The sequence below is a fragment of the Paraburkholderia sp. BL25I1N1 genome (assembly GCF_003002025.1).
Lineage (GTDB): Bacteria > Pseudomonadota > Gammaproteobacteria > Burkholderiales > Burkholderiaceae > Paraburkholderia.
This window is the reverse complement of sequence record NZ_PVZB01000006.1, coordinates 171,354-286,696: the sequence shown is the minus strand read 5'-3', so window position 1 is coordinate 286,696 and position 115,343 is coordinate 171,354. Positions and strand designations below refer to the sequence as shown.

Here is a 115,343-nt window from a genome sequence, read left to right as displayed (position 1 = left end):
GCGCAAGTCTGGGCCGACAAGCTAAGGGCCAACGGGCTCGATCCGAAAGGCACCGGCCAGGCCGTCAAAACACGTTTGATGAAAGGTCTGGTCCGCATGTTCGGCGCGGGCTTCGTGCTGCCCACGCTGGCGGCCGCGGAATACGCCGATCGCAACAAATACCAGGGGCAGCCGGACGCGGGCCGCATGTCGGCCGACGAACATCATCACGCCGCGATGGTGCAGGCGCTCGCTCATGGCGGCGGCGATACGAGCCTGTCGCCGGGCGCGCGAATTACCGCGGCCGAGTCGTGGCACAAGGGCGCGGGAGCGGGCAACGACTTGCGCGCCGCCGTGCTCGGCGCCAACGACGGCCTCGTTTCGAACTTCTGCCTGATCATGGGCGTGGCCGGTGCGGGAACCGGCAACAAGGCGATTCTGTTGACGGGACTGGCGGGGCTCATCGCCGGCGCGTGTTCGATGGCGCTCGGCGAATGGCTCTCGGTGACCAATGCGCGCGAGCTGGCCAGCACGCAGATCGCGAAAGAGGCGCAGGAGCTCGAAGAATCGCCGGAAGCCGAAGAGCACGAACTTGCGCTGATCTATCGCGCCAAAGGTCTCGACGCGGGCGAGGCCAAACGTGTCGCCTCGCAAATGATGCGCGACAAAGGCAAGGCGCTCGACACGCTGACTCGCGAAGAACTCGGACTCGATCCGGCGGAGTTGGGCGGCAATCCATGGTCGGCGGCGGGCGTGTCGTTCTGCCTGTTCTCCGTGGGCGCGATTTTTCCGGTGATGCCGTTTCTGTGGACGCAGGGGTATAGCGCGGTCGTGCAGTGCGTACTGCTGAGCATGCTGGCGCTCGCGTCGATCGGCGTGTTCACGTCGCTGTTCAACGGACGCAGTGCGGGGTTCTCCGCGTTCCGGCAGGTCGTGATCGGGCTGATCGCGGCTGCGTTCACGTTTGGGGTGGGGCGATTGCTGGGGGTGTCGGTGTCGTGAGCTCTCCATTGGCGAGCGCAACTCGCCGTTGAATGGCAGGAACAACGGTTTTTTTTGGCCCAGGTTTGCGGTGCATGCACTTGCTGCGTTGCCGCATCAGGGCCTGCAGACCTCCACGGGCGGCGTTTATCTGCGTCGCATCGCCTCCACTTGCTCTAACGCGACACGCGTCAAAGCGCCCCTCGACACCCTCCAAACCCTTGCCCCACAAGGCTCCGCACCACGCTGGCCAGCGTGCCCAAAAAGCGGGTGTCGTATTTACACATGTGGTTGTCGCAAATAGTCGGCTAGCGATACTTTTTTCTGGCAACTATGTATGCACAGCGCGGACGGGCATTTGTCACCGCAGAAACCATCTTGCATGGGGCCTGAGTTAGCGCTTTAGCCGTCGGCCCGAGTTCACGCTTCAGTGCGGGGGCTCGGGGCCGTGCAAAGCCCTAACTCCGGTCGACATAGGAGAGTATTCAATGAATTCCCCCAAGGTCGTGGTCGAAGGGTTGTGCAAGGTGTTCGGCACCAACCCGAAACAGGCGATCGGCATGCTGGCAGGCGGCGCGACGAAAGAGGAAGTGTTCGCGCGCACCGGTCAGATTGTCGGCGTCCACAACGTGTCTTTCGAAGTCAAGGAAGGCGAGATCTTCGTGCTGATGGGCCTGTCCGGCTCGGGCAAGTCGACGCTGATCCGCCTGATCAATCGCCTCGTCGAGCCGACGGCCGGCAAGGTGCTGATCGACGGCCGCGACGTGGCCAGCGTACCGCGCTCCGAGCTGACGGCGCTGCGCCGCAAGGACATGAGCATGGTGTTCCAGTCCTTCGCGCTGATGCCGCAGCGCACCGTGCTGTCCAACGCGGCCTTCGGGCTCGAAGTGGCGGGCGTGGGCCGCAAGGAGCGCGAAAAGCGCGCGATGACCGTGCTCGAACAGGTCGGCCTCGCGCCGTTCGCGCAGAAGCTGCCCGCGCAACTGTCCGGCGGCATGCAGCAGCGCGTGGGTCTCGCGCGGGCGCTGGCGGTCAATCCGTCGCTGATGATCATGGACGAGGCGTTCTCCGCGCTCGATCCGCTCAAGCGCAAGGAAATGCAGAACGTGCTGCTCGATCTGCAACGCGAACAGCAACGCACCATCCTGTTCGTGTCGCACGATCTGGAAGAGGCGATGCGCATCGGCACGCGCATCGCGATCATGGAAGGCGGGCGCGTCGTGCAAGTCGGCACGCCGCAGCAGATCATCACCAATCCCGCCGATGATTACGTGCGCGCGTTCTTCGAAGGCATCGACACCAGCCGCTATCTGACCGCCGGCGATCTGATGCAGACCGACGCCGTGCCGCTCATGCAGCACTCGCCGCAGATCGACGCGTCGAGCGTGGCCGCCACGCTCAACGGGAGCGCCGACTACGCGTTCGTGCTGGACAGCGAACGCAAGATTCGCGGCTTCGTGTGCCGCGATGCGATGGGCAGCGCCTCGCCGCAACTCAATCAGATCGAATGCATCCGCCGCACCACGCCGCTCGACGATGTGGTCGAACTCGTGGTGGCGAGCCGCGCGCCGCTGCCGGTCGTCGAAGCCGACGGTTCTTACTGTGGTTCGGTCAACAAGACGAACGTGCTGAACGTTCTCACGCGCCATCGGAGTTCCCATGTCTGAAGTCATTCCACTTGGCGCCTGGGTCGATCACGGCGTTCACTACCTGCTCGACCACGACGCAAAAACTTTCGATTCGATCGGCAAGGTGATCGAGAGCTTTGCCGCGGTGATCGAACACGGCTTGCAAGCAGTGCCGATGTGGGCGCTGATGGCGTTCTTCGTGGGCATTGGCCTGTGGCGGGTGGGCTGGCGTTTCGCGCTGTTCACGCTGCTCGCCATGCTGCTGATCTACGGCACCGGGTTCTGGGATCAGATGGTGATCACGCTCGGTCTCACCTTGTCGTCCACCTTGATCAGTCTGCTGCTCGGCGTGCCGCTCGGCATCTGGACGGCCAAGAGCCGCACCGTCGAGATGATCGTGCGGCCCGTGCTCGACCTGATGCAGACCATGCCGGCCTTCGTCTACCTGATTCCGGCCGCGATGCTGTTCGGCCTCGGCCGCGTGCCGGGAATTCTCTCCACGGTGATTTTCGCGATGCCGCCGGCGGTGCGTCTCACGTCGCTCGGCATCAAGCATGTGAACCGCGAGATTGTCGAAGCGGGGCAGGCGTTCGGCTGCACGCCGTTGCAACTGCTCTACAAGGTGCAGTTTCCGAATGCGCTGCCGTCCATCATGACCGGCGTCAACCAGACCATCATGATGGCGCTCTCCATGGTGATCATCGCGTCGATGGTCGGCGCGGGCGGTCTCGGCAACGACGTGCTGGCCAGTATTCAGCGGCTCGACATCGGGCTCGGCTTTGAAAGCGGACTCTCGGTGGTGATGCTCGCGATCATTCTGGACCGCATCACGGAAAGCTTCGGCCGTTCGCCGGGCACGGCGCGCGCGCCGCTGCTGTCGGGCCTGCGCAGCGTCATGAAAGTGCGCCGCGAGCCGGCCGCGCAACACGGCTGAGCCGCCTATGAAGCGCGACGCGCTCACGCCTGTCGAGCCCGGGGCCAATTCGCCGCTGTCCGGCCTCGCGCACGTCGGCTTTCTGACGCTGCCGAACTTTTCGATGATCGCGTTCACCAGCGCGGTCGAGGTGCTGCGCATGGCCAACTACGTGGGCCGCGCGCAGCACTACCGGTGGTCGGTGATCACGCCGGACGGCGAACCGGCGCGAGCGAGCAACGGCATCACCGTGAAGCCCACCACGACGCTCGCTGAAGCCGGCATGCCCGATGTGCTGATCGTCTGCGCTGGCTGGCATGTGCGCGATTACGTGGACGACACGGTGATCGCGCTGCTGCGCGATGTCGCGGAAAAGGGCATACCGCTCGGCGGCATTTGCACGGGACCGTATGCGTTGCTGGCCGCGGGCCTGCTCGACGGCTATCGCTGCACCGTGCACTGGGAAGACATGTCGCCGTTGCACAAGAGCTATCCGCACGTGCGATTCGCCGACGAACTGTTCGTGATCGACCGCGATCGCATGACCTGCACCGGCGGCACCGCGCCGCTCGACCTGATGCTGAAACTGGTGGGCATGCGGCTGGGTCAGGCGGTGGCCGCGCAGGTGTCCGAGCAGTTCATCGTCGAGCGGATTCGCGGCTCGACCGACTATCAGCATATTCCCGTCGACGCGCGGGTCGGGTTTTCGCGCGCGGAACTCGTCGAGGTGGTGCGGCTGATGGAAGCGAATATCGAGGAGCCGTTATCGCTCGACGAACTCGCGCGGCTCGTGCATCTGTCGCAGCGGCATTTGCAGCGCATGTTCAAGATGTTCCTGAGCGTGTCGCCCACGCATTATTATCTGACGCTGCGGTTGCGGCGCGCGCGTGAGTTGCTACGCAATACGGACGCGTCGATTGCGCGCGTGACGAGCGTGTGCGGCTTTCATTCGGCGTGTCATTTCAGCAAGGCGTATCGCGCGCAGTTCGGGCACGCGCCAAGCGTCGAGCGGCGCTTGTCCGCTTAGCGCCCGAGTAATGATTGGCGTAAAACAATCCGCTTCATCCAATCCAGTCGAATATCAATCACTCTAAGGGAACGCCATGAAACGTTTGTGGGCTGCGTCGTTGTGCGCGCTGTCTGTGTCGTCTGTGCTGGCCGCGGAACCTGCCACTTGCCGCGACGTGCGATTTGCCGATGTCGGCTGGACCGATATCGCGGCGACCACCGGGCTGGCGGCGACCGTGCTCGAAGGGCTTGGCTACAAGCCGACCAAGACGATCGCCTCGGTGCCGATCACGTTCGCCGGTGTGAAGAACAAGCAGATCGACGTGTTCCTCGGCTACTGGTCGCCGACCATGGACCCGATGATTGACCCGTTCAGGAAGTCCGGCCAGCTCAGCGTGTTGCCGACGCCGAATCTGACCGGCGCGAAATACACGCTGGCGGTGCCCGATTACGCGTATCAGTCGGGTATCAAGACCTTTGCCGACATCGCGAAGAACTACGACAAGCTCGACGGCAAGATCTACGGGATCGAGCCGGGCAACGACGGCAATGCGTTGATCAAGAAGATGATCGACACCAATCGGTATGGGCTCGGCAAGTTCAAACTGGTGGAGTCGAGCGAGGCGGGCATGCTGGTCGAAGTGAACCGCGCGGTTCGCGACAAGAAACCGATCGTGTTTCTCGGTTGGGAACCGCATCCGATGAATGTGCAGATGAAGATCGATTATCTGTCCGGCGGCGATGCCGTGTTTGGGCCGAACTACGGCGAAGCGAAAGTGCTGACGGTCACGCCGAGTGATTATTCGGCGCGCTGTCCGAACGTCGCGAAGCTGGTGTCGAATCTGCAGTTCACGACCGATATCGAGAATCACGTCATGCTGCCGATCATGAACAAGACCGATCCGAATAAGGCCGCGCGCGAATGGCTGAAGGCGAATCCGGCGGTGCTGGACAAGTGGCTGGCGGGGGTGAAGACGTATGACGGGAAGGATGGGTTGCCGGCTGTGAAGGCTTATGTGGCGGGGAAGTGAAACTGCTGAACTAGCTCGGTTTATGGCGCGGCTTTCGCGTTGTCGTCGATGCGACGCGAAAGCCGCGGCATGCCAACTGCGTGCCTGGCAAACTACGGCTTAAATCGCCTGCGCCCGCCCCGGAAACGTCTCGTCATAGTCTCTACTATCCTCAGCTTCCGCCGCCGTGCCGCGCTGCTCGCGATACATCATCGGCGGCAAACCGAATTGCTTGCGGAATTCGCGGCCCAGATGCGAGGCATCGGAAAACCCGCAACTCGACGCAATATCCGCCACCGTCTTATCCGAACTCGTCAATAGCCAGGCGGCGGTGCGCAACCGCACCTGCTTCGCGTAGGCCTGCGGCGCCTTACCCGTTTCCGCTTTAAAAAGCCGTTCCAACTGACGCGGCGAGAGATCAAGCTTCCCCGCAAGCTCATCGAGCGACAGCGAGCGCCCCACATGCTGCTCCATTAGCAGAATCGCGCGCTTGACCTTGGGATGTGTTGCCGGCGCGAGCCCCGGCGGATGCGGCTGCGGCGCGTTGCCTTTCTGCATATCGTCGACGAGCAAAATACGCAGCGCCTTCTGCACCGTGGCCGTTTCAAAATGACGCAACAGGATCGCGGCGGCCACGTCGATCGACGCGCGTCCGCCGGAACAGGTAATGCGCCGTCGGTCGATCACGAACAGCCGGTCGGCGATCAGCGCTTCTTCGTTCACCGACGGAAAGCGCTCGATGAAATCCCAGTAGTGAAACCAGCTCACGCAGATGCGGTAACCGTCGAGCACGCCTGCGCGCATCAACGAAAACACGCCCGTGCACATGCCGACGAGCGTTGCATCGGTGGCGGCGGCGCGGCGGATGAAAGCGAGCGTCGCGTCGTTCGCGGCCGGTCCGGAATGCAGGAGGCCGCCGACCACCACGACGTAATCGAACGGCTCGGCGCTGTCGAACGTTTCCCACGGCGTGATCTGGATGCCGCAACTCGCGCGCACCGGAGCAAGGGTTTCCCCTATCACGCTCCACGAACAGCGCACGGGCTTGCTGAAATCGCCTTCGTCCGCGGACAGGCGCAGCAGGTCGACGAAACCCGAAAACGCCGTCAGCGTGAAGTTCGGCAACAGGATGATGCCGAAGCGGATGCGCTGCCTGGAGGTGCCGTCGATCGATCGAGGGGGAAGCGGTTCAGCGGAATTCATGCATGCAGCCAGCGAGCGAAAGGGTTGGATCAAGCATAGCACCGGGGACGGCGTCTGCCGCGCCCGGCCGTACCTGCGGCACAACCGGCGCTGCGCCGCAGGCATCGTCAGCATCGCTAGCCACAAGCCGGGCGCATGTCGCAAATGCGTCAGAAGTCTTCGTAAATACGCCGCGGGCCTTTGCCGGCGCGTCCATTGACGCCACTATCCCACTGCGATGCCGTTTTTATTCTATCGGTTCAATTTGACCTGCGCTGCAATAGAGGCCAATCCACCCAAGGCATCGCAACGCACAAGGCACGCCATGAACGTCAGCGTCTTCGATCTGTTCAAGATCGGTATCGGTCCTTCAAGCTCGCACACCGTGGGGCCGATGATCGCTGCATGCCGCTTCGCCTCGCATATCGAAGACGCCAATCTGCTCGGCTTCGTGCGCAGCGTGAAAGCCGACCTGTTCGGCTCGCTCGGCGCGACCGGCAAGGGGCACGGCACGGACAAGGCGGTGCTGCTGGGACTCGAAGGCAATCTGCCCGACTCCATCGACCCGGACCTGATCGAGCCGCGCCTGCAAGCGATCCGCGCGTCCAGGCAACTGGTGCTGCTCGGCAAGCATCCCGTCAAATTCGACGAGCGCGAGCATCTGGGCTTTTTCCGCAAGCTGATGCCGGGCGCGCCGGGTTCGGGCATCGTGCATCCGAACGGCATGCGCTTTCAGGCCTTCGATGAAAACGGCCAGCTGCTGGTGGAGAAGGAGTATTACTCCGTCGGCGGCGGCTTCGTGGTGAATCGCGAAGGCGATCGCGTGAACGGCGTGCGCGCCGGCGCGGACGTGCCGTATCCGTTTCGTACCGGCGACGATCTGATGCGCGTCTGCCGCGAAACCGGTTTGTCGATCGCGCAGATCACCTTGCGCAACGAATGCGCGGCGCGTCCCGAACAGGAAGTGCGCGAAGGCTTGCTGGCGATCTGGCGCACCATGTCCGCGTGCGTCGAGCGCGGCTGCAAGGTGCGCGGCGAGCTGCCCGGTCCGATGCACGTGAAGCGCCGCGCCGCGGATCTCTGCGGGCAATTGCGTTCGCGCTCGGAAGAGTCGCTGCGCGATCCGCTCTCCATGCTCGACTGGGTCAACCTCTACGCAATGGCCGTCAACGAAGAGAACGCAGCGGGCGGGCGCGTCGTCACCGCGCCGACCAATGGCGCGGCCGGTGTGATTCCCGCCGTGCTGCACTACTACGTGAAGTTCATGCATGCGTCGAACGACGAGGGCATCGTCAACTTCCTGCTGACGGCCGCGGCGATCGGCATCATCTATAAGGAAACGGCATCGATCTCGGGCGCCGAAGTGGGCTGCCAGGGCGAAGTGGGCGTGGCCTGCTCGATGGCCGCCGCGGCGCTCGCCGCCGTGATGGGCGGCACGCCGGCGCAAGTCGAAAACGCCGCCGAAATCGGCATGGAACATAACCTCGGCATGACCTGCGATCCGGTCGGCGGACTCGTGCAGATTCCGTGCATAGAACGCAATGCGATGGGCGCGATCAAGGCGTTGAACGCCGCGCGCATGGCGATGAAGGGCGACGGCCAGCATTACGTGTCGCTCGACAACGTGATCAAGACGATGCGCGAAACCGGCGCCGATATGAAGACGAAGTACAAGGAGACGTCGCGCGGCGGGTTGGCCGTGAACGTCATCGAGTGTTGAATCCCGTTTTATCAAACACGAACACCAGCAAAGACCGCACCAACAAGGACCCACGATGAGCCGCTATTCGATATTCAGCCTGTTGCGCAACGGGATGTCCTATCACGAGAACTGGGAGCGACAGTGGAAGAGCCCCGAGCCCAAACGTGAATACGACGTCGTGATCGTCGGCGGCGGCGGGCACGGTCTTGCCACCGCGTACTACCTCGCCAAGGAACATGGCGTGCGCAATGTCGCTGTCCTGGAGAAGGGCTGGATCGGCGGCGGCAATACGGCGCGCAATACGACCATCGTGCGCTCAAACTATCTGTGGGACGAGTCGGCTGCGCTCTATGAGAAAGCGATGAAGCTGTGGGAAGGGCTCTCGCAGGACCTGAACTACAACGTCATGTTCAGCCAGCGCGGCGTGATGAATCTCGCGCATACGTTGCAGGATGTGCGCGACACCGAGCGCCGCGTGAATGCGAACCGGCTGAACGGCGTGGACGCCGAATTTCTGACGCCCGCGCAGATCAAGGAAATCGAGCCGACTATCAATCTGAACAGCCGCTATCCGGTACTCGGCGCGTCGATCCAGCGGCGCGGCGGCGTGGCGCGTCACGATGCGGTGGCCTGGGGCTTCGCGCGCGGCGCGGATCAGGCCGGCGTCGATATCGTGCAGAACTGCCAGGTCACGGGCATTCGCCGCAACGGCAGCCAGGTGACCGGCGTGGACACCACCAAGGGTTTCATCAAGGCGAAGAAAGTCGCGATCGTGGCAGCGGGCAATACTTCGACGCTCGCCGACATGGCCGGCGTGCGGCTGCCGCTGGAGAGCCATCCGTTGCAGGCGCTGGTGTCGGAACCGATCAAGCCGGTGGTCAACACGGTGGTGATGTCGAACGCGGTGCACGCGTACATCAGCCAGTCCGACAAGGGCGATCTGGTGATCGGCGCGGGCGTGGACCAGTACACGGGTTTTGGACAGCGCGGCAGTTTCCAGATTATCGAAGGCACGCTTGAGGCCATTGTCGAAATGTTTCCGGTGTTCTCACGAGTGCGGATGAACCGCCAGTGGGGCGGCATCGTGGACGTATCGCCGGATGCGTGCCCGATCATCAGCAAGACCGACGTGAAAGGGCTGTACTTCAATTGCGGTTGGGGCACCGGCGGCTTCAAGGCGACGCCGGGTTCCGGATGGGCCTACGCGCACACCATTGCGAAGGATGAGCCGCATCCGTTGAACGCGGCTTTTTCGCTGGAGCGTTTCTATACCGGCCACCTGATCGACGAACACGGCGCCGCCGCTGTTGCCCACTAACGCCACGCACTGCGACGAGGACAAACCAATGCTATTGATCGAATGCCCGTGGTGTGGGCCGCGCGCCGAAACCGAATTTTCCTGCGGCGGCGAAGCGGACATTGCCCGTCCGCTCGACACCGACAAACTCACCGACAAGGAATGGGGCGACTACCTGTTCATGCGCAAGAATCCGCGCGGCGTGCATCGCGAGCAATGGATGCACACGCAAGGCTGCCGCCGCTGGTTCAAGGCGCAGCGCGACACGGTGAGCTACGAGATCCAGGGCTACGAGACGTTCGAGCGTCCGTTGCTCGCCGTGGACAGCGCCGAGGCTAACACGCAAAGCACGGCACAAAACAAGGCACAAGAGGGCAAGGCATCATGAGCCAGAAAGACCGACTCCCCAACGGCGGCCGCATCAATCGCGCCCAGCCGCTGACGTTCACCTTCAACGGCCGGCAGTACCAGGGCTATCAGGGCGACACGCTGGCATCGGCGCTGCTCGCGAACGGCGAGCATTTCGTTGCGCGCAGCTGGAAGTACCATCGGCCGCGCGGCATCGTCACGGCGGGTGTGGAAGAGCCGAATGCCGTCGTGCAACTCGAAACCGGTGCGTACACAGTGCCGAATGCGCGCGCGACTGAGGTCGAGTTGTATCAAGGACTGGTCGCCACCAGCGTGAACGCGAAGCCGAGCATCGAGAAAGACCGCATGGCGGTCAACCAGAAGTTCGCGCGCTTCATTCCGGCCGGCTTCTACTACAAGACCTTCATGTGGCCGCGCAAATTCTGGCCGAAGTACGAAGAAGTGATCCGCGACGCCGCCGGCCTCGGCAAGGCGCCGGAACACACGGACGCGGATCGCTACGACAAGTGCTTTGCGCATTGCGACGTGCTGGTGGTGGGCGGTGGCCCGACCGGCCTCGCGGCCGCGCACGCCGCCGCATTGTCCGGCGCGCGCGTGACGCTGGTCGACGATCAGCCGGAACTCGGCGGCTCGCTGCTGTCGTGCCGCGCGGAGATCGACGGCAAGCCCGCACTGTACTGGGTGCAGAAGATCGAAGACGAACTGCGGCAGATGCCCGAAGTGAAGATCCTGTGCCGCAGCACGGCATTCGGCTATCAGGACCACAACCTCGTGACGGTGACGCAGCGGCTCACCGAACATTTGCCGGTGTCGCAGCGCAAGGGCACGCGCGAACTGATGTGGAAGATCCGCGCGAAACGCGTGATTCTCGCGACCGGCGCGCACGAGCGTCCCATCGTGTTCGGCAACAACGATCTGCCGGGCGTGATGCTGGCGTCGGCCGTGTCGACCTATCTGCATCGCTACGCGGTGCTGCCGGGCCGCAACGCGGTGGTGTTCACCAACAACGACGACGGCTATCAATGCGCGCTCGATCTGAAAGCAGCCGGCGCCCAGGTGACAGTGGTCGATCCGCGCGCGAGCGAATCGAAGGGCACGCTGCCCGCTTTGGCACGCCGCTACGGCGTCAAGGTGATGAACGGTGTCGTGATCACGGCGGCGCACGGCAAACTGCGCGTGGCGTCGGTGGATCTCGCGTCGTATTCGAACGGACAGGTCGGTGCGAAGCAGAGCGAACTTGCCTGCGATCTGCTCGCCATGTCCGGCGGCTGGAGCCCGGTGCTGCATCTGTTCGCGCAATCGGGCGGCAAGGCGCACTGGCATGACGAGAAGGCCTGCTTCGTGCCGGGCAAGGCGATGCAGCCGGAGACGAGCGTCGGCGCCTGTGCCGGCGACTTTACGCTGGGTCAGGGCATCCGCTTTGCAGTCGATGCCGGCATCGACGCGGCGCGCGCGGCGGGCTTCATCGTCGCGCGGCCGAATCCCGTGCAGGTAGCCGAGATCACGGAAGCGAAGATGCAGCCGCTGTGGCTGGTCGGCGGCCGCGAGATGGCCACGCGCGGGCCGAAGCAGTTCATCGATTTCCAGAACGATGTGTCGGCCGCCGATATTTTCCTCGCGGCGCGCGAGGGCTTCGAATCGGTCGAGCACGTGAAGCGCTATACGGCGATGGGTTTCGGCACCGACCAGGGCAAGCTCGGCAACATCAACGGCATGGCGATTCTCGCGCAGGCGCTCGGCAAGACAATTCCCGAGACCGGCACCACGACCTTCCGTCCGAACTACACGCCTGTCACCTTCGGCACGTTCGCCGGCCGCGAGCTGGGCGAGTTTCTCGATCCGGTGCGCAAGACGGCGGTGCACGAATGGCATGTGGAAAACGGCGCGGCTTTCGAGGACGTGGGTAACTGGAAGCGTCCGTGGTACTACCCGAAAGCGGGCGAAGACATGCACGCGGCAGTGGCGCGCGAATCGCTCGCGGTGCGCACGAGCGTCGGCATTCTGGATGCTTCCACGCTCGGCAAGATCGACATACAGGGCCCCGATTCGGCGAAGCTGCTGAACTGGGTCTACACGAATCCGTGGAGCAAGCTGGAGGTCGGCAAGTGCCGCTACGGTTTGATGCTCGACGAGAACGGCATGATCTTCGACGACGGCGTGACCGTGCGCCTCGCCGACCAGCACTACATGATGACGACCACCACCGGCGGCGCGGCGCGCGTGCTGACGTGGCTCGAACGCTGGCTGCAAACCGAATGGCCGGACATGCGCGTGCGGCTCGCGTCGGTGACGGATCATTGGGCGACCTTCGCCGTGGTCGGTCCGAACAGCCGCAAGGTACTGCAGAAGGTCTGCCAGGACATCGACTTCGCAAACGCGGCGTTTCCGTTCATGAGCTATCGCGAAGGCACGGTAGCGGGCGCGGCCTCGCGCGTGATGCGCATCAGCTTCTCGGGCGAGCTGGCGTATGAAGTGAACGTGCCGGCGAACGTCGGGCGTGCGGTGTGGGAAGCGTTGATGGCGGCGGGCGCGGAGTTCGACATCACGCCGTACGGCACCGAAACCATGCACGTGCTGCGGGCGGAGAAGGGCTACATCATCGTCGGCCAGGATACGGACGGCTCGATGACGCCGTACGACCTCGGCATGGGCGGGCTCGTCGCGAAATCGAAGGACTTTCTCGGCAAGCGTTCGCTGACCCGCTCGGACACCGCGAAGGCAGGGCGCAAGCAGCTGGTCGGCCTGCTCTCGGACGATCCGTCGTTCGTGATACCGGAAGGCTCGCAGATCGTCGCGGGTCCGTTCCAGGGCGAGACGGCGGCGATGCTCGGCCACGTCACATCGAGCTATTACAGCCCGATCCTGAAGCGTTCGATCGCGATGGCGGTCGTCAAGGGCGGTCTCGACAAGATCGGCGAAACGGTCACGATTCCGCTTTCAAGCGGCAAACAGATTGCAGCGAAGGTCACCAGTTCGGTGTTCTACGATAGCGAAGGAGCACGTCAACATGTGGAATGAAACGAGAGGGACGGCGTCGGTCGTGGATCGTGCTGTCGGCAAACAGACCGGCGTGTGGCAGGAGTCGCCGCTGGTCGGCACGGACGCGCTGCTGAAGAAGCATCAGGCGACGGCCAACGCGGCGTTCAGATTGAACGAGCGGCCGTTTCTGGAACTCGTGAACGTGCGCGGCGATACGCGTGACGCCGCGTTCGTGCGCGCCTTTGAAAGCGTGCTCGGCTGCCGTCCGCCTGAAAAGGCGAACACGGTGGCGCGCGGCAACGGCTACGACGTAATGTGGCTCGGTCCCGACGAGTGGCTGGTACGCTCGGCCACCGCGCACGACGCAACGCGCACCGCGCCGTTGCAGGCCAAACTCGGCGCGGCGTTCGCGGGCGTGTTCGCTTCGGCGGTGGATATCGGCAGCGGCTTTACGGTGCTCGAAATCAGCGGCACGCGCACGCGTGAAGTGCTGGCGCGCGGTTGCCCGCTCGATCTGCATCCCAAGCTGTTCGGCGAAGGGCAGTGCGCGCAGAGCCACTATTTCAAGGCATCGATGACGCTGCTGCCCACCGGCGCGAGCAGTTTCGATATCGTCGTGCGCCGCAGCTTCGCGGACTACTTCGTGAAGATGATGCTCGACGCAGCCGAGCCGCTGATGTCGTAAGGCGCGGCGAGCGGTCCTGTCCGAACCGCTCGCGCGTTCATCCCTCGATATTCGCCATGACGTCGACACGTCTAGCCACCGCGCGCCTCACCGAGCGCGCGTGCCACGAAGGCGATGCCCATGCCGCGCTCGCGCTGCTCGATCAGAGCATCGTGCTGCGGCATCGGCGCATTGCGTTGATCCGTTATATCCTCGCGCAACAACTCGGCGCGCCGTTGCAGGCGCGTCATCATGAATACGTCGAACGGATCGCAGCACGGTTGAGCGCGGATGCGCTCGCGCGCATTGCCGGCGCCGCGCGGGCGCGTCTGCGGGCCTGAGCGCCGCTGTCGCCGCCGTCGCCGCGCATGGAGCGGCGCACCCGTTCCATCCCGATGACGTATTTCTTCTATGTGGCCGATTTATGTCGGCGTCTACTGAAAACACTCAGGAGTACCCACGCGGCAAGCGCCGCATCCACCAGGGGATGACATGTCCACCGCCTATCCGCCGCGCGCGAGCGCTGCTGCCCGACTCGAACGACTGCCGTTCTCCGGTTATCACCGGACCATTTTTATCATCATCGCCATCGCGTTCTTTTTCGATTCCGTCGATCTCGGCACGATGACCTTCGTGCTCGGTTCGATCAAGACGGAATTTGGCTTATCGACGGCAACGGCGGGGCTGGTGGCCAGCGCGAGTTTCTTCGGTATGGTGATCGGCGCGGCGATCGCCGGATTGCTGGCGGATCGGTTCGGACGGCGGCCTGTGTTTCAGTGGAGCATGGTGTTGTGGGGGCTCGCGTCGTATCTGTGCTCGACGGCGCAGAGCGTGGAAGCGTTGATCTTTTATCGCGTGCTGCTCGGCTTCGGCATGGGCATGGAGTTTCCGATTGCGCAGACGTTGTTGTCGGAGTTCGTGCCGGCTGCGTCGCGCGGCCGTCTGATCGCGCTGATGGATGGCTTCTGGCCGCTCGGCTTCATTACCTCGGGCGTGGTGTCGTACTTCGTCTTGCCGGCGTTCGGCTGGCGCACGGAGTTCGCGCTCCTCGCGATTCCTGCTGTATTCGTACTGATCGTGCGTCGCGTCGTGCCGGAGTCGCCGCGCTGGCTCGAACATCGCGGACGCCTCCATGAAGCGGACAAGATTCTCGCCGAGGTCGAAGTGAAGGTGATGAAAGCGGCGGGGCTGAGCCAGTTGCGCGCGCCCGTCATGCTTGCAGAACCGCCGGCCGCCAAGGGCACGGGGGCGTTCCGCGAGATCTGGAGCATGGCTTACCGGCGCCGCACGATCATGGTGTGGACGCTATGGTTCTTCGCGCTGCTCGGTTTCTATGGGCTGACGTCGTGGCTCGGCGCTTTGATGCAGCAGGCAGGCTTTGCGGTGACGAAGTCGGTGCTGTACACGGTGCTGATTTCGCTCGGCGGGATTCCCGGGTTTATTTGCGCGGCGTGGCTGGTCGAACGTTGGGGGCGTAAGCCGACTTGCATCGCGTCGCTCGCGGGCAGCGCCGTGATGGCTTACGTGTATGGACAAACCGCGCTGCATGCTCAGACGCCGACCTTGTTGATCTGCGCCGGGCTGGCAATGCAGTTCTTTCTGTTCGCGATGTGGGCGGTGCTGTACACCTACACGCCGGAGCTGTACGGAACCGGTGCGCGCGCGACGGGTTCGGGCTTCGCGTCGGCGATCGGCCGCGTGGGTTCGCTAATCGGACCTTATGTGGTGGGCGTGGTGTTGCCGATGTTCGGCCAGGGCGGCGTGTTCTCGCTCGGCGCGATGTGTTTTGTGATCGCGGCGGCGGCGGTGTGGCTTTTGGGCATCGAGACGCGCGGGTTGGCGCTCGAGACGCTGGTGTCGGAGGCGGTCGAGACGGATGCGCGAGGGGGGTTGAGTCCGGTGCGGGAGTGAAGATTATTGCTTGCGGATAGCGCGCACCATGACGCCGTTCCAACCGAATGCGACACGGTTATCGGCCATGCGGAAAACGGCCGTACAGTTCGCGCTGTCCAGCAACGCGGTGCGCGCAGGCAGGCCGACATCCGGCGGGTAGACGTCGTAAAGTTCTTTCAACTTCGCGGCGCTGTCCACCTCGCTGACCACAAAGCCGCTATGCGGCGTGCAGTTCTGGTTATTGAACTCAATACGCGTTGGCGAGATCGTCAGAACCTTCCCGAGGATTCGCCTCGCCTCCGGGATACCCGCCGAGACAGGGGAATAGGACACGACATCAGTCACCACCCATTTGCCCGCGAATCCCGCCGCAGACGGTGTTGTCTCCGACGCGCCCTGTTGCGCGCCAGCGAGTCCGGTCGAGAGAGAGAGAATCAGCGCGATGGCCGCGCCCAACTGACGGGCTTTCATTGCGCAGGCTGCCGGAATGGAGCGGACTCGCGCATGCATGGCCCCAGGTGAGCTAACGTACCGATGCCCCACGTGCAATTGCCGTTCGCCGGCGCATCATTGTAGTACCGCATCACAACGCCCTCGTTGAATCGTAAGGCTGCATAGCCGGCTGCACTCATCCGCATGCTGTCATTGGCACCGGGCATTCTCTACCTCCTCAAAAACGGGGACGAGTATAGAAGGCGATGCGCGTGCGATAACACCTATCAAAATGGATAGGTAACGTGATACGGGAGCGGCAGCCACCCCGATCCTCATTTTCTAATTCAATTCCGAGCGCGAATATTAAACGGCTTCCCAGGCACCCAGGCCCACGTCGCCAACACTTTCGCGCCCGCCGGTCCGGCGCTCGTCACGTGAACGACATTCGCCGGCATCCGGTAACTTTCTCCGGCGTGGACCACTTGCGCGGGTCGCCCCTCGACCTGCACCGTGACTTCACCTTCGAGCACATAGGCGACCTCTGGCCCGGTTGCCTTGTGCTTCGGCTTGACGGCATTGGGCGGGAATTCGGCAATGCCCATGCCCATTTCGCGATCGGTTCCCGGAACGGGGACGCGTTGAAGCACCACGGTCTCATTGGCGTCGGGTGCCTTTTCGCCGGCATTGGCCGAAGGCAGATTCATAAGGACCGCAACGATCAACGGCACGCAGCGCAAGCTGTTCATGATCGAGTCGCCCCTCTTCAACGCGGGGCCTCAGCAAGCGCCGTCAGAATCTTATAAGCAGCAGCCACCCGATCCTCGTTCGGGAAGTTCTTGTTGGCCAGCAGCACAATGCCCAACTGCTCCTCAGGCACGAAAGCCACATATGCGCCGAACCCATTGGTCGAACCGGTCTTGTTGATCCACACGTTTGAACGAGGCGCGAGCGGCGGCTTGATTTCGACCGCGGGCGTCGCCTTTAAAGCCATCGACGATGAATTGCCCGCCAGCAATGTCTTCAGCGCGACCGGATACGCGTATTGCTCCCAGATCAGATCCTGGGTCAACACGCCTGCCTTGAAGTAGCCGGTGTGCGTGTCCGTGATTGCGCGCTGCAACTTGGCGTCGAGCTGAAGCAGATTCATGTTGGCCTGCATGAAGCGTGTCATGTCGGCAGCGGTGGATTTGACGCCGTAGGCTTCGGCGGACAGCACGCCGGGCGCCATGCGGATCGGCGCACCGTCTTTCCTGTAGCCTTGCGCGTAGTCCGGCATCCGTGCTGTCGGGACATCGATATAACTGTTCTTCAACCCCAGTGCAGGAAACATGCGCTGATCCATCAACGCCGTGAAATCCTGCCCCATGCTCTTTGCGGTGATCAATCCAAGCGTGCCAATCCCGGGATTAGCGTAAGTCCGGCACGTGCCCGGCGCGCAACTGGGCTGCCATGCCTTGAAATACTGCATAAGTTCGTCGTTGTTATGGATGTCGTCCGGCACCTGCAAGGGCAGCCCGCCAGGTGTATGCGTGCCCAGATTGACCAGTTTCACGTTGCCAAACGGACTGCCCTGAAGCACGGGCAAATACTTGCTCGTCGTATCCGACAGGGAAAGATCGCCGCTGACCTGCGCATACGAAGCGAGCGTTGCCGTGAAGGTCTTGCTGATCGAGCCGAGTTCGAACAGCGTGTCGCGCGTTACGGGCTTGTTGGTTTCCGTCGACGCCACGCCGTAGTTGTACACATAAGGCTTGCCCGCGACAACAATGCCGACCGCCACGCCGTGAATACCGTCTTTCGCCATGAGCGGCTGGATCGCCGCGTCGACTGTCCGTTTAATGCTGTCTTGCGTGGTATCGGCTGCGTGGCTCATGGGAGCGTTCAACGCAAAGACCGCGGTCGCCGTTAGGCTGAAGGCTTTGAACTTCATCTCTCGCGTTTCCTGGGTTGTCTGTCGGCGGAGGCGCTCCAAAGGATTCTTTGAAACGCCTTGAGGCCGCACTATCCGGCTTTTGCCAGACACTGACAATCGAGGATAAGTTGCGCGCGGGTAAAGAAAATCTTATGCGCGGGCAACGGCGTCACGTCAAACGGTCGCGGTCTCCCGCTTTCTGGACGCCACGCCATTCGCCACGAAGTAGGGCGTATCCACCCGCGCCAGCGGTTCGCGTCCACGAATCCGGTCGGCGATCTTCTCGGCCAGCATGATGGTCGGCGCGTTCAGATTGCCGGTCGTGATGCGCGGCATGATCGACGCGTCCACCACGCGCAGCGCTTCCATGCCGTGCACGCGGCCCTCGTTATCGACCACGGCCATGTCGTCGTAGCCCATCTTGCATGAACATGACGGATGAAACGCCGTCTCCGCGCGCATGCGCACGAACGTGTCGAGCTGTTCGTCGGTGGTCAGTTCGGCGCCGGGATTCAGTTCGCGGCCGCGATAACGGTCGAGCGCCGGTTGCCGCATGATCTCGCGCGTGATGCGGATGCCGTCGCGAAACTCGCGCCAGTCGAGGGGATCGGCCATGTAGTTGAACAGGATGCTCGGATGCGCGTTCGGATCGCGCGACGTGAGCTTCACGCGGCCGCGGCTCGGCGAGCGCATCGAACCGACGTGCGCCTGGAAGCCGTGCATCTTGATGGCGTTCGACCCGTTGTAATTGATCGCGACCGGCAGGAAGTGATACTGAATGTTCGGCCACAGATCGTCATCGCGCGTGCGGATAAAGCCACCGGCCTCGAACTGATTGCTCGCGCCGATTCCCGTGCCCTTGACCAGCCATTCGAGTCCGATAGCCGGCTGATTCCACCACTGCAACGCCGGATAAAGCGAAACCGGCTCCTTGCACTCGTACTGGATATACATCTCCAGATGGTCCTGCAAGTTTTCGCCGACACCGGGCAGATCGTGAACGAGTGGCACGTCGAGTTCGCGCAGCCACGTGGAACGGCCCACGCCCGAGCGTTGCAGCAACTGCGGCGACGCGATCGCGCCGCTGCACACGAGCACCTCGCGGCGCGCCTGCGCATTCACCGCATTGCCGTGATGCAGATACGCGACGCCGACCGCGCGCTTGCCGGAGAACAGCACGCGATCCGTCACGGCATGTGTGACGATGGCGAGATTCGGCCGCGACTTCGCGCGATCCAGATAACCGCGCGCCGTGCTGGCGCGCCGGCCGTTCGCCGTGACCGTGCGATCCATCGGGCCGAAGCCTTCCTGTTGATAGCCGTTCAGATCGTCGGTGCGTGGAAAGCCGGCCTGCACACCGGCTTCGACCATCGCGGCGAAGAGCGGATTATTGCCGGGCTTGCTGGTGGTCACGTGCACCGGGCCGTCGCCGCCGTGATAGGCGTTCGCGCCCGCATCGCGCGTTTCCGCCTTGCGGAAATACGGCAGACAATCCAGATAGGTCCAGTTTTCCAGACCGGCGTGCGCGGCCCAGCCGTCGTAATCGAGCGCATTGCCGCGGATATAGCACATGCCGTTGATCAGCGACGATCCGCCGAGCCCCTTGCCGCGCCCGCATTCCATGCGCCGGTTGTTCATGTGCGGCTCGGGGTCCGTTTCGTACGCCCAGTTGTAGCGCCTGCCTTGCAGCGGAAAGGCGAGCGCGGCCGGCATCTGCGTGCGGAAGTCGAAGCGGTAGTCGGGGCCGCCTGCTTCGAGCAGCAGCACGGTCACGTCCGCGTCTTCGGTCAGGCGCGAGGCGAGCACGTTACCCGCCGAACCCGCGCCCACGATGATGTAATCGTATTCGTTCGCAGCCATCGCGCGCTCTCCTCAGAACACCGGTTGATACGGGCCGAGTTCGACCTGCACGGACTTGATGCGCGTGTAGTGCTCGAGCGTGGTGATGCCGTTTTCGCGCCCCACGCCCGATTGCTTGTAGCCGCCCACCGGCATTTCCGCGGGCGATTCGCCCCACGTGTTGATCCAGCAGATGCCGGCTTCCAGTCGATGAATCACGCGATGCGCGCGCGCCAGGTTCTCGGTCACGACGCCCGCGGCAAGACCATAAGCGGTGTGGTTCGCGCGCGCGATGGCTTCGTCTTCGTCGTCGAAAACGAGAATGCTCATCACCGGCCCGAAGATTTCTTCGCGCACGATGCGCATGTCGTCATGGCAGTCGGCAAAAACCGTCGGCTCGACGTACTGGCCGTTGCCGAAGTGGCCTTCGGTGAGACGCTTGCCGCCTGCCACGAGCCGCGCGCCTTCCTGCTTGCCGCTTTCGATATAGCCCAGCACCTTGTGCAATTGCGCGGCGCTGATCAGCGGCCCGAAGTTGGTGGCCGCGTCGGTGGGCGCGCCTACGCGAATGCGCTTGACGCGTTCCAGCACCAGCGCTTCGAAGCGTTCGAGCACGCCGCGTTGCACGAATACGCGTGTGCCGTTGGTGCAGACCTGGCCGGAGCTGAAGAAGTTGGCGCTCATCGCGATGTCGGCGGCGCGTTCGAGATTGGCGTCGTCGAACACGAGCAGGGGCGACTTGCCGCCGAGTTCCATCGTCACTTCTTTCAGCGACGAGGCGCCCGCCATCGACATCACCTTCTTGCCCGTTTCCACGCCGCCGGTGAACGAAATTTTCTCGATGTCGGGATGCGCGGCGAGCATCGCGCCGACGCGTCCGTCGCCTTGTACGACGTTGAACACGCCTGCGGGGACGCCGGCTTCGGTATAGATCTCGGCGAGCTTCAGCGCCGATAGCGGCGTGATCTCGCTCGGCTTGAAGATCATCGCGTTGCCGGCCGCGAGCGCGGGCGCCGACTTCCAGCACGCGATCTGAATCGGGTAGTTCCATGCGCCGATGCCCGCGCAAACGCCGAGCGGTTCGCGCCGCGTATAGACGAACGACGTGGGCCGCAACGGAATCTGCTGTCCCTCGATCGCAGTGGCAAGCCCCGCGTAGTACTCGATCACGTCCGCGCCGGTGACGATATCCACCGCGAGGGTTTCCGCGATCGGCTTGCCGGTGTCGCGCGTTTCGAGTGCGGCGAGTTCGTCGTTGCGCTCGCGCAGAAGCTCGACGGCGCGGCGCAGAATGCGCGAACGCTGCATGGCCGTGAGCGCGGCCCATTCGCGTTGGCCTTCCTGCGCGGATCGTACGGCGCGATCGACGTCGGCCGCCGAGGCCCGCTGCACGCTCGCGAGCGTTTCGCCGGTGGCGGGGTTGAGCGTGTCGAAAGTTTCGCCGCTGGTGGCGTCGACGTACACGCCGCCGATATAGAGACGTTGCGTTGCGAATACCGCCATGACTAACTCCTTTCTGAATGTGTCGCCGATCTGATCCTGTGCTTACTCGTGCGATGCGAGGACCAGATCGATATAGTCGTTGGCCACGCGCAGCGCGGCTCTGGTGTCGAACGGCTCGCCCGAGAGCGCGCCGCGCAGCCACAGGCCGTCGATCAGCGCCGCGAGGCCGCTCGCCGCACGGCGCGCCGCGGCACGCGGCATGGCTTTGGAAAAATCCGCGCACAGATTCGAGTTCAGGCGGCGCGTGTTTACGTACTGCAGCCGCCGCAATGCCGGCTTGTGCATGCTCTCGGACCAGAACGCGAGCCAGGTTTTCATGACCGGGCCGCTGGTCTGTTCGGCGTCGAAATTCGCGGCGACCACCGCGCGTAACTTCGAGCGCGGATCCGCTTTCGCCGCGCGGCGCCTGCGTGACGTGGCCTGCCACAAGTCGCGCAGCACGTGACGCATGGTGGCTTCGAGCAAACCGTCCTTGTCGCCGAAATAGTGGCTGACGATGCCGGTGGAAATGCTCGCGCGCTGCGCGACCGAAGCCAGCGTGGCCCCCGCGAGACCGGTCTGGTCGATCGTGTGGAGCGTGGCGTCGATCAACTGCGCGCGGCGGATTTCGCGCATTCCGAGTTTGGGCATGGTGCGGGCGCTGTTGCTGGCGTTGGGTGCTGGCGTTGACTGCGGGCGGACTGCGTTAAACGAAAGCAATCCGTCCACGTGGATTCGAACGACCATGTTAGGTTTTTTATATTGAACGGTCAATCAATAAAAAGCCATCTGCGGCAGGATGGGCAAGGGCTCCGCTCACCGTGTCGGTTCCGGCCAAACCCATGTCGCGTTCGGCACATGCGCCTGGTTCACCGGGCGCTACGCTCGTTGAACGGCGTGCTTTTTGACAAACCGGGCGAACCGGGCGCGCCGCTCACAAGACATGGAGACAGACAATGAGCAGCAATCGCGGCGTTGTGTATCTGGGGCAGGGCAAGGTGGAAGTGCAGTCGATCGACTTTCCGAAGATGGTCGATCCGCGTGGCCGGTCGATCGGTCACGGTGTGATCCTGAAGGTGGTGAGCACGAATATTTGCGGCTCCGATCAGCACATGGTGCGTGGCCGCACGACCGCCGAAGTCGGCCTCGTGCTCGGCCACGAGATTACCGGCGAGGTGATCGAAGTGGGCCGCGATGTCGAAACGCTCAAGATAGGCGATCTCGTTTCGGTGCCGTTCAACGTGGCCTGCGGACGCTGTCCGACCTGCAAGGCGCAGCATACCGGCGTGTGCCTGAACGTGAATCCGTCGCGGGCCGGTGGCGCTTATGGTTACGTGGACATGGGCGGCTGGATCGGCGGCCAGGCCGAATACGTGCTGGTGCCGTACGCCGACTTCAATCTGCTGAAATTCCCCGATCACGCGCAGGCCATGGCGAAAATCCGCGACCTCACGTGTCTGTCCGACATTCTGCCGACCGGCTACCACGGCGCGGTGATGGCAGGCGTGAAGCCCGGCGCCACCGTGTATATCGCGGGCGCGGGTCCGGTGGGTATGGCGGCGGCTGCTTCGGCGCGCTTGCTGGGCGCGGCCTGCACGATCGTCGGCGATATGAACGAGGAGCGTCTCGCGCACGCGCGCAAGATGGGCTTCCAGACCATCGATCTGTCGAAGGACGCCACGCTCGGCGAGCAGATCGAGCAGATTCTCGGCAAGCCTGAGGTGGACTGCGCGGTCGACTGCGTCGGCTTCGAAGCGCACGGCCACGGCAGCAGCGGATCGCACGAGGAAGCGCCGGCCACCGTGCTCAACTCATTGATGGAGATCACCCGGGCCGCCGGCGCGATCGGCATTCCAGGCCTGTACGTCACGGACGATCCGGGCGCCGCCGACGCCGCCGCGCGCAAAGGCAGCCTGAGCATCCGTTTCGGTCTGGGCTGGGCCAAGTCGCACTCGTTCCATACCGGGCAGACGCCGGTCATGAAGTACAACCACAATCTCATGCAGGCCATCTTGTGGGACCGTTTGCCGATTGCGGATATCGTCAACGTGACCGTGGTGTCGCTCGACCAGGCGCCTGATGGTTATCGTCAGTTCGATGGCGGCGCGCCGAAGAAGTTTGTGATCGATCCGCATGGCTTGCTGAAGGCGGCTTGATCGTGGCTTGAGCGCGGCATGAAGTGGCGGCGGGACTGCATGCGCAGTCTCGCGCAGCGCTGCGCCGTCGTCGGGCGGAAAGGTGAATAGCCGAAACCGCTGGCCTGCAAAAAACGCGTTGACCGGAAAACCGCTCAACGCGTTTGTATTTGCGGCGGCTGCGCACTCAAGCCGTCAATCTATCAATCGCCTCAAGCCGCCAGCACCGGCACTGCCGCGAGCGATGGCGCCTGCTTGCGCCGCTCGCGCGTCGGCGCCGTGCCGAACGCGTCGCGATAGCTCTTCGAGAAATGGCACGCCGACTGGAAGCCACATGCCATCGTGATGTGCATGATCGACATATCGGTTTGCAGCAACAACTCGCGCGCGCGCCGCAGACGCAGCGTCAGGTAGTAGTGCGTCGGCGTCATGCCCAGATGTTCGCGGAACAGGCGCTGCAATTGGCGTTGCGACATGCCGGCGAGGCGCGCGAGTTCTTCGCGCGAGAGCGGCTCCTCGATGTTGTTCTCCATCAGCGAGATCACTTCGAAGAGCGACTTGTTGGCCGAGCCGAGTCGCGCCACCAGCGGCATTTTCTGTTGCGCGCTGGTGTCGCGCACATGTTCGACGATGAACTGCTCGGCGATCTGCGTGACGCGTGCCGTGCCAACGCGTGGCGCGATAAGGTTCAGCATCATGTCGAGCGGCGCCACGCCGCCGGTACACGTGACGCGATCGCGATCGATCACGAACAGTTCTTTCAGAAAGCGCGTGTCGGGAAACTCTTCCTTGAGCGCCGACATGTTCTCCCAGTGAATCGCACAAGCATAACCCGCCAGTAACCCGGCTCGCGCCAGCGCGTAGGTGCCGGTGCACAGGCTGCCGAGCACGCAGCCCAACCGCGCGAAACGGCGCAACGCGGAAAGATGGGCGGGAGTGGTGGCGCGCTGCACGTCGATGCCGCCGACCACGAACACGATGTCCGGCTGCCCGACGCATTCGACCGGTCCCGTATCGACCGACAAACCGTTGCTGGCCGTGACCGGGCCGCCGTCGGGACTCACGATCGACCAGCGGTAAAGCGTTTGGCCCGTGAGGTAGTTCGCCATGCGCAGGACTTCGATCGCGTTGGTGAACGCAATCATGGTGAAGTTGGGAACCGGCATGAAAGCGAAATGCGACAACGACGCCGTGCGATCGGTGGACATGAGAGGAATGATTCCTTCGAATCTGTAATGTCACGTCGCCGTGGGGAGCAGCGACTTCTTTAATTTTGATGACTATGGCAACTACCGTGCCATCAGGCTAAACCCTCGGTTAGCCCGTATACGGCTCGGATAACTAAACAGATGGCACCAGAACAGAGCCGTACGGGTCCGCTTGCGCACCTGAAGCGCGCACGGCGTTCGCGTGCAGTGCAGCATGAACGCGCGTTCTGCACGCTCGTTCGGTCAAGGGAGGGAGCGCGGCAGCGCCGACTTGTGAAAAAAGGACGCATATGGCGGAAAAGGCAAAGAACGCGTCTGAATTCATAAATTGGCGGGCGAGGCGAGCGTCAAGAATAGACGCAATGCACACCGGTAGTAGCAGGGGCCAGGCAAAGCCCAGACGCGGCTTCCGGCCTTCCGTCAACGACTCCACGGACCTTCCATGTCGAACCCGAATCCTTTCTTCGAAGCAACGCTCGCCACGCGCGATACAGCGGTGCGCGGCGCTATTCTGAAAGAGCTCGAGCGCCAGCAGTCGCAAGTCGAACTGATCGCGTCGGAAAACATCGTGTCGCGCGCGGTGCTCGAAGCGCAGGGCTCGGTGCTGACCAACAAGTATGCGGAAGGCTATCCGGGAAAGCGTTACTACGGCGGTTGCGAATACGCCGACGTGGTCGAAACGCTGGCGCTCGACCGCATCAAGCAACTGTTCAACGCGAAATTCGCCAACGTGCAGCCGCATTCCGGCGCCCAGGCGAACGGCGCGGTGATGCTCGCGCTGGTGAAACCGGGCGACACGGTGCTCGGCATGTCGCTCGACGCCGGCGGCCACCTCACGCACGGCGCCAAGCCGGCCATGTCGGGCAAGTGGTTCAACGCGGTGCAGTACGGCGTGAATCGCGACACGATGCTGATCGATTACGAGCAGATCGAAGAACTCGCGCAGCAGCACAAACCCGCGTTGCTGATCGCCGGCTTTTCGGCTTATCCGCGTGCGCTGGATTTTGCACGACTGCGCGCGATCGCCGATAGCGTCGGCGCAAAGTTGATGGTGGATATGGCGCACATTGCCGGGATCATCGCGGCGGGGCGTCACCAGAATCCGGTCGAGCATGCGCACGTGGTGACGTCGACCACGCACAAGACGCTGCGCGGTCCGCGCGGCGGCTTTGTGCTGACGAATGACGAAGACATCGCGAAGAAGATCAACTCGGCCGTGTTCCCTGGCTTGCAGGGCGGTCCGCTCATGCATGTGATCGCCGGCAAGGCGGTCGCGTTCGGCGAAGCGCTGGAACCGGGCTTCAAGACCTACATCGACAGCGTGCTCGCGAATGCGCAGGCGCTCGGCGAAGTGCTCAAGGCGGGCGGCGTCGATCTGGTCACGGGCGGCACGGATAACCATCTGCTGCTGGTCGATCTGCGACCCAAGGGCCTGAAAGGCAACCAGGTCGAGCAGGCGCTGGAACGCGCGGGCATCACCTGCAACAAGAACGGCATTCCCTTCGATACCGAGAAGCCGACGATCACTTCAGGCATCCGCCTGGGTACACCCGCGGGCACCACGCGCGGCTTCGGCGTCAGCGAGTTCCGCGAAATCGGGCGGCTGATCGTCGAGGTGCTCGACGCGCTGCGCGACCAACCCGAAGGCCATGCCGCCACCGAACAACGCGTGCGCCGCGAGATTTTCGCGCTGTGCGAACGCTTCCCCATCTACTGAGTACGCCTGGAGCACACGATGAGCACATTGCACGACAACAGCATCATCATCGACGGTCTGAACATTTCGAAGTTCGAGCGCTCGGTGTTCGAGGACATGCGCAAGGGCGGCGTGACCGCGGTGAACTGCACGGTCTCGGTCTGGGAAAGCTTCCAGAAGACCGTCGACAACATCGCCGAGATGAAGCAGCAGATTCGCGAGTACGGCGAGATTCTCACGCTGGTGCGCACCACGGACGACATTTTCCGCGCGAAGAAAGAGAACAAGACAGGCATCATTTTCGGTTTCCAGAACGCGCATGCTTTCGAGGACAACCTCGGCTATATCGAGGCGTTCAAGGACCTCGGCGTGAACGTGGTGCAGCTTTGCTACAACACGCAGAACCTCGTGGGCACCGGTTGCTATGAGCGCGACGGCGGCCTGTCGGGCTATGGCCGCGAGGTGATCCAGGAGATGAACCGCGTCGGCATCATGGTCGATCTCTCGCATGTGGGCGGTAAGACTTCTTCTGAGGCGATCGCCGCGTCGAACAAGCCCGTGTGCTACTCGCATTGCTGTCCGTCCGGTCTGAAAGAGCATCCGCGCAACAAGAGCGACGAGCAACTGAAGGAGATCGCCGACGCGGGCGGTTTCGTCGGCGTGACGATGTTCGCACCGTTCCTCAAGCGCGGCCCGGATGCGACCGTCGAAGACTATATCGAAGCGATCGAGTACGTGGTGAATCTGATCGGCGAAGACCAGGTCGGCATCGGCACCGACTTCACGCAAGGCTACAGCACGGAGTTCTTCGACTGGATCACGCACGACAAAGGCCGTTATCGCCAGTTGACGAACTTCGGCAAGGTGGTGAATCCGGAAGGCATCCGCACGATCGGCGAGTTTCCCAACCTGACGGCCGCGATGGAGCGCGCCGGCTGGAGCGAGACGCGCATCAAGAAGATCATGGGTGAAAACTGGGTACGGGTGTTTGGCGAAGTCTGGAAGGTGTGACCTTCCAGCGCTGCTGAAACCCCACTCGCACACATAAAAACCGGAGCCTCCACATGCAACCTCAACTGCCTATCGACGTCGATGCGAACACCGGCGTCTGGACCACCGACGCGCTGCCCATGCTGTACGTGCCGCGCCATTTCTTCACGAACAACCACACTGCCGTGGAAGAAGCGCTCGGCCTCGACACGTATGCCGAGATTCTCTACAAGGCCGGCTACAAGTCCGCGTATTTCTGGTGCGACAAGGAAGCGAAGCAGCACGGCCTTGCCGGCATGGCGGTGTTCGAGCATTACCTGAAGCGTCTGTCGCAGCGCGGCTGGGGCATCTTCACGATCACCGAAGCCGATCCGTCGAGCTCGCACGCGCGCATCGAACTGCATCACTCGTCGTTCGTGCTGGCGCAGCCGGACAAGGTCGGCAAGCTTTGCTACATGTTCGCCGGCTGGTTCGCGGGCGCGATGGACTGGGTCAACGACACCGCGCCGGACGCGTCGCGCAAGGGCCCGCCGTCGCATTCGAGAGAAGCGCAATGCGCGGCCGAGCACCACGACCACTGCGTGTTCGAAGTGTCGCCGCTGGCTTCCTGAGCGCGCACGGCACCGCAAAAAAGCACTCCATTCCGAGGTCGATCGCAATGCGTTACCCGAACCTTTTCAAGCCTCTCACGCTGAACAAGCTGACCTTGCGCAACCGCATCGTCAGTACCGCGCATGCGGAGGTCTATGCGGAGCCGGGCGGCTTGCCCGGCGACCGCTACATCCGTTACTACGAAGAAAAGGCCAAGGGTGGCGTCGGCCTCGCGGTGTGCGGCGGCTCGAGCCCGGTGTCGATCGACAGTCCGCAAGGCTGGTGGAAGTCGGTGAATCTGTCGACCGACAAGATCATCGATCCGCTCGCGCGGCTTGCCGAAGCCATGCACACGCACGGCGCGAAAATCATGATTCAGGCCACGCACATGGGACGCCGTTCCGCGTTTCATGGCGAGCATTGGCCGCATCTGATGTCGCCGTCCGGTGTGCGTGAGCCGGTGCATCGCGGCAACGCGAAGATCATCGAAGTCGAGGAAATTCGCCGCATCATCAGCGACTTCGCGGCCGCCGCGAAACGCGTGAAAGATGCGGGCATGGACGGCGTGGAAATCTCGGCGGCGCATCAGCATCTGATCGACCAGTTCTGGAGCCCGCGCACCAATTTTCGCACCGACGAGTGGGGCGGCTCGCTCGAAAACCGCCTGCGCTTCGGCACGGAAGTATTGAAGGCCGTGCGTGAAGCAGTCGGCGCGGACTTCTGCGTCGGCCTGCGCATGTGTGGCGACGAGTTCCATGAAGACGGGCTCGATCACGAACAACTGAAGGAAATCGCCCAGGCGATGAGCGAAACCGGCCTGATCGATTACCTCGGCGTAATCGGCTCGGGTGCGGACACGCATAACACGCTCGCCAACTGCATGCCGCCGATGGCGCTGCCGCCCGAACCGTTCGTGCATCTCGCGGCTGGCATCAAGTCGGTGGTGAAGCTGCCGGTCATGCACGCGCAAAGCATTCGCGACGCGGGCCAGGCGGAACGCTTGCTCGCCAGCGGCATGGTCGATCTGGTCGGCATGACGCGCGCGCAAATTGCGGATCCGCATATGGTCATCAAGATTCGCGATGGCCGCGAGGACGAAATCAAGCAGTGCGTCGGCGCGAATTATTGCATCGACCGCCAGTACAACGGGCTCGACGTGCTGTGCGTGCAGAACGCCGCGACCTCGCGTGAAGAAACGATGCCGCACGTGATCGCCAAAACGCGCGGGCCGAAGCGCAAGGTGGTGGTGGTCGGCGCGGGCCCGGCGGGACTCGAAGCGGCGCGCGTGGCGAAGTCGCGCGGCCATGACGTGGTGCTGTTCGAGAAGAATGACTACGTCGGCGGCCAGATCATGCTGGCCGCGAAAGCGCCGCAGCGCGAACAGATGGCGGGCATCGTGCGCTGGTTCGACATGGAGACGAAGCGCCTCGGCGTGGACCGGCGCCTCGGTGTCGCCGCCGACGAGAAAACCATCATGGCCGAGAAGCCGGACATCGTCGTGCTCGCCACGGGTGGTTCGTCGTTCACGTCGCAAGTGGCGGCGTGGGGCGTCGACGAAGGCCTCGCCGTGAGTTCGTGGGATGTGCTCTCGGGCAAGGTCGAGCCGGGCAAGAACGTGCTGGTGTACGACGGCGTGAGCACGCATGCCGGCGCGGGCGTGGCCGACTTCATGTCGAGCCGCGGTTCGAACGTCGAGATCGTGACGCCGGACGTGAAGGTTGCCGACGATGTGGGCGGCACCACCTTCCCGATCTTCTACCGCCGGCTCTACGCGCAAGGCGTGATCCATACGCCGAACTACTGGCTCGATAAGGTCTACGAGGAAGACGGCAAGAAGATCGCCGTGATCCGCAACGAGTACACCGAAGAGCAGGAAGAGCGCGCGGTCGATCAGGTGGTGATCGAGAACGGCAGCACGCCGAACGACGAGCTGTACTGGAAGCTCAAGCCGGAGTCGGTGAATCGCGGCCAGGTGGACGTGCATAAGCTGTTCGCCTCCGAGCCGCAACCGTCTTTGAGCGAGGAACTCGGCAATGGCCGCTTCCTGCTGTTCCGTGTCGGCGACTGCATTTCCATGCACAACATTCACGGCGCGATTTACGACGCGCTGCGCCTTTGCAAGGATTTCTGACGATGAGCCCCGTGTTTGTCATCACCGTCCTGCTGTGGTTGTCGGTGGCGGGTCTGGCGTTCGCGCTCGTCAAACGCGCCGCGTATTGGCGCGAAGGCCGCGCGACGGCGGCGGGCGCGTACGGCTGGACCAATCTGCTGTCGATTCCCAAGCGCTACTTCGTGGATCTGCATCATGTGGTGGCGCGCGATCCGTACATCGCCAAAACGCACGTGGCGACCGCGGGCGGCGCGATTCTCGCGATGGCGCTGGTGTTCGTCAATTACGGTCTGGCGATCTACTCGCCGTGGCTCGACAAGCTGATCTTTCTCGCCGCGCTCGTGATGCTGGTCGGCGCAGTGTTCGTCTGGCGTCGCCGTCATGGTGCGAAAGCGGTGCCGGCGCGGCTCTCGCGCGGACCTTGGGATCATCTGCCGCTGTTGCTCGGCTCGTTCGCACTCGGTCTCGCGCTGTTCATCGCGCTGCCTGCCGGTGCGATGTCCGGCGCGCTTGCGATCATCGTCGCGCTGCTAATCGCGACGGGCGCGTTTGCGATGACGTTCGGCGCGGCGCGCGGCGGGCCGATGAAGCACGCGCTCGCTGGTCTGCTGCACCTTGCGTTTCATCCGCGTCAGGAGCGTTTTGCGGAGCGCAATGACAACGACGTGGTGCCGCCTACGGCATTGAAAGCGCCGCTGCTCGACGCGAAAGAATACGGCGTCGGCAAGCCGGTCGAGTTTCGCTGGAATCAGTTGCTCAGTTTCGATGCGTGCGTGCAGTGCGGCAAGTGCGAAGCGGCCTGTCCGGCGTTCGCCGCCGGTCAGCCGCTCAATCCGAAGAAGCTGATTCAGGATCTGGTCACGGGCATGGTGGGTGGCACGGACGCGGAATACGCGGGCAGTCCCACGCCGGGCATTCCGCTCGGCAAGCATGCCGGCGCGCCCGACAGGCCGCTCATCTCGACGATGATCGAAGCGGACACGCTGTGGTCATGCACGACCTGCCGCGCGTGCGTGCAGGAATGCCCGATGCTGATCGAACATGTGGACGCGATCGTCGATATGCGCCGCAATCAGACGCTGGTGGAAGGCAGCGTGCCGGGCAAAGGCCCGATCACGCTCGCGAATCTGCGCGAGACGGGCAGTGCGAACGGCTACGACATCGGCGCGCGTTACGACTGGGCCGTCGATCTGCAGGTGCAGGTCGCGCAGCCGGGACGTCCGGTGGACGTGCTGCTGATTGCCGGCGAAGGCGCGTTCGACATGCGCTATCAGCGCACGCTACGCGCTTTGGTCAAGGTGCTGAATCGCGCGGGCATCGACTATGCGGTGCTGGGCGGCGTGGAAACCGATACCGGCGACACGGCCCGGCGTCTTGGCGACGAGGCCACCTTCCAGCAACTCGCACTGAAGCTGATCGGCACGCTCTCGCAGTACTCGTTCCGCAAGATCGTCACCGCCGATCCGCACGTGCTGCACAGCCTGCGCAACGAGTATCGCGCGCTGGGCGGTTTCTACGAAGTGCAGCACCACACGGCGCTGATCGAGCAACTGGTCGCGAGCGGCAAGCTGACCCCGCGCGCGGTCGCCGCTTTCGCGGACCGCAAGATCACGTATCACGACCCGTGCTATCTGGGCCGCTATAACGGTGAGACCGAAGCGCCGCGCAAGCTGTTGAAGACCATCGGCATCAAGGTCGTGGAGATGGAGCGCAACGGCATGCGCGGACGCTGCTGCGGCGGTGGCGGCGGTGCACCCTTGACCGATATTCCGGGCAAGCGGCGTATTCCGGATATCCGTATCGACGACGCGAAAACGGTCGGCGCGGAGATCGTCGCGGTGGGCTGTCCGAATTGCACGGCGATGCTCGAAGGCGTGGTGGGGCCGCGTCCGGAAGTGCTGGATGTCGCCGAACTGGTTGCAGCGGCGCTGGAGTAACGCGATGAACACGCTCAAACGAATCGATCCGCGCCGTCCGTTCACGATCACGGCAGACGGACTCAAACGCATCACGCTCGGCGTAGTGGGTGCTGCCGGTTCAATGGAAACGGCCACGCACGGCGCTGGCGCCTCGCACCGCGAACAGGCCAAACCGCGCCGCACCACGGCGGCACCGCAGCGCGTGATACTCGTGGCCGCGCATGCGGACCGTGGCGCGTTGGACGACCACGCGCGGCAGACATTGGCCGGCGCGGCGCTGATTGCCGACGCCGCGACTGAAGTCGTGCTGCTGGTATTCGGCGAATTCAACGGCGATGCTGCCGCGCTCGGCGCCGACAAACTGATCGAGTTGCCGATGTTCGACCGCCGCAATTTTGCGCCGCTGGACGAATTGAACGCGCTGGCTGCGTGCGTCGCGGCGTACGCGCCGGTGCACATTTTCCTGCCGGACAACGCAACCGGCGACGGCGATCTCGGCCGCCGTTATGCCGCCGCCGCGAATGCAAGCGTGGCGGCGCATGTCGTCGAGATCGATGCCGCGCATGTGGCGAGCTATGTTCAAGCGAATACAGCGTTCGCCTCGCGCGCTTTGCCCGAGGTGGTGCTGCTCGCGCCCAACGCAGTGGATGCAAAGCTGCCGTTTGTCGGTGCGGGCGAACGCGTCATGTGGCGTTTCGACGGCGAACCTGCGTCGCAGCAGCAAGGGCACGGCACAGCGCGCGATCTCGGCATCGAGGAAATCGACGCCGCGCAACTCGCGCTCGAAGAAGCGGATTTCATCGTCTCGGCCGGCAACGGCGTGAGCGACGTGCCGGCGTTCGAGCGTCTTGCGGTCACGCTGGGCGCGGCAATCGGCGCGAGCCGCGTTGCTGTCGACGACGGCAAGTTCACCCGCGACAAGCAGATCGGCGCGACCGGCAAGACCGTCGAGGCAAGCGTCTATATCGCGTTCGGCATTTCCGGCGCGGTGCAGCATCTGCAAGGCATCAAGGATTGCCGGCATGTGATCGCGGTGAACCTCGACGCCAGCGCGCCGATCGCCAAACGCGCGAATCTCACGGTGATCGCGGACGCACAGGAAACCATCGCGGCGCTCAACGAAGCGGCGGCTGCGGCGCGCACGGCACGCGGAACCGGTGCCGCGCTGCTGAATTCAACGGCTGTGGCCGAAGGAGCGCTGGCATGAAGATCGCCGTCCTCGTTTCCGTGGGCCGTCATCCGGTGAGCGGCACCGCGCGCTACAGCCGCAACGACGCCGCCGCGCTGACTCTCGCGCTCTCGCTTGCCAGAACGCACAACGCAACGCTCGACGTGTTGCATGCGGGCGATCCGTCTAATCCTGCGTTGAAGGAATATCTGGCACTCGGCGCACGCTCAGTCGAAGTGCTCGAAATAGCCGCAACGCCTGAATTGCAGACCGACGCAGCGGCGCCGCTCGTCGCGCGTCTGCGCGGCTACGACCTCGTACTGACCGGCACGCGCGCGGAAGGCGCGTTCGACAGCGGCATGCTGCCGTATCGCGTCGCCAATGCGCTGGAAATGCCCCTGGTCGGCGCGGCCGTCGACATCACGCTGCGCGACGGCTGCGCGGAAGTCCGCCAATTCATGCCGAAGGGTTTGCGCCGCCGCGTGGAAGTGCGGCTGCCCGCGCTGATCGCCGTGCATCCGCTCGCCAACGCCGCACCGACCTACGCCTATGCGCGCTTGCGCGAAGGCACGATCCGCCCGGTTGCGGCGCCTGCCGCCGCCAACCCCGACGACCTCGCCTGGACCGTACGCCCGGCAGCCGCCAAACCGGTGCGGCTCGCCGCGGCCGAAAAGCGCTCCGGCCACGCCCGCATGCTCTCGGCCACGACGACCGAAAGCCGTGGCGGCAGCGTCGTAATTGAAGGAAGTTCTGTCGAAAAAGCACAAGTGATCCTGGCGTATTTGCGCGAGCATCAACTCGTGGATTACTGATTTCCGGTTCGGGCCAGCACGCGTCCAGGAGGGCCTGGCGCGGCGCCAGACGTGACATGCAACGGAGCACACAATGAAAGTTTCGGCAGACGTTCGCGCAATGATCGAACGCCGCAAAAAGAATTACACGCTGGAAGCGCCGTTCTACACGAGCGAGGATATTTTCGCGCTCGACATGGACGCAATCTTCCGGCAACACTGGATCCAGGTTGCGGTGGAACCGGACGTGCCGGAACCGGGCGATTACATCACGGTGGAAATCGGCAACGATTCGATCCTGATCGTACGCGACGACGACATGCAGGTGAGGGCGTTTCACAACGTCTGCCGCCATCGCGGCGCGCGCCTGTGCAATACCGACAAAGGCTCGCTCGGCAATATCGTCTGCCCGTATCACAGCTGGACCTACAACCTGAACGGCGACCTGATGTTCGCCGAACACATGGGCGATCAGTTCGACCGCTGCAAACACAGCCTGAAGTCCGTGCATGTCGAGAATCTGGCGGGCCTCATTTTCATTTGCCTCGCCGATAATCCGCCGACCGACTTCGCCGTGATGCGTGCCGCGATGGAACCGTATCTGCAGCCGCACGATCTGGCCGGATGCAAGATCGCGGCCTCGATCGACATTATCGAAGACGGCAACTGGAAGCTCACGATGGAGAACAATCGCGAGTGCTATCACTGCGTCGCGAACCATCCCGAGCTGACCATTTCGCTCTACGAATACGGCTTCGGCTATCAACGCACGCCGGCCAACGAAGAGGGCATGGCCGCGTTCGAAGAGACCGTGGCGCGCCGTACCGCGCAATGGGAGGCGATGAAGCTGCCGTCGGCGGAAATCGAACGGCTGGCGGATCTGGTCACGGGTTTCCGCACACAACGCCTGCCGCTCGATCGCGACGGCGAATCGCAAACGCTCGACGCGAAAGTGGCGTCGAAGAAACTGCTCGGCGGCTTCGAGCAGGCCGACCTCGGCGGACTGTCGTTCTGGACGCAGCCGAATTCGTGGCATCACTTCATGAGCGATCACATCGTCAGCTTCTCGGTGATTCCGCTCTCGGCCGGTAAGACGCTGGTGCGCACCAAGTGGCTCGTTCATAAGGACGCGCGCGAAAGCATCGATTACGACGTGAACAACCTCACAGCCGTGTGGCGCGCCACCAACGACCAGGATCGCGCGCTCGTCGAATACTCGCAGCGCGGCGCGACCAGCAGCGCGTATGAGCCGGGCCCGTATTCGCCGTTCACGGAAGGGCTCGTCGAGAAGTTCTGCGAGTGGTACATCGCGCGCATGGCGGATTACAGCAATGCGCCCCAAACCCACGACGCCGGCGATACCGCGCCGGCCTCGCATGGCGAAAAAGTCGTGTCCTTCATGCGCTGAGCGCGACGCTGCAACCAGGAGTCGGAGAAAACAATGATGCGCGATCAGGCGACGTTTCAACTGAGCCCCGAACCGGCTTCAGATCACGCTGCGAGCCGCGTCACGCAGCCGCGGTTCTGGGAGACGTTGCCGCCACGCTGGAATAGCGATACCGACGACACGCTGGTGTGCTGCCAGGTTCGTCAGGAAACGCACGACGTGAAGAGCTTTTTCTTCCGCGCGCCGTCCGGGCGGGCGTTTGTGTTCGAGCCGGGGCAGTTCATTACGCTGGAATTGGAGATCGACGGTGAATCGAGCAACCGTTGCTATACGATTTCGTCACCCCCCACTCGTCCTCACACGATCTCGATCACGGTGAAGCGCGTGCCGGGCGGCAAGGTCTCCAACTGGCTGCACGACAATCTGCACGCGGGCGCGGAGATTCGCGTGCTCGGGCCGTCGGGCGAGTTCACCTGCGCGCGGCATCCGGCGCGCAAGTTCCTGTTTCTATCCGCCGGTTCGGGGATCACGCCGTTGATGTCGATGAGCCGCGCGCATCACGAACTCGGTGAAGACAGCGACATCGTGTTCGTGCATAGCGCCCGCACGCCGGACGACATCATCTTCGCGCGCGAACTCGATCTGATCGCGTCGAATCAGGCCCATTTTCGGACGGCGTTCGTTTGCGAGCGGGTTGGCGCACGCACGAACTGGCCAGGCGTCACTGGCTTTCTGACCTTGCCGTTGCTCAAGCTCATCGCGCCGGATTATCTGGAACGCGAGATTTTCACCTGCGGACCCGCGCCGTATATGCAAGCCGTGCGCAATCTGCTGGATGAAGGCGGGTTCGATCGCGGCCATTATCACGAGGAAAGTTTTTCCTTCGAGACGGTCAGTGAAGTGGCCGCGCAATTGACCACCGCGCATGTCGCGGACGCATTGCAGAGCGTTGGAGCACCGGTGAGCGCGGACAGCTTCGTCGAGGCGCGCGAGGAGGCGCCTGGATTTGCGCCCGCACCCGTTTCCATCGAAACAGAAATCCGCTTCAAGGTGAGTTTCGCCAAAAGCAACCGCGAGATCGAATGCGGCAGCGGCCAGCACGTGCTCGACGCGGCGAAGAAAGCGGGCGTGAGGTTGCCGGCGTCGTGTACACAGGGCATGTGCGGCACCTGCAAGGTCAAGCTGGTGTCGGGTGAAGTCGCGATGAAACACGCCGGTGGGATTCGCCAGCGTGAGATCGATCAGGGCATGGTGCTGCTGTGCTGCAGCAAGCCGTTGAGCGATCTTGTCGTGGATAAGTAAGACGAGAAGAAGATGGGTCCAATGGCGCGAAGTCGCGTGCGGACAACTGCATGTCGGAAAACAACGCTACCCGGTAATTCTGGCTGGCGATTCTAAATGCTCATTGGGTTGTTTTGACGGCAAAGGGAGAACGGCGATGAGACTGATCAAAAAGATATTCGTGTTGAGCGCCATGAGCGCGGCGCTGGCGGCAAGCAGCGTGAGCGTGTCGGCCGATAGCAAGCCGACCATCAAGATCGGTTACGTGGAAGGCTGGGACGATAGCGTCGCGACCTCGAACGTGGCCGCGCGCGTGATCGAAAAGCGCCTCGGCTATCAGGTCACACTCGTGCCGGTCGCGGCCGGCGTGATGTGGCAGGGCGTGGCGCGCGGCGACCTCGACGCGACGCTGTCGGCGTGGCTGCCGGTCACGCACGGCGCGTACTGGAACAACTTCAAGGACAAGGTGGTCGACCTCGGGCCGAACTTCAACGACGCGAAGATCGGTCTGATCGTGCCGGATAACGTCGACGTGAAGAGCCTGAGCGATCTGGAAGCCAAGAAGGCGGAGTTTGGCTCACGCATCGTCGGGATCGACGCCGGCGCGGGCGTGATGCAGAAAACCAGCGAGGCGATCAAGGCCTACGGACTCGACTACCAGTTGATGCCGAGTTCAGGCAGCGCGATGACCGCTGAACTGGCGCGCTCGGAAGCGGCGAGCAAGCCGATTATCGTGACGGGCTGGAAGCCGCACTGGATGTTCGCGAAGTACAAGCTCAAATTCCTGGACGACCCGAAGAAGGTGTTCGGCGAAGCGGAGCACGTGGATAGCGTCGTGAATCCTGAACTCGAGAAGAAGGCGCCGCCGGTCGTCGCGTTCCTCAAGAAGTTCCAGTGGAAGCCGGGCGAGATCGACAGCGTGATGCTGGCGACGCAGAACGGCGAGAAGCCGACCGCCGCGGCGGATGCATGGATCAGTGCGCATGGTGACCGGGTGGATAGCTGGGTGAAGTGATTCTGCCGGGCACTGCCGGGCACACTCGTACGAAAGCGTTGCCGCCTTGATGAAGCGGCAACGCCTGAAAAAACGTGAACGCCGCTTCTAGCGGCGTTCTTTTCGTTTACTGCAGGACAACAGTCCGATCGCCGTTGATAAACACGCGCCGTTCGATAAACGCCTTGACGGCCCGCGCAAGCGTAATGCATTCGACGTCGCGCCCCGTGGCAAGCAGACGCTCCGGGCTATACGAATGATCCACGCGCTCCACCACCTGTTCGATGATCGGACCTTCGTCCAGATCGTCGGTGACGAAATGCGCGGTCGCGCCGATCAGTTTGACGCCGCGTGTATGCGCCTGGTGATACGGCTTGGCGCCCTTGAAGCCGGGCAGAAACGAATGATGGATATTGATCGCTCGCGCGGCCAATGCACGGCTCGTTTCGCCGGAGAGAATCTGCATGTAGCGCGCGAGAATCATCAGTTCGGCACCCGAAGTCTCGAACAGATCGAGCAAACGCGCTTCCTGTTGCGGCTTCGTGTCGGCGGTGATCGGCAGATGGTGGAAGGGCAGGCCGTGCTGCTGCGCCAACGGTTCGAGATCGCGATGATTCGAACCGATGCCGACAATGTCCATCTTCAGCTCGCCCATGCGCCAGCGGAACAGCAGATCGGCAAGACAGTGTTCGAGTTTCGACACCATGATCAGCACCTTCGGGCGCGTGCCGACGTCATGCATTGCCCACGTCATGCGGAAACGCTCGGCGATCGGCTCGAATTCGCGCCTGAGCGCCGTGGCGTGCAGCGTCTCCTGAGTGTCGACGCCATGAAAGACGCAGCGCACGAAAAAGCGCTCGCTGAGGTCGTCGTCGAAAACGGTCAGTTCGTCGATATAGCAATGATGCCGGTCGAGAAAGCCGACGACAGCGGCAACCTGGCCCGCCGCGCTCGGACAGGCGACCGTGAGAACCAGCTGATCGGGACGGGAATCGACGGACATGCGCACTCCACTTGGACAATAGGACGATGCCGCGGGGCGCGGCATGCATCATCGCAGTAGAGCAAATCAGGCGGGTACGCGGATAGAAGCTAACCGCCGTCGCGCTGGAACGGGAGCGTCAGGCCGCCGCGCAGCGCTTATTCCGCGTCGAGCCCGCATTCGCCGAGCAGCCAGTGGCGAAACGCGCTGACCACGGGTGTCGCCGCGCGCTGCGTGACGAGCAGATAGCCGCGCTGCGTGACGACCGGCGGGTCGAACAGTTCGACGAGTTGCCCGGTGGCAAGCAGTTCGTCGACCAGCGGCGCCCAGCCCAGCGCAACGCCCTGGCCCATGATCGCCGCATGGGCGACGAGCGTAAAGCTGTTGAACGTGATGCCGCGATGCGCGGCGGGCGCATCGAGTTCGTGCGCGCCGAACCAGTCGGCCCATGACAGCCAGCGCGCCGGCTGGGTCGGCTCGAGATGCAGGAGCGGCAGATTCAGCAGATCAGCGGGCGCGTGCAGTGACGGGTGCGCCGCGAGAAATGCCGGGCTGCACACCGGCGTGACGCGCTCGGGAAACAGCTTGACCACGCCTCGCGCGGTCCAGTCCGCGTGTTCGTCGCCGAACGCAATGGCGATGTCCGCCTGATCGTGCGACGGATCGAACACGCTTTGCGACGTAATGATCTTCACGTCGACGTCCGGCATGAGCGCCTTGAACTGCGATAGACGCGGCATCAGCCAATAGGTGGCGAAGCCGAAGTCGGTGGAGAGGGTGAGCGTTTGCGGCGTGCGCCGCGCGCGGATTTCGCTGGTGGCGAGGCGAATCGTGTCCAGCGCATGGCGCACCGCTTCGAAGAGCCGTTCGCCGTCTTCGGTGAGCGTGACGCCGCGATGGCCGCGCTCGAACAGCGGCGCGCCCAGCGCTTCCTCTAGCTGCACGACGCGTTGACTCACCGCGGGCTGGGTTGAACCCAGTTCGCGCGCGGCCGCCGTGAAGCTGGCCAGACGCGCGGCGGACTCGAACATCGTCAACGCCTGCATAGGCGGCAAGCGGTCCTGTCTCGACATAACACCCTCTTATAGGCACATAACGAATTGCCGTCTTCACAGCCGCGAATTGGACGGCAATAGTGGTGCTCATGGCGGGCCCGGCATGCTGGCAGCCCGCTCGCCGTTGCATCCATCACGGCATCCGCATCGACACATGCGATTCTATTCGAGGCGCGCACTTATGCTTGACAGCAAAAAGAATATTCTTATTCTGATGGCCGACCAGATGACGCCGTTCGCGCTGGCCGCATACGGACACCGTTTGATGAAGACGCCCAATCTCGATCGCCTCGCGCAGCAGGGCGTGGTATTCGAATCGGCCTATTGCGCGAGTCCGTTGTGCGCGCCTTCGCGATTTTCTTTTTTGTCGGGCAAGCTGCCGTCCGCCATCGGAGCTTACGACAACGCAGCGGAATTTCCGTCGCAAACGCTGACATTCGCGCACTATCTTCGCGCTGAAGGATATCGAACCATTCTGTCGGGCAAGATGCATTTCTGCGGCGCCGATCAGTTGCATGGCTTTGAAGAACGGCTCACCACCGACATCTATCCCGCCGATTTCGGCTGGACACCCGACTGGGACCACTTCGAAGCACGTCCCACGTGGTATCACAACATGAGTTCGGTAATCGACGCGGGTCCGTGCGTGCGCACCAATCAACTCGACTTCGATGACGAGGTCACATTCACCACCCGTCAGAAACTCTTCGATATCGCGCGCGAACGTCATGCGGGCAAGGATGCACGGCCGTTCTGCATGGTCGCCTCGCTCACGCATCCGCACGACCCGTACGCGATTCCGCAAAAGTACTGGGATATGTATGGTGACGAAGATATCGACATGCCCGCGTTTCGCGATTCGTTCGAACACGCGGACCCGCACTCGAAGCGTCTGCGCCATGTGTATGAGGCAGATCGCACCCCGCCTACCGATCAGCAGATCCGCAACGCGCGCCGCGCTTACTATGGCGCGATCTCCTACGTCGACGACCAGTTCGGCGCGATCCTCGAAGCGCTCGACCAGGCCGGGCTCGCGCAAGATACGGTGATCGTCGTGACGTCCGATCACGGCGAGATGCTCGGCGAGCGCGGCCTCTGGTACAAGATGACTTTCTTCGAAGGCGGTTGCCGCGTGCCGTTGATCGTGCATGCGCCGCAGCAATTCGACGCGCATCGCGTGAAGGCCTCTGTCTCGCATCTCGATCTGGTGCCGACACTGGTCGAACTGGCGCGCGGCGAGCAACCGGCCGTGTGGCCCGATTCGCTCGATGGACAATCCCTCGTGCCGCATCTGCTGGGCAGGCAAGGCGGCCATGATGAAGCCACTGGCGAATACCTGGCCGAGGGCGCGATTGCGCCAATTGTGATGCTGCGGCGTGGGCCGTTCAAGTTCATTCATACGCCGGCCGATCCCGATCAACTCTATGACGTCTCAGCCGATCCGCTGGAACGCGAAAACCTTGCCGCGCGCAGCGAATATGCATCGCAAGTCGCGGCATTTCGTGAGGACATCGCGCAACGCTGGGACCTCGCCGCGCTGCACAACGAAGTGCTGCAGAGCCAGCGGCGCCGCCATTTTCACTTCGCGTCAACTACGCAAGGCACGGTCGCGTCCTGGGACTGGCAACCGCGCGTCGATGCGAGCCAGCGATATATGCGCAATCACATCGACCTCGATACGCTCGAAGCGATGGCGCGCTTTCCCGCCATCGCCCGTTGATCCGCACGCTGCTCACGATCCAATTCACCCCACGAACAGGAAGCCGACATAATGAAAAAGCTCTTCAGACAGGCGGTCACCGGCGTTGCGCTGCTGTGCGCGGCAGCCACTTTCGCCTCGGCCGCCGAGCCGCAGTCGTGCACGCAGGTCAACATGGCCGGGCCCGGATGGACCGACATCGACGCGACCAATGCAATGACCGGTGTATTGTTGAAGGCGCTCGGCTATAAGCAGAACGTGGCCAACCTGTCGGTGCCGATCACGTATCAAGGCCTGAAGAAAGGGCAGATCGACGTGTTCCTCGGCAACTGGATGCCGGCGCAGGCGCCCGTCGTCAAACCGTTCGAAGAAGAAAAGTCGATCGAGGTCGTGCATCCGAATCTGAGCAACGCCAAGTTCACGCTGGCCGTGCCCGACTATGTGGCCGCCGCCGGCATTCATTCTTTCGCGGACCTGGCGAAGAATGCCGACAAGTTCGACAGCAAGATATATGGCATCGAGCCTGGCGCACCGGCCAATCAGAACATCAAGAAAATGGTCGATGACAAGGCGTTCGGACTCGGCAACTGGAAGCTTGTCGAATCGAGCGAGACCGGCATGCTCACGCAGGTGGAGCGCGCGGTGCGCGAGAAGAAGTGGATTGTCTTTCTCGCATGGGAGCCGCATTTGATGAACACGAAGTTCAAGCTCACGTACCTTGACGGCGGGGACAAGTACTTCGGGCCCAACTACGGCGGCGCCACGGTCAATACGGTCGCGCGCAGCGGCTATGCCACGCAGTGTCCGAATGTCGGGCGGCTTTTCAAACAACTCACCTTCAACGTCGATCTGGAAAACGGCGTGATCACCGAAGTACTCGAAAAGAAAACAGGCGTGGATGTCGCCGCCACGGAAGCACTCAAGCGTCACCCCGAATTATTGAAGTCGTGGCTCGACGGCGTGAACACCGCGAGCGGCGCCAATGGCCTGCAAGCGGTGCAAACCGCACTCGGCGTGAAATAACAGCCGCATTCCTAACGATGAGGTCGCGGTGCGACAGATTTATGTCGCATCCGGTCGAATCTTCGTAAATCTGGACCCGTATTCTTGATCCGGCAATGCGGACGTGAGTGGCTATTGCATGCATGTAGATAGCTCCAATTCGTTTCACACCGTCTCAGCCGGTTTCTGAACTGCCCGTCATGCGAGAAGCGCCGCGCGTTGGACAACAACACGCAGCAGGGATCGCTTTATCCAACGAAATACGCAGGCAAAGAGCAGGGGAGAATTAAATGAAGAAGAGAAATGCCGCCAGCCTTTCGGGACTCGCTATCGCGGCAAGCGCAGTATTCGCGCCGACGGCTGCCCATGCACAAAGCAGCGTCACACTTTACGGCATTCTGGACGCCGGCATTACCTACGTGAACAATGCCGGCGGGGCTCACCAGTTTAAATTCGATGACGGTATTTCATACGGCAACCGGATCGGCTTCAAGGGCGTCGAGGATCTCGGCGGCGGCTTGCAGGCGGTGTTCGTGCTCGAATCGGGTTTTCATGTGGGCAACGGGCAACTCGCATTCGGCGGCGCCGAGTTCGGACGTCAGGCTTATGTGGGCCTGAAGAACAACTGGGGGCAACTCTCGCTGGGTAATCAGCTCGACATGACGGAGGAATTCGTCTACCTCTACAACATCTCGGCGTGGGCGAGCGGCTACGCGATCCATCAGGGCGACTTCGACCGGATGAACGGCGACCGGCTGCCGAATTCGATCAAGTTCCTCTCCAACGACTATGCCGGCTTCTCGTTCGGTGGCATGTATTCGTTCGGCAATACCGCCGGTGACTTCCACAACAAGAGCGCGTGGAGCGTGGGCGCGCGTTACGAGCACAGCGCGTTCAACATGGGCGCGGCCTATACGCAGTTGAACAATCCGAACGGCATCTATGCATTCGACCCGTACGCGATGATCGGCACACGCACGTTCCTCGGCAAGCCGACCGTGTCTGTCGATCCGGCGACCGGCGCGGTGACGGATCTATACAGCTCGTCGCCGTTTCCGGTCGACAAGCAGGGGGCGTTCGCAGTCGGCGCGGCCTATACGATCGGCAAGGTCATGTTGAGCGGCAACTTTACCTACACGACCATCAAGGGACTCGGCGAGACCTCGCATATGCAGGTCTATGAGGCGGGCGCCTCGTACACCTTCACGCCCGCGTTGATGTTGTACGGCGGCTATCAGCACACGCGGTTCGAAGGCAATCACTGGAACCAGGGCTCGCTCGGACTGCATTACCTGCTGTCCAAACGCACGGACGTCTACGTCTCCGGCGATTATCTGCGCGCGTCGGATGGCGTGAATGCGGTGATCGGCTACAGCTTCACGCCGTCCACGTCGAACACGCAGAGCGATGTGCGGATCGGCATGCGGCATTCGTTCTGACGCGTCGACACGCGAAGGCTCGAAGGTGTCCCGGTTCACGGGACACCAACTGTGCCATTACGCTGCGCGCTCAAGCTGCTTCTTGAACGTCTCGATTAGCGCCCGCACTTTGGGCGGAGGATGACTCGTGGGCGGAAAGATAGCTTGAATACTTGCGGGCTCGGTCGCCCATTCCGGCAGCAGGCGAACCAGCCGACCCGCAGCGATATCGCCGCCGATCGAGAAGTCCGTCAGCAGGCCGAAGCCGCCGCCGGCGAGGGTGGCTGCGCGGCAGGCGTCGGCGGTGTTCACCAGTAACGCGTTTTCGCAGCGCACGCTTTCAGCGTCGCCATCGCCTTTGCCATCGTTGCGCTGCAGGTCGAGCGTCAACGGACGCGGCAGCACCGTCAACGCGCAGAAGGGCATTGCCGACAGTTCGGCGGGTGTTTGCGGTTGCCCCCAGATGTCGACGAAATCCGGGCTCGCCACGATCCATTTGACGAAGCTGCCGAGTTTCACCGCGCGGAAATTGGAATCGGCAAGCCGGCCCAGGCGGATCGCGACGTCGATGCCGTCCGCGATCAGATCCACATAACGATCGGTGCACAGCAACTCGACATTGAGTTGCGGATGCGTGCGGCGCAATTCCACTAATACCGGCGCGACCGCAAGCGAACCGTAATCGATTGGCGAGCTCACGCGCAACGTGCCGCGCACGGGCGCCGTTTCGCCGCCGATCGCCGCCAGCGCGTCTTCCGTGGCGCGGAGGATTTTCACGCTCGCTTCGTAGAATGCGCGGCCGGGCTCGGTCAAACCGAGCCGCCGCGTCGTGCGCACCAGCAGGCTCGCGCCCACTTCCGCTTCGAGCCGCTGCATGTGCGTGCTGACCATTGTCTTGGCGAGGCCCAGACGCGCTGCCGCGGCGGTTAGCGAGCCCGCCTCGACGACCGCGACGAAGATCGCCAGCCGGTTCAGGTTTACGTCGCGTACATCGGCCATGGTGGATTGTCCATCTTCGATTGACTGTGTTTCCCGGATTATCAGGCTTCTGCAAAGGGGTGCGTGCGGATTATGCTCGCTTCATCCCTTCACCTTTCCGGAACCTGTCATGCCCGTTGCCCGACCCGCCCAGCCGATCCGCCTCTATACGACCCTGCTTTCCGGCCACGGCCATCGGGTGAAGCTGTTTTTGACCTTGCTGGATCTGCCGTTTGAAGTGGTCGAACTGGACATGAAGGCCGGCGACAACCGCAAGCCCGACTATCTGGCGCTCAACCCGTTCGGCCAGGTGCCGACGATTCAGGACGGCGACATCACCCTGTCCGATTCGAACGCGATTCTGGTGTACCTGGCCAAGCGCTATGGCGACGCCTCCTGGTTGCCGGATGACCCGCTCGCCGCGGCGGCTGTGCAGCGCTGGCTGTCGCTCGCCGCCGGTCAGATCGCGTATGGGCCGTGCACGGCGCGGCTCGTCACCGTGTTTCGTGCGCCTCACGATCACGAGACCGCGAAGAAGCTGGCCGTGAAGCTGTTCGACGTGCTCGACCGGGAACTGGCGGACAAGCCGTTCGCGGCAGGCAATCGGGTGACGATAGCGGATATCGCCGCGCACACCTACATCGCCCACGCGCCGGAAGGCGGCGTGTCGCTCGACCCCTATCCGAACATTCGTGCGTGGCTGCGCCGCGTCGAGGCGTTGCCGCGGTTCGTCGCGATGCCTTCGACAAAAGCGGGGCTGCTCGCCGAATGAACGGCTGATCCTTTACAACACCGGAGTCCGGTCATGTCCACCGTTATCCCTCTGAATGGCTGGGGCGTAGACACCTCGCCGTTTCATGCCGCCGAGCTCGCCGCCCAGCAGCGCGTGGGCGTGAGAAGCGTGGCGGAGGCGTCGGGACGCCGGGGGATCCGGCGCTACATGCCGGACCAGCATCGCAAGTTTTACTCCGAGCAGCCCTTCATGGTGTTGGGCGGCGTCGACGCGCACGGGCAGCCGTGGGCGACGGTGCGCGCCGGGCTGCCGGGCTTTGTGTCGTCGCCGGATGCGAAGACGTTGCGCATAGAGGGCGGTGCTTTAGCCGGCGATCCGCTCGCGGATAGCTGGCAGAAGGGTTCGATGATCGGCGGTCTCGGGCTGCAGCCGCAGACTCGCCGGCGCAACCGGATCAACGGCATGGTGACGTCGGCGGACGGGGCGGCGTTGACGCTCGAGGTTCGTCAGAGTTTCGGCAACTGCAACAAGTACATCCAGAGCCGTACACCGACGTGGGTGGAGCAGAGTGCGTCGGAACCTTCCGTGCCGCCGGAAATTGCGACGCAACTCAGCGATGCCGACCGCGCATTCCTGGCGCGGGCGGATACGTTTTTCATCGCAAGCGCAAACCTTGCTGAGGACGCGGGTCTCGCGCGCGGCGTCGACGTTTCGCATCGCGGCGGCGCACCGGGATTTGTGCGTGTCGACGATGAGCACACGCTGACCACGCCGGACTTCGTCGGCAACAACTTCTTCAACACGATTGGCAATCTGATCCATGATCCGCGCGCCGGGCTGCTGTTCATCGACTTTGCGAGCGGCGGTCTGCTGTATATCGCGGCGCGCGCGGAAATCGTATGGGACGGCGCGCAGCTGGCTGCCTTCGAAGGCGCGCAACGTCTGGTTCGTTTTCACATACAGGAAGTGCGGCGCAGCCGGAGCGCGCTGCCGTTTCGCTGGTCGGACGTCGAGTACGCGCCGCAGTTCGCGGCGGCGGTGCAAAAGCCGGTGACCGTATCGCCGTGGCACAAGCTGAAGGTCGCGGCGGTGGTCGAGGAGACTGCGTCGATCCGTTCCTTCTATTTTGAATCGGTCGACGGGACGCCGTTGCCGTCGTACAAGCCGGGGCAGTTTCTGCCGATCCGCGTGCCGGTGGCGGACTCCACCAGGCCTTTGTCGCGGACCTACACGCTGTCCGATGCGCACGATGCGCAGCGGTATCGAATCAGCGTGAAGCGCGAAGGCGTGGCTTCGCGATGGCTGCATGAGCATCTCGTTGCCGGAGCGCAGATCGAAGCGATGAAGCCGCGCGGTGCTTTCGTCTTCGATGACGACAGCCCGCGGCCTGCTGTGTTTATCTCGGCGGGCATCGGCATCACGCCGATGATGGCGATGCTTCGGCATGCGTTGACAGCGTCACGCACGGAGGCCGCGCAAGCGAAGCGGGTGTTCTTCTTTCACGGTGCGCGTAGCGATCGCGAACGTGCGTTCAGCGCGCAATTGAAAGAGCTTGCCGCGCACAACGCCGCGCTTTCCCTGCATCTTTTCGATAGCGCCGCCGATCAGGTCGCCCCAGGTGTGTCGGCCGGGCGTGTGAGCATCGACGCGTTAAAGCGTGCGCTTCCTTTCGATGACTACGACTTCTATCTGTGCGGCCCCGAGCAGTTCATGCGTGACCTGTATGAAGGTCTGCGCGGACTGGATGTCGCCGACGAACGGATTCGTTTCGAGGCGTTCGGTCCGGCGAGCGTCAAGCGTGTGCTTGCCATCAAGAGTGAGCCGATGCCGGTGGACAGGTCGGCACAAGACGCGGGCGCGGTGCAAGTGACCTTTGCGCGCTCCGGGCGCACTATTCAATGGCTGCCGCGCGACGGCAGCCTGCTTGAATTTGCCGAAGCGCACGGTATCGACGCGCCGTCGAGTTGCAGGTCGGGTATGTGCGGGACATGTTCGACGCGTTTGTTGTCGGGCCAGGTCAAGTACGACGGCGAAGTGGAGGCGCAAATCGAAGCCGGCGCGGCGCTGGTTTGCATGGCGCATCCGGTGGCCGGCGACGCGAATGTGACGTTGGATCTTTGATCGACGGCGGCGCAAAGCGCGTAGCCGTTCTCGACGCCGTCTTGAACGGAGGTTGTTCGGGTGTTCGGCATGGCGATCGGAAACCTCAGGCATCCTATGCAGACGGCTCGCCGCTCCGCGTGATTCGATGGCCGACCTCAACGCCTGATGGTGCTCGCTCGGCTAATCCAGGGATTTTCGGCCGGCGGCGAGTTCAGGGCGGCACCTGTTCGGGCGGACCGTCGAGAATACGGAGCTTGCCGGCTATGTCGGGAATATTGCGGCCGCCCGAGCGTGCTTCGTTGTCAAGTCGATGCGCGGTTGCACGGCAATGCACGAGCGTGTCATGCAGCCGGGGCTCCGCCTGAAGGGCGGTCACCACCTTTTCCAGCTCAGACGGGGACTCACTCAGAAGGGCGGGGACGACCTCTTCCGGCGGTATCAGCGAACCGTTACTGAGAAGCTGTGCGGTCCAGTCGCATCCGTACAGAAGCGCGCGTCGCTCGGCCCTTTGCGCTTCTTCCTGGTCCAGCGCGGCGAGGCTATGGCGGCTTCTGTGAAGGGAAGTGCGCCAGGTCGTGAGGATGTCGGTGCGCAGTCTGGCAATTGCGTCACCGAGCGGTGCGTTCTGCCCACCCGCCGCGAGGCGGCGTTCATCGAGGCGGTCGACGTAGTCCCGATACCCGTCGAGGAAAGATTGCCAGTTCAGCGGCAGTTCGGTCGTCTGCGCGAACGAGTGGTTGAGCTCACCGAGCTCGTTGCTGATTTCGTGAAGGGCCTGGGTGTCGGCAAGACGTGCTTCATAGACGTCATGCGCCGTCACCATCTGGCGGTGCAAGGGAAACAGGGGATTGCCGTGGCGTCGTTGCAGATGTCGTTCGGCAGCGCCCGGATGGGCGCTCCATTTCCAGTTGGATAGCGATTTTGCGTCAAATTCGACTTTGTCGATCATCGCCCGGAAGACCGCCAACGCCTCCTCCGTTGTATGGCGAAAGCAGTCAGCGAGCTTGTAGTCGTTGCCTTGCAGACTGGCGCTCTCATTTTCTCCGGCATAAGGGGACTCCGGTGCAAGCCGGAGGAAACCCGTGGCCAGAAAGAATTCCATCGGCAGCTCGACCGGCAGGCTCTCCAGCCGGAACGTACGCTCCCCGGAGGAAATCCCCTCGATAGAATGCGCAAGGCGATTTTCGAAGTCGAGGAGGGCATCGATCCTCTCACCGGATGACGGTTGCGCTTCCTCAGCGAACAGACAGAACGACTCACGCACCATGCGTGCCGCGATCGTGCCATGCTTCTCGGCAAAGAGCCAGAACCAGAGGGCGAGCTGATATCCCCGGACTCCGTTTCGCAGGACCGGTTCGACATCTGGCGTGAATGTGATGCCGGGCGCGGCCCACCCTGCGAACGGTGCGGCATCGCTGCTCAGGTACATGCCCAGAAGCTGTTTGATCGACTGATTCGTATCGCTGGGCCAGCTTTGCGTCCCATCTTGCCGCTTCTCGGTTTTCCAGAGTCTCCAAACCATCCTGAACCTCGCAAACGGGTGGGTGTGCGCCTTGGCAACGATACTTGCACACCCGGCCGCCGATCACTGAACCGGTTCCGCCAAAAACAAGGCTTTTTCCGCCCGCTCATGCGCGAGAAGGCGCTGGACACGCCACACCGACACTTTCAGCGCCACGCGTGGTTTATAAATTTCTGACTACACTGCTCGCCAGTGTGCGCAGTTCGTCGAACTGCGTAACGAGTTCGAGGCACAGAACGAAGGCCAGCATCCCTGAAGGCGCCGGGTGGCATTCGATCCATCGCAGCGCCGGCGTGGCGTAGCGCGCGCGGATGGCGTCTCGCGTCATGACATAGGCAATGACGATGCCCACAGCGGCGCCCACGAGCAAATCGGTCGGGTAGTGAAAGCCGAGATAGGCGCGCGGAAGGCAAATGAACAGCGCCGTATAGAGAATCGCCAGCACGCCGATGCGACGCGACACGAGGAAGATGCCGGTGGCGACCGCCATCCATAGCATCGCGTGGTCGCTGGGGAAGGAACTCCAGTTGCTCAGCAGTGCGTCGTTGAGATCGCTACCTGCAAATTGCAGATGCAGTTCGGCGTTGTAGACGGGGCGGACCCTGAACGGCAACCAGTGAGTCAGCAGTCTTCCGACGACGAGCGCCGCGAGGCCGCTGAAAAGCGTCGCAAGAACCATTTCTCGTCGCCATTCGCGGCGCTCGTCGTGCTGAAACCACATCCACCAAAGCACGGGAATGAGTACGAGGCCTTTGAATGTGTAAAGGTCGGCGATACTTGCAATGGATCGCGTCGCGAGATGGCCGAAGTGTAGGTTGGACAGATATGTTTCGATAGACAAATCGAAGCTGTTCATTATTTTGTAATAAAGTTGAGCTAGGCGACCGAGATTAGCATATCCCAATCAATGCGCCGGATTTCCTGGCGCTCACTCGATATCCGTCAATCGCGCGTCAATTGCGCGTCGATAGCCGCGGCCGACATGTCGCCGGCTGTGCTTGCTCTAGCGCGTCACACGCTTTCCGAACTTCCACTGCAGATGGGCGCCCGATGGGAATCCGCGCGTGAAGCAGAAGGGCGTATCGCGGCGCGTGTAGCGGCGGTGCGGATTGACGGCTCAGCCGATCAATACCGAATCACCCTTCTCGACGTACGCCTGCAGCAAATGATGGGCAATGGCGAATGGCTTGGGCGCCGACAGTCTGTCGGCATGCGTTCCCGCCAGCATCGCCGCGACCTCCTGGCGGGAGAACCAGCGGGCGTCTTCGAGTTCTATCGTATCGATGACGATGTCCGTGTCGCTCGCTTGCGCAAAGCACCCGATCATCAGCGATGAGGGAAACGGCCACGGCTGCGACGCAAAGTAGACAACCTGCGCACATGTCACGCCGGCCTCCTCCATTACTTCGCGGCGCACGGCGTCTTCGGCGGTCTCGCCCGGTTCGACGAAACCGGCAAGCGCCGAGTACATGCCCTTGCCGAAATGCCGCTGGCGGCCGAGCAGACACCGTTCGCCGTCTATCACCAGCATGATCACGACTGGATCCACCCGTGGGAAATGGCGCGCGCCGCAAACATCGCAGGTGCGTTGCCAGCCGGCGTTGGTGACGCGGCTTGCGGAGCCGCAGTTCGCGCAGAAGCCATGGCGGCGATGCCAGTCGAGCATCGACTTGGCCTCAGCCAGAACGCCGAGGGCTCCAGCAGCGACGAGGTCTTGCAGCGCTAGCGAGCGAAGGTCGATGTGTTCATGCCCGCTGTCAGGCTCCGGGTCCGCAGGCGCGAAGCCGAGCGCAAAACGTCCGCTGCCGTCGCTTTCTTCGCCCAGGAAAATACGATGAAGCGGCTCGCCGAAGGCGGTGGTTTCGCCGGCGGCGAACCACGGGTCATACTCGCTGCCTCGCTTAAGCAAAGGGACGTCGCCATGGAAGACGAGAAAGCGCGCGGCCGGATGGTTGCGTAGATGCTCGATGAAGGCATGGTCGTCCCGCTTGTCGGAGTGGCGGTCGAGCGGGTTGAAGTTGAAGCCGATGGACGCGGAAGTGGCGATCATCACGGTCGTCAAGGTGGCAGGGAGATCCGCAAGTATGGCACGGGGTTGGGCGTTATCGCCCGTTCAGGTTCAGTCGGCTCGCGGGAGGTGATGGCCAGATGGAGGAGGGTGCGCAAAGGAGACCACGCATCCATATCGCTGCCATGTCAACTCAGCGCAAACTTCGAACCTGGCTCGGCGTGACACCTCCGGAAAACCGATTGCCGAAATGGGTTCTCGTGTAGTTGACGACAGCAGCGACCTGATCGTCATCCATCTCGTCGCCAAACGAAGGCATCGACTTTCGCCCGTGGAGTACGTTGATGATGACGTAGGGTGCGGCTTCGACTGCCGGGTTGTCAGCGAGCGCGGGGAAGTGACCCGCGCCCTGTGCGCCTTTTCCGTCCGGCATATGGCATCCCGCGCAACTGGCGTTGTAAAGCGCTTCGCCGCTTTTTTCAGTGAAGCGGTAGCCCGGCGAAATCGTGAAGGTGCGCGTCGCGTCCTGCGCCACCGCCTGAGCCGGTATCGTCGCGGCGCCCATCGACAAGGCGATCAGCATCACGCCGAGAATCAGCTTTGGCCTATCCATTGACGATTCTCCGATGCAATCGGGTGATCGCATCCAGTGACGACAGCACGGCGCCTTCCTGCCATGCCGGAATATGGGAAGCGTGCTCGCCGGCGAGGACGATCCGTCCGTCGATCTGACAGAGATTCGCGTAATGCACCTGTCTCAACGCATCCGTCCAGGCAGCGAAACAGCCATTCGTAAACGGTGACCGGCTCCAGCTCATCGCGAAGCCGTTCTGGTACTCACGCGCGTACTGCGGATGAATCTGGCTACCCTGGCTCAATGCCACGGCGATCCGTTCGGCGGGCGGCAGCGCATCCATCTCATAGCTGGCGGGCCCCCACATGTAGGCGCCAAGCAGCACCGCAGGACCGCTCGAACCGTAACCTGTTGCCGGATAGCCGATCGTCGAGATCGGCAGGTCGGTGTGCGTGATACCGCCGTAGATCTGCTCGTCTTCCTCCCAGAAGCGCCGGCCGAATTGCAAGCCGATTTTCACCGATGTCTCGTAAGGTACGGCATCGATTGCGGCGCGCATGTCCGGGCCAACCGCAATGTCGATCTGACTCAGGATCGAGAGCGGAATGGTGCACACGAGCCAGTCCGCGTGCGCGTTCCGTTCGGTCCGGGTGGTCGTATCGGTATAGCGCACGGTGACACCGTGCTCGTCCTGCTGGATGCCCGAGACTCTGGCGTTGAACACCACGGCGCTCGCGACCTGCGAATGAAGCGCATGGGCAATCCGGTCCATGCCGCCGACGGGCTGGAAGAGGGTGCTCTGATAGTCCAGCTCGTTGCCCGAAGACAGCCATTGCCACAAGCGCGATGCAAGCAACGGTTCGCGCGGCAGTAGATTCGATGGCACGGCCTCGGGCATCAGCCCACCGCCATAGGCGGTCTCGAATCCACGGCGTTCGCTGCTTCGGTCGCCCATCTGGTAGCGACCATCCCGACCGAGCGCACCCCATTGGCGCAAGGATTCGAGTAGCAGTTGCGCATCGTCGGCTGACAGCGCATCGTCGAGTGCGTCTTTGCGGATCGCTTTGGAAAGCAACTCGGCAATATAGCCTTGATAGTCGGTCTGCACCGCGCGGAATCGCTGGGGTTGGCCAGCGAAGGCCTCTGTCGAATGCAGGTAGGCGTTGTAGTTGACCTGGATAAACGGCTCGAGCGGCACCTTCAGGCGCCTTGCGTAGTCGAGTACACCCTGGTGATGATACGGAATGCGCCAGGGCCCCGGGTTCAGATAAAGACCGTCAGCGAAATCGCAGTACTGGGTGGCACCGCCAAGTTCTGTATAACGATCGCCACCCCTGACAGTCCAGGCCCGGCCACCCGCGCGGTCGTTGTATTCGAGCACCTGTACGTGGTAGCCCGCGCTCCTCAACTCAAAGGCCGCGACGAGGCCGGCCATGCCCGCGCCGAGCACAAGAATGCGCGTTCCTTTGGGCGCGCCATCGAGCCGGATCGGTCCAGCATAGGTGGAGGCAGCGGCGAACCCGAGCGTGCCCATACCTTGCATCATGGCGGCAGCGCCGAGGTTCCTGCCGATCAGCGTCAGTAGATGCCGGCGGCTCATCGCGTTGGGGGTCATTCTCGACATGAGGACCTGGTGTCCCGATTGGAGAAACGATAGCGAGCTAGGTCAGATGGCGGCGCGGGCTGCGAAGGCATGGGCTACCGCCGCGCGAACCGGGCTCGAGGCGAATCAAAACTATGAACTGTTTTTCTTCGCCGTGTGCGACCGTCCGTTATCTGAAGTCGTCGCAGCCTCCGGTGCCGGAAGACCGGCGCGCGGCAAGATTCGGACTCTGGGATGCGGACATCGGAACTCTACACTGACACTACAACTGTTGATAATTTATATTATGTCAAATTGACTAGCTGCTGAACTGTGGCATGAGCGCGGTTCCCCTGGCCGCTCTCGGCAATTGCATCGGTTCCTCTCAGATCGACGTGAGACCATCCTCGCGGCGCTCGACCGGATCTTCGGCGCATACTGAGCGATAACAGGACGGCTTTGTTCAAACGCACAACCGTCGTATCAGCAAATCCGGCTCAAACCTTTAAACATTTATCTCGCGGTTGCACTTCACCCTTGAAACCGCGATTGGAGATGCGATGCAATTCGACAAGCATCAGGAAAGGCTCAAGCAGAATGGCGCAACTATGCGTCCTGGTCCGCCGAGTCTATTGGCGAAGGTACTAGCCGTGGTGACAGGCGCTGCCCTACTAGTCGTGGGGTTCGCCGTTTCGCTTGTGATGTTGGCGGTGGTGCTTGGAGCAGGCATTTTGATCGGCGGTTTTGTCTGGTGGAAAACGCGCGATCTGCGCAAACAGCTTCGCGAGCAAGCAATGCGCGCACAGCAAACGCGCGAGCAACAGGTGCACGTGCGCGCGGGACAACGCGTGGATATCGACAACGTGGTCGAGGACGTCGAGTTCAACGACGAAACTCGACAGAAATAATCACGGCACCGTGACTGCGCATGCGCTCCGTTACCGGGTGCGGAGAGGGAATGTTCAGTATGGCTCTCTCGCACCAAGGAGCTTTGTCAAGTTGAAGGCGTGCCATATAGAATGCTGGGATGAAGAAGATCGTCACTGCCATGTTGGCGGCACCGTAGCTGAAGAAACGCGCTTTTTGCAGATCCTGATAACCAGAGAAAAGGGAATGCCGTGACCAAGTGCGATCGCAATAACGAGGTTCTTTTCAGCGTAGGCCGGCGGCAATTTCTCGGCTACACCGGCGCCGGGATGCTCGCGGCGGTCCTGCCCGGCTGCGGCAACGGCGACATCCAATCGGCGCCCTATCAGCAGACCATGCGCTCGGTCAACAGATGATCCAGCAGGCCGTCAGCGATCCGTCGAATCCCGTCGCCGCGATCTCGATCGCGATGGTCAACGGCAACATCGTGTGTTCGTCACGACACTCGCCGAACTCCCGGGCTACGTGCTGTACGGCAACGAAGATCTTCGCTATCAACTGATCGTGCCAGTGAGCGATACGCTCGGCGGCATGTCGATCAAGGTGCCGGGCAATTTTGGACGCGACCTCTATGAGATCCGTTTCGCGTCGACCACGGCAACTTCGCTGACGATCGGCAGTTCGATCTACGCGCGGATCTGACAGTGAGTCGTTCCATGGCGCCGGGCCTCGCGGTCTGCGTCGACGGCATGGCGTTTCGCGCACGAGGTGCCTGGTGAGCATGCGGCGGTCTTCGGTTTACCCAGCGCGCGCACCATGCGTCGCTGCGACTTCTCGCGCAGAAACGACCCGGGATGGCAGGCTGAACGACGGCTTATCCGCAGCGACAGATTCTCTGCAAAAACGACCGCTGACAAGCAACTTCGGCCACCTGCTGCATTGCTTTCACACGCCGACTTCGCCGAGCAGAATTCGGTGGAAGTCAGTACGGAATACGGGGGGGGAGCCCTTCCCCATCGCCGGGGTCGGGCTTTGTGTTCGGGGAAGCTGTCGTGGATGCCGTTTGCCTGGACGGTCGGACTCCCGATTACTCGCTGCGGCCCGAAGTAGGGTTTGCCTTGATCCACGATGCCACGTCGGTGACCGGAATGGCGTAGTGTTGATTGAACGTCCCACCCTTGTCCCATGCAACACCCCGCCCTTCAGCAAAAGCCGCACGATACTTGCGCATCATATGCGTGCGGGTCGCGCGCCAGCTCGTGCAGCAAATACTGCACCCTCCACGTCGCCTCGCGATTCCCACGCGCGCCACTGGCCACTGGCTGTCGCCGTTTTTTATCGCCAGCCCCGCAGAATTACCGAGCCGCGTGCGTCGACTTGCGCAGCTTCGCCACGTCGTCCGCCGTCACCGCCGGCGCGCCGTTGTTCCATCCGGCCCGCACGAAAGTGAGCACATCCGCGATCTGCTGGTCGTTGAGCACCGGCGCGTACTTCGGCATCGGATACGGCGCGGGAATGCCGCCGATCACCAGGTCCTCGGTGCCGTTCAACGTCACGTTGATCAGCGACGACGGATCCTTCTCCAGCACGTTCGGATTGCCGGACAACGGCGCGAGCATCGGTGTGAAGCCGCGTCCATCGACACCGTGGCAGTGCATGCAATACGCCGTATAGACGCGCGCGCCGGCATCGTTCGCGGGACGGTTCAACGACACCTTCGTCGCCTGCGGATCGTACTTATAAGGCGGCGCACCGTTGCCCCCTGACGGCGGCAGCGACTTCAGATACGTCGACATCGCAGCGATATCCGTATCGTTCATGCCCTGCGTGCTGTTGTTGATCACGCTGGTCATCGAACCGAATGCGGAGGCATGGCGATTCGCGCCGGTCTTCAGAAACGCCTGCAAGTCCTGATCGTTCCAGCGGCCCAGACCGACGTTCTGCTCGCCAGTGAGGTTCGCCGCGAACCAGCCGTCGAGCACGCCGCCGGTCAGGAACGCGCTGCCGCTTTCATCCAGCGCCTTTTCCTGGAACGCGACGCCGCGCGGCGTATGGCACGACCCGCAGTGCCCGAGCCCCTGAATCAGATACGCGCCGCGATTCCACGCGACGTCCTTGCCCGGCTTGTCCTGATAGACGCCTTTATCCAGGAACACCATGTTCCAGAACTTCAGCGGCCAGCGCATGTTCAACGGCCACTTGATGTCCGGCTCGCGATTCGCCTGCTGCACCGGCGCCACGCCGCTCATGAAATACGCGTACAGCGCTTTCATGTCGTCGTCGTTGACCTTGGCGTACGACGGATACGGCATCGCCGGATAGAGGTTGTGGCCGTCTTTCGCGACGCCTTCGCGCATCGCCCGCGCGAAGTCCTCTTCCGTATAGCCGCCAATGCCGGTCTGCGGGTCCGGCGTGATGTTGGTGGTGTAGATCTGGCCCATCGGCGTGGTCATCGGCAGGCCGCCCGCGAAGGGCTTGCCCTTCGGCGCCGTATGACAGGCAACGCAATCGCCGACCTTCGCCAGATAAGCGCCGCGTTGCACCAACGCCTGATCCGCCGCTCGCGCCGGAGTTTGCGCGAACAACGGCAGTGCCACGCACAACGCCGCGCCGAAACCCTTCAGTGTGTTTTTCATGTCGGGCTCCGTTCAGACGGTTTGCAGTTGGCTGCCGACCGGCAATTGCCGCAGCCGCTTGCCGGTGGCCGCATAAATCGCGTTGGTCAGCGCGGGCGCGAGTGCCGCCGTGCCGGGTTCGCCGATGCCGCCGGGCGCCTCGCCGCTCTTCACGATATGCACATCGATAGGCGGCGTCTGATCGATCCGCAGCATCCGGTAATCGGTGAAATTGTTCTGCTCGACGCGGCCGTCCTTGATCGTGATCTCGCTGTAGAGCGCCGCCGTGATGCCGAAGATGATGCCGCCCTGCACTTGCGCTTCGACCGTGTTCGGATTGACCACCATGCCGCAATCGACCGCACACGTTACGTGCTTGACCGCCACCTCGCCCTGCTCCACCGCGACGTCCACCACGATCGCAAAGAAGCTGCCGAACGCGTGCATGACCGACACGCCGCGCCCTTGACCCTTCGGCACCGCGCTGCCCCAGTTCGCCGCTTGCGTGGCGACGTTGAGCACGTTCAGCGCGCGCGGAGTCTTGCCGAGCAGGTCCTGACGGTATTTGACAGGATCGACTTTCGCCTGCGCCGCGAGTTCGTCAATGAAACTCTCCACCACGAAGGTGCCGCGCGTCGGTCCCACGCCGCGCCAGAATGCGGTGGGCACCGTGCGCGGTTCCTGGCGAACGTAGTCGATCAGCTGATTGGGCAAGTCGTACGGCAGGTCCGACGCGACCTCGACCGCGTCCGGATCGATGCCGTTCTTGAACGCGGGCGGCGCGAATCGCGCCAGTATCGAGGAGCCGACAATCCGGTGCTGCCATGCGACCGGTTTGCCATTCGCATCGAGGCCGGCCGAAATCTTGTCGTAGTAATACGGGCGGTACATGTCGTGCTGAATGTCTTCCTCGCGTGTCCAGACCACTTTCACCGGCGTCGACACCTGCTTCGCCACCTTCACGGCTTGCGTGACCATGTCGAACTCGAGCCGCCGGCCGAAGCCGCCGCCGATCAGATGGTTGTGCACGACGATCTTGTCGGCGGGCAGCCCCGTGACCGCCGCGGCCGCATCCACCACACGCGTCGGCACCTGCGAGCCGAGCCAGACATCGCAGCCGTCGGGGCGCACATGCACCGTGCAGTTGATCGGCTCCATGGTGGCGTGCGCGAGAAACGGCTGCTGATACACGGCGTCGACGCGTGTCTTCGCATTGGAGAACGCATTGCCGACGTCGCCGTCTTTACGCGCCACCGCGCCGTCGCGCTGCGAGGCATTGGCGAGATCGTCGACGATCTGCTTCATCGACAGGTTCGCGCCCGCACCGTCGTTCCATTTGATGACGAGCGCCTGCACGCCGCGTTTGGCGGCCCACGTGTGGTCGCCGATCACCGCGACCGCGTTGTCGATCTTGATGACCTGGCGCACGCCGGGGATTTTCTTCGCGTTGGTGTCGTCGACGCTGGCGAGCGTGCCGCCGAATACCGGGCAGTTCGCAATCGCCGCGTAGACCATGTCGGGCACGCGCACGTCGAGACCGAACATCGCCGTGCCGTCCACCTTCTCCGGCGAATCGAGGCGCTTAACCGCTGTGCCGATCAGCTTGAAGTCCTTCGGGTCCTTGAGCTTGACGTTCTGCGGCGCGGGCAGACCGGCAGCTGCCGTCACCAGCTGACCGTAACCGATGCTGCGCTTGCTGGCCTCGTGAATCACCTGTCCGGCCTCCGCATGGCAGCTTGCCGGATCGACCTGCCATTGCTGCGCCGCCGCGCTGATCAGAATGGTTCGCGCAGTGGCGCCCGCCTTGCGCATCGGCTCCCACGCATAGCGGATCGAGGTCGAGCCGCCCGTGAGCTGGCCGCCGAGCAGCGGATCCATGAAGAGCTTTTCGTTCGGCGGCGCGTGATCGATGGTGATCGTGTCGAGCGGCACTTCGAGTTCTTCGGCAATGAGCATCGGAATCGACGTGTAGACGCCCTGGCCCATCTCTACCTTCGGAACCACGAGCGTGACCTTGCCGGCGGTATCGATCTGGATGAACGCGTTCGGCGCGAACACGCCGCTTTGCGGCGTTTCTACGCCGTCGCCGCCGATCACCGACTTGCCGGCTTTCTGATCCTGGCTCGCGGCCGGCATGCTGAAGCCGAGCAGCAGACCGCCGCCCGCCGCCGCGCCGACCGTCACGCCGAACTTCAGAAAGCTGCGGCGTGAAAAGCCAGCTGCGGCGCGCGCGCCGGCCTTCGACGCATGCGCGCCGTTTTGTGAATCAAGCAATCCCTGGGACATGTCATGCCCCCTTGGCGGCTTGCTTGATCGCCGCGCGGATGCGGTTGTAGGTTCCACAGCGGCAGATATTGCCGGCCATGGCGGCGTCGATGTCCGCATCGGTAGGATTGGGATTGCCTGCCAGCAGCGACGCCGCCGACATGACCTGCCCCGACTGACAGTAGCCGCATTGCACCACGTCCAGTTGGCGCCAGGCCTGCTGCACCTTCTGACCGGCCGGCGTGCTGCCCACCGCTTCGATCGTCGTGATCTTTTTATCGCCGACGGCTGCTGCCGGCAATACGCACGAGCGCACCGCCACGCCGTCGAGGTGCACGGTACACGCGCCGCATTGGGCGATGCCGCAACCGAACTTCGTGCCGGTCAGACCGACGATATCGCGCAAGACCCACAAGAGAGGCATGTCGGGCGGCGCGTCGACGGTGTGCGTCTGGCCATTGATATTCAGCGTTGTCATGGAGCGGCTCCGAGTGGGGTTTATTGTTTATCAAGCTGTTTAGACAGAGACGTCGGACCAAAACATAAAGACTCACCGCGTTTATTCGACTGACTGGACTAATACGTATGGTGTTTTTCCGGTCCTTGAAAACGGCGATAAATGCATGGGCGCGAACCTGCCGATACTGACCGGCGAATTGTAGACGCGCATTAAAAAATTCGCCTCGTGGCTGCACACTGCGGTCAGCCTGAGGCATTTCGCGGGTGCCGAGTGCGCGGTTGAAAGGTGTTTTTAATCGACGGCAGACGATCCGCGCATCGCGCCTTGATGATCGGCCTCTATACGCCAGTGAATCTAATTGAATCAATGCCGGGCGATTTTGTTAGCATGGACCCGGTCTGACTGACTATCCGAAGGAGCAGCACATATGGACGACTCGCAATGCACTCAATTCCTCTCGGACATTCGCCGGCCGCTGTTGGCGCTGCACAAGGCCATTCTCGATCACGAGCGTGCCGTGTACGAAAAGGAATTTGGCCCGGTCACACCGGCAGCTTTCCTGCAGGTGCTCATCAACGGGTCGGGGTTCCGCTGGCTCGCGGCGCTCTCGACAGTCATAGCGAACGTCGACGAAATTCTCGACGATAAGGAAGCCGAAGCCGCCGACCGCATCGCCGCGGCCGAGGCGGTGACGGGACTTTTCTCGCCCGACCAGCCGAACAATACTTTTTTGCCACGCTATCTGCCGCTGTTGCAGGCCGATCCGGCGATCCTGCATCACCATGGCCAGGTGTCGCAGTTGTTGCGCGGGTACGAATCGAAGTAGCCGGTTGCGCGCGGCCTGGTGCGCTCGCGTGATGCGAGTTTGGGCCGCGCCCTTTGCGCGTTGCCCGCACTTTGCCCTCGGCATGATCGTTGGGCGCGTTGCGTTCATCCCGCCTCGGCTCCCGAATTTCCTCACCATTGAATACGCGCGCTTCGACCCATCGTGCCGTGTTTGCGCGATGACGGCATGGGTGCGCCGTCGTCGCGATTACCAGGCTTTTCGAACACGTCCAACACAACGAGGCCTTGTTTCAGGCCAATTTATGCGCAATTCGTAAGAGTGCATGTTGCCGGCCTCGCTTGTTTGCGATTGAAACGAGTGCGCGATCTAGTCATGGCTGAATTTGCCTGGCTTTGCTGAATAAAACAAAGGTGAGCTTCTGCGGGAGATCTTCAGCGGGAGCTACGAAAAGCCGGTCAGCATGGTTCACGAAGCCCTGCTAAGGTAGGCAGACCTTCTTGCGACGCTCATCGCCATGCAAATCTGGCCGCTCCCCGAAAGCTACGCCTTCCGCGATCAAGCCGTGCGTTTCAACGTGACGGGCAATGGTCCGCCGCTGGTGCTGGTTCACGGCACGCCGTTTTCTTCGTATGTGTGGCATCGCATTGCACCGCATCTCGCCCAGACACGCACCGTCTATTACTACGATCTGCTCGGCTACGGGCAATCCGAACAGCGCGACGGCGCGGACGTCTCGCTGGGCGTGCAGAACGCTTTGCTGGCGGAATTGCTCGCGCATTGGCAACTGACAAGCCCGGACGTCATCGCGCACGATTTCGGCGGCGCGACTTCATTGCGGCGCATCTGATCGATGGCTGCGACTACCGCAGCCTCACGCTGATCGATCCGGTAGCGGTCGCGCCATGGGGTTCGCCGTTCGTGCGGCATGTGCGCGATCACGGCGACGCGTTTGCCGGACTGCCGCCGTACATTCACGAGGCGGTGGTGAAAGCGTATGTGCGCGGCGCGATCGCGCGCGAGATTCCGGACGACGAACTCGCGCCCTATGTAACGCCATGGCTCGGCGCAACCGGCCAGGCCGCGTTCTATCGGCAGATTGCGCAAATGGATCAGCGCTACACCGACGAGGTCGAAGCGCGCTATCCGCAGCTACGTTGCCCGGTGCAAATTCTGTGGGGCGAAGAAGACCAGTGGATTCCACTGGCGCGCGGCCGTCAACTGGCCGCGGCCATACCGGAAGCGCGCTTTCAGGCGGTGCCGAAGGCCGGCCATCTGATGCAGGAAGACGCGCCGGAAGCGATCGTCGCCGCGGCGCTGCTGTGGCTGGATTGAAGCCGCGCGCCTAGCCGCGTCCTTGCGGCAGGTACGGCATCGGATCGATCGGCTTGCCGTCACGGCGCAACTCGAAACCCACGGAAACGCGCGAGTTCTTTTCGTCGCCCATCTCCGCGATCTGCTGCCCCTGCATGACGATATCGCCGGTTTTGACCAGCAGCTTGCGGTTGTGCGAGTAGGCGGTCAGAAAGTCCTTGTTGTGCTGGACGATGATCAGACTGCCGTAGCTGTTCAGGCCCGTGCCGGCGTACATCACCTTGCCGTCGGCCGCGGCGCGTACCGGATCGCCCGGCCTGCCGCCGATTTCGATGCCGCGTGTTTCGCCCGGCTGGAATCCCTCGACCACCCGCCCGCCCGCGGGCCAGGCCAGCGCTACGCCGTTCGCGTGCCGTGCGGTTTGATGCGCCACTTCGCGTGCTTCAGCGGAGCTAGGCACCGGCGTCTGCGCGGCTTGCGCGGTCTGCGACGGTAACTGCGTAGCGCCCGACGCCAACGCCGGCTGCCGCGCCGCGACCGCAGCACTCGATGCGGACGCCGCCGCGGCTTTCGCTGCCGCATTGGCCGCATTGGCCGCATTCACCGCCCGCACCGTTTCCGGCGATGCGACGTGCAAGACCTGTCCCAACTTCAACCGCGAGGACGCCTTCAATCCGTTCCAGGCCTGCAACTGCTTCACGCTGCAATGATGATGCTGCGCGATGCGCGCCAGGCTGTCGCCACGTTTGACGCGATACACGAGCGGCGGCGAATTCTTGAGCAGCGCGCTCCCGTCGGCGTTGATGCCTGGCGGTGCAACCGCTGTCGCATCGGAGGCCGGCGCGGTTGCCGCCAGCGCACCGGACGCGGGCGCTGCGCCCGCTGCCGCGCCTGTCTGCGCGCCCTGCTGACCCACATTCGCACAACCGCTGACCGCCAGCGCGACCCATACGCCAGCCAGACTGGCCATCATTGTTCTGTCGAAGCGCTTTCCCATCTTGTTCGACTCCTGCCTCGTTCATTGGCGAGCTGGATGTTGCCTTGTCGCAAGCGACGCGCACGCCCGCACGGCGCGCTGCTTTCCCTGCGACACGACAAAGCCGCCTCGTGCGGCGCTCACCCTCGCCTTGCCGACCAACCCAACCCCTCGCCTTCACAAGCTGCCGAACACTTGGGACGCGCCCATGGCGCCCGCCGAAACAGCCGATCTTCCGCGGAAAGGGCCAGATTGCCGATTAAAATTCAAGCGGAATTGTAAAGTGCGTTTTATACAAAACGCGTCGAGCCACATACTTTGATACAAACCTTACGCTGGGTATTGCGGATAACGTTGCGCATGCAACGTGAACGCGCGACGCGTGCCCGTCAGGCATCCGCATGACCGTCGCAAATCCGGTTGTTGCAGGACCGCGTTTCGTGTACTACGGCGAATCGGGTGCGCGTTTGCAAGTCATGCAAAAGGCACCTACGGCCCCACCTCGGCAAACGCGCGATTACGTTTGCATTAACGGCAAAGTGGCATGGAAACTTGAATCGTCAGCGCTGGCGACCGTGGGTGTGAAGTCCGAGTCGTGGCGGCGCTCGGACGGAACGGCGTCCGTCCGGCGCGACCGGACAGGGCTAGCTGTAGTACTGCCCCTGGTATTTCACGTAACCGACCGGGTGATGCGTGAAGTGCAGTACCGGCAGAACGGGATTGCGATTGTCTTCGGTGGGATAGGCTTTGGCGTCGGGGATGTACTCGCCCTGGGCTTCGATCGGCTGGCCTGCCTGCAAGTTGGGGATCTCATGCGCGAGGCCCTCGTTGTCGCCGAACCGCACGGCGACGAAGACCTCGGTGCCCACGAGATTTTCCGTACCGCCTTCGAACTTCACCACCGTGTCGATCTTGATGACGAAGTGCTGGTGATTGGCGCCATTGTGATTTTCCGGGCTGGCGAACACCTTGCTGATCGTGCCTTGCACGCAGGCCAGCGGCGCGCCGAGCGAATAAACGTAACTATGATGCGGAAGGATCTCCGTCGCGCGATTGCTCATGAAGTCTCCGTGAAAGGAATCTGCCTTGCCTACGGCGAAACGTAACGCGCGCCGCAAGCCGGCAGCGGCGCGATACCATTTGAGCAGACCATGGCGCGCGAGTTCATTGCGCGACTTCATGAGGAGACACGATGACCGAGGCGGGGCAAGCAAAAACCGACGCCCTTAACAACCCGAAGCGTCGGTTTCTTCGAATGCCCGCGCCCGGCGCCCTGACAGAAGGCGCCGGAAGCACATCAACGGTTCAACGCAGTGCTTTCACCGCATCCGCCGTCACATCGGCAGGCTGGCCGCCCCACGTCGCACGCAGATAATTGGCGAGTTGCGCAAGTTCCATATCGCTGAGTTGATTGGCGAAGCCGGGCATCTCCTGCATCCGTTCGAGGCCCGGAAAATCCTGCGCGCCGATGCCGTCGAGCATCGCCGCAATCAGATTGTGGGCATCGCTTTGACGCAGCGTCGAATTGCCATGCATCGGCACGGCAACATGCGGCTTGCCCTCGCCGTTCAATCCGTGACAGCCCGCGCACACGCCCAGATACACGTTGCGCCCTGCTTCGAGCTGAGCGGCATCCGCGGAAACCGGCTGCAGCGGTTGCGGCGCGGGGGCCTGGTCGCCGAGCAGGTAGGTCGAGATCGCGCGCAAGTCGTCATGCGTCAGGTACTGGCTGCTCAGATGCACCACGGGATACATCTCGCCGAATGCCGAGCCCTGCGGCGCGATGCCGGTGGCGAAGAACGTCTGCAAATCGGCTGCGGTCCAGCCGCGAGCCGCGAGACCATGCGGCGTGATATCCGGCGCCGCGATCCGGCCGAGCGCCGCGCCGGTCAACGGCTTTGCGCCGTCGAGCTGGCCGAACGTGCCGCGCGGCGTATGACACTCGGTGCAATGGCCGAGCGCGCTCGCCAGATAGCGTCCGCGATTCCACTGCGCCGTCTGTCCCGTCGACGCATCCGGCAACGCGTCTTCCAGGAACATCCAGTTCCAGAAACGCACGCCGAAACGCAGCGTGAACGGGAACGACAGTTCGGGCTCGTGGTTCGCCACCGCGGCCGGCTTCTGCGCCATCAGGTACGCGTAGATCGCATCGCTGTCCGCGCGCGACAGCCGGCGGTACGACGTGTACGGCATGGCCGGATAGAGCTGCTTGTCCGGCGCGACGCCGTCGTGCAGCGCCTTGTACAGGTCGTCCGCGCTCCAGTTGCCGATACCGTGGTCCTTGTCCGGCGTGATGTTCGTGCCGTAGAAGGTGCCGAACGGCGAAGCGAGCTTCACGCCGCCGGCGAACGGCGCGCCGTCTGGCGTGGTGTGGCAGGCGGCGCAATCGGCGGCTTTGACGAGGTAGCGGCCGCGCGCGAGCGGATCGGCGGCGGTGGCTTGCGGTCCCAATGCGGCGGCCGCGGCCAGTGCGGCGGAATCGTCGTGCTTACCGCCGCACGCGCTCAGCATGAGCAGCGTACCGAGCAGCAAGAGCGTGCGGCGCAAGGTGATGGGTCGCCTCATTGTGCGGCGTCCTTTACGAGGCCCGGCGTCGTCAGCACGACTTCCTTCACGGCTTCGTAGTAGCGCACGTAGCCCGTGCAGCGGCAGATGTGATCGTTCAACGCTTCGGTAATGGTTTCCTCGACTTTGTCTTTAGCGACCGGCTGACGCTTCAGGCGTTCGATCAACACGGTCGCCGCATTGACGAAGCCCGGCGTGCAATAGCCGCACTGAAAACTGAAGTGCTCGAGAAACTTCTGCTGGATCGGTGTCAGTTCGAGGACCTCGCCGGCTTCGTTGCGCTTCGCGTGGCCTTCAATCGTGCGAATGGACTTGCCGTGAAAAAAATTCGCGCCGGTGATGCAGGTGCGCACTTCTTCGCTGGTGCCGTCCGGTTTGTCGACGATCACCACACACGCGTGGCAAACGCCCTGGCCGCAGCCGAGGCGCGAGCCGGTCAAGTGAAGATACTCGTGCAGATAGTCGATCATCATCAGGCCGGCGGGCACATCGGTCGGGCCGACGATCTCGCCGTTCACCTTGATCGACAGCGGCATCGAGCGGAATTGCGTCAGCGGTCGCTCGACCGCGCTGGCTGCGGACGCGCCCGCAGGCGCGCGGGCAGCGACGGCAGCCGAAGCTGCGGCGACGCCGCTCGCCTGAGTGGCAGAAGAGCCGCTTGCAGAGGCGGCGTAAGCGCTGCTTGCGGAAGCGCCACTTGGTGCAGCAGCGCTCACCGCGCCACTAGCGACATTTGCGTTGGTTTGATTAGGGGCCGTCATGCGAGCACCTCCTGAATACGTTGCGGGGTGACCGGCAGGTCGGTAAAGCGATGTCCGATCGCGTGCGCGATCCCGTTCACGATGGCGCCGACCACGGGAATCATCACGACTTCGGCGATGCCCTTCGGCGGATCGGTCTCGGTCAGCGGCGGCAGCACTTCGCCGGTCTGCGTCCAGACGGCGACGTCCGTCGCGCGCGGCAAGTGGTAACGATTGAAGTTCCACGTCCCGTTGCCGGGGCCGTCTTCGTAGAGCGGCAGATATTCATGCAGCGCGTGGCCGATGCCCATCGCCAGACCGCCTTGCAACTGGCCGGACACGAGTTGCGGCGAGATCTGATTGCCGCATTCCATGATCGAGTGATGCGCGAGCAGATCGACCTTGCCGCTTGCTTCATGCACCGACAGTTCGACCAGCGTGCCGACCGCGCTGTAGTACGTCACGGCCGCGTTGTTGCGCTGGACCGGCGGAATAAACACGCGTTGACGATCCAGCACGCGGTAGCGATTCGGCGTGGTCTGCGTCTTTTGCTTATCGGCCGACGCGCTGTCGCCGTAGCGCACCGCGAGCCCGTCGAGCGGCCAGCGCTCGATGCTGCCGTCGATCTCGAAGTCCGCTTCGGTCCACTGCCACCGGTTGAACACGTGCACGGTTGCGCCGGTCACGAGTCCGAGTTCGTGCGCCTTCTTCGCGAGCTGTTCGCACGGCAGCGGTTCGAGGCCTGCCGCGGAGAGCTTGCCGTCGACCCAGCGCGCGTCTTCGATACGCACCAGCAATGGCGCGGCCTGGCCGCCGCCAATGCCCTGGCTCCAGATCGACATCGCCGCCGGCCACAGACCATGCGTGAACACGACGCGCGCCGCTTCGCGCGTGCTGTGCGTGAAGTAGTAAGCGGAATTCGTCGCGCTCGAGGGCGACGCGTAACCCGGCGACCAGCGCGGATTCGCCGCGAGTTTGTCCTGATCGGCTTGCGACATCATGTACGGATCGCCGCTCGTCACAACCGGCAGATCGGGCCAGTCGGTGATGGCGACGTGCACGTCGGTGGCCGGCTTGCCGAGCCATTTCGCCACCGCGACGGCCTGCGAGGTCGACATGCCGGTGCCGATTTCGGCGGCCGTGTGTTGCAGGCCGATCTTGCCGTCGGCACCGAATTCGACCTTCGCGAACGAAGTCTCCGCGCCGGTGCCGAAGTCCTTCTGCACGCACGCGAAGCCGACGCCGTAACGCTTGCCCGGATGCGCCGCTTCGAACTCGACCTTGCGCTTCGCGCGGTTCGTCCACAGCGGATGCAGCTTCGCTTTGTTCAGCACATCGTCGACGCGAATCGCGCCGGCCGGCACTGCGCCTTGCGTGTTCTTCATGCCTGAACGCAGCGCATTTTTCAGGCGGAACTCGATCGGATCAAGTTCGAGCTGCGCGGCGATTTCATCGATCATCATCTCGGTCGCGGCCATGCTCTGCAGCGTGCCGTAGCCGCGTGCGGAACCCGCGTCGATCGCGCGCGAAGCAATCGCCACCGCCGACAGATCGTTCTTCGGGAAGTAATAGATCGACTGCGCGGCTGTTGCGCCGACCATTGCCACCGACGGCGAGAAGTTGCAGCGCCCGCCGCCGTTCGCTTCCATCTGCGCCTTGAACGATTGCAGCAAGCCGGTTTTTTTATCGACGGCGATGCGGTAGTTCATCTTGAACGCGTGGCGCTTCAACGAAGTCTGGAACTGCTCGTAGCGATCGTTGGCAAGGCGCACGGGACGGCCATCGGCATACATCGCGCAAACGAGGCCGTAGAACGGCACGTTGAAGTGATCCTTGGAACCGTAGCCCACCGTGTAGCACGGGTGGAGGAACAGATGCTTCACCGGGAATGCGCACTTCGCGACCATCTCGGCCGCGCTGTCGGCGACCTCCGACGGCGCCTGGGTCGGCACGACCATATGCAGCGATTGCGTCGCCGCGTCGTACCAGCAGTTCGCGTTGTCGGGCTCGAGCGCGGCCGTGTCGATCGACTGCGTGTTGTACTCGCGCTCCATCACCAGCCAGTCGGCCGAGGGCTGATCGAGTTCCTGCTGGATGCGCGCGGCGTGGAACATGCCCTGCTCGTCGAGCTTGCCGTGTTCGACGCCGTCCGGCCACACCGGCTGGTGCTTGCGCATCATGCTCGGGAAAACAGGCGCATCTTTGAGACTGGAGAAGGTGTCGTCGTCGTACGGCGTCTTGCCGCCGACGCGCACGAAGCGGAACGTGCCCCACGGATCGCGTTCGAGCACGCCGGTCGGCGCGCCGTAACGGATGATCTGATCCTGAAACTTCAGCTTGTCTTTTGCGAAGCGGAAGCGCGCGAAGTCGTGATAGATCAGGATCGCCACCGCCTGGCCGAGATACGCGGGCGTCTTGCCCGGCGGCAACAGCATGTCGTCGCCGTAGAAAGCCGGGAAGATCAGGCCGTCGCGCGCCAGATCGGCGGCGGTGATCACGCGGTCCGGCTTCAGTTCGTCGCCGAGCAGCGACAGGTCGAAGCCTTCGTAGCTGCGGTCGGCTTGCGTCGTGCGCAGAATGAAAGCGTGCGATTGCTGCTGCGGCCAGTGCGGCATGTCGGCGGCGCGAATGTCGCGCGCGAACACTTTCGAGCCGGTGACCTTGGCGATCCCGTCGATGCGGAATTTCGCCTGACCGTTGGCCGCATCCCACTGCACGGGCGTCAGGATTTTCTCTTCGAACAACGCAGCGAATGCGCGGCTGCCCATCGGCGCGATATACACCGACACACCCGCCAACACGCTGGCCTTCAGAAAACTGCGACGCGAAAGGTCGAGTTTCCCCATGGACTTCTCCTTTAGTGAATACGGCGGCAACCCGACCTCGCGGGGCTTCCATCGAGGCGGCCCGCGAGGTAACTGTTCCGACGTCGTCAGAACGACGCGGGGCGCGGACCGTCGCACGCGAGCGTCCGCGTGCGTGCTGGCACACGACGAACTTGCGCTGGACGGCTGTCACCACGAGGGAGGTATTCGAACCGCGGACGCTATCTAACGCCCGGGCGTACCGGCGACCTGCGGCGACCGTCACTTCGGTCGCGCCGCAGTCGATCTGATTGACCTTGAACTACCGTGAATTGCCTTTCCTTGCCCCACAGAGGGCAAGGGGCGCGATTATCGCGTTAATTCGCCGCAGCGTGCGTCAAATTTTGTGCACTATCTCGCAAATAACGGATCTGGTATGAAGCGCCATATTCACGGCATTACAGCGGGTGTGAGCGCTTTATTCTTTGGCCTTTTAATCAGTATGTCGAACTATGCACGCACGATGTTGATGCCCAAGGCCTCGAACGGCGAGGTCAACGCCTCTTCCGTGTTCCGTTCGACGACGATCGCACTGGCCGCCGTGACATCCGCGATCTTGTACGCCGAGGCCGCATTGAGTTTTTCCGCCGACGCCAGCACCACCGTCTCCGCGGCATGTTCCGCGAACGCGCGTTTCACATAGGCCTCTTCCCTATCGCCGGTGCTCAGGCCCGCTTGCGGATGCACGCCGGTCACGCCCATGAAATACAGGTCCGCGCGAATGTGGCTGAGCGCTTCGATGGCCGCGGCGCCGACGTTGACCATCGAATGCCGGAACAGGCGGCCGCCGATCATCACGACCTCGAGCTCGGCATGCTCCGCGAGTTCGACGGCAACGCTCGGGCTATGCGTGACGATCGTCGCCCGCAAGTCGCGCGGCAGATGGCGCGCCAGTTGCACGGCCGTCGTGCCGCCGTCGACGAACGCAATCTGGCCGTGCGCGATCATGCCCGCCGCCGCCCGGCCGATCGCCGCCTTCGACGCCGATTCGATCCGCTCGCGCCCGGCAAAATCCACCGCCGCTGGCGACGCCGGCAGCGCGCCGCCATGCACGCGCTGAAGCTGGCCTTCGGCGGCGAGTTCGCGCAGATCGCGGCGAATCGTGTCCTCGGAGACTTCGAATTCGGCGCTCAGGCTTTTAGCGATCACTTGCCCATTGCGCTTGAGCGCGTCGAGTATCAGCTGCTTTCTTTGCGATGTGAGCATGGCGGTGGTCCTAGGCGGATTTCGCGGGGATTGCACGAAATTACTTGTTTTTGCACGATATCGCACGATACCATGATTCGCATGCGGAGCGAACCGCGTTTCCCACTGGACAGGATGCGAGCCATGAACGAAACCGCCGAACGGGTCAGGATTGTCGACGTCGAGGTGCTGTCGGACGACTGGTACGTGCTGAAAAAAACCACCTTCGACTACCGGCGCGCCGACGGCAGTTGGCAGCGCCAGAGCCGCGAAACCTACGACCGCGGCAACGGTGCGACGCTGCTGCTCTACGAACCGCACCGGCGCACGATCGTGCTGACGCGGCAGTTCCGGCTGCCGGCGTTCGTCAACGGGCATCACGGCATGCTGATCGAAACGCCGGCCGGGCTGCTGGAGACCGCGTCGCCGGAAGAGCGGATTCGCGCGGAAGTCGAGGAAGAAACCGGCTACCGCGTGCACGACGTCCGCAAGGTCTTCGAGGCCTTCATGAGTCCGGGTTCGGTCACGGAGAAGCTGCACTTTTTCGTCGCTGAATACGACGCGGTGGCGAAAGTCGGCGCGGGCGGCGGCCTCGCCGACGAAGGCGAGGATATCGAGGTGCTGGAACTGCCGGTGGAGGATGCGCTGGCGATGATCGAGCGCGGCGAGATCGTCGACGGAAAGACCATCATGCTGTTGCAGTACGCCAGGTTGAATCTCTTCGGCACCTAGCTCAAAACGTGGCGAGTTTCCGTACTTTTCGGACTGATCTTAAGCGCCATTAGGAAAAGGACGATAGGTTGGACAAGGCAATAAAAATATTCTTGCGTATCCCGTTGAGGTCGACCGGCGCCGCAGTCAAGGCGGCGCCGGTTTATCGAATGGAAACCCTTTCCGTCAGAATATTTTCGATGCGCCGCTTTTTGTCAAGGCGGCGCATACAGCCGAGGTTCAAATGGATTCTCTCAGTTCAGCAAGCCGATTCATGAGCGGTTTTTTCTTCGGCACCCTGATTGCCGCCGTCGTCATGGTGCTCCTGTGCAATGCCGGCGAATTTTCGCCGTTCATGGCCAAACTGCATGCGCTGGAACAGGTTATCCTGACCGCGCTGATTTCCATCGTCATCGTCGATGCAAAGCCATTGGCCTATAAAACCGTGTGGCGCGAGCGCCGCTGCAGCTTCGTCCTCGATGAAGATATCAACGCCACGCTTCGCGGCCGGACCTTCGGCATTCCGTTCGGCGTGATCGTCGGCATTCTGTTTCAGAATTACGTGATGAATTGAGCGTTAATCCGATTTAAAAACACTGCTCGTATTCACCGCATTCAATTCGCGCGCCTTGTGATAATCCGTTATCCAAGGCGCGCGATTCGTTTTATCTCTTCCTTTTTCCCACAGCTGGCTGATCGATTGGCCGATCAATGCCCACTGCGTTCGCTGTCCAGATGCGCCATCTGCACTTCGTTGTAGCGCGAGCCCGCCACGGCTTCAGGCGGAATTGCCGCTTCGATGCGCGCCAGTTCGTCGGCGCCCAGTTTCAAGCCGGTGGCGGCGAGCGCATCCGTCAACTGGCCGCGGCGGCGCGCGCCGACCAGCGGCACGATGTCGTCGCCGCGTGACAGCGCCCATGCGATCGCCAGTTGCGCCGGACTGGTGCCGCGCGCGTCGGCGATCCCGCGCAACGTTTCGACCAGCGCCAGATTGCGCTCGAGGTTCTCACCCTGAAAGCGCGGACTCACGCTGCGAAAATCCTTCTGCGCGCCACGCTCTTTCGACCACGCGCCGCTCAGCAAACCACGCGACAACACGCCGTACGCCGTGACGCCAATCCCGAGTTCACGGCACACCGGCAAGATTTCGGCCTCGATGCCACGCGACATCAGCGAATATTCGATTTGCAGATCGGCAATCGGCGCGACGGCCCGCGCCCGGCGCAGCGTGTGCGCGCCGACTTCCGACAAGCCGATCTGGCGCACGTAGCCTTCCTTCACCAGATCGGCGATGGCGCCGACGGTCTCCTCAACCGGCACCGCCGGGTCGAGTCGCGCGGGACGGTAAATGTCGATATAGTCGGTGCCGAGCCGCCGCAGCGTGTACGCGAGAAAATTGCGCACCGCCACCGGCCGCGCGTCGAAGCCGATCCAGCCGCCGGCCGGATCACGCATTCCGCCGAACTTCACGCTGACCACCACGTTCTCGCGCTGACGCCCTTGCAGCGCGTCGCGGATCAGCATTTCGTTGTGGCCCATGCCGTAGAAGTCGCCCGTGTCGAGCAGCGTGATGCCGGCGTCGAGCGCCGCGTGAATCGTGGCGATGCCTTCGTCGCGGTCGGCCGGACCGTACAGATCGGACATGCCCATGCAGCCGAGGCCGATGGCGGAAACTTGCGGGCCTTGCCGGCCCAGTTGACGTGTATTCATTGCGTGCCTTCCCGAAGTCGTTTGATCGCGTTGAAGATGACGGCGAACCGGCGTGCCTGAAGGTGCGCTTGCAGCCGCGCCTGAAGCCGCGTTTGCAGCCGGGTTCGCCAACTCTGAACGGCATTCTGCGCCTGGCCCGCCTAGCGATAAAGGCGCGCCGCTTGATCAGATTGGTCGAAAACGGTTAACAATCGGCACAATGGAAAGCCACCGAACCCGGCCCGAGCGGGCTCAGACGGAGAGCATCGTCGATGGATCACTTGCAGGCCATGAAAATCTTCGCGCGCGTCGCGCAACTCGGCAGCTTCACCAAGGCCGCCGAGCAGATGCAACTGCCGCGCCCCACCGTGAGCAACGCGATCCAATACCTGGAAAGTCATCTGCGCGTGCGGCTGCTTCAGCGCACTACGCGGCGCGTCGCGCTCACGCCCGAAGGCGCCGCCTATCACGAGCGCTGCGTCCAGGTGCTAGCCGATATCGACGACGCCGAGGCGCTATTCGCCGATGTCGCCACCGGCCCGCGCGGCGTGATTCGTGTCGACTTGCCGGAGCGGCTGGCGCTGCACGTGGTGATTCCCGCGCTGCCGGATTTCTTCGCGCGCTATCCGGACATTCGCGTCGTGCTGAGCGCGACCGACCGCATGATCGATCTGATCGAGGACGGCGTCGATTGCGCGGTGCGGGTCGGCAGCATGAGCGACACGACGCTGGTCGCACGGCGCATCGGCGAGTTCGAGCAGTTCAATTGCGCGTCGCGCGGCTACATCGAGAAACATGGTCTGCCGCGTACGCCCGCCGATCTGGACGAGCATGTCGCGGTCGGTTTTTTCTCCAGCCGCAGCGGGCGCGATCTCGACTGGGAATATCTGGAACAAGGCGAACTGAAGACGGTGGCAATGCGCAGCGCCGTTTCGGTCAACAGCGCGCATGCCTATATCGGCTGTTGCCTCGCCGGACTCGGCATGATTCAGGGGCCGGTCGGCAGCGTGGATGCGCTACTCTTCGAGAGCGGCGAGCTCGTCGAAGTGCTGAGGGACTGGAGAGCGCCGCCGCTGCCGGTGTCGGTGGTGTTTCCCCATGGCCGGCATCTGGCGCCGCGCGTGCGGATTTTCATCGACTGGGTGGCGGAGTTGATCGGCACCAGGACGCCCGCGCGATACGGTCAGGTAAGGTGAGATCAGAACTTATGCCGGATCGCCGCGCGCACCACGACCTGCTTCGAGGTCGATGACGGCGACTGCGTGCCGACGTTAAAGGCATCGTCCAGAATCGAATAGGTCGAGTCGCCAGTCACCTGCTGATACTGGCCCTGAATGTAGACATCGGTGCGTTTGGACAGGTTGTAATCCGCCATCAAACCGAACGAGTGAATTTTCGGCTTCACGCCGCCGGTCGAGGCGTCGTAGGTTTCCATCGTGTACACGTACTGCGCGCCGACGAACAGCATCGGCGAAATCTGATACTTGCCGTTCACCTCGAAGTTCTGATACTTCAGCGAGTTCAGCAATACGCCCGGCGGCACGAGCGGCGTCACGCCGAGATAGCCGTTGCCGGTCGGGTCCAGATAGTTCGAGTTGGTATAGACGAAGCCGGCCGTCGCCGGCCCGAACGTGTAAGTGATGCCGCCGCCGAACACGCGCATGCGGGCGGCGATGAAACTGGCGTCGTTCGCCGTGATCGCACCGTTCGCGCCATTGCCGGGATTGTCGGCCTGCAGATAGGCCGCGGCCACCAGCAGGCCGCCATAGGTATACTGACCGCCGAAACTGTACGCGCGATTGTTAGCGAAGCTGGTGTCGTTGCTGAAGCTATACACGCCGCCGAACTGGAAGCCGGACAGCGACGGACTCGTGTACTTCACCGAGTTGTCGAGCCTGAACGAGTTGTCCGTATTGTCGTTGTCGTACGGGTGCGAGAAGAGCGAGCCGGCCCAGTTGCCGTTCGCCGTGGTCTGGGCCAGATAGTCGACCACCGAATCGTACTGGCGGCCGAACGTCAACGTGCCGAACCGGTTCTCGCTCAAGCCGACGAAGGCCTGGCGGCCGAACATGCGGCCGCCCTGATTGAGCCGCCCGGAACTCACGTCGAAACCGTTTTCCAGCTGGAAAATCGCCTTGAGGCCGCCGCCCAGGTCCTCGGCGCCTTTCAGCCCCCAGCGGCTGCCTTGCGCATAGCCGCTCGCCAGTTCATAGACATGGCCGCGGCCGACATTGTTGGTGTAGTTGATGCCTTCGTCGAGCACGCCATACAGCGTGACGCTCGTCTGCGCCAGGGCAGGCGCGGCGAAAGCGGCGGACATGGCGGTGGAGACAGCTAGCGCGAGCACTTGCTTGTTCATGACGATCTCCCTGCACTCGAGCAATGGGACAACTCGATCCGGCCGCTTGTTCTTTGCGCCTCGCAAGGTGCTGCACCAACCTTGACGCGCTTTACGGAAATCCTCACACGCCGTTAGGCCGCCGTCCATTGGGTGTCGTGTCGATATCTAAAAACGTTGCAAAATCTCCACTTGGTGCGGCGGGCCCTGTTGTCGCGGCGCTCATTGAGGTAAACGGCGCAACGCCACGCAGACTTGACACCGGCGGCGCACCCGCACCAAGCGGGCCGCCTTGCCCTGTCTCAAGCCGATTTGTCACGAAAAGAAATATAATCGCGAACTTCTTGCGGCGGCGCAGCGGAACTCCGCGCCGCCACCCGGGTCACTTTTATCGCCTCCTGCAACCGTGCCGCGTCCGGCCGGTTGGACAGCGGCGACGCGGGTCGCGTATCCGCCGCAGCATCCCAATCCAATTTCTAAAAGCCTTGTGAGACGCCTGCCGCGCTGAACCAGCGCGCCGTCGCACGGGGTTTGCTTTTGGCGAACACAATGCAAAAGTCGCAATCCCGCCTGATCGAACTCGATTTTTTTCGGGGGTTGGTCCTTCTGATCATCGTCGTCGACCACATCGGCGGCAGCATTCTGTCACGCGTCACGCTGCACGCCTACGCACTATGCGATGCCGCCGAGGTGTTCGTGTTCCTCGGCGGCTTTGCGACCGCCACGGCCTACGCGGCGCTGGCCGAACGGCGCAACGAGACGATCGCGCGCAGCCGCTTCCTGCGGCGCTCGCTGGAAATCTACCGCGCATTCCTCGTCACCGCGGCGCTGATGCTGCTGGTCAGCGCCGCGCTCAGCGCGTTCAGCATCGACGGGCCGAATCTCGCCACCACGGATCTCGACGATCTGATGGACACCCCGCTCGCGGCGCTCGGCGACATCCTGCTGTTGCGCCGCCAGCCGTATCTGGCGTCGGTGCTGCCCATGTACGCGTTCTTCGCGCTGCTGGTGCCGATGATCCTGCCGCTCGCCCGCAGCAAACCGTGGCTGCTGCTGGCCGGCAGCCTCGCGTTGTGGGCCGGCGCGCCGGCCATCGACGCCTACCTGCCCGCCGCGCCGGACATGCACTGGGATTTCAATCCGTTCGCATGGCAGTTGCTGTTCGTGCTCGGCGTGCTGGCGCGTTGCCAGCCGGTTTATCAACGCGTGAGCGCACACCGTCTGAGCTGGCTCGTCAGCCTGCTGGCGTTCGCCGTGGTCGCGGCCGCCGCTTACTACAAGCTGTTTATCGAGCACGAGCCGCTCGATGCCAGCCTCAAGCAAAACCTCTCCTATCTGCGGGCTGTCAATTTTCTCGCCGTCGCGTGGCTCGTCGCCAATCTGATTCAGCTCGGCTGGGCAAGAAAGCTCGCGCAATGGGTGCCGTGGGTCGGCGTGATCGGTCGCAAAGGGTTGCTGTGCTTTATCGCCGGCGCGGTGATCTCGCTGGTGGTCGATTCGGTGCTGTACGCGGCGACGGACGGCTATCTGAACTACCCGCTCGGACTGCTCGCGGATGCGATCGCGATCGGCGCGCTGTTCGCGGTGGCGCTGGGCGCGGAGCCGCTCAAGCGCTTGGCCGGCCGGTTGTATGGCGGGCGGCTGCGCACGTCGCCCTGAGCGATATGCATGTGGAATGGCGCGGGCTCACCGCCTGCCGGTCTCGGGCCATTCTCCGCCACTCAGTCATGTTCCATGCAACCGTCCGCTGAGTTCGCTAGCGGTCAAAATGTTCCGCCGATCCTGATAGCATGACGGCCGCGCCCGACCTGCGCGGCGGCCTCCTACTCTGACATGCGTCTAATCCTACGTTCCGCCCTCGTTGCGCTCTGCGCAGCCTCGATCAGCGCGCCGGTGCTCGCCAGCACCGTGATCAGCCGCAGCTTCCATTCCGACGCGCTCGGCCGCGACTGGGCCTACACGATCTACCTGCCGACCGGCTATCGCCATGACGCCGGCCGCCTGCCCGTGCTGTATCTCCTGCACGGCAATAACGGCGACGCCAACGACTGGATCACGCAAGGCCATCTGCAGAGCACCGCCGACGCGTTGATCGAGCATAAGGACATGCCGCCCGTCGTGATCGTGATGCCGCAAGGCGGCACGGACTGGTACGTCGATCGCAAGGAGAAGATGGAGACCGCGTTCTTCGACGATCTGCTGCCCGAGATCGAGGCACGCTATGCGGTCTCGACGCAACGCGCCGCACGGATGATCGGCGGTGTCTCCATGGGCGGTTTCGGCGCGCTGCGTTATGCGATGACGCAACCCGAGCGCTTCTGCGGCGCGCTGCTGCTGAGCCCCGCGATCTATCCAAACGAGCCGCCGCGCGCGTCGGCCGCGCGCCGCGTCGGTGTGTTCGGCGAGCGCGAATTCGACGCGCGTATCTGGCACGAACTCAACTATCCGGCGCAGTGGGAGCGCTACATGAGCCGGCCGTACCGTCTGCCGATGTTCATCGCCGCCGGCGACGACGACCTCGCGATCCAGGCGGATGCGTCCTCGCTGTATACGCACTTGCGGCTGGCGGGCAATCCGGCGGCGCTGCGCATAATCGACGGCGGTCATACGTGGGATGTCTGGAGCGCACTGCTGCCCGCCGCGCTCAAATACACGCTCGGTTGCGTGAAGTCGCAGCCGCAACAGCAACCGCAACAGCAACAGCAACCGCCGCTGGATCATCCGTCAAACCAGCGGCCGTAAAACGCGTGCAACTATCTCACGAGGTCGGTCCACAACACCATCAGCACGGTCATTAGCGCGGGACCGATGAAGATGCCGAGCAGGCCGAACGTTTCCGCTCCGCCGAGTATGCCGAACAGCACGAGCAGGAACGGCAAACGCGTCGAGTTGCCGATCAGCACCGGCCGCACGAAGTGCTCGGCGATGAACACCACGACGGAGCCGAACACGGCGAGGCCGACAGCCGCCGCGACCGAGCCTTGCGAGGCCAGCCACAAGGCCGCGAGACCGAAGGTGAGCGGCGCGCAGAACGGCAGCATGGCGGCGACTGCGGTGACGAGCGCGAGCAGCGCGACATGCGGCAAGCCCGTCACGAAATAGGCGACGCCCAGCAACGCGCCCTCGCCGAGTCCGACCACGACCAGTCCCGACACCGTGCCGCGCACCGCCGTGGCCATGCGCAGCAGAAGCTGCGCGCCGTCTTCGCCAAAGCCACGCCGCATGCCTTTGAGCAGCGAGCCCGACAGGCGCGGTCCCGCCTGAAAAATCACGAACAGCGTGATCAGCATGAAACCGAACACTGCCACGGCATGCGCCGCGCGCGCGCCGAAGTGGCGCCCGAGCGTCATCACGGTGGTGCTGTGCAGCCCTTTCATGGCCGCCGATCCCCGCAGCGGCTGGGCGAGATTGGCCTGCCACCACGCGGCCGCCTGCTGCGCGCCGAACGGCAGATGCTGGATGAAATCGGGCAACGGGATGCCATTTTCCTGCGCGTCTTTGAACCACTCACTCATGTCATGCGCTTCGCGCAGCGCCTGGGCAATGCCGATGCCCACCGGCAGCACGACCAGCAACGCGATCGCCAGCGTCAACACGGCCGCGATCAGCGTCGTGCGGCCGGTGAACCAGCGGTTGCGCTCGACCCTGCGCAACAGCGGCCACAGCGCGATCGCAAGCACGGCGGCCCATGCCACCACCGCGATGAAGTCGCGCACGACCCACAACGCCAGCAAGACCAGGCCGATGTACAGCACGAGCGAGGCCGCGTTCTGCTTCTTCAGGCAGTCCGGCACGTCAGGCGGTTCAGGCGGTGCGACAGGCGGGCGTGAATTCATGTGAGCTCTTATGGTTTTGCGAAGGCGCCCCCTCAGGGGACTTCCTTCGACGTGTGCGTGTGTGCGCGAGCCGACCGGAAAAATGCAAAACCGCTACACTGCCATTGCCCGGTCGCTCATCAATAACCACATCTTAAAGGAAGCACCGGCGCCCCCTTGCAGGCGGTACGCTTGTCTCACTACGTACAACACTGCGTTGCAAAAATCCGACCTATCGTAAATTCAGCATAACAATGGCCCGCGAAGGCCCGTCTTTTCGGGATAGCGCGAATGTCAAATTTTATTGTTGCTGTTTGAAGAACAGTGTTTCAACCGCCGCACAATGGCTATCCGGCGCGCGCGGGACTACATTCGGCACACCACACATACGGAGCCGACGACGATGACCTTAGAGTCCATCCCCCTTGACGGTACCCATGGCGTCCGCATCGAAATTCTCGAGCGCTCGGACACGACGCTCGTGATTCGCTGGGTCGAGCCGGGAAAATGTCATTACGGCGAGCAGCGGTGGCGGCGCAGGTCGGCACATACGTCTGGAACGTGTGCAGTATCGCGCCGCAAGATTCGCCGCGGCGACGCCGTGTTCAAACCGGCCGAACGACCGGCGCCGCTGAATGCTTCCGCCATGATCTGCGCTGAACTGCTGGAGTGCGTCGAGGCGTAACGCATCAATCCCTGCCGGCGTCGCGTGCGCGCTCTGCCAATGCGCCTGACGCGCCCGATTTGCCCGGCGGACCAACCCACATAGCGGCACGCGCATCGCGCGCAACCCGCTTCGCGCCGTGGGTAAAACACCCTCCGATTGCGGCCCCTCGCCACGTGCGTTAAGGTGGATGTCGTTGCGTCAAGTCACCTGCCCGCTCCACGCGCGGCGCTAGCGTGACCCGCACTCCACCTACCGCGCCGTGCCCCGTGCGGCGCCGATTGAGGGCATACCATGGCCGAAGACACGCCGGAAACCCGCACGCCAATCGCGCCACCCGCGCCCCACGCACCTCCCGCTCCGCTCGTCGCACCGCAACAATTCTCTCTGGACGTCCTGCTCGAAAAGTACGCGAAAGGCGACGAGCAATCCGCCGACGACGTATTCAAGCGCGTCGCGCGCGGCGTCGCCGAGGCCGAACCGCAAGCGCTGCGCGAAACGGTCGAGGCGTTGTTCGTCGACAACCTGCGGCACGGCGCGCTCGGCGCCGGCCGCATCATGAGCGCGGCGGGCACCGGCATTGCGGCTACGCTGATCAATTGCTTCGTGCAACCCGTGGGCGACGCGATTCAGGGCGTCGACGAACAAGGCCTGCCCGGCATTTACGTCGCGTTGCTGCAAGCGGCCGAAACCATGCGCCGCGGCGGCGGAGTGGGCTACAACTTCTCGGCGGTCCGTCCGAAGGGCGCGCGCGTTCACACCACCAGTTCGTCGGCGTCCGGTCCGTGCAGTTATATGGACGTGTTCGATGCGTCGTGCCGCACCGTCGAGAGCGCCGGTTCGCGGCGCGGCGCGCAAATGGCCGTGCTCGACTGCGACCACCCCGACCTGCTGGAGTTCATCGAGGCCAAGCATTCGAAAGGGCGCTGGAACAACTTCAACGTCTCGGTCGGCGTGACCGATGAGTTCATGCGCGCCGTCGAGGAAGACCAGCCCTGGCAACTCGTGCATCGCGCCGAACCCTCGCCCGCCCAGCGCGCGGCCGACGACGTGCGGCAACGCGAAGACGGCCTGTGGGTCTACAGCGAACGCCCGGCGCGCGCGATCTGGGATCGCATCATGCGCTCCACTTACGATGTCGCGGAACCCGGCATCGTGTTCATCTCGCGCATGAACGATGACAACAATCTGCGCGCCGTCGAAACCATCCGCGCCACCAATCCGTGCGGCGAGCAACCACTTCCGGCGTACGGCTGCTGCAATCTCGGGCCGCTGAACCTCACGCGCTTCGTGATCGACCCGTTCGCGCAGATGAAAGGCCGCAAGCCTTCGTTCGACTGGGACGGCCTCGCCAGACGCACGCGCACGCAGGTGCGCTTTCTCGACAACGTGCTCGACGTCACGCTGTGGCCGCTGCAGCAGCAATACGACGAGTCGCGCGCCAAGCGGCGCATCGGCGTGGGCTTTACCGGCCTCGGCGATACGCTCGTCATGCTCGGCTTGCGATACAACTCGCAGGAGGGCCGCGACTTCGCCGTGCGCATCGCGCAAGTGATGCGTGACGAGGCGTATCGCGCGTCCGTGGACCTGGCGCGCGAGCGCGGCGCGTTTCCGCTTTTTGATGCGGCGCGTTATCTGGAAGCCGGCACGTTCGCCTCGCGCTTGCCCGAAGACATCAAAGAGGCCATCCGTCGCGATGGCATTCGCAACAGCCATCTGCTCTCCATCGCGCCGACCGGCACGGTAAGCCTCGCGTTCGCGGACAATGCATCGAACGGCATCGAGCCGGCCTTCTCGTGGACCTACACGCGCATGAAGGTGATGGCCGACGGCGGGCGCGAATCCTTCGATGTCGAAGACTACGCGTATCGGCTTTATCGCGAGCTAGGCGGCGACACGAGCAAGCTGCCGGATTATTTCGTCAGCGCGCTGGAGATGTCCGCACGCGACCATCTCGACATGATGGCGGCTGTGCAGCCGTATGTGGACACGTCGATCTCGAAGACGGTGAACGTGCCCGCCGACTATCCGTTCGAAGCGTTCGAAAGCCTCTACTTCGATGCGTGGAAAAACGGCCTCAAGGGTCTCGCCACCTATCGTCCGAACGAAACGCTCGGCGCGGTGCTGAGCGTGAGCCCCCCGCAAACCGACGACACGCTGACCGAAAGCGATCTCGATCCGCTGCGTATCGCGATCGATCATCGGCCCAAGGGCGAATTGCCTGCGATCATCGAGAAGGTCGAATATCTGACGCAGGCGGGTAAGAAGTCGCTTTACGTGGCAGTGTCGTTTATCGAAGTCACCGGGCGGCTGGGTGGTGAAGACGTGACAATCGAACGGCCTATCGAGTTCTTCATTCCGACGGGTCAGCGCGACGAATCGCAGCAATGGATCACGGCGACCATGCGCTCGCTGTCGCTGGCGGCGCGCGGCGGTTTTGTCGCGCGCAATCTGCAGGACATGCGCAAGGTTTCGTGGGATCGAGGGCAAGTGCGGCTCGGCGACGTGCAGCGCCTCGACGGACATCGCGCGCCACGCTGGCACGATTCGGAAGTCGCCGCCCTCGCCTTCGCGATCCAGCAGATTCTGCATCGGCGCGGCTTTCTCGATGCCGAAGGTAACCAGGTGCCCTCGCGTATGCTGGCGCGTTTGCCGCGCGGACAGATGCGTGCCGAGACGGTTTTGCCGGCGGATTTCGGCATTCGTCCGCATCCCGTTGAGACTGATGCCGACGCTCTCGCGTTGACGCAGCCCGGCGGCGCGCAAGGCCTGCATACGATGCTCGGACGCAAGTGCGGGTCGTGCGGGGCGAATGCGGTGATTCGCAAGGATGGGTGTGACTTTTGCACCGCGTGTGGCGAGGTGGGTGCGTGCGGGTAGAGAGGGTGCGGGTGCTGTCCGCTGAGAACTGTGGGGCGCACCATAAAATGAAATATCGACCGCATAAAATGAAATATTGCATTTCGTGCAATGTTCAAGCGAATGTCCGTCCCGCGCCCGCCTGCTACGCAGGCGGGCGCTTTTAAATCGGCTTCCATCTCACCCCGGTATCACCGTTGCCGCCCATGCTGGACGACACACCACTCGATAGCCCGCGTTCAGACGCACGGCCGTCGCGCCTCGCTTCGCCCCGAAACATTACAAAAAGATAACTTGAAAGGCCGGCGGAAAAGAAAATTTACGCGTAAACGTGAATTTGTATGAAGAATAAATTCATGCTGCCGTTAACTGTCTACATGAACCACATGTCGCACACGCTGCCCACCCACCTTACCCGGGAAGGACGGCCGGACGATCTTCACCTGTTCAGGTTTCTTTCACGTCGACGAAGCTAGCTATGAATATTGGCAATATGAAACTGGGCACCAAACTGATCAGCGCCTTCATCCTGGTATCGGTGATCAGCGCTATCGTCAGCGTGATCGGTGTTCGCAGCATGGGCCAGATTAACGCGAACGCGGATATGAGCTATCGATTGGATCTCGTGGGGCTTAACCGGATCCAGCAAGCGAATGCCGATGTGCTGCGAGCCGGCACATATCTACGCAACGCCATTCTGGCCGCCACGGCCGAGCAGCGGACTGCCTCTATTGCTCAGGCCGAAAAAGCTTTGACCTCGGCGCGCGAACGCCTCAATCAAGCCGAACCCCTCGTCTATACCGAGAAAGGCAAAGCCACGTTTGCCGAGCTCGATCAAAGCTGGCACGACTACATAGAGGCTTTCAATGAAATGAAAGGCCGGATCAGCGCTGCGGGACTGCAGGATCACGCTGCGCTGACTTCCTATCTGTTGGGCGAATATCACGAGAAGGGATTCAAGACGCTGGTCCTGATGGGCACGCTCGTCGATGTGAAACAGGCCGATGCACAAACGACGGCCGGATCGAACGATCAGGTGTACGAGGAAGGCCGCAATCTGATGTTGGTTCTGGTGGTGTTGTCGATGTTGATCGGTGCGGGAATCGGCGTCTGGATGGCGCGCAGTTTGACACGGCAGTTGGGAGGCGAGCCGGCGACAGCCGCCAATCTGGCAAAAAGCGTGGCAGCCGGCGATCTCAGCGTAAGCATCGATCTACGGCGCGGCGACATGAACAGCCTGATGGCATCGCTGAAGGCGATGCGTGACGCGCTATCGCGCGTCGTGGCAGAGGTCCGCGAAAGCGCCGAAGGGGTGGCCACGGCGAGCGCGCAGATTGCGCAAGGGAACCTGGATCTGTCGAGCCGCACCGAGGAGCAGGCAGCATCGCTCGAAGAAACCGCTTCGAGCATCGAAGAACTGACCGCCGCAGTCCGTCACAACACGGACAACGCGAAGCAGGCGGCAACGCTCGCCGGCACGGCCTCCGGCATCGCGCAGCAAGGCGGCGAGGTCGTCGGGCGGGTGGTCGATACGATGCGCGAGATATCCGGCAGTTCGGCCAAAATGTCCGAGATCATCGGCGTGATCGAGGGTATTGCATTCCAGACCAATATCCTTGCGCTCAACGCAGCGGTCGAGGCGGCTCGTGCCGGCGAACAGGGACGTGGATTTGCAGTCGTGGCCGGAGAAGTCCGCGCGCTCGCGCAGCGCAGTGCCAGCGCGGCAAAGGAAATCAAGGACTTGATTGCCGATTCGGTCAGCCGGTTCGAGGTGGGCTCAACCCTTGTCGAACAGGCGGGCGGCACGATCAATGAGATCGTCGCATCCGTGAAACGCGTCACCGACATCGTCGGCGAAATCTCCTCGGCGTCGCAAGAACAGAGCACCGGCATCGAACAGGTCAACCAGGCGGTCAACCAGATGGACCAGGTCACCCAGCAGAATGCCGCGCTGGTGGAAGAAGCTTCCGCGGCAGCGCAGGCGATGGCACAGCAGGCGAAGGACCTGCGCGCAGCGGTCGCCTTCTTCAAGGTCGACGATAGGCAAGTCTCTCTGTCACCCGCGAATGTGCCCTCGAAGGAAACACAGCGCGCGCCGTCGAAGATTCATACGTCATTCCCTGCGAGATTGACGAAACCCGCGGCGATGCCACGCCTTGCAGCCGGCGGCAACACCGAAGTCGCGACCAACACCGCCCAGGCTGCCGACTGGCAGACATTCTGAACAGGTCAGCGCATGGTTGCACGACAAGCGGTGGTTGAACACACCGCAGCTCACGAATCACATGCGCGGTAGCGTGAATAACGTCTGGTCGCTCCGGCTTTGTCATTGAGGCAATGCACGCGAGCGACGTGGCAGCACAGGAAGAGTACTCACGGATGGAGACACGGGGCCGCTGCAAGCGGGCTCGATGAAACAGCACGAGACGCGACTGCAGCCGCTGTGCAGCGCGTTCAAGCCGTCTCGCTGTCTCCAGATGCCGGTGCGTCCGGCTTGATCGCGTTGCTTTTTCGAGGCCACACGCGGTGACCGGATGAGGGATAGTGAGATCCGATTAAAGGTTTCTGCTCGGATCGTACTCAAGAATATGGAATCACGCGCCCCACTAAACGTATCGAAATCGGTCGTGAAGTCGTTGGAAGCCGCGAAAATCGACCACGTATTCCTGGTGCCGGGGAAGATGATTTATCCCCTGCTGGATGCAATCGACAAGTCGCCATCGATCCGCGGAATTGTTTGCGCACATGAGACCAGCAGTGCTTTCATGGCTGACGGCTATGCACGGGCCAGCCGGAAGTTCGGTGTCTGCGTTGGCATCTCCGGACCAGGCACCATGAATTTCGTGCCCGGCATGGCGGCCGCCCATGCAGACCGGATTCCCATGCTCTACATTGCCGGCGGTGTCTCGTCGCGAGCGGAAGGCAAAGGCGCGTTCCAGGACGCTACGCTGAGCGGCATTTTCGAAAGCGGCGTCGTAAAGAGTCTGGTGGAAAATGTGGTCGAGCTGAAGAACAAGGACAATCTTCAAGCCGAAATGCGGCGCGCGATGGATGGGCTCAACTGGATGCGTCGAGCGCAGTCTTTCGTCAGCATTCCTGTCGACGTTCAGCAGCAGGAAGCTCTGCCCGGTCAGGAAGTATCGCGACAACCGTACGACCATGGCGAGTTCAATGCATCCGAGGTCCCCGCAAACCATGCAGCATTGCATGCCTTATGCGACCAGTATTTGCTCACATCGAAGCGAGTCGCGTTTCTGATCGGCAGTCGCGGCAATGACCCGGAAACTGCAAAGGCCTTACTCGATGTGGCCGAGAAATTTTGCATTCCTGTTGCGACTACGCTTTCGGGGAAAGGCGCGTTTCCTGAGGATCATGTCCTATCGCTCGGCGTGTACGGATTCGCGGGCCACTCGCGAGCCGTTCGCGTCATCAACTCGGACGAACTCGATGTCCTCGTCGTATTTGGCAGCGACCTGAACCAGCGCGACAGCATGAACTGGACGGAGAAGCTGCCTGCCGGGAAAGAGTTGATCATCTTCGACGACAGCTTTGATGCGCCCGCCATGGGGCATGTCGCGCGCGCTCGCGTGTTCTCCGGGATTCGTGCCACATTCCGCCTGCTTTCAAAGACGTTCGCTGACTGGGGCGCCGACTTTCACACCGTTCTGGAACGAAGACAAGCATGGACCGCCGAGGTGAACCAGACCCCTCTATATGACGATAAGTTCGAACAACCCGGCGCGTGGGACATGGATGGCGATGAATCGCTCTATACAGGAGACGTCGTCAAGCAACTGTGCCGACTAATGCCGAAGGACGCCAACGTTGTGGTTGATTCCGGCGCCCACCGGATATTCATGGCTCATTACTGGCTTTCGTCGGGCATTGGCAACTACTTTTCCTCCAGTTCGCTCGCGCCGATGGGCTGGGCAATCGCCGCCGGGATCGGCATCAAGCTTGCGGCCCCGGAACAACCATGTGTCGTAGTGACTGGAGACGGGTGCATGCTGATGCACGGTATGGAGATCCAGACCGCAGCCCGATACGACGTCAAGATGCTTTACATCGTGTTGAATAATTCGGCGCATGGCGCAGTCCATATCGATGCGATCAGCAAAGGCTCCATTCCGGAGCGCTTTACCAGGCTGCCGAGCCATAATTGGGCGGCGTTTGCGGCTTCGCTCGGCGTCGCCGCGCGCAGGGTCGAGCGCCTTCAGGATCTGGCTGATGCGCTGAGCGAGGCGTCCCGGCTTAACGGTCCGTTCCTGATTGAAGTGATGACCGGGGTTTTTCCCGCACCGAACCGGTACTACGCGGAAAGCGCGCTCAGTGCCTCACCGGCTGAATCCGCACGTACGGCCTCACAACACGGTGACGCCGCTGACGCCGCTGTCGTTCGGCACGTACAAGCTTGACTGCCGCTCAAACCCTGAAGACAGCGACCGCATCGCGCAGCGTGGATGCCTGCCCGGCCATTGCCTGAGCGGCGGCCGACGCCTCCTCGACAAGGGCCGCGTTCTGTTGCGTCACGGCGTCCATCTGTCCCACCGCAACATTGACCTGTTCGATGCCCGTTCCCTGCTCGTCGGAGGCGGAGGCAATTTCCCCCATGATGTCTGTCACCTGCCGGATCGATTTGACAATCTCGGACATCGTCGTCCCCGCCCTTCTCACCTGCTCCGAGCCTTCAGCCACCCGGCCGACCGAGCTGGTGATAAGGTCCTTGATTTCCTTTGCCGCAGCGGCGCTGCGTTGCGCAAGCGTGCGTACCTCGCCCGCGACGACTGCGAAGCCGCGCCCCTGCTCTCCCGCGCGAGCCGCTTCGACGGCGGCGTTAAGCGCGAGAATGTTCGTCTGGAACGCGATCCCCTCGATGACGGCAATGATTTCAGCGACCTTGCCCGAGCTCTCGGAAATCGCGCCCATCGATTCGACGACTTCGCCGACAACTTTCCCGCCGAGCACCGCGACATCGCAAGCGTTGCCCGCCAGCGAATTCGCCTGCTTCGCATTTTCCGTATTCTGACGTACGGTGGCGGTCAACTCCTCCATACTTGCCGCGGTCTCCTGAAGTGACGCAGCCTGTTCTTCCGTTCGCTGCGACAGGTCCAGATTGCCCTGAGCGATTTCTCCCGCCGAGGTTCCGATTGCTTCCGCCGAGGACTGGATCTCGGAGACGATACTCCTGAGTTGCCGCCGCATCGATTCCAGAGAGGCCATCAGGCTACCGCGATCATTCGGAGCGACGGTGACGGGCTCATCGAGCTTGCCTTCGGCGATACGGCCAGCCGCATGTGCAGCCTCGGCCGGCTCGCCCCCCAGGGCACGTGTGATCGCGCGGGTGATGACGAATCCCAGCAGCACCGCGAGGACGATTGTGATGACACCGGTCGTGGCCAGCGTAAGCCTGGTTGATGCCGTCAAGCGCGATACCTCGCCAGTTCGCTGATCAAGCAGGGCCTGCTCCGCCTGGTTCAGTTCCCCCGCCACGGCGCGGTAGCGGTCCATGAACTGCTTGTCGTTGGCCTGTTTGAAGTAGTCCACCAGTGCATTCGCCGGCTGGGTACCCGCATTGACGTCGCGTCTCAGCGCGATAAGCTTTTCGTCGACTTCGTGCACTTTCTGCTGCATCGCCCGCAGCGTATCGAGGCGCTGCTGCTGGGACGCATTGTCCGACGTAAGGCTATGAAGCAGATCAAACGATTTCCCGAACTGGCCGATTCCCGCCTGGTACGGCTCCAGAAAGCGCTCATCGCCGGAGGCAACATAACCGCGGACGCCCGTTTCCATATTGATCAGGCTGGTCAGCATGTCGTCGTTTGCCCGTAACACCTGATAGCTGTGTATGTTCCACCCGTCGGCCTGGTTAAGACCGAAAAAATTAATGATCGAGATCGTGCTTCCTATCAAAGAGACAAGTACGACGATACCAAATGCTGCGCCAAGCTTTCTGCCAACGGTCATCCGTTTCATGCTCTTCCTGCCAGGAATGAGGGGGTTAAAGGTCTTTTCGGCATACCACCCGGATGCTTGAACTATGGTGAATATGCGTGTCGGATTTATTCTCCCCATCGACTGCGATATCAGGAATTCGCTATCCGGCAGACAACTGATGTCCGGCACTTCGTTGGCGCGCAAACGGTAGCGTGGGAAATTTATGCTTTTTTCTTATGGGACTCCAACCGATGCCCGAGAGAGCCCGATCGAAGATGCAAAATCCGGCAAACAGATTGCGACTGTTTGAATCTGCGTTCGGCACCGCTTTTCAATGGCGCCACAACTATTTGCTTCCATGAGACTAACCTTCCCGTTGCCTTGCAGTGTGCGAATCTGCGGTTTCCCAGAGCGGGTAACTGCCGGTCCATGCCGGCGTCTATCCAATCTCGACGCGATTACGGCCGGATTGCTTTGCCCGGTAGAGCGCACGGTCCGCACGCTTCATTAACGCGTCAACATCGACCTCGCCGGCTTCACGAGTGGCCACGCCGATGCTGACGGTAAATGGAATCGGCTCAGAATGCCACGCGTGCTCGAAATCCTGCCGTTCGTAGCGCCGCCGCAGTTCATTCGCGAGCGCATAGGCAAGATGTGTATCCGCACCAAGCAAGGCCGCGACAAACTCCTCACCTCCCCAGCGGGCGAATAGACCCGGCCCATCCGCTATTGACGTTCCGACCTTGGCGAGCACGCGTAAGACCTCGTCACCGGCATCGTGTCCACGGCGATCGTTGATCTCCTTAAAAAAATCAACGTCAAGAATGAACACAGATAAACCGTCGCTCGTAGCAAGTACTCTCTCCACGAACTCCAGAAATTCACGGCGATTCGGCAGACCCGTTAGCACGTCGGTCTTAGCCTGCGCTTTTAGCAGCGCCATTAGCCGGGCGCGATCGCTGATGTCCCGGACGACCGCCATGAATTCGGTCGCGCCGTTCCTCTCAATCTTGGAGACTGCGATTTCGACCGGTATTATCGATCCGTCGCGATGCTGCCCGTACACACTGTTGCTTTGATCCATACGCGGCGGGGTCGCCTGCCGCTGCATGGGCTGGTACGAGTCCGCGAACTGCTGCACCTTCCGTGGGTGGTGCGTGCGAAACCTTTCGGGCAAGAGAGTTACGACTGGCCTGCCAAGCACCTCGGCAGACGAAAAACCAAAAAGATTCTCGGCCGCGCGGTTAAATAGTGTGATGTTGTGCTGTTCGTCCATCGTGACAATAGCGTCGTAAGCCAGATCGACCAAAGCACGATAACGCGAAGCATCAACTTCCGGCTCCTGCGGCCGATCGGTCTTCGCAGTCATGTCGAAACCGGTAACGAGCACCTCGCGCGCGCTGGAGCCGTCGCCGTGCCTGATCGGTTTAAGCGAAAAGCGCCACCATTGGCTACCCTCGCGAAAGTCATGAGTTTGCTCGGGCTCCGGTGGCCGCCCGGACGCAAAACACGCGAGCAGTTTCTTGCGGAACCCGCGGGGCGCGGAACTTGCGAGCAGCGGATCGAATGCGGCGGGGAAAATCTGCAGACTCGCGTCCGCTCTCCCCGTTAACTGAAAGAATCGATCGTTGCATGCAGTGACGATAAGTTCCCGGCTTTCATCGATCGCTATCATGGCAACGCATATGGCATTCTCGTCGATCACCTGGCTTGGCTCCTTGGACCAATCTGAGGGCTCCATTTTGCAGCGGTCTTAATTACTGACAGTTTTGCGCCACGGGACATAATTGTCGCACAGCGGGAATACGGGGATGTGAGTTCCCTTTCCAAACATCTGGCGCTCATGGGAGAGCGTAAAACCCCGAATCATCAATGTCCTGAAATCGGCCCCAACGACTCACGTCGTAGACAAGAATCAATGTGGAGCATTGCGCCGGATCGGTCGCATCGGTAAGCAAGCGAGTTAGCGCGGGCGAGCACGCAGCGTGAGCCCGCTGATCCTCTGGCCGCTTTCCAGTGAAGAGTTTGAAGAGCGGACTGGCGCAGCCCGACCTTCAGGAGTCACTCGCCAGTATCTGACGAATGGCCGCTGTTTTATGTCCATTTCGGATTTTCCACGTCCTGGATAACACTTGCTCCAAAGCTATATCGCTTCGAAGACCCCTACTTCAGGGCTTCGCCTGAACGGAGAGAACAGACAACGATTCCAGACAACCGCAACCGCAACCCAGGCTTGTGCACCTTCTGAAAACATCAAACCTTTCTGAATGTCATCGGGGCTTCACTTAGATCGCCCAAGATCCGTCCCCATTGACTCTTTTGCCACCGACTCAGGAAGCCTATGTTGTTTCGATTCCCCCGCCCCCGCCCGCTATCCAGTTTCATTGCCCTATGCACCCTGCTGACGCTGAGTGCCTGCGGGAGCGGTGATGACGTCCAAAGTAATGCGGCCGTCGTGCCCGCCCCGCCGGCAGATCCAGGCTTTGTGGACAGTGCGTCCATCCCTCCTGTACCTGCATTCGTCGACAATGCCGCCTCCAACCAGCGAAACGATGCCCACTTCGCGACACTCGATACAAATGCCGGCGTACGCGTTGTCGCTCGTTTCCTCGACCTGTGGCAGCCGTCGACCATGATTGTCGACGCGGGCGCTTCGGCACCGGCCGTCGATGGATTTCCGGCCGTGGTCGCTTCCACGTGCTCAGGCCTCGTTAACTCGGGCACGCCTTGCGGCACGATCCTCAATGCCGCCGTGTTGGGCCAGAACACGCAGTTCGTCGTCAACGAAACAGTCTCCCGCACACAGGCGCAGGCCGATGCGGCTTATTTCGACGACCGCCGCAACAAGGGATACAGCGTGACCGACGGCTTGGGGCCATTGACCAGCGCATGGCTAGGCAGCACGCAGCAAACCACCACGATCACCTCCATCCCGGCCAACGCTACCACGACGCTGTACAGCGACGCAGGCAACAACACAGGCGTCGGCCGTCCGACCAACACGACATTCGGCACCGTGGTCGACTTTGTCAATGCCATGAGCACCAACGGTTCGACGGAACCCGCCAAGCGCTTTTATAAATACGCCAGACCGTTCCGGTGGAGCAGTTCCGTGGTAGTCGATCCCACGCTGGTACCGGCCGAAAGCGCCACGCCCGCGACAGACGGTGGTTTCATTAGCGGCCATACCGCCGAAGCAATGCGTGACTCGATGGCCATGGCTTACGTAGTTCCGCAGCGCTTCCAGGAAATGATGAGCCGCGCAATGGAATTAGGAGAAAACCGGATCATCGCGGGCATGCATTCGCCGCTCGACGTAATCGGTGGCCGCATGCAGGGCCTGGCCGTAGTGGCGGCCAACCTCTACAACCCGGCGAATGCGTCCTTGAAAACCTCGGCATATGCGCAGGCCCAAAGCGCATTGATGTCCCAGACGAACACGACGAGCGCCGCGCTCTATACCTTCGCGCATTCGGGCACAATCTCAACGGACCGCTTTGCCGACTATGCGACCAATCAGTCCAATTACTTGCGTCGCATGACTTTTGGCTTTTCGCAGATCGAGGCGACCGATGCCGCGCCGGTCGTTCCGAAGGGTGCAGAAACGCTGCTTGAAACTCGTTTCCCCTATCTCAGCGCAGATCAGCGCCGGGTCGTGCTGAAGACGACCGAACTCCCGTCCGGCTATCCGGTCATGGACGATGCGGAAGGCTGGGGGCGTTTGAACATGTTCGCAGCGGCGGATGGCTACGGCGCATTCAACGGCAACGTCACCGTGTCCATGGACGCCACCCAGGGCGGCTTCAACGCCGCCGATACGTGGCGCAATCCGATCTCAGGAGCCGGCAAGCTGACCGTGCAGGGCAGCGGAACGCTCAAGCTGGCTGGCGCTAACACCTTCTCCGGCGGCTCACAGGTCAGCGGCGGTACGCTCGAAGCAGATTCGACGTTCGCGTTCGGCACCGGGGACGTCTACCTTGACGCGGGCACCGTGGTCATCAATGCGCCTGGTGTCGTGTCCGTGGTCGGCAAATACACGCAACTTGCGAATACGACGCTGGAACTCGATATCGGCGCGAATGGGCAAGGCTCGATGAAGGTGGGCGCTCAGACTACGGTTGTTGGGGGAACGCTGCATGTGAAGTTCGTCAACGGCTTCACACCTAAGGTCGGCGATACGATCAACCTGATCAGCGGCAATGGTTCGAACGTGAAGTTTTCGACTATTGCTGTTGACGGCTTCACCGTCACGCCTATCTATACATCGACTGGCGTTCAGGTCCATCTCGATTCCTAACTGAAGTGCTGGTCCGTGAGCGGCCGCTGTGCATGCCGCTCACGTCCTTGCGGACGATCCTCTTGTTTCTCCGTTGTATGGTGCAAAAAAGGTGGGGAAACAACGCCGCTATCGGCTAGAACTTTTCGGCCCGGTCTTCCGGGTCGGGCACGGCGGAACGCTGGTTCCGTGCGACTATTTCGGGCTCGCGAGCGGCCGCTCATACCTCGAACATGGCCGGCCGTTCATGGGCCCGGTCTCTGTCGGTAAAGAACCTACGTCATGCTGGCCGCCAGACATGTCATCGGCTGCCGACAGTAGGGCTGCGCGAGCAGCGAACCGAGTACGGCGACGGTGGTGATCTTCCAGACCAGCGGAGAGGGCCGAGCCTATTGCGTCGCGCTCAAAACAGACCTTCACGACGCACGCGGCCGAAATGAAGCGATGCGAACACACCCATGACCAGCACGCCGACGAGCAGCGCCACGCTATCGATGTTGAAGCCGGGCGTGAACGGGTGGTGAATCAGCAGCGCCAGGCCGATGAGTGTATTCAGCAAGCCCCACAGGAAATTGACGAGCGGCGACGATGGCCCCTTGCCATGGGGCGCCGAAAACGGCGACGGGAACACTTCGCCGCGCAGACCGGCGGTCAGATGCGGCATCGCGTTGCACAGGAAGGCACCCGCGAAGAAGGCTACAACGAAGCTCATGGTTCGTCCTTTCGAAGGAAGCGGGAGAAGCCAGAATGGCTAGGGAAGCGTGGAATCGCCGAGTCGCCTGATCAGCGGGATGGCAGCAGCGAGCGTCGCGACGTCCTGAGGATCAAACTGTTCGAGCGTCGCCAGCAGCCATTCGCGTTTGGCCGCCGTGCGCCGCTTGCGTTCGTTCAGCCCTTTGCGCGTGATGGCGAAGAGAATCTGGCGGCCGTCCGTGGGATGCGGTTCCCGCTCGACGCAGGCCTCTTCTTCGAGGCTTGCGAGGATGGTTTTCATGGACTGAGGCTTCATCGATTCGGCGCGCGAGAGAGCCGCGGTGGTCATCGGGCCTTCACGTTCCAGCCGCGCGAGCACGCTGGACTGCGACAGGTTCAGGTCGCCGGGGCTGGCGATGCGCAGCCGGCGCAGAAGCTGGCCGACAGCCAGCGCCAGATCGGAGACGACGTTTTCCAGCGGCGGAGTGGATTCAGGGACACGGGTCATGCGCGAAGCGTAAACCAAGACAGTTAGACTTGCAAGTTAAACTGTCTAAATGCAAATACGGACTGCAGGGTGCACCTTCGAGGCTGGTGAAAATTTCCCCTTATGAACGCCCTCAATTTCAACTTGTACTGAATTGCTCCCCTGTAGCAATTGGTTTTAATGCGCTCGCAGTTTCATCTTACGTGCGAACGCACAGAGAAACGACACGGCCGCCATTCCTGGCGGCCGCGTTCGTTGCGTCCACTTGATATGTCGGAGCGCGCCTCTTTTAGCCTACCCTCGCGTAGTAAAGATTCTGCGGATGCTTCGCCTCTGCAAAGAAAAACCACCGCTCCGCCACCAGCCCCGCGTATTGCACAAGACACGCCGCGGCCAGCGAGCCGAGCGAAACGCCAATCGAATGCAGGCTCGCGCCTAGCGCCATCAACAAAACCGGCGCGACAAACGCCGTCGCGAGAAAGCCCCATTTGACATTGCGCAGCGTGCCCGCCGATTTGCCGTGAAAGAACTCGCGCAGATTGAACGCACCGGCGGTAAAACCGCGCGACACCTGCACCAGCTTGGGATTGTGAATGCCGGTGGCGCTCTGCACCGTCGACTTCGGCCGCAAGCGCGCATTGCGCATGAGCGACGCCGAGCGGCTCGCGCAACCGGCGAGCGTCAGCACACATGCGCAGACAGCGAGTCCAACCGTCCACTCAGGCGCGAACCACGCGCTCAAGGCCGTCGCCAGCGTGAAGCCTGACGCGCAACCGAGCAGCGCGAAATTCACCAGCGTGAGCGGCGTGGCCCACTCCTGCAGAAAGCGCAGGCATGCATAGATCATCGCCGTGCAGACGAACAGCACGGCGCTCGCCAGCACGCCGAGCCAGCCGATCGCGAGCGACCACGGCGAGGTGAACCAATGCGCGACGCCATATAAAAACGCGCAGGCGAGAAACGCCGGCAGGCACAGACATTCACGCGACAACCACGACGTGCGCCACATGGCGATCGCGCGCCATGCGCGTTCGGGATGACCGAGATGGAAGAACGACGCGATTAGTCCGAGTCCACCCAACACCACCGACACACCCGCGCCGGTGATATAGAACGCACCGGAGGGCGAAGCGAGCAGACCGAGATGCGCGGCAGTTTCCACACCGACGAGCGCGATCAGCAGACCCTGTGCCGCGCCGCTCAAGGTGGTGAGAAAAACCACGGAGAATGCGGGATTCATCGTGAGGTCCTATGGGTTGATTAGATGCGCGTCGCCATCGACGCAAGATGCAACTCGCCGCGCTCGAATTGCGCATCGAGCGATTCCGGTTCCTGTACCGAGCCCGTCGATTTGCACGAGCACGAGCCACTGCCGCAGCCCGCGGCCTCGGTGGGCACGCGCGGCAAATAGTGGTTCGCTGGCCGCGTATTCCACTCAGGCATCAACTGATAGCCGCCGCGCTCCTCGATCGCCTTCGACACCACCGACTCCGGATCGTGAATATCGCCGAACAGCCGCGCCGAAGTCGGGCAAGCGAGCACACAGGCCGGTTGCCGATCGCGCTCGGACAGATTTTCATCGTGGATCCGATCGACGCACAGCGTGCACTTGGTCATCTCCTTGCGGCTTTCGTCGAGTTCGCGCGCGCCGTACGGACACGCCCACGCGCAATACTTGCAGCCGATACAGCGGTCGAAGTCCACCAGCACGAGCCCGTCTTCCTTGCGCTTATAGCTTGCACCGGTCGGACAGACCGGCACGCACGGCGGATCCTCGCAGTGCAGACACGATTTCGGAAAATGGATTGTCTCGGCGTTGGGAAAACTGCCGGCTTCAAAGCTCTGCACCCGGTTGAAGAACGTGCCGGACGGATCCGCGTCGTACGGATTCATGTCGGCGAGACTGCCCGATTCGCCCGACGTGTTCCACTCCTTGCAACTCGTCACGCAAGCGTGGCATCCCACGCACACGTTCAGGTCGATCACCAATGCCATCTGTGTCATCACAGGCTCCTTGCGGCTGTCCCGATGTTATTTGCGGCCCGTCGCGCCGCGCAGCCGCGCCGCGAACTCCCCTCGTCCCGCGAAGTAGGTTTGCACGATCCGCGAGATCACACCGTTCTCGCCCGGCACGGCGGGCATCGCCGCGAACTGCGGCAGCGTATGCCGCGCGTCCGCCTCCGCCGGATAGATGCGCACGCGCACGTCGTACCATGCGGCCTGGCCCGTCACCGGATCGGAATTCGACATGCTTCGCGCTACGTCGTCGACGCGGTTGGGCAACTCGTCGGTGATGAGGTGATTGAGCAGGAAACCGCGTTGCGATTCGTTCGCGCCCGGCCCGAGATTCCATGCGCCCGACGCCTTGCCGATCGCGTTCCACGTCCATACCGTGCCCGGCTCGACGGTTTCGCTGAAGCGTGCCATGCAGCGCACGCGGCCCCATTGCGATTCGGCGTAGATCCACGCGCCGTCGGCGATACCGTTCTCGGCCGCCATCAACGGATTCATGTACAGATAGTTCTCGCCGTGAATCTGCCGCAGCCATGCGTTTTGCGAGTCCCACGAGTGGTACATCGCCATTGGCCGCTGGGTCACCGCGGCGAGCGGAAACCTGTCGAGGTCGGTCGCCGCGCTTTCGAGCGGCGCATACCAGAACGGCAGCGGATCGAAGTACTTTTCCACCCGCGCGCGCAAATGATCCGGCGGTTGCCTGCCGCTCGTGCGGCCCTGCGCGGCGAGCCTGAATTTCTGCATCACGTCGGAGTAAAGCTGGATCAGAATCGGTTCGCTGAACTTGCGGAAGCCGTGCTTAACCGCCCACTCGAGATACGGTCCGTTGCAGTTGCGCATATATTGCAGCGTCTCAGGCAACGGGTAATGGAACACGCAATTGTTCTTCGCGTACTGCTCCCACTGCTGCGGATTCGGTTCGCCCACCAGCGCCTTGTCGCCATCTTTGCCACGCCAGCCGATCAGAAAGCCCACGCCGGAATCCGGCGAAGTCGTGAAATTGACGACGAAGTCGGGATAGTCGCGAAAGCGGCGCGCGCCCTCCGCGGTCGTGAAGGCAGGAAACTTCAGACGCGACGCAAGCTCGATCAGCACCTCCTGGAACGGCTTGCATTCGCCGGTAGGCGGCACGACCGGCACGCGCACCGAATCCTCCGGGCCGTCGAATTCGGAGATCGGCCGGTCGAGCATGGACATCGCATCGTGCCGTTCCAGATACGTCGTGTCGGGCAGGATCAGATCGGCGAACGCGGTCATCTCCGACTGAAACGCGTCGCACACCACCAGAAACGGAATCTTGTACTCGCCGCTGGCGTGCTTGTCGACCAGCATTTCACGCACTTTCATCGTATTCATCGACGAGTTCCACGCCATGTTGGCCATGAAAATCATCAGCGTGTCGATGGGATACGGATCGCCGCGCCACGCGTTGGTAATCACGCTGTGCATCAGGCCATGCACGGCGAGCGGATATTCCCATGAGAAGGCCTTGTCGATGCGCACCGGGCCGCCCTGTTCGTCGATGAACAGATCCTCGGGCGCGGCGGGCCAGCCCAACGGGCCGGTGGCGAGCGGCGTGTTCGGCTTGACGGCGTCGGGGCTGTTCGGCGGTTTCGCCGACGGCGGCACGGCACGCGGAAACGGCGACTTGTGACGAAAGCCGCCGGGCGTGTCGATCGTGCCGAGCAGCGACATCAGCACGGCCAGCGCGCGAATCGACTGGAAGCCGTTGGAGTGCGCCGCCAGTCCGCGCATCGCGTGAAAGGCGACCGGGTTGCCGGTGACGGTTTCGTGCGTCTCGCCCCACGCGTCGGCCCAGCGGATCGGCAAGGTGATGCGGTGCTCGCGGCTCGTCTGAATCATTTCACCGGCGAGGCGGCGAATCGTGTCGGCCGAAATACCGGTGATGCCGGCAGCCCACTCGGGCGTGCAATCGGCCACGCGTTCGCGCAGCAAGGCGAACGACGGCGTGACGGGTGTGCCGTCCTCGAGCGTATAGCGGCCGTCGAGCGCGGGACTGACGCCGGCCGCGTGATGCGGCACGGCGCGCGCAGCTTGAGTGTCCCACCAGAGATGATTCTGTGGAAACAGCGGATTGCCGACCGGCCGCTCGGGATCGCGCACGAACAGGCCGAAGTTTTCGCTGGCTTCGTCGAGCGAGACGAGTTCCGCCGCGTTGGTGTAGCGGCGCACGAATTCGTGATCCCACGCGTCGGCGGCAATCAACTCGTGGAGGAACGCCATGAACAGCGCGCCGTCGGTGCCGGGCTTGATCGGCACCCACTCGTCGGCGATCGCCGCGTAGCCCGTGCGAATCGGGTTGATCGCGATGAAGCGGCCGCCCGCGCGCTTGAACTTCGAAATCGCGATCTTGAGCGGATTCGAATGATGATCTTCCGCCGTGCCGATCATGAAGAACAGCTTGGCGCTGTCGAGGTCCGGGCCGCCGAATTCCCAGAACGAGCCGCCGATCGTATAGATCATGCCCGCCGCCATATTGGACGAGCAGAAGCCGCCATGCGCCGCGTAATTAGGCGTACCGAACTGTTTGGCGAAGAGCCCGGTCAACGCCTGCATCTGGTCGCGGCCGGTGAAGAGCGCGAATTTTTTCGGGTCGGTGGCGCGAATGTGGCCCAGACGCTTTTCGAGCATCTCGAACGCATGCTCCCACGACACCGGCTCGAACTGCGCGCTGCCGCGCTCCGCGTCCGGCTTGCGCATCAGCGGTTGCGTGAGACGCGCGGGAGAGTACTGCTTCATGATGCCCGAGGCGCCCTTCGCGCAGATCACGCCCTGGTTGAGCGGATGCTCCGGATTGCCGTCGATGTAGCGCACCTCGCCTTCGCGAAGATGCACTCGAATGCCGCAGCGGCAGGCGCACATGTAGCAAGTAGTCGTCTTGATGTCGAGCCGTTCGTTCTGCGTGCGAGCGTGATGTTCCATGCGGGATCTCCGTCGCTGCTCCGGCTGCGCCGAAGCGGTGGTGATGCGATACCGCCCATCCTATGCGTGGTGGCCTCACAAGGGAAATCGCCATTTTCGAGAGAAACTATCCGCTGCGCCGATAGTTTGTGTTTGGCTTTCGACGGCGCGGCGGCTAGCGTCGGCCATGCCGCACGCGCTGTCCGACGAAGAGTGCGCGCACATCGGCAACCGGCCGGGCAGTGACGAAGGCAGGTAGTACAGACCGCGCCGGTTGTGGATATCAGATCGGCGTCAGTACCACATCTCCCGCAAAATGCCGGCGGGCGTTGTCCAGAAAGTTGTCGACCGAGGCCGTGATCGCTTCCGGCGAGCGGCCGCCCACGTGCGGCGTCAGCACCACGTTCTGCAGCATTAGCAAGGCTTCGGGCGGATTGGGCTCGCTCTCGTAGACGTCGAGCGCGGCGCCGGCAATCGTCCCTGTTGTGAGCGCCTGCGCAAGCGCCGCCGTATCGAGCACGCTGCCGCGCGACACGTTGACCACGAAGCCCTGCGGACCGAGCGCCTCGAACACCGCCGCGCCGATCAGATGACGCGTGCCCGCACCGCCCGGCGTCGCGACGATCAAAAAGTCGCTCCAGCGCGCAAGGCCTGCCACGCTATCGAAGTACCGATGCGGCGAGCCTTCGCGCGGCTTACGGTTGTGATAGCCGATTTCCATCTCGAACCCCGCGCCGCGCCGCGCGACTTTCTCGCCGATGTTGCCGAGCCCGACAATGCCGAGGCGCTTGCCGGAGACGTTCGGTTGCATCGGCAACGAATCGCGCCACACACCCTTGCGGGTGGCCTGATCGAGTTGCGGCACGTCGCGCACCACCGCGAGCAGCAGCGCGAACGCATGATCGGCCACGCAATGATCGTTGGTGCCCGCGCCGTTGACGACCACGATATCGCGCGAGCGGGCGTGGTCGACGGCGAGGTTTTCATAACCCGCGCCCAGCGCGCTGACTAGTTCGAGTTGCGGCATGCGGTCGATGTCCGCGGCGGCGAGCCCGGTCGTGCCGTTGGTCAGCACGGCGCGAATCGTCTCACCGTGCGCGTCGAGCGCGGCGGCTCGCGCGGTGGCGTCGGGCGCATAGACCACGTCGAACGCGGCTTCGATCTTCGCGCGGCTTGCATCGTTAAGGTAGATCAGAACCAGCAGGGATGGCTTCATGGCGGCGCTTTTTCCTGACGGCGTGAATGGACAGGACAATTTGCAGGCCAGTGTAACAAGCCTCCGGAAGGCTTGCCGGCAAGCCCGCTGAAGGGCTGGACACCCCGCCGGATGCACCCTGGCGCGCGTCAAGTCCAACGGTACGGCGCCGTTATCCCGCTTGATAGCCTGGCGTAAAAATGATGCGTAACCGGTCTTTCTTTTCAGCCACAGCCGAACCCGTCTTAAAATAGCGGCACTTCCGATTTTGAGAATCTCATGCTGGATATCCTCCCGCGCGGCCCGGCGCCCGCCAACGACGATTCCGAGATGTTCGAACTCGCGCCCGTCTCGCTCTGGCTCGAAGACTTCAGCGGCGTGCGCACCTTGTTCGACGCATGGCGGGCAGACGGCATAACCGATCTGCGCGCGCATTTCGCCGCCAATCCGGGCTGCGTCGCGCAATGCGCGCACAGCATCCGCGTCATCAAGGTCAATCAGAAGACGCTAACGCAATTCGAGGCTGTCGATTTCGAAGCGCTCACCGGCAATCTCGCCTCGGTGTTCCGCGACGACATGCTCAAGACGCATCTGGAAGAGTTATGCCAGTTGTGGGCCGGCCAAGCGCAGTTCACCAGCCAGACGGTCAACTACACGCTCGGCGGACGGCGCCTCGACGTGCTGCTCAAGGGCGCCGTGCTGCCCGGCCACGAGGCGCGCTGGGATCGCGTGCTGGTGTCGGTGGAAGACATCACGGAACTGGAAGGCGCGCGGCATCGCGTGACGCTTGCCGAGCAGTATGTTCGCGGTCTGTTCGAATATTCGCCGGTGTCGCTCTGGGTGGAGGATTTCAGCGCGGTCAAGCGTCTGCTCGACGAAGCACGGGCGGCCGGCATCAACGATTTCCGCGTGTTTACGGACGTGCATCCCGAGTTCGTCGAACGCTGCATGCAGGAAATCCATGTGCTCGACGTGAACCAGCACACGCTCGACATGTTCGCGGCGAAGGACAAGAAAACGCTGCTGTCGCATCTCGCCGAGGTGTTCCGCGACGACATGCGTCCGCATTTCCGCGAGCAACTGGTCGATCTATGGGACGGCAAGCTGTTCCAGCAGCGCGAAGTGCTCAACTATTCGCTCGACGGCAGCGAGGTGCATGTGCACCTGCAGTTTTCCGTGCTGCCGGGGCATGAGCAGAGCTGGGATCTGGTGCTGGTGGCGCTCACGGACATCACGGCGCGCAAGAAGGCCGAAGCCTACCTTGAGTTTCTCGGCAAGCACGACGTGCTGACCAAACTGCGCAACCGCTCGTTCTACGTGGACGAACTGAACCGGCTCGAACGCAAAGGTCCGTGGCCCGTGACGATCATCATGGCCGATCTGAACGGTTTGAAACGCGTCAACGATCAGCTCGGCCACGCGGCCGGCGACGCGCTTTTGCGGCGCGCCGGCGAGGTGCTCGCCAAGGCGACCGAGACGCCGTTTCATGCGGCGCGGATTGGCGGCGACGAGTTCGCGATTCTGATGCCGGACACCGACGAGCGCGGAGGCGCCGCAATGATCGATGCGATCCGCCAACTGATCGAGCTGAACAATCAGTTTTATCCGGGCTCGCCGCTCAGTTTTTCGATGGGCGCGGCCACCTGCCAGCGCGGCGACCGGCTCGAAGCGGGCGTGCAGCGGGCCGATCTGCTGATGTACGAGGAAAAGCGCGCGACCTACGCGAGCCAGCCGGCGGGCGACCTGGCGGGCCGCTGAACATTGCATCGGCCGTGCCGGATCATGGCGTGGCGTCGTCGGGATGATCAGCGCGCTTTTTTGCGTTACGGGGTCGGCGAAACGGACAACGGAGCGACCGGCCTCGCCCCGCGGTCGGTGCTTCGCTTAGCCCGGCAATTTCGCTGCCAGCACGTCCACTTTTTCGATCGTGGGCGGCGAGGCGAACAGATCGCCGGCCTTCGCCATCAGCGCGGCCGCCACCTTGCCGTTCAGGTGTGCTTCACGGCCGGCTTCATCCGGAAAGGCGTCGAAGATGCCGAAGGTGGATGGCCCCAGTTTCAAACCGAACCATGCGACGGTGCCCGGCTCCTCCTCGACCAGCGGCAAGCCGCCGAGCAGAAACGCTTCGACGTCTTTTTCCTTGCCGGGTTTGGCTTCAAGACGAACGTACAGGGCGAGCTTGACCATGACAGAACTCCTGCTGTGAGATGCGAACAATGGTGTGCTTTGCGAGGGTTCGCAAAGCACGACGAGACATTGGGGACCGCCGGTCTATCGGAAGAGTATAGTCCGCTGCCCGTATAGCGCCGTCACAGGCTTTTCGCGTCAGGATCTACACACGCCGGTTTGCGCTAGCGCATCATTCCGTGTTGCGGATGCGGGCCGCCCGGCGCCCGTCGCGCTATACTCGCCGCCCCTGAAGTTTTCCGCGGCCCGGCGCCGCGGTCTGGAAAAATCATGTCGACAATTCCCGCCTGCCCGCACTGCGCGATGGAAAACACCTACCCGGACGGCGACAACTACGTCTGCCCCGACTGCGCGCACGAATGGCCGATGAACGCCGCCGCGTCGGTCGACGAAGCCGACGCGCGCGTGGTCAAGGACGCCAACGGCAACCCGCTGGCCGATGGCGATGCCGTCGTGCTGATCAAGGACCTGAAAGTGAAAGGCTCCTCGATCACGCTGAAAATGGGCACCAAGGTGAAGAGCATTCGTCTTGTCGGCGGCGATCACGAAGTGGACTGCAAGATGGACGCCGGCAACTTTATGCTGAAGGCCGCGTATCTGAAGAAGGTTTGAGTCTGAACGAACAGCGCCGGCTTGTGCAGCCAGTAGTCATCAGGAGCGACAGCGATGCTTTCCCACGTTTTCATCGGTATCGGCGATTTCGAGCGTGCTTGCAGCTTTTACGACTCACTGATGGGCACGCTCGATCTGCGCCTCAAGTTCCGCGATCCGGAAGCGTGCTGGGCCGGCTGGATGGCGGCGGATGCGCCGCGCCCGCTGTTCGTCGTCGGTAAGCCCTACGATGGCCAACCCGCGTCGGCCGGCAACGGTCAGATGATCGCCCTGCTCGCCGCCGACCGCGTCACGGTGGATCGCGCACACGCCGCGGCGCTCGCTCATGGCGGCACGTGCGAGGGGCCGCCCGGTTTGCGTCCGCAATATCACGCGAACTATTACGGCGCGTACTTTCGCGATCCGGACGGCAACAAGCTCTGCGTGTGCTGTCACGAGCCGGAAAACCCGGCCGGCGCGACCCGCACTTAGGCGCCCGGAAAGCGCAACTCGAAGCGCACCACGCCCGGCGCCGGACACACCACGGTTGCCGTGCCGCCATGCAAATGCATGATCGCCTTGACGATCGCGAGACCCAGACCGCTCGATTCGGTGAACGCGCTGCGCGCCGCGTCCGCGCGATAGAAACGGTCGAACAGACGGCCTAGCTGCTCTTCGGGAATCGGCGCGCCGTCGTTTTCGACCGCCACGGTGGCGCCCGCCTCGTCCTGCGTGCCACGCAGACGCACCACGGTGTCGCTCGCCCCGTAACGCACGGCATTGACCACCAGGTTGTTGATCGCGCGGCGGCACAGCATCGGATTGACCGACGCCACGCCGGCGGCCTCGACCACGAAGCTCATCCCGCGTTCGTCGGCGGGACCTTCGAAATAATCTGCGATCCTGACGAGTTCCTCACGCAGATCGACCGGCTCACGTTCCACCGAGAGCGCAGCATGGTCCGCATGCGCGAGAAACAGAATGTTCTCCGCGATATGACTCAGGCGGCTCAGTTCTTCAAGATTCGATTCGAGCACCTGCTGATACTCGTCGGGCTCGCGGGTCCGCGCGAGCGTCACCTGCGTTTGCCCTATCAATGCGCCGACCGGCGTCCGGATCTCGTGGGCCAGATCGGCGGAAAACTGCGAGAGCCGTTGATAGCCCTCGGCGAGACGGTCGAGCATGGCGTTGAACGCATGCGTGATCTGGCGCAATTCGAGCGGCGCCGCCTCGCTGTCGAGCCGCACCGAGAGGCTCGTGGGGCTGATCTGCGCGGCCCGCGTGGCAATCTCGCGAACCGGGCGCAGCGCGCGGCGCAGCACGTACCAGGCGAGCAACGTCGCGGCCAGCATGCCGATCAGCGTGGCCAGCACGATGCGGTCGCGGTACGCCGCCAGCATGCGCATTTCCTCCGTCATCGGGTGGCCGGCGATCACTTCGACTTCGGTGCCGTCCTCGCGTGCCTTTGCGGTTGCGATCGCCCAATGCACCGGCACGCCGTTGGCCAGGTGCGTCTGGCGGATATCGGCGAAGGTCGGCAAGCGGCCCTCCACGCCGGCTTGCAGCGCGGGCACGGCCACGCCCGCCGGGTTCACGTCGATGAACGGCGCCTCGCCCGGGCGGCGAAACAGCAGCACGTCCTGTTCCGCGCCGAGCATGGTCTCGAATAGCAAGGGCCGGGTCTTCAGTTCGCCGACCGGATAGAGATCGCGCACGATGCGGCTGAAATGCTCGACACGGGCGGCCAGCACCACGTCGGCGCGGCGTTGCAGCGAGACTTCGGCGGAGTGATAGAAGTACGCGCCGAGCGTGCCGATCACCACGCATGCGATCATCGCGAACAGTATCGTAGTGCGAGCCGTGAGCGAGCGCCTGGTCCAGAATTTCATGAGCCGTCGCCGAACGCGTAGCCGATGCTGCGCACCGTATGGATCAGCTTCTTTTCAAATGGATGATCGATCTTGGCGCGCAGCCGCTTAATGGCCACGTCGACCACGTTGGTGTCGCTGTCGAAGTTCATATCCCACACTTCAGAGGCGATCTGCGTGCGCGACAGCGCTTCGCCCTGACGGCGCACCAGCAGATGCAGCAGCATGAATTCCTTATTGGTGAGCGGAATCTCCACGCCTTCACGCGTCACCTTGCGGCGCAGCACATCGAGCTTGAGGTCGGCGATCTCGAACACGTCGCTCTCGCGGATCACACCGCGGCGCAGCAGCGTGCGGATTCGCAGCATCAGTTCGGTAAATGAAAACGGTTTGACGAGGTAATCGTCCGCGCCGAGTTCAAGACCGCGAATGCGGTCGCTGACATGGTCGCGCGCGGTCAGGAAGATCACCGGCAGATCGCGCCGCGCCCGTAGCGCACGCATGATTTCCCAGCCGTCGATACCGGGCAGCATCACATCCAGCACCACAAGGTCGTACGCATTTTCGAGCGCCATGTGCAAACCGTCCGTGCCGGTGCGCGCAAGATCGACCGCATAGCCGCTCTCGCGCAAACCCTTCTTCAGGTAGTCGCCGGTTTTCGGATCGTCTTCGATGACGAGGATACTCATGGTGCTCGGTGCTCGGTGCTAGGTGCTCCGATTCGGCGTTGGCGCAGAGCCTCGCCCTGCCGCTCGCCGAATTCTGGACGTGGATATGCCGGTCATTCTACGTGTCCGCCGCGCGCCGTTCATGACGTTTTTGTCATCCGTCTGTCACTCGCCGGAGCCGGTCCCGGGTCTAATCTGCCCCCATCCTTCACCACCTGGAGCAGATTCATGAAGATCGTTTCCCCGCGTGCGTTGCGCGCTTTCGCCGCCCCCGCGCTCGTCGCCGCTGCCTTGCTTGCCGCTGGACCGGCTGCCCACGCCCAGAGCGCCGCGCCCACCGGCGTCCGCGGCACGGTGACATCGCTGTCGGGCGATTTGCTCAAGGTCCACACACGCGACGGCAAAGACGTCGACGTGAAGCTCGCCAAGGACACGCCGATCCGCGGCGTGGTGCTCGCCAACATCAACGACATCAAGCCGGACAGCTATGTCGGCACCGCCGCGATTCCGCAGGCGGACGGCACGTTGAAGGCGCTTGAAGTGCATGTGTTTCCGGCGAGCATGCGCGGCTCCGGCGAAGGCCATCGTCCGTGGGATCTCGGCGGCAACAGTTCGATGACCAACGGCACGGTGGGTTCGCTCGTGGTCAGCAACGGACGTACGATCACCGTGAAGTACAAGGACGGCGAAAAGAAAATCGTGATTCCGCAAGACGTGCCTATCGTCGCGCTGGAATCGGGTGACCGTTCGCTGCTGGTGCCGGGCGCGAAAGTCGTGCTGTTCGCACACAAGGAAGCCGACGGCTCGATGGCCGCCAACTTCATCTCCGCGGGCGAGCATGGCGTGACGCCGCCGATGTAAGACAGTGCCGCTGTTTTCTCTTTGAGTCGGGCCGCCGCGTTCTTGCCGGACGCGGCTTTTCGATTCCCCGTTTGTCTCGTGAGCTTCACACCATGCCCGAAACACCAACGCGCCTGCCCGTTCACCCGCTCGCCGTACGAATCACGCACTGGATCAACGCATTCGCGATGGTCTGCATGGTGATGAGCGGCTGGGCCATTTATAACGCGTCGCCGTTTTTTCCGTTCCGGTTTCCGGTTTGGGCGACCGTCGGCGGATGGCTGGGCGGCTCGATTGCGTGGCATTTCGCGGCCATGTGGCTGCTTTGCGCGAACGGGCTGCTGTATTTCGCGTATGGCATCGGACGCGGGCACTTCCGGCGCAAGCTGTTGCCGGTTCATGCACGCGACGTGGCGCATGACGCCAGCCTCGCGCTGCGCTTCAAGCTACCGCACGATACCGGCAAATACAACGCAGTGCAGCGCGCGCTGTATCTGCTCGTGCTATGTCTTGGCGTGTTGCTGGTCGCGTCGGGGCTGTCCATCTGGAAGCCCGTGCAATTCTCATGGCTCACCGCACTATTCGGCGGCTTTGATTTTGCGCGACGCGTGCATTTCGTTGCGATGGCAGGCGTGGTCGGTTTCGTGGTCGTGCATCTGGCGTTGGTACTGCTGGTGCCGCGCACCTTGCTGCCGATGCTGACCGGACACGCACGGCCACATTCGGCTCATAAAGGGAGCGAGGCATGAGCGCACCAAAAACCAACCGCGACGCACGCCGCTCACGCATCGTGCTTGCCGACCATCAACCGCAAATCGAGCGGCTGCAACGGCGCATGTTCCTGCGTTCGTCGCTCTCCATCGGCGCACTGGCGATGCTCTCGGGCTGCAACATGCAGGACGGCGATTCGGTCGACAAGGTGCTCTGGGCGATGTCGCGCTGGAACGATCGCGTGCAGGGCTGGCTGTTCGATCGCAACAAGCTTGCACCGACCTATTCGGCGCGCGAAATCACCGACCCGTTCCCCTTCAACGCGTTCTATCCGGAGTTCGACGCGCCGGACATCGACGGCTCGACGTATCAACTGGAAGTGTCAGGGCTCGTCTCGGACAAGCGCACCTGGAACCTCGATCAGCTACGCGCGTTGCCGCAGGCTTCGCAGATCACTCGCCACATCTGTATTGAAGGATGGAGCGCGATCGGACAATGGCGCGGCGTGCCGTTTCGCACGTTTCTGGAGCGCATTGGCGCCGATCTGAATGCGCGTTATGTTGGTTTCAAATGCGCGGACCGTTACTACTCGAGCCTCGACATGGCGACTGCCCTGCATCCGCAGACGCAGCTCACGCTCGATTTTCGCAACGAGCCGCTGCCGGCCAAATACGGCTATCCGCTGAAGCTGCGCGTGCCGACCAAACTCGGCTTCAAGAATCCCAAGCACATCGCCGCGATCTTCGTGACTAACACGAATCCCGGCGGCTATTGGGAAGACCAGGGGTACAACTGGTTCAGCGGTTTGTAGTGCGGCCCGTTTTGCCCGATCACACGGCAGTAACGTAACGCGCTACCGGTTTCACCACGCGCGGCGGCGGCGCGTCGTAGAGGGCGCGCATGCGCTTCACTTCGTCGACCGGGCTCAGCCCGAACAGACGCTTGAACTCGCGGCTGAACTGCGACGCGCTTTCATAACCGACGCGCGCCGCGGCCGCGCCTGCATTCAGCCCATCCTGCACCATCAGCAAACGCGCGTGATGCAAACGCGTGGTCTTTACGTATTGCATCGGCGAAGTCGCGGTGACCGCTTTGAACTGCGCGTGAAACACGGCGAGGCTCATGCCTGCTTCGGACGCGAGCGTATCGACGTCGAGCACGCCGTGGTAGTCGGCATGAATTCGCCGCAGCGCCTTGGCAATGCGGCCGAAATGATTCTGATGCGTGAGCGCCGCGCGAATCGCGTCGCCTTGCTCGCCGGTCAGCACGCGATAACAGATTTCGCGCACCACGCCGGGTGCAAGAATGCGCGCGTCGAGCGGCGAAGCCAGCGCATCCATCAGCCGCTGCACCGCATTGCACAGCGCCGGGTCGAGCGGTGTCGAATAAATGCCGACGGGTTCGTTCTGCGCGGCGCCCTGCGTTTCGTTCAACGCCATCAGCAATTCGGCCACCATGGTCAGATCGACGCGCACCGAAATGGCGAGAAACGGCTCTTCCGCACTCGCCTCGGTTTCGCATTCGAACGGCAACGGCACTGAGAGCACCAGGTACTGCTGCGCGTCGTACTGAAACACCTGATCGCCGAGAAAGCCGCGCTTGCGGCCCTGACACACAATCACGATGCTCGGTTCGTACATGACCGGCATGCGCGGCATGGGACTATTCGCGCGCATCAGATTGACGCCTTCGAGACTCGTGCGCGTGAAGCCCGGGGTGGGCGCGAGCACATCGAATAATTCGACCAGGCGCTGCTGGGCGGGATCGACCGATACGGGTTCAGCGGAACGGGGAGACATGACGGTATAGTGACGTGCGAGAGAATAATGCTTGAAATTTAGCACCAAACAACCTATCGCGCTCCTCGCCAGGAGTTTTAGGCAAATCTTCAAGACATTCAGGTATTCCCGGGCTGCCTGCCCGCTCCTATCATGGGAACCCTGCCGGATCATCCTTTTCCGCGCTGCGCCGGGCTCGGTTGCCAATTCCCAGTTTGACGAATTTGCCAGCCACCGCCCGCGCCGTGATCCCGGTTCATGACGAGGTTGGCCACATCGGCGACATGTGTCGCCCATCGCCGGCGCCTTGCAACTTCACCCTCTTTGCTGGAGCTACCCATGAGCACGACTTACGCCTATGCAGCGACCGACGCTACTGCGCCGCTCGCCCCGTTCGAAATCCAGCGCCGCGAACTGCGCGCCCACGACGTGCAGATGGAAGTTCTGTTTTGCGGTGTGTGCCATTCCGATTTGCATCAGGCGCGCAACGAATGGAAGAACACGGTGTTTCCGGTTGTGCCGGGCCATGAGATTGTCGGCCGCGTGACCGCAGTGGGTCCGGATGTCACGAAGTACAAGGCCGGCGATCTGGTCGGCGTCGGCTGTCTGGTGGATTCGTGCCGCACCTGTGCGAGTTGCAAGGAAGATCTCGAGCAGTATTGCGAGAACGGTTTTGTCGGCACGTATAACGGTGTTGATCGAGTTGACGGGCAGATCACTTACGGTGGTTATTCCACGCAGCTCGTCGTGGATGAAGCGTTCACGCTGCGTGTGCCGGAGAATCTCGACCCTGCTGGCGTGGCGCCGTTGCTGTGCGCGGGGATCACGACGTATTCGCCGCTGCGGACCTGGGGTGCTGGTCCTGGCAAGAAGGTCGGCATTGTCGGTCTTGGCGGCCTTGGGCATATGGGTGTGAAGCTTGCTCGTGCGATGGGCGCGCATGTTGTGTTGTTCACGACCTCGCCTTCCAAGATTGAAGACGCGAAGCGGTTGGGTGCGCATGAAGTCGTGATTTCGAAGAATGCTGAGGAAATGGAAGCGCATTTGAATAGCTTCGATCTGATTGTGAATACGGTTGCTGCTCAGCATGATTTGAATCCGTTTTTGAATCTGCTTAAGCGGGATGGGACGATGACGCTGGTCGGCGCACCGGAGCATGATCATCCGTCGCCGCAGGTGTTTAATCTGATCTTCAAGCGTCGCCGGTTGGCTGGATCGTTGATTGGTGGGATTGCTGAGACGCAGGAAATGTTGGACTTCTGCGGGGAACATGGGATTACTTCGGATATCGAGGTTATTCCTATGCAGGGGATTAATGAGGCTTTTGAACGGATGCTGAAGAGTGATGTTAAGTATCGGTTTGTGATTGATCTGGATTCCTTGCGGAAGTGATTTTTCTAGTTTTTTGGCTTGCGCTGCGGGTCGTTTTTTTTGGGCTTGCGGCGCGGGCTGGTTCTGGTTTTTTTCTTGACCTGTGATTGGTTGTTAGGTTGGGGTGTTGGCCTTTCCTTGTGTTCTTGGTGGTCTATTAGCGTTGCCCCTGTGCGGGGCGGCACCTACTTCTCTTTGCCGCCGCAAAGAGAAGTAGGCAAGAGAAAGCGGCTCAAACCGCTAATTCTTAAGCGGGTCCCCCGCACAGCCGCGGTAGCGGCACATCTGGAATCCGTGCTCTCGCACATTCGGCGTGAGTGACAAAGCAGTCATTCTTCCGGCGGCGCTACGCGCGCCCCCCGGTACAAATTAAACCAATCGTTTCTTTCGGCGCATCGCCGAGGCGAAGCCGACGGCCCCCACAACGCACAAAACGAAGCCACCGACTCCTAAGTGGACCGCCCCGGCGAGCGCGGAGCGCGAGGCGGGAAGAATGAGCGCCTTGTCACAAGCGCCGAATGCGCGAGAACCCGGATTCCAGATGCGCCACTGCCGCGACTGCGCGGGGGACCCGCTTAAGAATTAGCGGTTTGAGCCGCTTTCTCTTGCCTACTTCTCTTTGCGGCGGCAAAGAGAAGTAGGTGCCGCCCCGCACAGGGGCAACACTAATAGACCACAAACAAAGCAAGGAAAGGCCAAAACCCTAAGCATCCCAAACAAAAAAAACCCACCAAAAAACAGACAAGAAAAAAACCAAAAGCAACCCTCGACAGGAGCATGAACCCGTGATTGACAGAATAACTGCAATGCGCACCTTCATCCGAATCGTGGACACCAACAGCTTCACCCGCGCAGCGGAATCATTAAACATTCCGCGCGCCACGGCGACCACCATCGTCCAGAATCTGGAAGCCCTGCTAGGCACAGTCCTTCTAGCCCGCACAACGCGGCGCCTAAGCGTCACCCCCGAAGGCGCCGCCTACTACGAACGCTGTGCGCAAATCCTCGCCGACATCGACGAAATGGAAGCCAGCATCCGTCACGCGACGGATAACCTGACCGGCCGTCTGCGTATCGAAATGCCCGGCGCCGTAGCCAGCGCTATCGTGCTGCCAGCTCTCGACGACTTCCACACGCGTTACCCCAACCTCGATCTCGCAATCGGCATCAGCAACCGCACAGTCGATCTGATCACCGAAGCCATCGACTGCAGCATTCAGCTCGGCGAATTGCCGGACTCGAATCTGGTCGCGCGCCAACTCGGCACGCTCGAACACGTGACCTGCGCGAGCCCGGCCTATCTGGCCCGCTACGGCACGCCGACGGATCTCGACGATTTGCGCGGACATGCGGCCGTCAATTGCATGTCGCCGCATAACGGCCGCGAAGTGGACTTCGATTTCGAAGTGAACGGCGAAGCGCAAAACGTGAAGGTGAAAGGCTTCGTCAAGGTCAGCGACGAACAGGCCTATCTCACCTGCGGTCTGCAAGGCCTCGGTCTGATCCAACCCGCACGGATCGCCGCGCAACCGTATCTCGACTCGGGACTATTGCGCGAAGTCATGCCGCAATGGAAGCCCGTGCCGATGCCGGTCTCGGTCGCCTATGTGAAGAATCGCCGCGTGTCGCCGCGCGTGCGCGCGTTCGTGGACTGGCTGGCAGAGTTGTTCGAGAAAGCGGAGCACGTCGATCAGGATCTCTCGCGCGTCCGTCAATTGCTGCGCGGCCTCCATCCCGCCTGAGATGGGTTGAATGCAGGCGCGCAGCGCAGTAGCAAACCGCGTCAGTTCGGCAGCTTGATCGGCACCGGCCGCGTCAGCAGTTCAGCGTCTCGAATAATTGCGTGATGATGGTCGGCGGGGTCTGCGCATTGATTTCGCTACCGCCGCAGGCCGAGAGTGAATGAAAAAGCGCGACTAAGGCTGACGAGCCTGCTGTGCCGATCCCGGGCACGCCGGATCCTTGCCCCAATGGCCGTCACATACGCGCCAGCGGCACAACTGGTCTTCGAAGAAGCCACGCTGTCCGCACTCTTTCACGCGCTCTGCGAGCTTGGCGTTGCCAGGTGTCGCGGATGCGCTAACCTTGGTCGCGGTCTTGCCGTCCGCAGTTTTCGCATCCGCCGGCTTGGTCCGCGCAACGAGCGCAGCCAATAGATCGGCATCCGAATCATCTTTCGATGCATTACCGCTCGTGCGCGTTTTCTTCGACTGAGCGACCGCAGTCGGCGCGCTCGCATGACGGTTGCCGGCAATCGCACTTTCCTTCTTGCCGTGCACGGCGCTCTCGTGGTTCTCCTTGCTGGCCACCGCCGTGGCGCTTTTGCCATGCTTCGCCGCCGGCGCCGTGACCGCGGAAGCGGCCGTTGCGGATGCCACCGGTGCGGGTGCGCTGCTCGGCTCCGCGCCGTCGGCGAGCGCGCGCGACAGACGGCTACCGTCGCTGGCGGGTGCTGTAGCGGACGCCGCAACGGCTTTGCTGTCGGTATCGTCGGCAACGATCGTGGCCGCTTGCGACGATGCCGGAGCCGGCGCCTCCGCTTTGGCGACAACTTGCGGCGCGGCGCTCGCGGCAGCCGCCGGCGCAGAACTCTTCTGCACGCTCTCAGGCGTGGCCGCCGCCAGCGACTCGCTCTGCACGCGCTGCTGCATATGCCATGCGCCCCAGCCACCGGCTGCGATCACAAGCAACGCGACCAATAGCAATGGCGCCCTGGACCGGCGTGGTTGTTCCGTGGGCGGCGCAACGCGGCCTTCGAGGTTCGCAAGAATTCGCGAACCATTGCCGTCAGCGCCTTTAGCCTTATCGGATAACAGGCTAGGCGGGGCTTTGGAATTCGAACTTTCCGGCGCACTCATTCACTGTCTCATTGAATCCTGGATTATTTCGCCGTGATAATACGTTCCGGCTCGCTCCGAGCAGGCCTGATTCTAAGAGCAAGCATTACAAAATACAATTGTTTCCAATTTCCGGGGTCGCCTTTGATTGCCGTAGTACTTCTCGCCTATTTCGCCATCGCCGTCGTGATCGCCGCAATCCTGCTATTGCCGGCGGCACGCGCCTCTTTATTAGGCGCGGCGCTCGCTATTCACGGCCGCGTTATGCGCGGAGCATCACGTAGTGCGTCGCGCGCTCGCGGTCAATTAGTACGCTCGGCAAAAATTTCGCAATCGACCGCAGCCGATATGCAAAAGTTACTGGTAAAGCGGCGCTTGCTGATTTTTACCACGACAGGTATTCTTGCGACGCCTCCATTGGTGGCATTGGCTTTACGCGGCCGGCAATTATTCCAATTCGATGACACCGCACGGGTTCCGGACGAGAAAATTGCCGCGCTATTGAATGGCGAACAGCTCGTACCCCCGCCGCCGTTGCCGCCGGAGGTATTCGCAACGCGGGAAGTCGAGCAGATCCGGCCCGCGCTTAAAGACGCGAGCCGCGACTGGAATTTGCTCGACGCCGATTTCAGAACGCGTTTATTGCTCGTGTACAAAATCATGCGCGAACAATACGGGTATGAAATGGCTTTGCTGGAGGGATATCGCAGTCCGGAGCGGCAAAACCGGCTGGCGCAAATGGGGGGCAACGTCACCAATGCCGCGGCGTTTCAAAGCTATCACCAATACGGCCTTGCCTCGGACAATGCGTTTTTGCGCGACGGCAAGCTCGTCATTTCAGAAAAAGATCCCTGGGCCATGCGTGGTTATCAGTTATACGGGCAGACAGCCGAACAGGTCGGTCTGACTTGGGGTGGTCGCTGGAAAATGATGGATCTCGGGCACGTCGAATATCACAAACCCGGCTTCGTCCTCGGGCGCGGTCATTAATGCGCAATGGGCGAAACCGGATAATAAAGAGGTTGGCATGGGGCGTTCAATCAATTTTTCTGGCGAAAAGTGGCAAGGCCGCACGCATAACGGCATTGTTCCGATCAGCGTAATCACGGGCAAAACCTGTCGATTTAACAATTCCGCCGTATTCGCTTTCGCCTGAATATGCTTTCGTTTTATTTCAAACGCCGTACGCGCGCCCTGCTGTCTTCTACAGCACGCGCCACAACACTCATCATCAAGACCTGAACGGCTTATGCGACGCATTCTCAACGTGTTGACCCACCCACGCACGCTCTCGATCATCGGCTTGCTCGCGCTCGCTGCTGTTTTATTCATCGGCGCCGATACCTTGCAGATCGACCTGATGTGGCCGGCCATCGTGCTCGGCGCCGTGATCGCGCTGTGGCTGCTGGTGTGGATCGTGCGCCGGCTGCGCGCGCGCCGCGCCAATCGCAAGCTCGGCGAAATGCTCGAGCAGCAGGCGGAGAAGCAGGCCGAGGCCGGTCCCGCGCCCACGCCCGCGCGCCAGGCCGAACTCGACGTGCTGCGCACGCGTCTCGTCGATGCGGTGAAGACCATCAAGACCTCGAAGATCGGTCAGGTTTCGGGCGGTTCGGCGCTCTATGAGTTGCCGTGGTACATCGTGATCGGCAACCCCGCCGCGGGCAAGAGCAGCGCGGTGTTGAATTCGGGCTTGCAATTCCCCTTCGCCGACAAGAACAACGCGGTGATCCACGGCATTGGCGGCACGCGTAACTGCGACTGGTTCTTTACGACCGAAGGCATTCTGCTCGACACCGCCGGCCGCTATTCCGTGCATGAGGAAGACCGCACCGAATGGCTCGGCTTTCTCGGGCTGCTCAAACGTTTCCGGCCGAAGGCGCCGATCAACGGCATTATCGTCACGGCGAGCATTGCGGAACTGACAAGCAGCAAGCCAGAATTCGCGATCAATCTCGCGAAGAACTTGCGCCAGCGCGTGCAGGAGTTGACCGAGAAGCTCGAAGTGTTCGCGCCGGTGTATGTGATGTTCACCAAGGCCGACCTGATTACCGGCTTCACCGAATTCTTCAGCGGCAGCGAGCGCCACGAATACGATCGCGTGTGGGGCGCCACCCTGCCCTACGAGCCAGACGAGAAGCGCGACGTGGTTGGCCTCTTCGACGAACACTTTGAAGAGCTGTACGACGGCCTGAAAGAGATCAGCGTCGCGCAGATGTCGATCAATCGTGGCAATAAGCTCTCGCCGGGCCAGCTGAGTTTCCCGCTTGAATTCTCGACGATCAAGCCCGCGTTGCGCGCGTTCCTCGCCACGTTGTTCGAGACCAACCCGTTCCAGTACAAGCCGATTTTCCGCGGCTTCTATTTCACCAGCGCATTGCAGGAAGGCGAAACCAATAGCGCCGCGGCCACACGCATTGCGAACCGTTTCGGCCTGAGCTCGGACAGCCTGCCCAAGCCGCATAGCGCGTTCTCGAAGAACGGTTTCTTCCTGCGCGATCTGTTCTCGAAGGTGATCTTCGCCGACCGGCAAACGGTCAGGCAATTCGCCAGCCCCGCCAAGACGCGCATGCGCTATGCGACCTTCTTCGGCTTCGTCGCGGTGCTCGCACTGGCGCTTGGCGGCTGGACCTGGTCGACGGTCAACAACCAGCAGCTCACGGCGAACGTGCAGGCCGACCTCGACAATGTCGTGCGCCTGCAGCAGAACCGCAACGATCTGCAATCGCGCCTGCAGGCCATGGACGTGCTCGAGGACCGCATCGACCAGCTCGAACAGTTCCGCCGCGACAGGCCGCTCGCGGTGTCGCTCGGTCTGTATCAGGGCGATCGCCTCGAACAGCGCCTGCTCACCGAATACTACAACGGCGTGCGGCAGATCCTGCTCGATCCGGTTTCGCAGAATCTCGCGTCGTTCCTGAAGGACGTCAACGCGCATCCCGATCAGCTCGCGCCGTTGAATCGCGCGCCGGATGCTGCCGCGATTCCGGTCTCCACCCATTCGGCCATGAGCGCGAACAGCCAGGGCGGCCTGTATAGCGACGCCTCGCCGACCAACGTCGAAG

General features: G+C 62.5%; 93 protein-coding genes and 2 pseudogenes (2 of these 95 cut by a window edge). 53 read left to right on the top strand and 42 right to left on the bottom strand.

Features of this window, described 5'->3' with window-relative positions; all coding sequences use genetic code 11:
• From B0G73_RS11835 to B0G73_RS11815, 5 genes are all read left to right on the top strand, one after another.
• On the top strand, positions 1-981 hold the 3' portion of the coding sequence (locus B0G73_RS11835; protein WP_106280869.1) for a VIT1/CCC1 transporter family protein. It extends 150 nt beyond the left edge of the window; the window shows 981 of its 1,131 coding nt (coding positions 151-1,131); the start codon falls outside the window, past its left edge; it ends in the stop codon at positions 979-981.
• Between the two features lie 467 nt (positions 982-1,448).
• Positions 1,449-2,627 carry a glycine betaine/L-proline ABC transporter ATP-binding protein gene (locus B0G73_RS11830; protein WP_106280867.1) on the top strand — a complete coding sequence of 393 codons (1,179 nt, stop codon included), beginning with the start codon at positions 1,449-1,451 and terminating at the stop codon, positions 2,625-2,627.
• A complete protein-coding gene (choW, locus tag B0G73_RS11825; RefSeq protein ID WP_106280865.1) occupies positions 2,620-3,522 on the top strand; it encodes a choline ABC transporter permease subunit in 903 nt (300 codons plus the stop codon). Before B0G73_RS11830 ends, choW begins: the two co-directional genes overlap by 8 nt.
• Positions 3,523-3,529: 7 nt before the next feature.
• Complete coding sequence (locus B0G73_RS11820; RefSeq protein WP_106280863.1) at positions 3,530-4,528, top strand: GlxA family transcriptional regulator; 999 nt, start codon at positions 3,530-3,532, stop codon at positions 4,526-4,528.
• 76 nt (positions 4,529-4,604) lie between these two features.
• Positions 4,605-5,540, top strand: a complete 936-nt coding sequence (locus tag B0G73_RS11815; RefSeq protein ID WP_106280861.1) for a choline ABC transporter substrate-binding protein — start codon at positions 4,605-4,607, stop codon at positions 5,538-5,540.
• 99 nt (positions 5,541-5,639) lie between these two features.
• On the opposite strand, the gene B0G73_RS11810 is transcribed toward B0G73_RS11815, so the two are convergent.
• Positions 5,640-6,722 carry a GlxA family transcriptional regulator gene (locus B0G73_RS11810; RefSeq protein WP_106280859.1) on the bottom strand — a complete coding sequence of 361 codons (1,083 nt, stop codon included), beginning with the start codon at positions 6,720-6,722 and terminating at the stop codon, positions 5,640-5,642.
• 304 nt (positions 6,723-7,026) lie between these two features.
• Here B0G73_RS11810 and B0G73_RS11805 point away from each other — a divergent pair, with 304 nt between their 5' ends.
• The 7 genes from B0G73_RS11805 to B0G73_RS11775 all read left to right on the top strand — a co-directional run bounded on the left by B0G73_RS11805 (position 7,027) and on the right by B0G73_RS11775 (position 15,623).
• The gene (locus B0G73_RS11805; protein ID WP_106280858.1) at positions 7,027-8,421 is read left to right on the top strand and encodes an L-serine ammonia-lyase; all 1,395 of its coding nucleotides are present in this window, start codon (positions 7,027-7,029) and stop codon (positions 8,419-8,421) included.
• Between the two features lie 55 nt (positions 8,422-8,476).
• Positions 8,477-9,721 carry a sarcosine oxidase subunit beta family protein gene (locus B0G73_RS11800; protein ID WP_106280856.1) on the top strand — a complete coding sequence of 415 codons (1,245 nt, stop codon included), beginning with the start codon at positions 8,477-8,479 and terminating at the stop codon, positions 9,719-9,721.
• Positions 9,722-9,749: 28 nt separating this feature from the next.
• Positions 9,750-10,088, top strand: a complete 339-nt coding sequence (locus tag B0G73_RS11795; RefSeq protein WP_106280855.1) for a sarcosine oxidase subunit delta — start codon at positions 9,750-9,752, stop codon at positions 10,086-10,088.
• Positions 10,085-13,087 carry a sarcosine oxidase subunit alpha family protein gene (locus B0G73_RS11790; protein ID WP_106280854.1) on the top strand — a complete coding sequence of 1,001 codons (3,003 nt, stop codon included), beginning with the start codon at positions 10,085-10,087 and terminating at the stop codon, positions 13,085-13,087. Before B0G73_RS11795 ends, B0G73_RS11790 begins: the two co-directional genes overlap by 4 nt.
• Positions 13,077-13,733, top strand: a complete 657-nt coding sequence (locus B0G73_RS11785; protein WP_106280852.1) for a sarcosine oxidase subunit gamma — start codon at positions 13,077-13,079, stop codon at positions 13,731-13,733. The genes B0G73_RS11790 and B0G73_RS11785 overlap by 11 nt, the downstream gene beginning before the upstream one ends.
• Before the next feature lie 56 nt (positions 13,734-13,789).
• The gene (locus tag B0G73_RS11780; RefSeq protein WP_106280850.1) at positions 13,790-14,053 is read left to right on the top strand and encodes a hypothetical protein; all 264 of its coding nucleotides are present in this window, start codon (positions 13,790-13,792) and stop codon (positions 14,051-14,053) included.
• A gap of 151 nt (positions 14,054-14,204) precedes the next feature.
• A complete protein-coding gene (locus B0G73_RS11775; protein ID WP_106280848.1) occupies positions 14,205-15,623 on the top strand; it encodes an MFS transporter in 1,419 nt (472 codons plus the stop codon).
• Positions 15,624-15,626: 3 nt separating this feature from the next.
• Here B0G73_RS11775 and B0G73_RS11770 read toward each other — a convergent pair whose 3' ends face one another.
• The 6 genes from B0G73_RS11770 to betI all read right to left on the bottom strand — a co-directional run bounded on the left by B0G73_RS11770 (position 15,627) and on the right by betI (position 21,924).
• Positions 15,627-16,061, bottom strand: a complete 435-nt coding sequence (locus B0G73_RS11770) for a hypothetical protein (protein ID WP_258193280.1) — start codon at positions 16,059-16,061, stop codon at positions 15,627-15,629.
• A 323-nt stretch (positions 16,062-16,384) separates the two neighbouring features.
• A complete protein-coding gene (locus tag B0G73_RS11760; RefSeq protein ID WP_106280923.1) occupies positions 16,385-16,786 on the bottom strand; it encodes a cupin domain-containing protein in 402 nt (133 codons plus the stop codon).
• Between the two features lie 17 nt (positions 16,787-16,803).
• Positions 16,804-17,970, bottom strand: a complete 1,167-nt coding sequence (ampC, locus tag B0G73_RS11755; protein WP_106280845.1) for a class C beta-lactamase — start codon at positions 17,968-17,970, stop codon at positions 16,804-16,806.
• Positions 17,971-18,126: 156 nt separating this feature from the next.
• On the bottom strand, positions 18,127-19,812 hold the full coding sequence (betA, locus tag B0G73_RS11750) for a choline dehydrogenase (RefSeq protein WP_106280843.1): 1,686 nt from the start codon (positions 19,810-19,812) through the stop codon (positions 18,127-18,129).
• A gap of 12 nt (positions 19,813-19,824) precedes the next feature.
• The gene (gene betB, locus B0G73_RS11745) at positions 19,825-21,294 is read right to left on the bottom strand and encodes a betaine-aldehyde dehydrogenase (RefSeq protein ID WP_106280841.1); all 1,470 of its coding nucleotides are present in this window, start codon (positions 21,292-21,294) and stop codon (positions 19,825-19,827) included.
• Between the two features lie 42 nt (positions 21,295-21,336).
• Complete coding sequence (betI, locus tag B0G73_RS11740) at positions 21,337-21,924, bottom strand: transcriptional regulator BetI (RefSeq protein WP_106280839.1); 588 nt, start codon at positions 21,922-21,924, stop codon at positions 21,337-21,339.
• A 305-nt stretch (positions 21,925-22,229) separates the two neighbouring features.
• Here betI and fdhA point away from each other — a divergent pair, with 305 nt between their 5' ends.
• Positions 22,230-23,429, top strand: a complete 1,200-nt coding sequence (gene fdhA, locus B0G73_RS11735) for a formaldehyde dehydrogenase, glutathione-independent (RefSeq protein WP_106280837.1) — start codon at positions 22,230-22,232, stop codon at positions 23,427-23,429.
• 191 nt (positions 23,430-23,620) lie between these two features.
• On the opposite strand, the gene B0G73_RS11730 is transcribed toward fdhA, so the two are convergent.
• Positions 23,621-24,616, bottom strand: a complete 996-nt coding sequence (locus B0G73_RS11730) for a GlxA family transcriptional regulator (RefSeq protein WP_106280835.1) — start codon at positions 24,614-24,616, stop codon at positions 23,621-23,623.
• A gap of 442 nt (positions 24,617-25,058) precedes the next feature.
• Here B0G73_RS11730 and B0G73_RS11725 point away from each other — a divergent pair, with 442 nt between their 5' ends.
• The 10 genes from B0G73_RS11725 to B0G73_RS11680 all read left to right on the top strand — a co-directional run bounded on the left by B0G73_RS11725 (position 25,059) and on the right by B0G73_RS11680 (position 37,564).
• Positions 25,059-26,333, top strand: a complete 1,275-nt coding sequence (locus B0G73_RS11725; RefSeq protein WP_106280833.1) for a serine hydroxymethyltransferase — start codon at positions 25,059-25,061, stop codon at positions 26,331-26,333.
• A gap of 18 nt (positions 26,334-26,351) precedes the next feature.
• Positions 26,352-27,323 carry a dipeptidase gene (locus B0G73_RS11720; RefSeq protein ID WP_106280831.1) on the top strand — a complete coding sequence of 324 codons (972 nt, stop codon included), beginning with the start codon at positions 26,352-26,354 and terminating at the stop codon, positions 27,321-27,323.
• Positions 27,324-27,376: 53 nt separating this feature from the next.
• Positions 27,377-27,913, top strand: a complete 537-nt coding sequence (locus tag B0G73_RS11715) for a DUF5943 domain-containing protein (protein WP_106280829.1) — start codon at positions 27,377-27,379, stop codon at positions 27,911-27,913.
• Positions 27,914-27,960: 47 nt separating this feature from the next.
• A complete protein-coding gene (locus B0G73_RS11710; RefSeq protein WP_106280827.1) occupies positions 27,961-30,024 on the top strand; it encodes an NADH:flavin oxidoreductase in 2,064 nt (687 codons plus the stop codon).
• A 2-nt stretch (positions 30,025-30,026) separates the two neighbouring features.
• Positions 30,027-31,940 (top strand): (Fe-S)-binding protein, encoded by a 1,914-nt coding sequence (locus tag B0G73_RS11705; protein ID WP_106280826.1) that lies wholly within the window; start codon positions 30,027-30,029, stop codon positions 31,938-31,940.
• Positions 31,941-31,944: 4 nt separating this feature from the next.
• Positions 31,945-33,129 (top strand): electron transfer flavoprotein subunit alpha/FixB family protein, encoded by a 1,185-nt coding sequence (locus B0G73_RS11700; RefSeq protein WP_106280921.1) that lies wholly within the window; start codon positions 31,945-31,947, stop codon positions 33,127-33,129.
• A complete protein-coding gene (locus B0G73_RS11695; protein WP_106280824.1) occupies positions 33,126-33,902 on the top strand; it encodes a drug:proton antiporter in 777 nt (258 codons plus the stop codon). The genes B0G73_RS11700 and B0G73_RS11695 overlap by 4 nt, the downstream gene beginning before the upstream one ends.
• Before the next feature lie 73 nt (positions 33,903-33,975).
• Positions 33,976-35,289, top strand: a complete 1,314-nt coding sequence (locus tag B0G73_RS11690; RefSeq protein ID WP_106280822.1) for an aromatic ring-hydroxylating dioxygenase subunit alpha — start codon at positions 33,976-33,978, stop codon at positions 35,287-35,289.
• Positions 35,290-35,322: 33 nt separating this feature from the next.
• The gene (locus B0G73_RS11685) at positions 35,323-36,570 is read left to right on the top strand and encodes a hybrid-cluster NAD(P)-dependent oxidoreductase (protein WP_106280820.1); all 1,248 of its coding nucleotides are present in this window, start codon (positions 35,323-35,325) and stop codon (positions 36,568-36,570) included.
• Positions 36,571-36,706: 136 nt separating this feature from the next.
• Positions 36,707-37,564: a glycine betaine ABC transporter substrate-binding protein gene (locus tag B0G73_RS11680; protein WP_106280818.1), complete on the top strand. Its 858-nt coding sequence runs from the start codon at positions 36,707-36,709 to the stop codon at positions 37,562-37,564.
• Between the two features lie 106 nt (positions 37,565-37,670).
• Here the strand turns inward: B0G73_RS11680 and purU are convergent, their stop codons facing one another.
• Both purU and B0G73_RS11670 read right to left on the bottom strand, forming a co-directional pair.
• Positions 37,671-38,546 carry a formyltetrahydrofolate deformylase gene (purU, locus tag B0G73_RS11675; protein WP_106280816.1) on the bottom strand — a complete coding sequence of 292 codons (876 nt, stop codon included), beginning with the start codon at positions 38,544-38,546 and terminating at the stop codon, positions 37,671-37,673.
• 137 nt (positions 38,547-38,683) lie between these two features.
• Entirely contained in the window at positions 38,684-39,598 is a 915-nt protein-coding gene (locus B0G73_RS11670) for a choline sulfate utilization transcriptional regulator (protein ID WP_106280814.1), read from the bottom strand.
• Positions 39,599-39,761: 163 nt separating this feature from the next.
• Here B0G73_RS11670 and betC point away from each other — a divergent pair, with 163 nt between their 5' ends.
• The 3 genes from betC (at position 39,762) to B0G73_RS11655 (ending at position 43,720) form a co-directional block, all read left to right on the top strand.
• Positions 39,762-41,300, top strand: a complete 1,539-nt coding sequence (betC, locus tag B0G73_RS11665; RefSeq protein WP_106280812.1) for a choline-sulfatase — start codon at positions 39,762-39,764, stop codon at positions 41,298-41,300.
• Positions 41,301-41,351: 51 nt separating this feature from the next.
• Entirely contained in the window at positions 41,352-42,302 is a 951-nt protein-coding gene (locus B0G73_RS11660; RefSeq protein ID WP_106280811.1) for a choline ABC transporter substrate-binding protein, read from the top strand.
• A gap of 269 nt (positions 42,303-42,571) precedes the next feature.
• The gene (locus B0G73_RS11655) at positions 42,572-43,720 is read left to right on the top strand and encodes a porin (RefSeq protein ID WP_106280809.1); all 1,149 of its coding nucleotides are present in this window, start codon (positions 42,572-42,574) and stop codon (positions 43,718-43,720) included.
• Between the two features lie 57 nt (positions 43,721-43,777).
• On the opposite strand, the gene B0G73_RS11650 is transcribed toward B0G73_RS11655, so the two are convergent.
• Positions 43,778-44,698 carry a LysR family transcriptional regulator gene (locus B0G73_RS11650; protein WP_106280807.1) on the bottom strand — a complete coding sequence of 307 codons (921 nt, stop codon included), beginning with the start codon at positions 44,696-44,698 and terminating at the stop codon, positions 43,778-43,780.
• Between the two features lie 109 nt (positions 44,699-44,807).
• On the opposite strand from B0G73_RS11650, the gene B0G73_RS11645 reads away from it, so the two are divergent.
• Complete coding sequence (locus B0G73_RS11645; RefSeq protein WP_106280805.1) at positions 44,808-45,449, top strand: glutathione S-transferase family protein; 642 nt, start codon at positions 44,808-44,810, stop codon at positions 45,447-45,449.
• Between the two features lie 33 nt (positions 45,450-45,482).
• Positions 45,483-47,531, top strand: a complete 2,049-nt coding sequence (locus B0G73_RS11640) for a pyridoxamine 5'-phosphate oxidase family protein (protein WP_106280803.1) — start codon at positions 45,483-45,485, stop codon at positions 47,529-47,531.
• Between the two features lie 193 nt (positions 47,532-47,724).
• Here the strand turns inward: B0G73_RS11640 and B0G73_RS11635 are convergent, their stop codons facing one another.
• The 5 genes from B0G73_RS11635 to B0G73_RS11615 all read right to left on the bottom strand — a co-directional run bounded on the left by B0G73_RS11635 (position 47,725) and on the right by B0G73_RS11615 (position 53,241).
• On the bottom strand, positions 47,725-49,035 hold the full coding sequence (locus B0G73_RS11635; protein WP_106280801.1) for a tryptophan leader peptide: 1,311 nt from the start codon (positions 49,033-49,035) through the stop codon (positions 47,725-47,727).
• A gap of 163 nt (positions 49,036-49,198) precedes the next feature.
• Positions 49,199-49,891 (bottom strand): phosphatase PAP2 family protein, encoded by a 693-nt coding sequence (locus B0G73_RS11630; protein WP_106280799.1) that lies wholly within the window; start codon positions 49,889-49,891, stop codon positions 49,199-49,201.
• Between the two features lie 261 nt (positions 49,892-50,152).
• Positions 50,153-51,085: an NAD(+) diphosphatase gene (gene nudC, locus B0G73_RS11625; RefSeq protein ID WP_106280797.1), complete on the bottom strand. Its 933-nt coding sequence runs from the start codon at positions 51,083-51,085 to the stop codon at positions 50,153-50,155.
• Between the two features lie 151 nt (positions 51,086-51,236).
• Positions 51,237-51,656 carry a cytochrome c gene (locus B0G73_RS11620; RefSeq protein WP_106280795.1) on the bottom strand — a complete coding sequence of 140 codons (420 nt, stop codon included), beginning with the start codon at positions 51,654-51,656 and terminating at the stop codon, positions 51,237-51,239.
• The gene (locus B0G73_RS11615) at positions 51,649-53,241 is read right to left on the bottom strand and encodes a flavin monoamine oxidase family protein (RefSeq protein ID WP_219907271.1); all 1,593 of its coding nucleotides are present in this window, start codon (positions 53,239-53,241) and stop codon (positions 51,649-51,651) included. The genes B0G73_RS11620 and B0G73_RS11615 overlap by 8 nt, the downstream gene beginning before the upstream one ends.
• 518 nt (positions 53,242-53,759) lie before the next feature.
• On the opposite strand from B0G73_RS11615, the gene B0G73_RS11610 reads away from it, so the two are divergent.
• The 3 genes from B0G73_RS11610 to B0G73_RS11605 all read left to right on the top strand — a co-directional run bounded on the left by B0G73_RS11610 (position 53,760) and on the right by B0G73_RS11605 (position 54,768).
• The gene (locus B0G73_RS11610) at positions 53,760-54,107 is read left to right on the top strand and encodes a hypothetical protein (protein ID WP_106280792.1); all 348 of its coding nucleotides are present in this window, start codon (positions 53,760-53,762) and stop codon (positions 54,105-54,107) included.
• A 210-nt stretch (positions 54,108-54,317) separates the two neighbouring features.
• Positions 54,318-54,482, top strand: coding sequence for a twin-arginine translocation signal domain-containing protein (locus B0G73_RS40005; RefSeq protein ID WP_146144170.1), 165 nt, complete (start codon positions 54,318-54,320; stop codon positions 54,480-54,482).
• Positions 54,483-54,555: 73 nt separating this feature from the next.
• Entirely contained in the window at positions 54,556-54,768 is a 213-nt protein-coding gene (locus B0G73_RS11605; protein ID WP_258193275.1) for a hypothetical protein, read from the top strand.
• A gap of 385 nt (positions 54,769-55,153) precedes the next feature.
• Here B0G73_RS11605 and B0G73_RS41180 read toward each other — a convergent pair.
• From B0G73_RS41180 to B0G73_RS11585, 4 genes and pseudogenes are all read right to left on the bottom strand, one after another.
• Positions 55,154-55,349, bottom strand: a pseudogene (locus B0G73_RS41180) (aromatic alcohol reductase); the annotation flags it as partial.
• Positions 55,350-55,421: 72 nt separating this feature from the next.
• The gene (locus B0G73_RS11595; RefSeq protein WP_106280790.1) at positions 55,422-56,702 is read right to left on the bottom strand and encodes a cytochrome c; all 1,281 of its coding nucleotides are present in this window, start codon (positions 56,700-56,702) and stop codon (positions 55,422-55,424) included.
• Positions 56,703-56,714: 12 nt separating this feature from the next.
• Complete coding sequence (locus B0G73_RS11590) at positions 56,715-58,967, bottom strand: xanthine dehydrogenase family protein molybdopterin-binding subunit (RefSeq protein WP_106280788.1); 2,253 nt, start codon at positions 58,965-58,967, stop codon at positions 56,715-56,717.
• A gap of 1 nt (position 58,968) precedes the next feature.
• Entirely contained in the window at positions 58,969-59,424 is a 456-nt protein-coding gene (locus tag B0G73_RS11585; protein ID WP_106280786.1) for a (2Fe-2S)-binding protein, read from the bottom strand.
• Positions 59,425-59,833: 409 nt separating this feature from the next.
• Between B0G73_RS11585 and B0G73_RS11580 the strand changes: the two genes are divergently transcribed.
• Positions 59,834-60,232, top strand: coding sequence for a hypothetical protein (locus B0G73_RS11580; RefSeq protein ID WP_106280784.1), 399 nt, complete (start codon positions 59,834-59,836; stop codon positions 60,230-60,232).
• Between the two features lie 475 nt (positions 60,233-60,707).
• Positions 60,708-61,525, top strand: a pseudogene (locus tag B0G73_RS11575) (alpha/beta fold hydrolase).
• Between the two features lie 10 nt (positions 61,526-61,535).
• Here B0G73_RS11575 and B0G73_RS11570 read toward each other — a convergent pair.
• The 6 genes from B0G73_RS11570 to B0G73_RS11545 all read right to left on the bottom strand — a co-directional run bounded on the left by B0G73_RS11570 (position 61,536) and on the right by B0G73_RS11545 (position 69,855).
• Positions 61,536-62,501, bottom strand: coding sequence for a peptidoglycan DD-metalloendopeptidase family protein (locus B0G73_RS11570; RefSeq protein WP_106280782.1), 966 nt, complete (start codon positions 62,499-62,501; stop codon positions 61,536-61,538).
• Positions 62,502-63,124: 623 nt separating this feature from the next.
• Positions 63,125-63,541 (bottom strand): hypothetical protein, encoded by a 417-nt coding sequence (locus B0G73_RS11565; protein WP_106280920.1) that lies wholly within the window; start codon positions 63,539-63,541, stop codon positions 63,125-63,127.
• Positions 63,542-63,785: 244 nt separating this feature from the next.
• Entirely contained in the window at positions 63,786-65,045 is a 1,260-nt protein-coding gene (locus B0G73_RS11560; RefSeq protein WP_106280780.1) for a cytochrome c, read from the bottom strand.
• Positions 65,042-65,806, bottom strand: coding sequence for a (2Fe-2S)-binding protein (locus B0G73_RS11555; protein ID WP_106280778.1), 765 nt, complete (start codon positions 65,804-65,806; stop codon positions 65,042-65,044). The genes B0G73_RS11560 and B0G73_RS11555 overlap by 4 nt, the downstream gene beginning before the upstream one ends.
• Positions 65,803-68,631, bottom strand: a complete 2,829-nt coding sequence (locus B0G73_RS11550; protein ID WP_106280776.1) for a xanthine dehydrogenase family protein molybdopterin-binding subunit — start codon at positions 68,629-68,631, stop codon at positions 65,803-65,805. Before B0G73_RS11550 ends, B0G73_RS11555 begins: the two co-directional genes overlap by 4 nt.
• A 468-nt stretch (positions 68,632-69,099) precedes the next feature.
• Entirely contained in the window at positions 69,100-69,855 is a 756-nt protein-coding gene (locus B0G73_RS11545) for a DeoR/GlpR family DNA-binding transcription regulator (protein WP_106280774.1), read from the bottom strand.
• Between the two features lie 123 nt (positions 69,856-69,978).
• Here B0G73_RS11545 and B0G73_RS11540 point away from each other — a divergent pair, with 123 nt between their 5' ends.
• Positions 69,979-70,566 (top strand): NUDIX domain-containing protein, encoded by a 588-nt coding sequence (locus tag B0G73_RS11540; RefSeq protein ID WP_106280772.1) that lies wholly within the window; start codon positions 69,979-69,981, stop codon positions 70,564-70,566.
• Positions 70,567-70,789: 223 nt separating this feature from the next.
• Positions 70,790-71,119 (top strand): hypothetical protein, encoded by a 330-nt coding sequence (locus B0G73_RS11535; protein WP_106280770.1) that lies wholly within the window; start codon positions 70,790-70,792, stop codon positions 71,117-71,119.
• A 134-nt stretch (positions 71,120-71,253) separates the two neighbouring features.
• On the opposite strand, the gene B0G73_RS11530 is transcribed toward B0G73_RS11535, so the two are convergent.
• Positions 71,254-72,255 carry an aldo/keto reductase gene (locus B0G73_RS11530; RefSeq protein WP_106280769.1) on the bottom strand — a complete coding sequence of 334 codons (1,002 nt, stop codon included), beginning with the start codon at positions 72,253-72,255 and terminating at the stop codon, positions 71,254-71,256.
• A gap of 251 nt (positions 72,256-72,506) precedes the next feature.
• Between B0G73_RS11530 and B0G73_RS11520 the strand changes: the two genes are divergently transcribed.
• A complete protein-coding gene (locus B0G73_RS11520; protein WP_106280765.1) occupies positions 72,507-73,430 on the top strand; it encodes a LysR family transcriptional regulator in 924 nt (307 codons plus the stop codon).
• A 2-nt stretch (positions 73,431-73,432) separates the two neighbouring features.
• Here the strand turns inward: B0G73_RS11520 and B0G73_RS11515 are convergent, their stop codons facing one another.
• Positions 73,433-74,593: a porin gene (locus tag B0G73_RS11515; protein WP_106280763.1), complete on the bottom strand. Its 1,161-nt coding sequence runs from the start codon at positions 74,591-74,593 to the stop codon at positions 73,433-73,435.
• Positions 74,594-75,121: 528 nt separating this feature from the next.
• Here B0G73_RS11515 and B0G73_RS11510 point away from each other — a divergent pair.
• Positions 75,122-76,231, top strand: coding sequence for an OpgC domain-containing protein (locus tag B0G73_RS11510; RefSeq protein WP_106280761.1), 1,110 nt, complete (start codon positions 75,122-75,124; stop codon positions 76,229-76,231).
• Positions 76,232-76,405: 174 nt separating this feature from the next.
• Positions 76,406-77,314: an alpha/beta hydrolase family protein gene (locus B0G73_RS11505; RefSeq protein ID WP_106280759.1), complete on the top strand. Its 909-nt coding sequence runs from the start codon at positions 76,406-76,408 to the stop codon at positions 77,312-77,314.
• An 11-nt stretch (positions 77,315-77,325) separates the two neighbouring features.
• On the opposite strand, the gene B0G73_RS11500 is transcribed toward B0G73_RS11505, so the two are convergent.
• Positions 77,326-78,408: an AI-2E family transporter gene (locus B0G73_RS11500; protein WP_106280758.1), complete on the bottom strand. Its 1,083-nt coding sequence runs from the start codon at positions 78,406-78,408 to the stop codon at positions 77,326-77,328.
• Positions 78,409-78,790: 382 nt separating this feature from the next.
• On the opposite strand from B0G73_RS11500, the gene B0G73_RS11495 reads away from it, so the two are divergent.
• From B0G73_RS11495 to B0G73_RS11480, 4 genes are all read left to right on the top strand, one after another.
• On the top strand, positions 78,791-79,072 hold the full coding sequence (locus B0G73_RS11495) for a DUF3331 domain-containing protein (RefSeq protein WP_012426819.1): 282 nt from the start codon (positions 78,791-78,793) through the stop codon (positions 79,070-79,072).
• A gap of 273 nt (positions 79,073-79,345) precedes the next feature.
• Positions 79,346-81,931 carry an adenosylcobalamin-dependent ribonucleoside-diphosphate reductase gene (locus tag B0G73_RS11490; RefSeq protein ID WP_106280756.1) on the top strand — a complete coding sequence of 862 codons (2,586 nt, stop codon included), beginning with the start codon at positions 79,346-79,348 and terminating at the stop codon, positions 81,929-81,931.
• A gap of 457 nt (positions 81,932-82,388) precedes the next feature.
• Positions 82,389-84,134 (top strand): methyl-accepting chemotaxis protein, encoded by a 1,746-nt coding sequence (locus B0G73_RS11485; RefSeq protein WP_106280754.1) that lies wholly within the window; start codon positions 82,389-82,391, stop codon positions 84,132-84,134.
• Between the two features lie 310 nt (positions 84,135-84,444).
• Complete coding sequence (locus B0G73_RS11480) at positions 84,445-86,325, top strand: thiamine pyrophosphate-binding protein (protein ID WP_308706121.1); 1,881 nt, start codon at positions 84,445-84,447, stop codon at positions 86,323-86,325.
• Positions 86,326-86,332: 7 nt separating this feature from the next.
• Here the strand turns inward: B0G73_RS11480 and B0G73_RS11475 are convergent, their stop codons facing one another.
• Both B0G73_RS11475 and B0G73_RS11470 read right to left on the bottom strand, forming a co-directional pair.
• Complete coding sequence (locus B0G73_RS11475) at positions 86,333-87,883, bottom strand: methyl-accepting chemotaxis protein (protein WP_106280918.1); 1,551 nt, start codon at positions 87,881-87,883, stop codon at positions 86,333-86,335.
• Between the two features lie 400 nt (positions 87,884-88,283).
• Positions 88,284-89,585 (bottom strand): diguanylate cyclase, encoded by a 1,302-nt coding sequence (locus B0G73_RS11470; protein ID WP_106280753.1) that lies wholly within the window; start codon positions 89,583-89,585, stop codon positions 88,284-88,286.
• Positions 89,586-90,185: 600 nt separating this feature from the next.
• Here B0G73_RS11470 and B0G73_RS11465 point away from each other — a divergent pair.
• On the top strand, positions 90,186-92,141 hold the full coding sequence (locus B0G73_RS11465) for a phosphatase PAP2 family protein (protein WP_181196530.1): 1,956 nt from the start codon (positions 90,186-90,188) through the stop codon (positions 92,139-92,141).
• 382 nt (positions 92,142-92,523) lie between these two features.
• Here B0G73_RS11465 and B0G73_RS11460 read toward each other — a convergent pair whose 3' ends face one another.
• From B0G73_RS11460 to B0G73_RS11435, 6 genes are all read right to left on the bottom strand, one after another.
• The gene (locus B0G73_RS11460) at positions 92,524-92,832 is read right to left on the bottom strand and encodes a hypothetical protein (RefSeq protein WP_106280748.1); all 309 of its coding nucleotides are present in this window, start codon (positions 92,830-92,832) and stop codon (positions 92,524-92,526) included.
• Positions 92,833-92,871: 39 nt separating this feature from the next.
• Positions 92,872-93,321 carry a MarR family winged helix-turn-helix transcriptional regulator gene (locus B0G73_RS11455; RefSeq protein ID WP_106280746.1) on the bottom strand — a complete coding sequence of 150 codons (450 nt, stop codon included), beginning with the start codon at positions 93,319-93,321 and terminating at the stop codon, positions 92,872-92,874.
• A gap of 268 nt (positions 93,322-93,589) precedes the next feature.
• Positions 93,590-94,540 (bottom strand): DmsC/YnfH family molybdoenzyme membrane anchor subunit, encoded by a 951-nt coding sequence (locus tag B0G73_RS11450; protein ID WP_106280744.1) that lies wholly within the window; start codon positions 94,538-94,540, stop codon positions 93,590-93,592.
• Between the two features lie 20 nt (positions 94,541-94,560).
• Complete coding sequence (locus B0G73_RS11445; RefSeq protein WP_106280742.1) at positions 94,561-95,304, bottom strand: 4Fe-4S dicluster domain-containing protein; 744 nt, start codon at positions 95,302-95,304, stop codon at positions 94,561-94,563.
• A gap of 27 nt (positions 95,305-95,331) precedes the next feature.
• Positions 95,332-98,256 (bottom strand): molybdopterin-dependent oxidoreductase, encoded by a 2,925-nt coding sequence (locus tag B0G73_RS11440; protein WP_106280740.1) that lies wholly within the window; start codon positions 98,254-98,256, stop codon positions 95,332-95,334.
• Positions 98,257-98,518: 262 nt separating this feature from the next.
• On the bottom strand, positions 98,519-99,451 hold the full coding sequence (locus tag B0G73_RS11435) for a 2-hydroxyacid dehydrogenase (RefSeq protein ID WP_106280738.1): 933 nt from the start codon (positions 99,449-99,451) through the stop codon (positions 98,519-98,521).
• Positions 99,452-99,709: 258 nt separating this feature from the next.
• Here B0G73_RS11435 and B0G73_RS11430 point away from each other — a divergent pair, with 258 nt between their 5' ends.
• The gene (locus tag B0G73_RS11430; protein ID WP_106280736.1) at positions 99,710-101,188 is read left to right on the top strand and encodes a sensor domain-containing diguanylate cyclase; all 1,479 of its coding nucleotides are present in this window, start codon (positions 99,710-99,712) and stop codon (positions 101,186-101,188) included.
• Between the two features lie 126 nt (positions 101,189-101,314).
• Here the strand turns inward: B0G73_RS11430 and B0G73_RS11425 are convergent, their stop codons facing one another.
• Entirely contained in the window at positions 101,315-101,617 is a 303-nt protein-coding gene (locus B0G73_RS11425) for a putative quinol monooxygenase (RefSeq protein ID WP_106280735.1), read from the bottom strand.
• A 270-nt stretch (positions 101,618-101,887) separates the two neighbouring features.
• Between B0G73_RS11425 and B0G73_RS11420 the strand changes: the two genes are divergently transcribed.
• Positions 101,888-102,229: a zinc ribbon domain-containing protein YjdM gene (locus B0G73_RS11420; RefSeq protein ID WP_106280733.1), complete on the top strand. Its 342-nt coding sequence runs from the start codon at positions 101,888-101,890 to the stop codon at positions 102,227-102,229.
• Positions 102,230-102,283: 54 nt separating this feature from the next.
• The gene (locus B0G73_RS11415; protein ID WP_106280731.1) at positions 102,284-102,700 is read left to right on the top strand and encodes a VOC family protein; all 417 of its coding nucleotides are present in this window, start codon (positions 102,284-102,286) and stop codon (positions 102,698-102,700) included.
• Here B0G73_RS11415 and B0G73_RS11410 read toward each other — a convergent pair.
• Both B0G73_RS11410 and B0G73_RS11405 read right to left on the bottom strand, forming a co-directional pair.
• Positions 102,697-104,097 (bottom strand): heavy metal sensor histidine kinase, encoded by a 1,401-nt coding sequence (locus B0G73_RS11410; RefSeq protein WP_106280729.1) that lies wholly within the window; start codon positions 104,095-104,097, stop codon positions 102,697-102,699. The genes B0G73_RS11415 and B0G73_RS11410 overlap by 4 nt on opposite strands.
• Positions 104,094-104,765 (bottom strand): heavy metal response regulator transcription factor, encoded by a 672-nt coding sequence (locus B0G73_RS11405; RefSeq protein ID WP_106280728.1) that lies wholly within the window; start codon positions 104,763-104,765, stop codon positions 104,094-104,096. The genes B0G73_RS11410 and B0G73_RS11405 overlap by 4 nt, the downstream gene beginning before the upstream one ends.
• Before the next feature lie 207 nt (positions 104,766-104,972).
• Here B0G73_RS11405 and B0G73_RS11400 point away from each other — a divergent pair, with 207 nt between their 5' ends.
• The 3 genes from B0G73_RS11400 to B0G73_RS11390 all read left to right on the top strand — a co-directional run bounded on the left by B0G73_RS11400 (position 104,973) and on the right by B0G73_RS11390 (position 107,106).
• Positions 104,973-105,605, top strand: coding sequence for a hypothetical protein (locus tag B0G73_RS11400; RefSeq protein ID WP_106280726.1), 633 nt, complete (start codon positions 104,973-104,975; stop codon positions 105,603-105,605).
• 92 nt (positions 105,606-105,697) lie between these two features.
• Entirely contained in the window at positions 105,698-106,333 is a 636-nt protein-coding gene (locus B0G73_RS11395) for a cytochrome b/b6 domain-containing protein (protein ID WP_106280724.1), read from the top strand.
• On the top strand, positions 106,330-107,106 hold the full coding sequence (locus B0G73_RS11390) for a molybdopterin-dependent oxidoreductase (RefSeq protein ID WP_106280722.1): 777 nt from the start codon (positions 106,330-106,332) through the stop codon (positions 107,104-107,106). The genes B0G73_RS11395 and B0G73_RS11390 overlap by 4 nt, the downstream gene beginning before the upstream one ends.
• Positions 107,107-107,125: 19 nt before the next feature.
• Here B0G73_RS11390 and B0G73_RS11385 read toward each other — a convergent pair whose 3' ends face one another.
• The gene (locus B0G73_RS11385; protein WP_106280720.1) at positions 107,126-108,094 is read right to left on the bottom strand and encodes an AraC family transcriptional regulator; all 969 of its coding nucleotides are present in this window, start codon (positions 108,092-108,094) and stop codon (positions 107,126-107,128) included.
• Positions 108,095-108,412: 318 nt separating this feature from the next.
• Here B0G73_RS11385 and B0G73_RS11380 point away from each other — a divergent pair, with 318 nt between their 5' ends.
• Both B0G73_RS11380 and B0G73_RS11375 read left to right on the top strand, forming a co-directional pair.
• Positions 108,413-109,465, top strand: a complete 1,053-nt coding sequence (locus B0G73_RS11380; protein WP_106280718.1) for an NAD(P)-dependent alcohol dehydrogenase — start codon at positions 108,413-108,415, stop codon at positions 109,463-109,465.
• Positions 109,466-110,229: 764 nt separating this feature from the next.
• Entirely contained in the window at positions 110,230-111,186 is a 957-nt protein-coding gene (locus B0G73_RS11375) for a LysR family transcriptional regulator (RefSeq protein ID WP_146144169.1), read from the top strand.
• A 174-nt stretch (positions 111,187-111,360) separates the two neighbouring features.
• On the opposite strand, the gene B0G73_RS11370 is transcribed toward B0G73_RS11375, so the two are convergent.
• On the bottom strand, positions 111,361-112,302 hold the full coding sequence (locus B0G73_RS11370) for a hypothetical protein (RefSeq protein ID WP_106280714.1): 942 nt from the start codon (positions 112,300-112,302) through the stop codon (positions 111,361-111,363).
• Between the two features lie 123 nt (positions 112,303-112,425).
• Between B0G73_RS11370 and B0G73_RS11365 the strand changes: the two genes are divergently transcribed.
• Positions 112,426-113,271, top strand: coding sequence for a M15 family metallopeptidase (locus B0G73_RS11365; protein WP_106280712.1), 846 nt, complete (start codon positions 112,426-112,428; stop codon positions 113,269-113,271).
• 259 nt (positions 113,272-113,530) lie between these two features.
• Positions 113,531-115,343, top strand: partial view of a type VI secretion system membrane subunit TssM gene (gene tssM / locus B0G73_RS11360; protein WP_106280710.1) — the beginning only. The gene runs 2,066 nt beyond the window's last position; 1,813 of the gene's 3,879 nt are visible here — the first part of the coding sequence; the start codon lies at positions 113,531-113,533; its stop codon lies beyond the right edge, outside the window.

Coding starts and splice junctions, on each gene's coding strand:
- B0G73_RS11830 (WP_106280867.1), top strand. CDS start 1,449: ATGAATTCCCCCAAGGTCGTGGTCGAAGGGTTGTGCAAGGTGTTCGGC.
- choW (WP_106280865.1), top strand. CDS start 2,620: ATGTCTGAAGTCATTCCACTTGGCGCCTGGGTCGATCACGGCGTTCAC.
- B0G73_RS11820 (WP_106280863.1), top strand. CDS start 3,530: ATGAAGCGCGACGCGCTCACGCCTGTCGAGCCCGGGGCCAATTCGCCG.
- B0G73_RS11815 (WP_106280861.1), top strand. CDS start 4,605: ATGAAACGTTTGTGGGCTGCGTCGTTGTGCGCGCTGTCTGTGTCGTCT.
- B0G73_RS11810 (WP_106280859.1), bottom strand. CDS start 6,722: ATGAATTCCGCTGAACCGCTTCCCCCTCGATCGATCGACGGCACCTCC.
- B0G73_RS11805 (WP_106280858.1), top strand. CDS start 7,027: ATGAACGTCAGCGTCTTCGATCTGTTCAAGATCGGTATCGGTCCTTCA.
- B0G73_RS11800 (WP_106280856.1), top strand. CDS start 8,477: ATGAGCCGCTATTCGATATTCAGCCTGTTGCGCAACGGGATGTCCTAT.
- B0G73_RS11795 (WP_106280855.1), top strand. CDS start 9,750: ATGCTATTGATCGAATGCCCGTGGTGTGGGCCGCGCGCCGAAACCGAA.
- B0G73_RS11790 (WP_106280854.1), top strand. CDS start 10,085: ATGAGCCAGAAAGACCGACTCCCCAACGGCGGCCGCATCAATCGCGCC.
- B0G73_RS11785 (WP_106280852.1), top strand. CDS start 13,077: ATGTGGAATGAAACGAGAGGGACGGCGTCGGTCGTGGATCGTGCTGTC.
- B0G73_RS11780 (WP_106280850.1), top strand. CDS start 13,790: ATGACGTCGACACGTCTAGCCACCGCGCGCCTCACCGAGCGCGCGTGC.
- B0G73_RS11775 (WP_106280848.1), top strand. CDS start 14,205: ATGTCCACCGCCTATCCGCCGCGCGCGAGCGCTGCTGCCCGACTCGAA.
- B0G73_RS11760 (WP_106280923.1), bottom strand. CDS start 16,786: ATGAACAGCTTGCGCTGCGTGCCGTTGATCGTTGCGGTCCTTATGAAT.
- ampC (WP_106280845.1), bottom strand. CDS start 17,970: ATGAAGTTCAAAGCCTTCAGCCTAACGGCGACCGCGGTCTTTGCGTTG.
- betA (WP_106280843.1), bottom strand. CDS start 19,812: ATGGCTGCGAACGAATACGATTACATCATCGTGGGCGCGGGTTCGGCG.
- betB (WP_106280841.1), bottom strand. CDS start 21,294: ATGGCGGTATTCGCAACGCAACGTCTCTATATCGGCGGCGTGTACGTC.
- betI (WP_106280839.1), bottom strand. CDS start 21,924: ATGCCCAAACTCGGAATGCGCGAAATCCGCCGCGCGCAGTTGATCGAC.
- fdhA (WP_106280837.1), top strand. CDS start 22,230: ATGAGCAGCAATCGCGGCGTTGTGTATCTGGGGCAGGGCAAGGTGGAA.
- B0G73_RS11730 (WP_106280835.1), bottom strand. CDS start 24,616: ATGTCCACCGATCGCACGGCGTCGTTGTCGCATTTCGCTTTCATGCCG.
- B0G73_RS11725 (WP_106280833.1), top strand. CDS start 25,059: ATGTCGAACCCGAATCCTTTCTTCGAAGCAACGCTCGCCACGCGCGAT.
- B0G73_RS11720 (WP_106280831.1), top strand. CDS start 26,352: ATGAGCACATTGCACGACAACAGCATCATCATCGACGGTCTGAACATT.
- B0G73_RS11715 (WP_106280829.1), top strand. CDS start 27,377: ATGCAACCTCAACTGCCTATCGACGTCGATGCGAACACCGGCGTCTGG.
- B0G73_RS11710 (WP_106280827.1), top strand. CDS start 27,961: ATGCGTTACCCGAACCTTTTCAAGCCTCTCACGCTGAACAAGCTGACC.
- B0G73_RS11705 (WP_106280826.1), top strand. CDS start 30,027: ATGAGCCCCGTGTTTGTCATCACCGTCCTGCTGTGGTTGTCGGTGGCG.
- B0G73_RS11700 (WP_106280921.1), top strand. CDS start 31,945: ATGAACACGCTCAAACGAATCGATCCGCGCCGTCCGTTCACGATCACG.
- B0G73_RS11695 (WP_106280824.1), top strand. CDS start 33,126: ATGAAGATCGCCGTCCTCGTTTCCGTGGGCCGTCATCCGGTGAGCGGC.
- B0G73_RS11690 (WP_106280822.1), top strand. CDS start 33,976: ATGAAAGTTTCGGCAGACGTTCGCGCAATGATCGAACGCCGCAAAAAG.
- B0G73_RS11685 (WP_106280820.1), top strand. CDS start 35,323: ATGATGCGCGATCAGGCGACGTTTCAACTGAGCCCCGAACCGGCTTCA.
- B0G73_RS11680 (WP_106280818.1), top strand. CDS start 36,707: ATGAGACTGATCAAAAAGATATTCGTGTTGAGCGCCATGAGCGCGGCG.
- purU (WP_106280816.1), bottom strand. CDS start 38,546: ATGTCCGTCGATTCCCGTCCCGATCAGCTGGTTCTCACGGTCGCCTGT.
- B0G73_RS11670 (WP_106280814.1), bottom strand. CDS start 39,598: ATGTCGAGACAGGACCGCTTGCCGCCTATGCAGGCGTTGACGATGTTC.
- betC (WP_106280812.1), top strand. CDS start 39,762: ATGCTTGACAGCAAAAAGAATATTCTTATTCTGATGGCCGACCAGATG.
- B0G73_RS11660 (WP_106280811.1), top strand. CDS start 41,352: ATGAAAAAGCTCTTCAGACAGGCGGTCACCGGCGTTGCGCTGCTGTGC.
- B0G73_RS11655 (WP_106280809.1), top strand. CDS start 42,572: ATGAAGAAGAGAAATGCCGCCAGCCTTTCGGGACTCGCTATCGCGGCA.
- B0G73_RS11650 (WP_106280807.1), bottom strand. CDS start 44,698: ATGGCCGATGTACGCGACGTAAACCTGAACCGGCTGGCGATCTTCGTC.
- B0G73_RS11645 (WP_106280805.1), top strand. CDS start 44,808: ATGCCCGTTGCCCGACCCGCCCAGCCGATCCGCCTCTATACGACCCTG.
- B0G73_RS11640 (WP_106280803.1), top strand. CDS start 45,483: ATGTCCACCGTTATCCCTCTGAATGGCTGGGGCGTAGACACCTCGCCG.
- B0G73_RS11635 (WP_106280801.1), bottom strand. CDS start 49,035: ATGGTTTGGAGACTCTGGAAAACCGAGAAGCGGCAAGATGGGACGCAA.
- B0G73_RS11630 (WP_106280799.1), bottom strand. CDS start 49,891: ATGAACAGCTTCGATTTGTCTATCGAAACATATCTGTCCAACCTACAC.
- nudC (WP_106280797.1), bottom strand. CDS start 51,085: ATGATCGCCACTTCCGCGTCCATCGGCTTCAACTTCAACCCGCTCGAC.
- B0G73_RS11620 (WP_106280795.1), bottom strand. CDS start 51,656: ATGGATAGGCCAAAGCTGATTCTCGGCGTGATGCTGATCGCCTTGTCG.
- B0G73_RS11615 (WP_219907271.1), bottom strand. CDS start 53,241: ATGTCGAGAATGACCCCCAACGCGATGAGCCGCCGGCATCTACTGACG.
- B0G73_RS11610 (WP_106280792.1), top strand. CDS start 53,760: ATGCAATTCGACAAGCATCAGGAAAGGCTCAAGCAGAATGGCGCAACT.
- B0G73_RS11595 (WP_106280790.1), bottom strand. CDS start 56,702: ATGAAAAACACACTGAAGGGTTTCGGCGCGGCGTTGTGCGTGGCACTG.
- B0G73_RS11590 (WP_106280788.1), bottom strand. CDS start 58,967: ATGTCCCAGGGATTGCTTGATTCACAAAACGGCGCGCATGCGTCGAAG.
- B0G73_RS11585 (WP_106280786.1), bottom strand. CDS start 59,424: ATGACAACGCTGAATATCAATGGCCAGACGCACACCGTCGACGCGCCG.
- B0G73_RS11580 (WP_106280784.1), top strand. CDS start 59,834: ATGGACGACTCGCAATGCACTCAATTCCTCTCGGACATTCGCCGGCCG.
- B0G73_RS11570 (WP_106280782.1), bottom strand. CDS start 62,501: ATGGGAAAGCGCTTCGACAGAACAATGATGGCCAGTCTGGCTGGCGTA.
- B0G73_RS11565 (WP_106280920.1), bottom strand. CDS start 63,541: ATGAGCAATCGCGCGACGGAGATCCTTCCGCATCATAGTTACGTTTAT.
- B0G73_RS11560 (WP_106280780.1), bottom strand. CDS start 65,045: ATGAGGCGACCCATCACCTTGCGCCGCACGCTCTTGCTGCTCGGTACG.
- B0G73_RS11555 (WP_106280778.1), bottom strand. CDS start 65,806: ATGACGGCCCCTAATCAAACCAACGCAAATGTCGCTAGTGGCGCGGTG.
- B0G73_RS11550 (WP_106280776.1), bottom strand. CDS start 68,631: ATGGGGAAACTCGACCTTTCGCGTCGCAGTTTTCTGAAGGCCAGCGTG.
- B0G73_RS11545 (WP_106280774.1), bottom strand. CDS start 69,855: ATGCTCACATCGCAAAGAAAGCAGCTGATACTCGACGCGCTCAAGCGC.
- B0G73_RS11540 (WP_106280772.1), top strand. CDS start 69,979: ATGAACGAAACCGCCGAACGGGTCAGGATTGTCGACGTCGAGGTGCTG.
- B0G73_RS11535 (WP_106280770.1), top strand. CDS start 70,790: ATGGATTCTCTCAGTTCAGCAAGCCGATTCATGAGCGGTTTTTTCTTC.
- B0G73_RS11530 (WP_106280769.1), bottom strand. CDS start 72,255: ATGAATACACGTCAACTGGGCCGGCAAGGCCCGCAAGTTTCCGCCATC.
- B0G73_RS11520 (WP_106280765.1), top strand. CDS start 72,507: ATGGATCACTTGCAGGCCATGAAAATCTTCGCGCGCGTCGCGCAACTC.
- B0G73_RS11515 (WP_106280763.1), bottom strand. CDS start 74,593: ATGAACAAGCAAGTGCTCGCGCTAGCTGTCTCCACCGCCATGTCCGCC.
- B0G73_RS11510 (WP_106280761.1), top strand. CDS start 75,122: ATGCAAAAGTCGCAATCCCGCCTGATCGAACTCGATTTTTTTCGGGGG.
- B0G73_RS11505 (WP_106280759.1), top strand. CDS start 76,406: ATGCGTCTAATCCTACGTTCCGCCCTCGTTGCGCTCTGCGCAGCCTCG.
- B0G73_RS11500 (WP_106280758.1), bottom strand. CDS start 78,408: ATGAATTCACGCCCGCCTGTCGCACCGCCTGAACCGCCTGACGTGCCG.
- B0G73_RS11495 (WP_012426819.1), top strand. CDS start 78,791: ATGACCTTAGAGTCCATCCCCCTTGACGGTACCCATGGCGTCCGCATC.
- B0G73_RS11490 (WP_106280756.1), top strand. CDS start 79,346: ATGGCCGAAGACACGCCGGAAACCCGCACGCCAATCGCGCCACCCGCG.
- B0G73_RS11485 (WP_106280754.1), top strand. CDS start 82,389: ATGAATATTGGCAATATGAAACTGGGCACCAAACTGATCAGCGCCTTC.
- B0G73_RS11480 (WP_308706121.1), top strand. CDS start 84,445: ATGAGGGATAGTGAGATCCGATTAAAGGTTTCTGCTCGGATCGTACTC.
- B0G73_RS11475 (WP_106280918.1), bottom strand. CDS start 87,883: ATGAAACGGATGACCGTTGGCAGAAAGCTTGGCGCAGCATTTGGTATC.
- B0G73_RS11470 (WP_106280753.1), bottom strand. CDS start 89,585: ATGGAGCCCTCAGATTGGTCCAAGGAGCCAAGCCAGGTGATCGACGAG.
- B0G73_RS11465 (WP_181196530.1), top strand. CDS start 90,186: ATGTTGTTTCGATTCCCCCGCCCCCGCCCGCTATCCAGTTTCATTGCC.
- B0G73_RS11460 (WP_106280748.1), bottom strand. CDS start 92,832: ATGAGCTTCGTTGTAGCCTTCTTCGCGGGTGCCTTCCTGTGCAACGCG.
- B0G73_RS11455 (WP_106280746.1), bottom strand. CDS start 93,321: ATGACCCGTGTCCCTGAATCCACTCCGCCGCTGGAAAACGTCGTCTCC.
- B0G73_RS11450 (WP_106280744.1), bottom strand. CDS start 94,540: ATGAATCCCGCATTCTCCGTGGTTTTTCTCACCACCTTGAGCGGCGCG.
- B0G73_RS11445 (WP_106280742.1), bottom strand. CDS start 95,304: ATGACACAGATGGCATTGGTGATCGACCTGAACGTGTGCGTGGGATGC.
- B0G73_RS11440 (WP_106280740.1), bottom strand. CDS start 98,256: ATGGAACATCACGCTCGCACGCAGAACGAACGGCTCGACATCAAGACG.
- B0G73_RS11435 (WP_106280738.1), bottom strand. CDS start 99,451: ATGAAGCCATCCCTGCTGGTTCTGATCTACCTTAACGATGCAAGCCGC.
- B0G73_RS11430 (WP_106280736.1), top strand. CDS start 99,710: ATGCTGGATATCCTCCCGCGCGGCCCGGCGCCCGCCAACGACGATTCC.
- B0G73_RS11425 (WP_106280735.1), bottom strand. CDS start 101,617: ATGGTCAAGCTCGCCCTGTACGTTCGTCTTGAAGCCAAACCCGGCAAG.
- B0G73_RS11420 (WP_106280733.1), top strand. CDS start 101,888: ATGTCGACAATTCCCGCCTGCCCGCACTGCGCGATGGAAAACACCTAC.
- B0G73_RS11415 (WP_106280731.1), top strand. CDS start 102,284: ATGCTTTCCCACGTTTTCATCGGTATCGGCGATTTCGAGCGTGCTTGC.
- B0G73_RS11410 (WP_106280729.1), bottom strand. CDS start 104,097: ATGAAATTCTGGACCAGGCGCTCGCTCACGGCTCGCACTACGATACTG.
- B0G73_RS11405 (WP_106280728.1), bottom strand. CDS start 104,765: ATGAGTATCCTCGTCATCGAAGACGATCCGAAAACCGGCGACTACCTG.
- B0G73_RS11400 (WP_106280726.1), top strand. CDS start 104,973: ATGAAGATCGTTTCCCCGCGTGCGTTGCGCGCTTTCGCCGCCCCCGCG.
- B0G73_RS11395 (WP_106280724.1), top strand. CDS start 105,698: ATGCCCGAAACACCAACGCGCCTGCCCGTTCACCCGCTCGCCGTACGA.
- B0G73_RS11390 (WP_106280722.1), top strand. CDS start 106,330: ATGAGCGCACCAAAAACCAACCGCGACGCACGCCGCTCACGCATCGTG.
- B0G73_RS11385 (WP_106280720.1), bottom strand. CDS start 108,094: ATGTCTCCCCGTTCCGCTGAACCCGTATCGGTCGATCCCGCCCAGCAG.
- B0G73_RS11380 (WP_106280718.1), top strand. CDS start 108,413: ATGAGCACGACTTACGCCTATGCAGCGACCGACGCTACTGCGCCGCTC.
- B0G73_RS11370 (WP_106280714.1), bottom strand. CDS start 112,302: ATGAGTGCGCCGGAAAGTTCGAATTCCAAAGCCCCGCCTAGCCTGTTA.